This window comes from Ruegeria sp. AD11(2025) (genome assembly GCF_056542405.1).
Genome location: NZ_JBQFZU010000019.1, coordinates 1 through 90486 on the forward strand (window position 1 = coordinate 1; position 90486 = coordinate 90486).

At 57.7% G+C, this 90486-nt stretch carries 69 protein-coding genes and 1 pseudogene; 37 read left to right on the forward strand and 33 right to left on the reverse strand.

Features of this window, described 5'->3' with window-relative positions; genetic code table 11:
• Positions 1–266 precede the first annotated feature (266 nt).
• From ACR1XY_RS16900 to ACR1XY_RS16910, 3 genes are read left to right on the forward strand one after another with little or no spacing between them, the layout of a single operon-like run.
• Positions 267–803: an RNA polymerase sigma factor gene (locus ACR1XY_RS16900; RefSeq protein ID WP_480594792.1), complete on the forward strand. Its 537-nt coding sequence runs from the start codon at positions 267–269 to the stop codon at positions 801–803.
• Positions 800–1546 carry an anti-sigma factor gene (locus tag ACR1XY_RS16905; protein WP_480594793.1) on the forward strand — a complete coding sequence of 249 codons (747 nt, stop codon included), beginning with the start codon at positions 800–802 and terminating at the stop codon, positions 1544–1546. Before ACR1XY_RS16900 ends, ACR1XY_RS16905 begins: the two co-directional genes overlap by 4 nt.
• A 59-nt stretch (positions 1547–1605) precedes the next feature.
• Positions 1606–2685, forward strand: coding sequence for a helix-turn-helix domain-containing protein (locus ACR1XY_RS16910; RefSeq protein ID WP_480594796.1), 1080 nt, complete (start codon positions 1606–1608; stop codon positions 2683–2685).
• On the opposite strand, the gene ACR1XY_RS16915 is transcribed toward ACR1XY_RS16910, so the two are convergent.
• A complete protein-coding gene (locus ACR1XY_RS16915; protein ID WP_480594798.1) occupies positions 2658–3548 on the reverse strand; it encodes a LysR family transcriptional regulator in 891 nt (296 codons plus the stop codon). The genes ACR1XY_RS16910 and ACR1XY_RS16915 overlap by 28 nt on opposite strands.
• A gap of 103 nt (positions 3549–3651) precedes the next feature.
• Between ACR1XY_RS16915 and ACR1XY_RS16920 the strand changes: the two genes are divergently transcribed.
• The 3 genes from ACR1XY_RS16920 (at position 3652) to fcl (ending at position 6854) form a co-directional block, all read left to right on the forward strand.
• A complete protein-coding gene (locus tag ACR1XY_RS16920; protein WP_480594801.1) occupies positions 3652–4536 on the forward strand; it encodes a phytanoyl-CoA dioxygenase family protein in 885 nt (294 codons plus the stop codon).
• Positions 4537–4741: 205 nt separating this feature from the next.
• Positions 4742–5866: a GDP-mannose 4,6-dehydratase gene (gmd, locus tag ACR1XY_RS16925; protein ID WP_480594802.1), complete on the forward strand. Its 1125-nt coding sequence runs from the start codon at positions 4742–4744 to the stop codon at positions 5864–5866.
• Between the two features lie 10 nt (positions 5867–5876).
• A complete protein-coding gene (gene fcl, locus ACR1XY_RS16930) occupies positions 5877–6854 on the forward strand; it encodes a GDP-L-fucose synthase (protein ID WP_480594804.1) in 978 nt (325 codons plus the stop codon).
• Positions 6855–6887: 33 nt separating this feature from the next.
• Here the strand turns inward: fcl and ACR1XY_RS16935 are convergent, their stop codons facing one another.
• From ACR1XY_RS16935 to ACR1XY_RS16965, 7 genes are all read right to left on the reverse strand, one after another.
• Positions 6888–7964 carry a DUF2793 domain-containing protein gene (locus tag ACR1XY_RS16935; protein WP_480594806.1) on the reverse strand — a complete coding sequence of 359 codons (1077 nt, stop codon included), beginning with the start codon at positions 7962–7964 and terminating at the stop codon, positions 6888–6890.
• A 183-nt stretch (positions 7965–8147) separates the two neighbouring features.
• Positions 8148–9041 carry a UTP--glucose-1-phosphate uridylyltransferase GalU gene (gene galU, locus ACR1XY_RS16940; protein WP_480594808.1) on the reverse strand — a complete coding sequence of 298 codons (894 nt, stop codon included), beginning with the start codon at positions 9039–9041 and terminating at the stop codon, positions 8148–8150.
• A 305-nt stretch (positions 9042–9346) separates the two neighbouring features.
• On the reverse strand, positions 9347–11152 hold the full coding sequence (locus tag ACR1XY_RS16945; RefSeq protein ID WP_480594809.1) for an ABC transporter ATP-binding protein: 1806 nt from the start codon (positions 11150–11152) through the stop codon (positions 9347–9349).
• Between the two features lies 1 nt (position 11153).
• Positions 11154–12083, reverse strand: coding sequence for an ABC transporter permease subunit (locus ACR1XY_RS16950; protein WP_480594810.1), 930 nt, complete (start codon positions 12081–12083; stop codon positions 11154–11156).
• A gap of 10 nt (positions 12084–12093) precedes the next feature.
• Positions 12094–13017: an oligopeptide ABC transporter permease OppB gene (gene oppB, locus ACR1XY_RS16955; protein WP_480594812.1), complete on the reverse strand. Its 924-nt coding sequence runs from the start codon at positions 13015–13017 to the stop codon at positions 12094–12096.
• 65 nt (positions 13018–13082) lie between these two features.
• Positions 13083–14711 (reverse strand): peptide ABC transporter substrate-binding protein, encoded by a 1629-nt coding sequence (locus ACR1XY_RS16960; protein WP_480594814.1) that lies wholly within the window; start codon positions 14709–14711, stop codon positions 13083–13085.
• Between the two features lie 400 nt (positions 14712–15111).
• Positions 15112–16350 carry a lytic murein transglycosylase gene (locus ACR1XY_RS16965; RefSeq protein WP_480594816.1) on the reverse strand — a complete coding sequence of 413 codons (1239 nt, stop codon included), beginning with the start codon at positions 16348–16350 and terminating at the stop codon, positions 15112–15114.
• 182 nt (positions 16351–16532) lie between these two features.
• On the opposite strand from ACR1XY_RS16965, the gene ACR1XY_RS16970 reads away from it, so the two are divergent.
• From ACR1XY_RS16970 to ACR1XY_RS16995, 6 genes are read left to right on the forward strand one after another with little or no spacing between them, the layout of a single operon-like run.
• Entirely contained in the window at positions 16533–17489 is a 957-nt protein-coding gene (locus ACR1XY_RS16970) for a cytochrome ubiquinol oxidase subunit II (protein WP_480594818.1), read from the forward strand.
• Complete coding sequence (locus ACR1XY_RS16975; protein WP_480594820.1) at positions 17486–19570, forward strand: cbb3-type cytochrome c oxidase subunit I; 2085 nt, start codon at positions 17486–17488, stop codon at positions 19568–19570. The genes ACR1XY_RS16970 and ACR1XY_RS16975 overlap by 4 nt, the downstream gene beginning before the upstream one ends.
• Entirely contained in the window at positions 19567–20199 is a 633-nt protein-coding gene (locus ACR1XY_RS16980; RefSeq protein WP_480594822.1) for a cytochrome c oxidase subunit 3, read from the forward strand. The genes ACR1XY_RS16975 and ACR1XY_RS16980 overlap by 4 nt, the downstream gene beginning before the upstream one ends.
• Positions 20192–20518: a cytochrome o ubiquinol oxidase subunit IV gene (locus ACR1XY_RS16985; protein ID WP_170446781.1), complete on the forward strand. Its 327-nt coding sequence runs from the start codon at positions 20192–20194 to the stop codon at positions 20516–20518. The genes ACR1XY_RS16980 and ACR1XY_RS16985 overlap by 8 nt, the downstream gene beginning before the upstream one ends.
• Before the next feature lie 22 nt (positions 20519–20540).
• On the forward strand, positions 20541–21524 hold the full coding sequence (locus tag ACR1XY_RS16990) for an HlyD family secretion protein (protein WP_480594823.1): 984 nt from the start codon (positions 20541–20543) through the stop codon (positions 21522–21524).
• Positions 21521–23044, forward strand: coding sequence for a DHA2 family efflux MFS transporter permease subunit (locus tag ACR1XY_RS16995; RefSeq protein WP_480594824.1), 1524 nt, complete (start codon positions 21521–21523; stop codon positions 23042–23044). Before ACR1XY_RS16990 ends, ACR1XY_RS16995 begins: the two co-directional genes overlap by 4 nt.
• On the opposite strand, the gene ACR1XY_RS17000 is transcribed toward ACR1XY_RS16995, so the two are convergent.
• Both ACR1XY_RS17000 and ACR1XY_RS17005 read right to left on the reverse strand, forming a co-directional pair.
• A complete protein-coding gene (locus ACR1XY_RS17000; RefSeq protein WP_480594825.1) occupies positions 23041–23403 on the reverse strand; it encodes a fluoride efflux transporter FluC in 363 nt (120 codons plus the stop codon). The genes ACR1XY_RS16995 and ACR1XY_RS17000 overlap by 4 nt on opposite strands.
• Positions 23400–23807, reverse strand: coding sequence for a fluoride efflux transporter FluC (locus ACR1XY_RS17005; protein ID WP_480594826.1), 408 nt, complete (start codon positions 23805–23807; stop codon positions 23400–23402). Before ACR1XY_RS17005 ends, ACR1XY_RS17000 begins: the two co-directional genes overlap by 4 nt.
• A gap of 198 nt (positions 23808–24005) precedes the next feature.
• On the opposite strand from ACR1XY_RS17005, the gene ACR1XY_RS17010 reads away from it, so the two are divergent.
• The 3 genes from ACR1XY_RS17010 to ACR1XY_RS17020 all read left to right on the forward strand — a co-directional run bounded on the left by ACR1XY_RS17010 (position 24006) and on the right by ACR1XY_RS17020 (position 28170).
• Positions 24006–25586, forward strand: a complete 1581-nt coding sequence (locus ACR1XY_RS17010) for an FMN-binding glutamate synthase family protein (RefSeq protein WP_480594828.1) — start codon at positions 24006–24008, stop codon at positions 25584–25586.
• Positions 25587–25648: 62 nt separating this feature from the next.
• Complete coding sequence (locus ACR1XY_RS17015; RefSeq protein WP_480594830.1) at positions 25649–26188, forward strand: RNA polymerase sigma factor; 540 nt, start codon at positions 25649–25651, stop codon at positions 26186–26188.
• Positions 26189–26316: 128 nt separating this feature from the next.
• A complete protein-coding gene (locus ACR1XY_RS17020) occupies positions 26317–28170 on the forward strand; it encodes a vWA domain-containing protein (RefSeq protein WP_480594915.1) in 1854 nt (617 codons plus the stop codon).
• Between the two features lie 48 nt (positions 28171–28218).
• Here ACR1XY_RS17020 and ACR1XY_RS17025 read toward each other — a convergent pair whose 3' ends face one another.
• From ACR1XY_RS17025 to ACR1XY_RS17040, 4 genes are read right to left on the reverse strand one after another with little or no spacing between them, the layout of a single operon-like run.
• The gene (locus ACR1XY_RS17025; protein WP_480594832.1) at positions 28219–28869 is read right to left on the reverse strand and encodes an ABC-type transport auxiliary lipoprotein family protein; all 651 of its coding nucleotides are present in this window, start codon (positions 28867–28869) and stop codon (positions 28219–28221) included.
• Positions 28866–30182 (reverse strand): MlaD family protein, encoded by a 1317-nt coding sequence (locus tag ACR1XY_RS17030; protein ID WP_480594833.1) that lies wholly within the window; start codon positions 30180–30182, stop codon positions 28866–28868. The genes ACR1XY_RS17025 and ACR1XY_RS17030 overlap by 4 nt, the downstream gene beginning before the upstream one ends.
• Before the next feature lie 14 nt (positions 30183–30196).
• On the reverse strand, positions 30197–31003 hold the full coding sequence (locus ACR1XY_RS17035; RefSeq protein ID WP_480594835.1) for an ABC transporter ATP-binding protein: 807 nt from the start codon (positions 31001–31003) through the stop codon (positions 30197–30199).
• 1 nt (position 31004) lies between these two features.
• Positions 31005–32117 (reverse strand): MlaE family lipid ABC transporter permease subunit, encoded by a 1113-nt coding sequence (locus ACR1XY_RS17040; protein ID WP_480594837.1) that lies wholly within the window; start codon positions 32115–32117, stop codon positions 31005–31007.
• Between the two features lie 275 nt (positions 32118–32392).
• Between ACR1XY_RS17040 and ACR1XY_RS17045 the strand changes: the two genes are divergently transcribed.
• From ACR1XY_RS17045 to ACR1XY_RS17060, 4 genes are all read left to right on the forward strand, one after another.
• On the forward strand, positions 32393–33925 hold the full coding sequence (locus ACR1XY_RS17045) for a sulfatase-like hydrolase/transferase (protein WP_480594839.1): 1533 nt from the start codon (positions 32393–32395) through the stop codon (positions 33923–33925).
• Positions 33926–34000: 75 nt separating this feature from the next.
• Positions 34001–35896 (forward strand): PAS-domain containing protein, encoded by a 1896-nt coding sequence (locus ACR1XY_RS17050; protein WP_480594841.1) that lies wholly within the window; start codon positions 34001–34003, stop codon positions 35894–35896.
• The gene (locus ACR1XY_RS17055) at positions 35896–36597 is read left to right on the forward strand and encodes a response regulator transcription factor (protein ID WP_480594843.1); all 702 of its coding nucleotides are present in this window, start codon (positions 35896–35898) and stop codon (positions 36595–36597) included. The genes ACR1XY_RS17050 and ACR1XY_RS17055 overlap by 1 nt, the downstream gene beginning before the upstream one ends.
• 284 nt (positions 36598–36881) lie before the next feature.
• Positions 36882–38669 (forward strand): ABC transporter ATP-binding protein, encoded by a 1788-nt coding sequence (locus tag ACR1XY_RS17060; RefSeq protein ID WP_480594845.1) that lies wholly within the window; start codon positions 36882–36884, stop codon positions 38667–38669.
• A 61-nt stretch (positions 38670–38730) separates the two neighbouring features.
• Here ACR1XY_RS17060 and ACR1XY_RS17065 read toward each other — a convergent pair whose 3' ends face one another.
• The 5 genes from ACR1XY_RS17065 to ACR1XY_RS17085 form a co-directional block, all read right to left on the reverse strand.
• Positions 38731–40041, reverse strand: coding sequence for an HlyD family type I secretion periplasmic adaptor subunit (locus ACR1XY_RS17065; protein WP_480594846.1), 1311 nt, complete (start codon positions 40039–40041; stop codon positions 38731–38733).
• Positions 40025–42172 (reverse strand): type I secretion system permease/ATPase, encoded by a 2148-nt coding sequence (locus ACR1XY_RS17070; protein ID WP_480594848.1) that lies wholly within the window; start codon positions 42170–42172, stop codon positions 40025–40027. The genes ACR1XY_RS17065 and ACR1XY_RS17070 overlap by 17 nt, the downstream gene beginning before the upstream one ends.
• Positions 42169–43413 (reverse strand): TolC family protein, encoded by a 1245-nt coding sequence (locus tag ACR1XY_RS17075; protein WP_480594849.1) that lies wholly within the window; start codon positions 43411–43413, stop codon positions 42169–42171. Before ACR1XY_RS17075 ends, ACR1XY_RS17070 begins: the two co-directional genes overlap by 4 nt.
• 106 nt (positions 43414–43519) lie before the next feature.
• Positions 43520–44338: a SapC family protein gene (locus ACR1XY_RS17080; protein WP_480594851.1), complete on the reverse strand. Its 819-nt coding sequence runs from the start codon at positions 44336–44338 to the stop codon at positions 43520–43522.
• A 60-nt stretch (positions 44339–44398) separates the two neighbouring features.
• Positions 44399–48304: an Ig-like domain-containing protein gene (locus ACR1XY_RS17085; RefSeq protein ID WP_480594852.1), complete on the reverse strand. Its 3906-nt coding sequence runs from the start codon at positions 48302–48304 to the stop codon at positions 44399–44401.
• Between the two features lie 156 nt (positions 48305–48460).
• Between ACR1XY_RS17085 and ACR1XY_RS17090 the strand changes: the two genes are divergently transcribed.
• Positions 48461–50500: a dockerin type I domain-containing protein gene (locus tag ACR1XY_RS17090; protein WP_480594853.1), complete on the forward strand. Its 2040-nt coding sequence runs from the start codon at positions 48461–48463 to the stop codon at positions 50498–50500.
• Between the two features lie 15 nt (positions 50501–50515).
• On the opposite strand, the gene ACR1XY_RS17095 is transcribed toward ACR1XY_RS17090, so the two are convergent.
• Positions 50516–51832 (reverse strand): HlyD family type I secretion periplasmic adaptor subunit, encoded by a 1317-nt coding sequence (locus ACR1XY_RS17095; RefSeq protein WP_480594855.1) that lies wholly within the window; start codon positions 51830–51832, stop codon positions 50516–50518.
• Positions 51822–53552, reverse strand: a complete 1731-nt coding sequence (locus ACR1XY_RS17100; protein WP_480594856.1) for a type I secretion system permease/ATPase — start codon at positions 53550–53552, stop codon at positions 51822–51824. The genes ACR1XY_RS17095 and ACR1XY_RS17100 overlap by 11 nt, the downstream gene beginning before the upstream one ends.
• Before the next feature lie 615 nt (positions 53553–54167).
• Between ACR1XY_RS17100 and ACR1XY_RS17105 the strand changes: the two genes are divergently transcribed.
• Both ACR1XY_RS17105 and ACR1XY_RS17110 read left to right on the forward strand, forming a co-directional pair.
• Positions 54168–55502, forward strand: a complete 1335-nt coding sequence (locus ACR1XY_RS17105) for an SWIM zinc finger family protein (RefSeq protein WP_480594858.1) — start codon at positions 54168–54170, stop codon at positions 55500–55502.
• Entirely contained in the window at positions 55499–58204 is a 2706-nt protein-coding gene (locus ACR1XY_RS17110; protein WP_480594860.1) for a DUF6493 family protein, read from the forward strand. Before ACR1XY_RS17105 ends, ACR1XY_RS17110 begins: the two co-directional genes overlap by 4 nt.
• 169 nt (positions 58205–58373) lie before the next feature.
• Here ACR1XY_RS17110 and ACR1XY_RS17115 read toward each other — a convergent pair.
• Positions 58374–58505: pseudogene (locus ACR1XY_RS17115) on the reverse strand (IS6 family transposase); the annotation flags it as partial.
• A gap of 155 nt (positions 58506–58660) precedes the next feature.
• Here ACR1XY_RS17115 and ACR1XY_RS17120 point away from each other — a divergent pair.
• Entirely contained in the window at positions 58661–59425 is a 765-nt protein-coding gene (locus ACR1XY_RS17120) for a PP2C family protein-serine/threonine phosphatase (RefSeq protein WP_480594862.1), read from the forward strand.
• Between the two features lie 203 nt (positions 59426–59628).
• Here ACR1XY_RS17120 and ACR1XY_RS17125 read toward each other — a convergent pair whose 3' ends face one another.
• The 5 genes from ACR1XY_RS17125 to ACR1XY_RS17145 all read right to left on the reverse strand — a co-directional run bounded on the left by ACR1XY_RS17125 (position 59629) and on the right by ACR1XY_RS17145 (position 68036).
• The gene (locus ACR1XY_RS17125; protein ID WP_480594865.1) at positions 59629–64047 is read right to left on the reverse strand and encodes a WD40 repeat domain-containing serine/threonine protein kinase; all 4419 of its coding nucleotides are present in this window, start codon (positions 64045–64047) and stop codon (positions 59629–59631) included.
• Positions 64048–64062: 15 nt separating this feature from the next.
• The gene (locus ACR1XY_RS17130) at positions 64063–64524 is read right to left on the reverse strand and encodes a hypothetical protein (protein WP_480594866.1); all 462 of its coding nucleotides are present in this window, start codon (positions 64522–64524) and stop codon (positions 64063–64065) included.
• Positions 64525–64636: 112 nt separating this feature from the next.
• On the reverse strand, positions 64637–65527 hold the full coding sequence (locus ACR1XY_RS17135) for an FHA domain-containing protein (protein WP_480594868.1): 891 nt from the start codon (positions 65525–65527) through the stop codon (positions 64637–64639).
• 388 nt (positions 65528–65915) lie between these two features.
• On the reverse strand, positions 65916–67010 hold the full coding sequence (locus ACR1XY_RS17140) for a mandelate racemase/muconate lactonizing enzyme family protein (protein WP_480594870.1): 1095 nt from the start codon (positions 67008–67010) through the stop codon (positions 65916–65918).
• Positions 67011–67118: 108 nt separating this feature from the next.
• Entirely contained in the window at positions 67119–68036 is a 918-nt protein-coding gene (locus ACR1XY_RS17145) for a LysR substrate-binding domain-containing protein (RefSeq protein ID WP_480594872.1), read from the reverse strand.
• 177 nt (positions 68037–68213) lie between these two features.
• Here ACR1XY_RS17145 and ACR1XY_RS17150 point away from each other — a divergent pair, with 177 nt between their 5' ends.
• The 6 genes from ACR1XY_RS17150 (at position 68214) to ACR1XY_RS17175 (ending at position 75095) form a co-directional block, all read left to right on the forward strand.
• On the forward strand, positions 68214–69113 hold the full coding sequence (locus ACR1XY_RS17150; RefSeq protein ID WP_480594874.1) for an alcohol dehydrogenase catalytic domain-containing protein: 900 nt from the start codon (positions 68214–68216) through the stop codon (positions 69111–69113).
• On the forward strand, positions 69029–69253 hold the full coding sequence (locus ACR1XY_RS17155; RefSeq protein ID WP_480594917.1) for a zinc-binding dehydrogenase: 225 nt from the start codon (positions 69029–69031) through the stop codon (positions 69251–69253). Before ACR1XY_RS17150 ends, ACR1XY_RS17155 begins: the two co-directional genes overlap by 85 nt.
• A 1270-nt stretch (positions 69254–70523) precedes the next feature.
• Positions 70524–71729, forward strand: a complete 1206-nt coding sequence (locus ACR1XY_RS17160; RefSeq protein ID WP_480594876.1) for a YcaO-like family protein — start codon at positions 70524–70526, stop codon at positions 71727–71729.
• The gene (locus tag ACR1XY_RS17165; protein ID WP_480594878.1) at positions 71726–73036 is read left to right on the forward strand and encodes a TfuA-like protein; all 1311 of its coding nucleotides are present in this window, start codon (positions 71726–71728) and stop codon (positions 73034–73036) included. Before ACR1XY_RS17160 ends, ACR1XY_RS17165 begins: the two co-directional genes overlap by 4 nt.
• 43 nt (positions 73037–73079) lie before the next feature.
• Positions 73080–74372 (forward strand): gluzincin family metallopeptidase, encoded by a 1293-nt coding sequence (locus ACR1XY_RS17170; RefSeq protein WP_480594880.1) that lies wholly within the window; start codon positions 73080–73082, stop codon positions 74370–74372.
• A gap of 147 nt (positions 74373–74519) precedes the next feature.
• Positions 74520–75095, forward strand: a complete 576-nt coding sequence (locus ACR1XY_RS17175) for a hypothetical protein (protein WP_480594883.1) — start codon at positions 74520–74522, stop codon at positions 75093–75095.
• 70 nt (positions 75096–75165) lie between these two features.
• On the opposite strand, the gene ACR1XY_RS17180 is transcribed toward ACR1XY_RS17175, so the two are convergent.
• The 6 genes from ACR1XY_RS17180 to ACR1XY_RS17205 all read right to left on the reverse strand — a co-directional run bounded on the left by ACR1XY_RS17180 (position 75166) and on the right by ACR1XY_RS17205 (position 82970).
• A complete protein-coding gene (locus ACR1XY_RS17180) occupies positions 75166–76935 on the reverse strand; it encodes an adenylate/guanylate cyclase domain-containing protein (RefSeq protein ID WP_480594886.1) in 1770 nt (589 codons plus the stop codon).
• A gap of 92 nt (positions 76936–77027) precedes the next feature.
• Positions 77028–77672 (reverse strand): GNAT family N-acetyltransferase, encoded by a 645-nt coding sequence (locus tag ACR1XY_RS17185; RefSeq protein ID WP_480594888.1) that lies wholly within the window; start codon positions 77670–77672, stop codon positions 77028–77030.
• Between the two features lie 192 nt (positions 77673–77864).
• Positions 77865–78809, reverse strand: coding sequence for a substrate-binding domain-containing protein (locus tag ACR1XY_RS17190; protein WP_480594890.1), 945 nt, complete (start codon positions 78807–78809; stop codon positions 77865–77867).
• Between the two features lie 36 nt (positions 78810–78845).
• A complete protein-coding gene (locus tag ACR1XY_RS17195) occupies positions 78846–79853 on the reverse strand; it encodes an ABC transporter permease (protein ID WP_480594892.1) in 1008 nt (335 codons plus the stop codon).
• A complete protein-coding gene (locus ACR1XY_RS17200; protein ID WP_480594894.1) occupies positions 79850–81376 on the reverse strand; it encodes a sugar ABC transporter ATP-binding protein in 1527 nt (508 codons plus the stop codon). The genes ACR1XY_RS17195 and ACR1XY_RS17200 overlap by 4 nt, the downstream gene beginning before the upstream one ends.
• Positions 81377–81416: 40 nt before the next feature.
• Positions 81417–82970: a UxaA family hydrolase gene (locus ACR1XY_RS17205; protein ID WP_480594896.1), complete on the reverse strand. Its 1554-nt coding sequence runs from the start codon at positions 82968–82970 to the stop codon at positions 81417–81419.
• 82 nt (positions 82971–83052) lie between these two features.
• Between ACR1XY_RS17205 and ACR1XY_RS17210 the strand changes: the two genes are divergently transcribed.
• The 8 genes from ACR1XY_RS17210 to ACR1XY_RS17245 are packed head-to-tail and all read left to right on the forward strand — an operon-like array spanning position 83053 to position 90333.
• Entirely contained in the window at positions 83053–83790 is a 738-nt protein-coding gene (locus ACR1XY_RS17210; protein WP_480594898.1) for a GntR family transcriptional regulator, read from the forward strand.
• Entirely contained in the window at positions 83787–84839 is a 1053-nt protein-coding gene (locus ACR1XY_RS17215) for an aldo/keto reductase (RefSeq protein ID WP_480594900.1), read from the forward strand. Before ACR1XY_RS17210 ends, ACR1XY_RS17215 begins: the two co-directional genes overlap by 4 nt.
• Entirely contained in the window at positions 84829–85257 is a 429-nt protein-coding gene (locus tag ACR1XY_RS17220; RefSeq protein WP_480594902.1) for an RbsD/FucU family protein, read from the forward strand. Before ACR1XY_RS17215 ends, ACR1XY_RS17220 begins: the two co-directional genes overlap by 11 nt.
• The gene (locus tag ACR1XY_RS17225; protein WP_480594904.1) at positions 85254–86084 is read left to right on the forward strand and encodes an amidohydrolase family protein; all 831 of its coding nucleotides are present in this window, start codon (positions 85254–85256) and stop codon (positions 86082–86084) included. The genes ACR1XY_RS17220 and ACR1XY_RS17225 overlap by 4 nt, the downstream gene beginning before the upstream one ends.
• A gap of 1 nt (position 86085) precedes the next feature.
• Positions 86086–87198, forward strand: a complete 1113-nt coding sequence (locus tag ACR1XY_RS17230; protein WP_480594907.1) for a fumarylacetoacetate hydrolase family protein — start codon at positions 86086–86088, stop codon at positions 87196–87198.
• Between the two features lie 13 nt (positions 87199–87211).
• Complete coding sequence (locus ACR1XY_RS17235; protein ID WP_480594909.1) at positions 87212–88714, forward strand: aldehyde dehydrogenase (NADP(+)); 1503 nt, start codon at positions 87212–87214, stop codon at positions 88712–88714.
• Between the two features lie 8 nt (positions 88715–88722).
• Positions 88723–89472 carry an SDR family oxidoreductase gene (locus tag ACR1XY_RS17240; protein ID WP_480594911.1) on the forward strand — a complete coding sequence of 250 codons (750 nt, stop codon included), beginning with the start codon at positions 88723–88725 and terminating at the stop codon, positions 89470–89472.
• 18 nt (positions 89473–89490) lie between these two features.
• Positions 89491–90333, forward strand: a complete 843-nt coding sequence (locus tag ACR1XY_RS17245; RefSeq protein WP_480594913.1) for a fumarylacetoacetate hydrolase family protein — start codon at positions 89491–89493, stop codon at positions 90331–90333.
• Positions 90334–90486: the final 153 nt, after the last annotated feature.

The following is a 90486-nucleotide window of genomic DNA, read 5'->3' on the forward strand; positions in this document are numbered from 1 at the left end:
GGTCCAAATCCGCCATTTTGCTAACCTCCTGATGGTTTCCATCTCCAAAACCTACCAGATGAGAGATCAGGGGATGTCCATTCCATCAGAAACGCCTTGGGGTGCCAGTTTCGAGCTTTCGGCAAACGCCGGGGTTGCAACAATTGCCGACACAATCGTGACTGCATACAACAGAAGTTTCATTTCATTCCTCCGCGGGTTATGTCAAATCTGAGTCCGCGGGCCCGGTCCGTGAATGAAGACACACACAGGTCGCGATTTAGTCGATGGATGGTGAAATAAGCTCGGAACAGGCCGTGCGCGGCGCGATCCAGACGCATTCGAAACGCGTCTGGCGTTTTGGGTTGGCGCTGTCCGGTGCATCGGATGTAGCCGACGATCTGCTGCAATCCACATGTTTGCGCGCGCTGGAGCGTCACCATCAGGTCACCTCGCACGACCGGCTGGACAGCTGGCTGATGACGATCTGCCGCTCGATCTGGCTGAATGAGGTCCGGTCGCGCTCGGTCCGCAAGGCTCAGGCGCTTTCGGTTACGTCTGAAGCGGAATTGATTGCCGCCGGACCTGATGTGGAAACGAATATTTTCGCTGCTGAAGTGTTTACTCAAGTGATGCAACTGCCAGAAGCGCAGCGGGAGACGGTCATGCTTGTGTTCGTCGAGGGCTATAGCTATCGCGAGGCCGCAGCTTTGCTGGAGGTGCCGATAGGAACGATAATGAGCCGGCTGTCCAACGCCCGGCAGAAACTGAAAACCGTTATGCAGCATGAGGTGGCAGACACAGTGCGACGGAGTGGCAAATGAAGTTCTCCGATAAGACGCTGTTGGCGTATCTGGAAGGCAATGTGGAAGAGGCCGAGGCACGCGCTATCGAAAGCGCGGTTGAGGCCAACCCAGAGCTGGAACAGCGCCTGATGGCGCTGGACCCGTTTGCGCCCGTAGTGCAGTCGGTGTTCGAGCGCGTCCCTGCCGAAACGCCTTTGTTCGATCTGCCCGAACCTGTGGCTGTTGCGCCCGTTCGGCCTGCGGGCGGCGGGTTGCGGTTGCTTGCCGTTGCGGCCTCGGTAGCGATTATGGCCGTGTCCGCAACCTACTGGGCCACACGTCCGAAACCTTTGGGTTGGGCCGCGCAGGCCGCGATCTATCAGTCGCTTTATACGCCGGACACGATTGCGTCGCTGGACAGCTCGCCCCAGGCGCTGGACGAACAGTTTGCACTGGCCGAGGAACAGTTGGGGCGGTCGCTTAACCGCGCGGCGCTTGAGGCGCTGCCGGGCGGAGAGCTGAAGCGCGCGCAGATTCTGTCCTTCAAGGGCAAGCCGCTGGTTCAAGTCGTGTTTGCCGATGAACAGGGCCAGCCTTTTGCCTTTTGTGTGATCCGGCAGGGCGAAGGCGCACCGACAAGGGAACTGAAGCAGGCGGTTCTTAGTGGTTTGGCCACGGCAACCTGGGCGCAGGATGGGTATGGTTACATGCTGATCGGCGCCAGGGATCAGACCGATCTGGCCGGGCAACTGGACATCCTGACCACAAGTTTCCCAGGCTGAGGGCGCGGGGGCGCAAAAACGCCTTGTGAACTGCGGCAATTCCCCGAAATATACCGGATATGACGACAAAACCTGTCATACCTGATCCGGATGAGGACGCCGAGGCGGTTGGTCCTCCCAGTATCTATGACGCGGACCCGCCCGAAGACGATGATCTGTGGTTTCTACCGCCGGAGGATGAAGAGGCAGTCGAGGATTACCTGATCCCCGGACCCAAGGCCGATCACCGCCTGTTGTTCGATCCGCGGGACTGGCGTGCAGCACAGGCCGAGCTGTCTTATGAACTGGCCGATCTGGCCGCGATCTTCGGTGCGTTGGACGAACGGTTGCGCGCGGGACCGGATGGGTGGACCCATCGGCTGGCCCTGATGGATGTGTCCGATCTGGGCTGGTGGACCGGCGACCGGATCAGCGTGGATCGGCTGGCGCTGTGGACGGGTCTGCGCATCGGTGCGACCGGAGATGACGTTCAGGCGCTGTTCCGCGCCGGATGGGCGGTGCGGCGTCTGACAGCAGGCCCCGGCCCTTCTGAGGGCGGGTGGGAGACCGGCCTGACTGCGTTTCTGGATCGGATGGCGCAGGGAATCGAGGACATCCCCGAGGCGGTGGCCGATCTGGCCGAAGTGATGCGCAATTCCGAAGGGTTGCACCCGGTCACGCAGGCGGCCATGGCGTTTCATGCCTGGCGCGCGCTGTCGCAAGGTATTGGGCAGGATACCGAGGCCGCCATCATCGCGGCCCGACATGCGGCCACAATGGGGCGGGGTGGGGCGATGTTCATGCCGCTGGCCCTGTCAGGCCCGGGCGCGTTGCGCGGGGCAGGGGAGGTGGACGAAAAGCTCTCGGCTTGGGTCCGGGGGGCAGGGCAGGCGGCGCTGGCGGCGCTGATGCATCTGGACCGGGTTAGCGCCTGGGACCAGCGCGCGCGCGAGGCCACCAGCGGGCTCAGCGGGCGAACGCCGCCCTTGTTGATTGACGTTCTGACCGCATGGCCCATGGTCTCGGCGCCCTTGGCCGAGGAATTGACAAAAGCCTCGCGCGCAGCAGTGCAACGCAATATCGACCGATTCACCCGCCGCGGCCTGATCCGCGAAGTGACGGGGCAGGGGCGTTACCGGGTCTGGACTGCGGCGCTGTGATCCAGCAACCAGTCGCGAAAAGCGCGCGCCGGCGGTCGCAGCGCAGCGCGCGCGGGATAGACCAGATGATACGCTTCCTGCCCGGCAACCTGAATGTCCGGCAGGCAGGGAACCAGGCCCGACAGCTGCATGACACGATCCGAGGCAGGCGCGCGGGCCAGCGCAATGCCACCGCCGCTGGCCGAAAGCTCGGCCGCCGTCAACGAATTGTCGGCAAAGAAATAACGCGCCTGACCAGCGGGCAGACGTAGGGTTTCGAACAGGTGCAGCCAGCTTGCGCGATGGGTCGAGACCTCGATCAGCGGGAACTGAATCAGGTCTTGGGGGCTTTGGATCTGCGCTGCAATTTCCGGCGGGGCCATCGGGTACAGAGTTTCATGCAACAACCTGTCGCTTTCGGCACTGTAGAGCGTTGGGTTGCCGAAGACGATCTGCAAATCGGTGAACTGGTTGGCGAAATCCGACACCAGATTTCCAGTGGTGAGGGACAGGTTGATCTGAGGATGCGCTGATTGAAAAACCGGCAAGCCACCGGCAATGACGCCATGCGCGAACAACAGGACGGACTGTACAAATAACCGCTGTGCCCGGGTTTCGCCAAACAGCCCCGTAGTGGCGGTTTCCAGCATCAGCAGAGATTGCTGAACCGATGGCAGATAAGCCCGTCCCGCCTCGGTCAGGGTCACCGCATGGGCGTGGCGGTGAAACAGCGGCGTGCCCAGCCGTGTCTCCAACGCCTTGACCTGTTGGCTGACGGCTGCTGCCGACATGTTCAACTGAGTGGCAGCGCGGGCAAAGCTTTCGGTGCGGGCTGCGGCCTCGAACACGCGCAACCAGTTGAGAGAGGGGATGCGGGACGACATGAACAAAGGCTAAGCTGAACTTACCCTCACGGGCAAGAGGTTGCGCGCTGGCCCGATAGGTTTGTGCCCTATCCTTCGGCGACACGCATCCAAGAGGTACGACATGCCGCAAACCGCCCCAAAGTCTGAAACCGCGCTGACTGCAGCCCAATCCGCACAGTATTGGGAAGACGGGTTTCTTTTTCCGCTGACGATTTTTTCAGCCCAAGAAACCGCTGAGATTCGCGCAGAGCTGGAACAGCTCGAACAGGATTGGCTGGCTGCGGATTTACCCCTGCCGCTGAACACCTACAAGCGTGTAAACGCACATCTGGTGATCCCGCTGGCGGCCAGGATCGCGTTGCACCCCAGGGTATTGGACGTGGTCGAGGGCGTTCTGGGCCCGGATATCATGGTCTGGTCAGCCGAGTTTTTCATCAAAGAGGCACATACTGATCACATTGTTGGTATGCATCAGGATCTGACCTATTGGGGCATGGGTGAAACGCCGGATCAGGTCACCGCCTGGATCGCGCTGTCCCCGGCCACGGTTCAAAGCGGCTGCATGGATTTTGTGCAGGGCAGCCACAAGAACCCGATCCTGCCGCATAACGATACCTATTCCGAAATCAACCTGCTGTCGCGCGGGCAGGAAGTTGCTGTCGATGTAGCCGAGGAGGACAAGACCCATATCGAACTGGCGCCGGGGCAGATGTCCTTGCACCACGGGCTGACCATTCATGGTTCGGGTCCTAACCGGTCCGGGGATCGTAGGATCGGTCTGGCAATCCGTTACCTGAACCCCAATGCAAAGCAGCTGGTTGCGGATCGTGATTATGCCATGTTGGCGCGCGGGCAGGACGGGCAGTCTAATTTTGTGCATGTCGAGCCACCGAGCCACCTGTTCTCGGACCAGGCGCTGGCCCTTTACGATCAGGTGCGCCGGGACCAGAGTAAGGCACTGGCGGATGGGGCCGAAAGCGCGGTTCCGCTGTACGGGGCAAGCTGACTACACCTAACAGCGCTAGGGGCTGGCCTCACCTGTACCGCCGCTTGTTGCGAAACCTCCGTTATCGCTTGATTTCCCTGACCGGTGTGCAGGTAGGAACCTGCCGCCGGTTTTCAAAGCCATTTCTTGCCTTGGGTTGCATTCTGCGAATTCTTGCTGTTTCTGAGACGTCAAAGATGCACACAGTATTCCGTGGGAAAAAATGATGACAAAAAAGGCGTTGATTACCGGTATTACCGGGCAGGACGGGTCTTATCTGGCCGAATTCTTGCTGGAAAAAGGTTATGAAGTTCATGGGATTAAGCGCCGCGCGTCCTCGTTCAACACGCAGCGGATCGACCACATCTATCAGGACCCGCATGTTCCCAACCCAAATCTGTATCTGCATTACGGCGACCTCAGCGACACATCGAACCTGACGCGAATCATTCAGGAAGTGCAGCCGGACGAGGTTTACAACCTCGGCGCACAGTCCCATGTGGCGGTCAGTTTTGAATCTCCGGAATATACCGCCGATGTCGATGCTATCGGCACGCTGCGCCTGCTTGAGGCGATCCGTTTCCTTGGGCTCGAGAAGAAAACCCGGTTCTACCAGGCCTCGACCTCGGAACTGTATGGTCTGGTGCAGGAAATCCCGCAGCGCGAGACGACACCGTTCCACCCGCGCTCGCCCTATGCGGTGGCCAAGCTCTATTCCTACTGGATCACGGTGAACTACCGCGAAGCCTATGGCATGTATGCCTGCAACGGTATCCTGTTCAATCATGAGAGCCCGCGTCGTGGCGAAACCTTCGTGACCCGCAAAATCACCCGTGGTCTGGCGAATATCGCTCAAGGTCTGGAAAACTGCCTGTACATGGGCAACATCGACAGCCTGCGCGATTGGGGCCACGCGAAAGACTATGTGCGGATGCAGTGGCTGATGCTGCAACAGGACAACCCCGAAGATTTCGTGATCGCGACCGGCGTGCAGTATTCGGTCCGTCAGTTCATCGAATGGTCGGCGGCTGAGCTGGGCATCACGCTGGAGTTCTCGGGCGAGGGTGTAGATGAGATCGCAACGGTCAATTCAATTGAGGGCGACAACGCCCCGGCCCTGAAACCCGGTGATGTAATCATGCGCATCGACCCGCAATATTTCCGCCCGGCTGAGGTGGAAACGCTGCTGGGCGATCCGTCGAATGCCAAGACCAAACTGGGTTGGGAGCCCGAACTGACCGTTCAGGAAATGTGCGCCGAGATGGTTGTCGAAGACCTCAAGACCGCAAAACGCCATGCGCTGTTGAAAGAGCATGGCTATGAATTGCCGGTAAGCTTGGAAAACGGCTGAGGAGGTCGCCATGCGCAAGATCTACGTAGCAGGCCATCGCGGCATGGTTGGCGGAGCAATCCAGCGCCGCTTGCAGGATCGGAAAGCGGCGGGCGAAGCGCTCGAGCTGGTCACCCGCACACATGCTGAGTTGGACCTGACCGATCAGGCCGCCGTGCGCGATTTCATGCAGGCCGAACGCCCGGACGTCGTGATCCTGGCCGCAGCCAAGGTGGGTGGCATTCACGCCAACAATACGTACCCTGCTGATTTCATCTACGACAACCTGATGATCGAATGCAACGTGATCCATCAGGCTTTTGCCGCCGGAGTGAAGAACCTGCTGCAACTTGGAAGTTCCTGCATCTATCCGCGCGCGGTGCCGCAACCAATGCGTGAAGACGCGCTGCTGACAGGTGTGCTGGAGCCGACAAACGAGCCATATGCGGTGGCCAAGATCGCCGGGATCAAGCTGTGTGAAAGCTATAACCGGCAGCACGGGGTCGATTACCGATCGGTCATGCCGACCAACCTTTATGGACCAGGCGACAATTTCCACCCGGAAAACAGTCATGTATTGCCCGCTCTGATCCGCCGGTTCCATGAGGCGCAGCGGGATGGGCTGGAGGAAGTCGTGATCTGGGGCACCGGCAAACCCCGCCGCGAATTCCTGCATGTGGATGACATGGCCGAGGCGTCACTGTTCGTGCTCGACTTGCCGCGCGATGTCTATGAAGCGAACACCCAACCGATGTTGAGCCATATCAACGTAGGCTGTGGCGAGGACGTTTCGATCGCGGAACTGGCGGCGCTGGTGGCGAAAACTACAGGATTCAGTGGCAAGATCACACAGGACGTCAGCAAGCCGGACGGAACCATGCGCAAGCTGATGGACGTGTCTCGTCTGGCCGATATGGGCTGGCGCGCACGGGTCGGGCTCGAAGACGGGATACGCGAAACCTATGCCTGGTTCTTGGATCAGGCGGACGCGGACCTGCGCGCCAAGTGACTGCCCGGGCGCGGGCCCGGGCAGTTGGGTTGATCAGAACCAGCGGCCAATCGCAATGGCCGTTGGCTCCAGCGCTGTCGCATCACTTGAGGTAGCCAGAACCTTGAACGCCACCTGAGTTTCAGTTGGCGCGTCAAACCCCATGAAACGGGTGGTTGCACCTCCGCTGCCGAAGACCGCAACGGTTGAGCCCACAGCGAAAGCCACCGGGAAATCCCAGACCGCTGCATCGCTTGCGAACAAGGCGCCTTCGGTATTCGCGCAGCCCGTGGCCGTCAGCGAGATTGTGCAGATTTGAGTACCGTCAGCAAAGCGCACGTAATCGCCGTCTGCGTTCGCGCCTCGTTCGATGACGGCCCCGGTCGCGGTGCCGCCGCTCTGTGCCACGGCACCCAGCAGATTGCCGGGACCATAACCGTAATCCGCCCGCATCAGACGACCGGCGGTGGTGTCATCTGCGCTGGCCTGAACCGCTGCGCCGCTGGCGATCCCGGTCGCGGGATCGAAATTCAGCGCGTCGGTCCATGTGCCACCATCAGGCGAGACTTTGATCGCAAAGCCGGTATTGCCTGACAGGCCCATCTCGGCATGCCCGGTCCAGTTGGATTGAAACAGCAAGGAGGCGGTGTCGCCCGCATTGGCCTTGTTGATCTTCAACTGATGCCCGCCGCCGTCATGGCTGAGAAGTGTCGCCGGAGACCGCACCGAAAGACGGTTTGTGCTGTCATACCCGGTAGCGATCCCCACGCCGTCCAGATTTTGCGTGGCGACCGGAGGATCGATCCATGCACCGCCGTCCCAGATTCTAATGTGCCCTGTGGTTTCGTCCCATGCGCGCCAGCCCGTGCCGGGCATGATGAAATGCCATGCATTGTCCAGCCACGCAGCCAACATCCCTTCCTGCCCGATCCAGTCCCCTGTTGGTGCTGCGCCCAACGCGTGAACCTCGCCCTGATCCGGCACGGCGGGCGGGGTCGTGGCATTTGTTGAGGCTACGCTCAGTTGCGTGATCAGGTCCAGCTGCCGCAGCGCTTCGTTATGGGTGACATGTTTCTGTGCCTGCGACGGTTGCAGAAATGGCAGTTTCAATCGGGGTGAGTTCTGTGACATGGGCGTCCTCCTGAGGCTGTCGGTCCGACAATTGCATTGCGCGCTACTCTGCCGTGTGGCGCATGAATCCCGTCTGACCGGGCCGGACGCCCGAAAAACCATTTGCTAACCTTCGAGGGCACAAAAAACCGGGGCGTTTAACACCCCGGCCCAAAATTCATAAGCTGATTGGGAAGCAGCCTGTTACTGCGCAGCCTGTCCCGTGGCGACGATGTCGTGCAGATACTGGCTGAGATCTTCGCGCAGGTCATCGCGGGCCAGCGCAAAGGCAACCGTGGCCTGCAGGAAGCCGGATTTGGACCCGCAATCAAAACGCTGACCCTCGAACTTGTAGCCGAAGACCGGCACACCGTTTCCGATGTCTTCGGCAATCGCATCGGTCAGCTGAATTTCGCCACCGCTGCCCTTTTTCATCTGGTTCAGGTTATACAGGACCGACGGGCCCAGAATGTAACGCCCGATGACCGCCAGGTTCGACGGCGCTTCTTCGGGTTTCGGCTTTTCGACCATGCCGCGCGCGCGGACTACCGAACCGATATTCTCGCCCACATCTAGGACGCCGTAAGCGCTTGTCTTGTTGGCTGGAACTTCCATGGCTGCAACCATGTTGCCGCCAGTTTCCTCATAGGCTTCGACCATCTGCTTCAGGCAGGGCTTGTCACCGGCGATAACGTCATCGGGCAGCATAACGGCAAAGGGTTCATCGCCGATCAGGCGCCGGGCACACCAGACCGCGTGACCCAGACCCAGCGCCTTGTGCTGGCGGATATAGGCAATCGCGCCGCTTTCCATATTGGTTGCGTTCAGCGTTTCCAGCAGCTTGTCCTTGCCCTTGGCTTTCAATTCCTGCTCGAGAACCAGATTGTGGTCAAAGTAGTCCTCCAGAGCGGACTTGCCTCGTGACGTTACAAATATGAATTCTTTGATACCGGCAGCGCGCGCCTCGTCGATGGCGTACTGCACCAGCGGGCGATCAACCAAAGTCATGATCTCTTTCGGGACCGACTTTGTTGCTGGCAGGAACCGGGTGCCAAGTCCCGCGACGGGGAAGATCGCCTTTGTGACCTTACGTGCCATTTGACCTCTCAAGTTACTAAAACAATGTATGTCAGAGTGTTTACTAAGCAGACCTCTTATGACCCGTGGCGCGATTATTCAACGTCAACGGGTAACGAAGCCGCGATTTCGCAAGATGGTGCCACCCGGGGGGGCAGAAGTCAAAAAGATGGGGCCACACATGCGGAAGCATCGCGGTTTTCTGCGCTCTTTGCGGCGAAATGAGGCATCCGACCGGTAGCCACCTGAACAGCATTCTAGTGTCCGGTCGCTCATGTTTCTGCAACTTGCCCCGAAGCCGAGTTAAGCGCTTCGGGGCAGGGGGTTTAGGCAGACTTCATGATGGCATCCAGCGGGTCATGCTCGGCCACGAAATGATCAGGTCTTACCTCGCTCAGCTGTGGGACGTAGTCGGTTTCCCCTGCAGCCAACCGGCTGGGCAGAAACCGAAGCGCAGCTTTCGGGTCCATGGGTGAGGGCAGTTCGCCAGGCAGCTTAAGGCGTTGGCGGGTCCGTTCGACATCCGGGTCCGGGATCGGGACTGCTGAGATCAGCGATCTCGTGTAAGGGTGGATCGGGTCGGAACAGATCACCTCTCCGTCACCCAGTTCGACAATCCGGCCCAGATACAGAACCATAATCCGGTTCGAGATTGCCCGCACTACCGACAGATCGTGGCTGATGAAAATCATCGACAGCCCGAATTCTTGCTGCAACTCGCGCAGAAGCTCCACGATCTGCGCCTGAATGGATACATCCAAGGCCGAGACCGCCTCGTCGCAGATGATCAGCTTGGGCTTGTTGATCATGGCCCGCGCGATTCCAACCCGCTGGTTCTGACCGCCGGAAAGCTCATGCGGATAGCGGTTGATCATATTGGCCTTCAGGCCGACACGCTCCATCATCTGCGCGACCATGTCCTTGCGTTCGCGATCAGTCAGGTCCGGGCGGTAGGTTTTCAGTGGTTCGGCAATCGAGGCCGAGATAGTCATCCGCGGATCGAGACTGGCCAGTGGATCCTGAAACACGATTTGAAGGTCTTTGCGGTACTTGTTCAGCTCGGCCCGTTTCAGCCCGACGATCGGATGCCCCAGCCAACTGACATTGCCTGCGCTGGGTTCGATCAGTTGCAAAACTGCACGGGCCAGGGTGGACTTGCCGCAGCCGGATTCGCCCACTACGCCGAGCGTTTCCCCCTTGCGAATGTCAAAGCTGACGCCATCGACGGCCTTCAGCGGCACCTTGTGCCCGAATAGCCCGCCCGAGACGTGGATCGGGAAGTGCACCTTGACGTCATCGACCTTGAGCAGCGGCTCATCGACCTTTTCCAACGCCTTGGGTGCATCACCCGCATCAATGCGCGGCATCGCTTCCAGCAATGTCCGGGTATAGTCATGCTGCGGCGCGCGGAAGATCTCGCGCGTGTCCCCGGCCTCGACAAACTGACCCAGACGCATGACCTGAATGCGGTCGCACATCCGTGCAACAACACCCATGTCATGGGTGATCAATGCAATCGCGGTGCCTTCGTCCTTTTGCAGGCGCTCCATCAGGTCCAGAATGTCGGCCTGAACGGTCACATCCAGCGCTGTGGTCGGTTCATCCGCGATCAACAGCTTGGGATTGCAAAGCATCGACATGGCAATCATGACGCGCTGGCGCATCCCGCCCGACAGCTCGTGCGGATATTGGTTCAACCGCCGTTTTGCCTCGGGGATGCGAACGCGTTCCAACCATTCCAGACATCTTGCCCGCGCGGCTGAACCCTGCAACCCTTCATGCACCTGCAGGACCTCGCGCATTTGCTGGCCGACCCGCAGATGCGGGGTCAGTGCGGTCAGCGGGTCCTGAAAGATCATGCCGACGTCCGAACCACGAATCTTGTTTAGCTTGTTGATGGGCAGGTTCAGGATCTCATTGCCGTTCAGAGTGGCAGAGCCAAGTGCGCGCCCGGCCGGTGGCAACAACCCCATCGCGGCCATGAAAGTCTGGCTTTTGCCCGACCCGCTTTCACCAACGATGCCCAGACATTCCCCGGGACTGATGTCGAAACTGATGCCTTTGACGGCCTCGACCACGCCATCCGGGGTGTCGAACTGGACGCTCAGGTCCTTTACGGAAAACAGACTCATCTCAGCGATCCTTTGGGTCCAGAGCGTCACGCAAACCATCTCCGATGAAGAACATCGTGATGATGATGGCGACGTAGAATGTCAGGGGGAACATCAGTTGCCACAGGGTGCCATAGCCCATCGTGCCCGCACCTTCGGCGATCAGACGACCCAACGAGGTGTAGGGTTCCGAAATGCCCAGCCCCAAGAACGAGATGAAGCTTTCCGTCAGGATCATCTCGGGCACCAGCAGCGAGGCATAGACGATCACAACACCCAGCAGGTTGGGCAGGATGTGGCGATACATGATGGTAAACTCGCTGACCCCGGCGGCGCGCGCGGCCTCGATAAACTCGCGGTTTTTCAGGGTCAGCGTCTGCCCCCGAACAATCCGCGCCATTGTCAGCCAGCCCACCGCACCCAGGGCGATGAATAGCATGAAGAACGACCGCCCCGCGACCACCAGCAGAAGGATGATGATCAGTGTGGCCGGAATGGCCAGTAGGATATCGACGAAACGCATCATCACGCTGTCGGTGCGCCCGCCGATATACCCGGCCGCGATTCCATAGAAGGTGCCAACGATCAGTGCGGTCGCCGCCCCGATCAGCCCCACCAGCAACGAGGTCGTCGTTGCCTGAATGACCCGGCTGTAGAGGTCGCGCCCCAAATCATCGACCCCGAAAAAGTGCCCGGTCTCGACGGATGGCATACCCATGCCCCGTACGTCACCCATGACGTTCCAGTCGATCTCCTCGTTGTTCCACACGGCGAAATACGGGCCGATGATCGTGAACAAAACGATTAACGCCAGAATGAACACACTGGCCATCGCGGCCTTGTTGCGGACAAACCGCATCCGAGCGTCCTGCCAGAGCGAGCGCCCCTGAATGACCGTGTAATCTGTGACATCTTCGGCCAATTGGGCGGCTTTTTGTGATTTTCCAAGCATTGCCAGCCCCTCAGTAGCGGATTTTCGGATCGAACCAGGCATAAGCCAGGTCGGTCAGCAGGTTCACGATGACGGTCAGCGCGCCGTAAAGGATCGTAACCCCCAGCAGCACTGCGTAATCCCGCGACAGGGCCGAGCCGACATAAGCCTGCCCCAGACCGCCGGTCGAGAAATAGATGTCCACGAAAACCGACCCGGTCAGCACATAGACAAAGACCGGTCCCAGATAGGACACGACGGGCAGCAGCGTGGGCTTTAACGCATGTCGCCAGATCACGGTTCTGGTTGGTAGGCCCTTGGCGCGCGCTGTGCGGATGAAGTTCGAGTTCAGTACCTCGAGCATCGACGACCGCGTAATCCGCGCAATCGACCCCATGTAGGAGGTCGCCAGCGCAATCACAGGCATGATCAGGTATTGCCATTGACCACCGTTCCAGCCACCACCAGGCAGCCATCCCAACCAAAGTGTGAAGGTCAGGATCAGGATCGGGCCCATGATGAAGTTCGGCAGTGCCTGCGCAGCGATCCCGAGACCGACGGCGAAATAGTCAATCCAGCTGTTGTGCTTGATTGCTGCGGCGATCCCCAGACCGACACCGATGACGGTCGCAACAAGGAAGGACAACGAGCCATAGGTCAGCGAGATTGGGAAACCTTGCGCGATGATGTCATTCACGTCCCGGTCCTTGAACTTAAAGGACGGGCCGAAGTCGAAATGCACCACGATATTGTACAGATAGTCCCACAGCTGCTTCCACAGCGGCTGGTCCAGCCCGTAGCGCGCCTCGATATTGGCCAGTACCGCCGGCGGCAAAGGCCGCTCTGACGTGAAGGGCCCGCCGGGCGCAAAGTGCATCAGAAAGAAACAGGCGACGATCAACAACAGGATCGTCGGAACGGCAACCAGCAATCGCCGGATGATATAGGCAAGCATTTCATGCCCCCATTATTGGCTTTGCCCCGATGAGAAACTCGGGGCAAAGCGTGTTTTAAGGATGATTATTCGGCGCGTTTGTAGAGGTCTTTGGAATACCAGTTCTGCTCTACGTTTTTGACAGGCCAGTTTCCGACATCGCTGTCCATCATGTAGACGCCAGCGTAGTGATAGATCGGAATAACCGGGGTCTCTTGCGCGATGATCCGTTCAACCTCGGTGTACAGAGGGGCCGGGTCATCTGAGGATTTCGCCTCGGCCAGCAGTTCGTCAACGCGTGCGTTGTTGTACTTGCCGTCGTTGTAACCGGAATCCGATTGAAGCAGATCGAGGAAGGTCGAGGCTTCGTTGTAGTCGCCACACCAGGCGCCGCGGGCCAGATCGAAGTTCTGGTTGCCGCGCTCTTCCAGGAACACTTTCCATTCCATGTTGGCCAGCTCGACCTGAACGCCAAGCTTCTGCTTCCACATCTGGCTGAGGGCCACGGCCACTTTCTTGTGTGCTTCGTCGGTGTTGTAGACCATTTCAAAGCTCAGCGGATTGTCCGGGCCATACCCGGCCTCGGCCAGCAATTCCTTGGCCAACTCGTCGCGCTCGGCCTGAGTCATCGAGGCCATTTCGACGGCGGGGACGGTGAAACCGGCGGTTGCTTCGGGAACGAATGTGTATGCGGGCGGCTCGCCACCTGCCTTGACGTTCTTGGTGATGATGTCGCGGTCTACGGCCAGCGACAGGGCCTGACGAACCTTGGGGTCCTTGAATTCTTCGGGGCCACCTTCGGACAGGTTGAAGGTGTAATAATAGTTACAAAGACGTGGGAAGCTGATGGCTTCTTCGGGGTTCTCTTTCTGCAGGCGGGGGAATTGGCCTGCGGGAACTTCGGTGCGATCCAGCTCACCGGCCAGATAGCGGGTCAGGGCGACGTTTTCGTCGTTGATGACCAGCGCCACGACCTTGTCGATGATGGTGTTGTCGTTATCCCAGTACATCTCGTTGCGCTCACGGACCGAGCGCTCCTGCGGCAGGTGCTCGGTCAGCACATAGGCACCGTTCGAGACGATGTTCTCTGGCTTTGTCCAGGCGTCGCCGAACTCTTCGATGACTTTCTGTGGGGCGGGGAAGGTGGTCGAATGCGTGGTCATCTGCGCGAAATACGGCAGCGGTGCACTCAGCTTGACTTCAAGCGTTTTGTCGTCGATTGCGGTCACGCCCAGCTCATCCACCGGTTTTTCGCCTGCAATGATTTCCGATGCGTTCTCGATCGACATCAGTTCCATGAACCAGGCATAAGGCGAGGACAGAGCGGGATCGACTGCGCGTTTCCAGGCAAAGACAAAATCACTGGCGGTCACCGGGTCTCCGTTGGACCACTTGGCGTCATCGCGCAGGGTAAAGGTGTAAACGTCCTTGGTATCGTTGGTGGTGTAACCAGTGGCAACGCCGGGAATCAGATTTCCGTCTGCGTCCTGGTTCATCAGACCCTCGAACAGGTCGCGGACGATTTCAGCGCCCGTTACGTCTTCGACCACCTGTGGATCGACCGAGCTGTGTTCATCCAGAATGCGATAGGTAAAGGTCTGGTCATCCGCCAGCGCCTCGCCGGTTTCAGGATGGGTACCGGCGGCAAAGGCGGCGCCGGTGATCATGGTCGAGGTCAACAGCCCCGCCAGAGAAGTCCGAATGTACTTGTTCATTTTGTTCTACTCCCATTTTTGGCGGTACGGCGACCGCATCCATTCAGGATGGTCGCTGACCGCTATGTTTGTCCGACCCAGAAAGACCGCCACTGGTTCAAAGAATACTCTGTCAGATCGCAAGGAACACCGCGTCGCAGTCTTTCAGTTTGAAGTCGGGAACGTGTTTGCGAAAGTCGCCTTTCACTGCCGCCGAAGGTGGCACTATTTCAAAAAAGGATAAAGCCTTTGCCTGAAAAATAGGCAACCATAGGTGGATTGTGAATGAAACCCGGGTCGGTTCCGAAATATAATAATGAAACCTCCGCGGTTCTTAACACTTTTGTGAAGGTCGCGATATTCGCTGACCCCCAAGAAAGGCGTTTTGCCGACACGGTGACGTTAGGGACAGTGCGAATCGCTACGGTTTCAGGGCCGCTTTCATACTGGTTTCGGGAAAGCAGGTGGGCGCGCGACCTGTGGTCTGCTGCCAGCGCCCGATTGAACGGCGGGTTTTGAAGCCAGGCAACCCGTCTGCGCCTCCGACATCATGGCCCTGGTGTTCCAGAGCCCTCTGCATGGCGGCTACGTCAGACCGGTACAGAGTGCCGACCTCGCCCCACTGCGCCTTGAAATCCCCGACGCCATATTGAATGCGGTCGCCGACGTGACCGACGAACAGCGCATAGAGATCGCTTTTGTTGTAGTCCTTCAGAACATAGAAATTCGGCGTGACGATGAAGGCAGGGCCATTGCGCCCTGCGGGCATCATCAGGAATCCTTCGCCCGCCAGTTCATGGTTCGGAAACGGTTTGCCCGACACGCGGGTTATGCCCATCGCGGCCCAGTCCTGAATGGGCTTGCCCTGATCCGGCCCTTCCATGGCGCAGGAAACCGAGGGCGGGACGGTCACTTCGAACCCCCAGTCGCGCCCGGAGATCCAGCCGTGTTGGGACAGAAAATTCCCGATTGATGCGATGGTATCCTCGGGTGAGGCCCAGATATCGGATCGCCCGTCACCGTTGCCATCCGCCGCATAGGTCAGAAAGTTCGAGGGCATGAACTGCGGTTGGCCCAAAGCGCCGGCCCAGCTGCTCTTCAATGTGCCGGGCGGGGCGTGCCCGGCTTCGGCAATTTGCAAAGCGGCGATCAGTTCGTCGGTGAAATACGGGGCACGGGTGCTCATGAAGCCCTTGGTGCCCAGCACCTGAAATGCGTTATGACGAATGGGGACCTGACCATATCCGCTTTCGCGGCCCCAGATGGCCAGGATGATGCGGCCGGGCACGCCAGTCTCTGCCTCGACGCGCGTCAGAGCCGCCGCGTGGCGGCGCGCCATCTGTCGACCTGTGGCAGTTGCTCCTTGAACGGAGCCTGCGTTCAAATAGCGCCCGGGCGAGCCGAATTCGGCCTGTTTTTGCTGTTTCGGCGTCTGCGCCGTCTGGCCCGGCGGTACAAGGTCCGGCAGCTTCCAGTTAAGCGTCACCCCGTCAAAGGCCCGCTTCATGGTGTTGCGTGAGACGCCTTTGGCCTTGGCTAGCGGCCAGACTGTGTTTTGCAGCCAAGCTTGGAATTGCCGTTCGACCGCTGCGCGATCCTGCGCGTAAGCACCCGTCGACAGGCACCAGAGACTGAAAGCGATTAATATCCGACGCATCATCAAAATGTCTCGCCCGATCGAGTAGCTTAGTCAACAGTGGTATTCGTGTCGATTGGGTTCGCGTAATGGTCTGGTTGACCAGTTCACGCCTGACACAATTGCCAGTTTCAGAAAAAACCTTGAGAAAATTCCTGACTCTGCCGATAGTTGGCCGAAACGAAGGCGCAAGAGGACAATCAGGCGTGGCGGTACTCAGACCTTCAAAACTCGCAGTGCTGGTTGTGGTCGCTATAGCGGTGGCTTCGGTGCAGACGGCGTGGGCGAGTGGCAGTTTTATGGACCCTCAGGGCCCGATAGCCGCGATTCAGAAAACCCATCTGTTGCGGGCAACCGTTCTGATCATGGTAGCCGTGCTTCCGGTTCTGGTTCTGGTGCCCTTGATTGCCTTACGGTATCGGCGATGCAAAGGAGGTACAGCCGCGTATCGGCCAAAATGGGACTTTTCCGCCAAGCTGGAATTCGTCATGTGGGGCGTGCCTGTGGTGATCGTGGCACTGTTGTCCTTCTACCTTTGGAAAGCGACGCATCGACTGGACCCTTATTCGGCCACTTTCGGCGATACTCCCGCGCTGAACGTGCAAGTCGTCGGTCTCGATTGGAAATGGCTGTTCATTTATCCCGACCTCGGTATTGCAACCGTGGGCGAGTTGGGAATTCCGGTTAAACAGCAGGTGGCGATGACGTTGACCACGGATACGGTCATGCAGTCGTTCATGATCCCGGCTTTGGCTGGTCAGATTTACGCGATGCCCGGAATGACGACAAAGCTTCATCTTGTGGCAGATACGCCTAAGACGATGCAGGGTGAAAACACGCAATATAATGGTCGTGGTTTCACCAAGCAAAAGTTTCTGACCCAGGCAATGCAACCTCAAGATTTCACAGCCTGGGTTGAAAGCGTCCGCGCCAATGGCATCCCGTTGACTCAGGACACGTATCGGACGCTGGCCATGCGCTCGGATCGGGATGAGGTACAGGCGGCATTGGGAACCGCCCTCATGCCGCTCAACGCTTTGTATTTCACTTTGGAGGAGGGCGATCTGTTTCACTCGATCCTGCACCGCTATCACGGTGGTAAACCTCTGTCGGTAGATCAACAGCCAGGAACGGTTGAGTTCGGACAGGAGGCCGCGCAATGACCGACACTGGGTTCTTTGGCCGCCTGAACTGGGACGCGTTTCCTATCGCGGGTCTGATCCAGACGCCCAACACGAATGAGATCGTGGCGAACGCGGCTGCAGGCATCGTGGTTGTGGGTGTCGTTGCGGTGGTCGGATTGCTGACATGGTTCCGCCTGTGGGGGCCGCTGTGGCGCGACTGGCTGACCAGCGCTGACCACAAGAAGATCGGCATCATGTATATTGTCTTTGCTATTGTCATGCTGGCGCGGGGCGTGCTGGAAGGGGTGGTCATGCGCGCCCAGCAAGCGGCTGGACCAGGCCCTGGGTTCCTCGAGGCCGAACATTTTGCCGAGCTGTTCAGCACCCATGGCACAATTATGGTGTTCTTTGTGGCGGTGCCCTTTGTGTTTGGGGTAGCGAACTATCTGGTGCCGCTGATGATCGGCGCGCGCGATGTGGCCTTTCCGGTGATGAACCAGATCAGCCTCGGCCTGACCGTCTCGGCGGGCATGATGCTGATGGTGTCGCTAGTGGTGGGAGAGTTCTCGACCGGAGGCTGGACGGCCTATCCACCCTATACCGGCGCGGCGTTCAATCCCGGGGTTGGGCCGGATTATTGGATCTGGGCCATCGTTGTCTCGGGCATCGGCACCACGCTGACGGGGATCAACTTTGCCGTCACGATCTATAAGCTGCGGGCGCCGGGGATGAAGTTCATGCGGCTGCCGATGTATTGCTGGACGATCATCAGCAGTTCGATCCTGATCATCTTTGCCATGCCGCCACTTGGTGTGGCGGCGCTGATGCTGGCAGCAGATCGATATCTGGATTTTCACTTTTTCACCAATGACCTTGGCGGCAACATGATGAACTACGCCAACCTGTTCTGGCTGTTCGGCCACCCGGAGGTCTATCTGTTGGTTCTGCCCGCCTATGGCATCTACTCCGAAGTCTTCGCCACCTTTTCTGCCAAGCGGCTCTACGGATATAACTCGCTGGTCATTGCCACAATGTGTATTGCGGTTTTGTCCTTTACCGTTTGGCTGCACCACTTCTTCACCATGGGCCAAAGCGCATTGATCAATGCGGTGTTTGGTGTGGCGACGATGTTGATCGCTATTCCGACCGGGGTGAAGGTTTATGACTGGATGGCCACTCTGTATCGGGGCCGCATCCGGTTTTCCGTCCCAATGCTTTATGGCCTGGCCTTCCTGATGCTGTTTGTCATCGGCGGTTTGTCGGGCGTGATCCTAGCCAATCCCACAGTTGACTATCAGGTTCACAACACTTTGTTCCTGGTGGCGCATTTTCACAACGCGCTGCTGCCGGGGGTACTGTTTGGCTTGCTGGCGGCCTATAACTACTGGTTCCCCAAGGCCTTCGGGTTCCGCCTGAACGAGTTTTGGGGCCGGGTTTCGGTCGTGTGCTGGACGGTCGGATTCCTGCTGACTTTCATGCCGCTCTATTTCGTGGGTCTGATGGGGATGCCGCGCCGGTCCTTCAGTTACAGCGACGCCTCGTTCCACCCCTACATGCTCGTCGCGATTGTCGGTGCTTTGATTATCACCTGCGGGCTGCTGTCCATCCTTGTCCAACTGTGGGTCAGCATACGGGATCGCGAGAAAACCCGCGCCCCTGTTGGCGACCCATGGGACGGGCGCACGCTGGAATGGTCGATCCCGTCACCGCCGCCGCCATATAACTTTGCCATCATCCCACAGGTGACCGACCGCGATAACTTCGCCGCGGCCAAGGAGCGGGGCGAGGCCTACCCCAGTCCCGACGCCTATGAGGACATCTCGATGCCGCGCAATACCGCGATCGGGTTTACCTTATGTGTACTCAGCGGTGTCTGGATGTTCGCGCTGGTCTGGTGGATCTGGTGGCTGGCGGCCTTGATGGCGGTTCTGATGCTTGCGGCCTTGATTGCCTGGACCTTCAATACCGACTTTGAAGAGGTCATCCCTGCCGAAGAGGTGCGTAAACAGCACGAAGCCTGGCTCGATCTGGTGCGCAACTCCAAACCTGTAGACCGCGACCATGAAACAGCTCCGGAGAACCGCGGCCTTGCCCGCCCCGATCTGGAGGTCGCGACATGAAGCGAGCGCCCACCCACAGCTATCCCGGCCTGAACCTAGGGCGGCGCCATGAAAGTGCCCACCAGGCCACCGAGGTCGTCACCTTCGGATTCTGGGTCTTTCTGATGAGTGACCTGGTCTATTTCGGCCTGATGTTCGCGATCTACATCACCATGATCGACGCGCAGGCAGGCGGGCCGGGTCCGCATGAGCTGTTTGATCTGTACAGCATCTTTGCCCAGACGCTGATCTTGCTGACCAGCAGCCTGACCGTGGGACTGGCGATGCTGGCGTTGAAGTATAACTTGCCAAGATGGCGGATCGTATTCTGGTTCTGCGTGACACTGGTCCTGGGCCTCAGCTTTCTGGTGCTGGAAATCCGTGACTTCATGGCCATGGCTGAAAAGGGCGGCATCCCTCAGCGCAGCGGGTTCCTGTCCGCGTTTTATGGATTGGTGCCGCTGCACGGGTTGCACGTCGCTGCAGGCTGTTTGTGGCTGATCGTGCTGGGAATCCAGTTGCGGCTGTTTGGTCTGACCGACTTGTTGATGTCGCGCGTGGTGCGGCTGGCGCTGTTCTGGCACTTCCTGGACCTGATCTGGATCGGCATCATCACCATCGTTTATTTCGGAGGGCTGACCTATGGATAAGCGTAGCGAGATGCACCGGCGCGAGCGTCGGCGGTATGTCATCGGTTATGGCGGCTCGCTTTTGCTAACGGCGGCGGTGTTTTTGATCGCCTACAAATACGGCATTGAAACCAAGGGGGTTTACCTCTCGATCGCATTACTGGGGCTGGCACAACTGATTGTGCAACTGGTCTATTTCCTGCATATCGACCGCCGCCGCAGCAGCCGCGAAGACCTTGATCTGATCCTGTTTTCCACACTGGTTCTGCTGATCATCATCCTTGGGACCGTCTGGATCATGGGCAATCTGGCGGTGCGGATGCACACCTATCCGATGTAACGACCTGCAAGAGATCTAACGCATGAAACCCGTCAAAATTGCCGCTGTCGCAGCCATGTTGATCGCCATCGCCGCCGGGCTGTTTTTGTATTGGCGTCACGAGGAAAAGTATCCCTCGACCAAGGACGCTTATGTGGGCGCGAATATCATCAACGTGGCGGCGCAAGTGACCGGGCAAGTCGCCGAGGTACCCATCACCGACAACCAGCCGATCAAGGCGGGTGACTTGCTGTTCACGATCGACGACACCCAGTTCAAGGCGTCGGTAGATCAGGCGCAGGCTGATCTGGACAGTTCGCTTCAACAGGCCCAATCCTATTCCAATCAGATCACCGCGGCTGAGGCGGCGGTTCAGTCCTCTCAATCGGCCTTCAACACCGCCAAGAACAATTTTGAACGGTCCAAGGCGCTGTTTTCGGACGGCGATCTGGCGCAGGTTTCACTGGATCAGGCGACAACAGCGTTTGCCGAGGCCTCGGCCCGTCTGACCACAAGCCGATCCGAACTGTTGGCGCTGCAAAGCGGGCTCGCCGCGAAGCAGGACGAAGTTTTGTCTGCACGAGCGCAGCTTGAAATCGCACAGGCCGACCTGAACTGGACCAAGATTTACGCCACAGCAGATGGCTGGATCGCCAACCTGACCCTTCGTCCGGGATCGGCCGTTTCGGCCAATGCGCCGCAGTTTTCCATCGTCGAATCCTCAGAATGGTGGGTGGATGCAAATTTCAAGGAAACCGCGCTGCCACGTATACGTCCGGGTCAACCCGTTACAGTTAAGGTTGATATGCTGCCGGGGGTGACGCTGACCGGCAAAGTGGCCTCGATCGGACGCGGGTCGGGGGACACGTTCTCGCTTTTGCCGTCCGAAAACTCCAGCGGGAACTGGGTTAAGGTGACCCGCCGGTTCCCGGTGCGCGTGGAGCTTGATCCGACCGATGTGCCGTTGCGTGTGGGCGGCAGCAGCAAAGTGACAGTGGACACCACAACGGATCAGTCTGGAAAATGAACGGTCTGGCGGCCAGCCGCGTCAATCCGGTGATTGTTATCGCCGTTGTGCTCAGCGCCATACTCGAGGTGTTGGACAGCACTATCGTCAACGTCGCACTGCCGCATATACAGGCCGCGTTCGGGGCTACGACCGATCAGGCGACGTGGATTCTGACCAGCTATATCGTTTCGGCTGTCGTCGTCATGCCTCTGACCGGCTTTGTCGCGCGCAGGGTTGGTCGTCGTCGGCTGATCCTGACGGCCATCACAGGCTTTACCACGATGTCTATCATGTGCGGCCTGTCCTGGAGCCTTGAGACCATCGTCTTCTTTCGCCTCGCGCAAGGCATGTTCGGCGCGTTTCTGATTCCGCTGTCTCAGTCCATCCTGTTTGATGCTTTCCCGCGTGAAAAACGCGGGCAGGCGATGGCTGTTTTTGGGCTAGGCGTCGTGGTGGCACCCGTGCTGGGGCCGACAGTCGGGGCACTTCTGACCGAGTATTTCTCGTGGCGGATGGTCTTTTTTGTCAACCTCCCGGTGGCGGCGATGGCATTGCTGCTGCTGGCGGGTGAGTTGCCTGAGGACGAAACCGAAGAGGTGCGGATCGATTGGGCAGGCCTTGCCCTTCTGGCAATTGGCATCGGGTGTCTGCAGTTCATCCTCGATCAGGGAGAGACCAAGGATTGGCTGTCATCAAGAGTCATTCAGGTGGCGCTGATCGCATCGGTTCTGGGTGCATTGGGGTTCGTCGTTCACGCACTGACAACCAAACGGCCGGTTGTTGATCTGCGGTTTTTTGCAGATCGCAACTTTGCCCTGTGCAATCTGGTTATCGCTGGTTTTGCCATCTCGCTGTTTGGCGGCATTGCGATCTTGCCGACCTTTGTGCAGAACCTGCTGGATTATCCCGTTATCGCCTCAGGGCATTTGTTCATCCCGCGCGGTATAACGGCAGGGTTATCGATGGTTGTGACGGGCGCAGTGCTTGTGTCGCGGTTTGATCCGCGCTTTCTGGCCGGGTTGGGGATGCTTTTGACGGCCGTCAGCAATTTCATGATGGGCGCGCTGAACATGAATGCAGGGTTCTGGGAACTGGCCTGGCCGGGGGCCGTCAGTGGGTTGGGCATGGGGTTGGTTTTTGTTCCGATGTCGATTCTGGCCTTTGAAAGCATCTCGAAGTCCCGGCAGGACGAAGCTTCGGGCTTGTTCAACGTGACGCGTCAGTTGGGTTCATCGGTCGGGATTTCTCTGGTCGGCACTTGGGTGGTGCGTGGGTTGCAGACGAACACGGCTGTGCTGAGCCAGAACGTGACGCCCTACAACCCGGCAGCGCAGGCCTATTTGCAGCCGCTTGGTCTGACGCCCGAAAGTCCCGAAGGGGCTGCCATTCTGGGACAGGTGATCAGCCAGCAGGCCGAGCTGATTTCCTATCTGACCGTGTTCAACAATCTTGGTTTGCTGGCCTTGGCGACGATACCGCTGCTGTTTTTCTGTAAAGCACCGAAACCTGGCACTCAGGCTGCCGTTCCCGCGCATTAGCGCGTCAGTACCAGACCCAGCCACAGGGCAAACCAGCACAGGGCGAGGCTCAGCAGAATATTTCCTGCACCCAGCACAATTGTCCGTTCCCTCCGCAGTTCCAGTGATTGATAAGCAAAGCTGGAAAATGTGGTGAAACCACCGCAGAAGCCGAAAACCAGCCGTCTTTCTTCTTCGCCCAGATCGACCGGCCCGCCGAGGTATCCGATCCAAAGACCCAATAGCAGGCTGCCTAAGACGTTCACGATCAGGGTTGCAAGGGGCAGGTCATGATGGACCCGCAAGGCGATCCAGTGCCGCAGTACCGCGCCCAGTCCGCCCCCCAGCCCGAACATGGCGTGAAGGTAAAGCGCGCTCATCCTGCGGACCTCGGGCTGTGAAGCCGTCGTCCGATGGCCTCGCCCAGAATGGCAGCGGCAAGGCCGACGGCAATTTCAAGCGAGGCGGCCGAAATTGCATTCCAAATTTGCGTTTCAGCCATTCGTTCCAGTTCGGCCACGAAGGAGGAAAACGTCGACAACCCGCCGCAGAACCCCACCGCGCCCAAATGCAGCACATGCGCGTGGACCCGGTTCCGAACCGCATAGAGCCAGCCAAGAACGAAACAGGCCACGACATTGATGCCGAAAGTCGCGGTCAATAACGGTGCGCCAGGGATCTGGGCCGAGAAAGCCTCGCGCAGCAGCGACCCCGCAGCGCCGCCCACGAAGACGGCGATGAACATGATTGCCGTGGTCCGGATGGCGGGTCGGGTTTGTGTCACGGCCGGTTATCCTGCCCAAGTTAATCTCTGTTTTGGCATACCTATTGCTGCAAGGGTGATCAACTGTGGCCAACCCCTCTGCCTGCCTCACAAAACCGCCCGATCGCGTGAGGCTGGGTACAATCGCTTGCAATCAAACGCCGATTTGATCCACGGTTGTTACAACGTTGATTTGGCGGCACCTTAGGAGAGCACGAAATGGTTGTACGCAGACTTTACTATTTTCTTAGTTACGTGTGCCTGCCTCTGACCTTGCTGTGGGGTTTTTTTTGGCCGCCAGCGCATTGGTTGCTCATCATCCTGATCCCCTATGCCGTGGTTGGCCTGTATGACATGCTAACCACCAAGCACAATGTGCTTAACAATTACCCGGTTCTGGGCCATTTCCGGTACATGCTGGAATTCGTCAGCCCCGAAATCCGGCAGTATTTCGTGGAGACCAACGAAAGCGGTCGCCCCTACAACCGGATCGTTCGCAGCCTGATCTATTCGCGCGCCAAAGGGCAGGTCGACACTCAGGCCTTTGGCACCCAATACGATATCCTTTCCGTGGGCTATCAACGGGCCAATCACTCGCTTGCCCCCAAGGAGGTTCCGGAAAGCGAAGAGAGGATTATTCTGGGTGGCCCGCAATGCAGCCAACCCTACAGTGCGTCTCGTCTGAACGTGTCGGCCATGAGCTTTGGTGCGCTCAGCGCAAATGCGATCCGGGCTTTGAATGGCGGGGCCAAAGACGGTTCTTTCGCACATAACACAGGTGAGGGCGGCCTGTCCCCGCATCATCTGGCCGAAGGGGGCGATATCATCTGGCAGATTGGCACAGGATATTTCGGATGCCGCACGCCTGAAGGGGGGTTCGACAAGGACCTGTTCGCCGAAAAGGCAAAGAAGGATGTGGTCAAGGCGATTGAGATCAAATTGTCCCAAGGCGCGAAACCCTCCCACGGTGGGGTGCTGCCTGCGGCCAAAGTAGATAAAGAAATCGCGGAAATCCGCGGCGTGCCCGAGCATCAGGACGTTATTTCTCCGCCCATCCACTCGGCCTTTGAAGGTCCAACCGGCCTGTTGCATTTCGTGCAGCACCTGAGAGAGATGTCGGACGGTAAGCCCATTGGGTTCAAGCTGTGTATCGGTAGGCCGTCCGAGTTCATGGCAATCTGCAAGGCGATGCTGGAAACCGGTATCCTGCCCGATTTCATCACCATCGACGGGGCTGAAGGGGGCACCGGTGCAGCCCCGGTTGAATTCACCAACCGACTCGGCATGCCGCTGAACGAGGCGTTGATTTTCGTCAACAACTGCCTGCGTGGTGTAGGGTTGCGCGACAAGATCCGGATCATTTGTTCGGGCAAGGTCGCCACCGGCTATGACATGGTTGAGAAATTCGCTCTTGGTGCGGATATGTGCAATGCGGCGCGGGCGATGATGTTTGCGGTGGGCTGTATTCAGGCGTTGCACTGCAACACCAACCGCTGCCCTTCGGGCGTGGCGACGCAGGACCCGATCCGTGGGCGGGCTGTGCATGTGCCGCAAAAACGCAAACGGGTGCATCGCTTTCACGACGCCACGTTGGAGAGTTTTCGAGAGCTTCTGGGTGCGATGGGTAAGGAAAAGGTCTCGGAGTTGCGCCCGGACGATATCCGCCGCCGTACGGCGGATGAAAGGGAATGGACCTACGCCGAACTGTACACGTTCATTGACGAAGGGGTCTTGCTGACAGATTCGATCCCGGATGAGTTTGCAACGGATTGGAAAATAGCCTCGGCGGATCATTTCTGATTATTTTTTGCCCGGCCGCCAAGGATTGACCTTTTTGATCCGTCTTACCCATCGTGATGCGCATGACAACTTCGGACGAGGATTTGGCCAAAGCCGCAACAAAAGGGGACGCTGACGCGTTTGCTGCCCTGTTGGCGCGGCATTACGACCGGATTTTTCGCCTGTCCTTTCGCCTTGCCGGGCGTGCCGATCAGGCAGAGGATCTGACGCAGGATATCTGCGCGGCCCTGCCCGCCAAGATTGCCGGATTCCGTGCACAGGCCAAATTTACCACCTGGCTTTACAGGGTCGTCGTGAACGCCGCCGAGGACGCGCGTCGCCGTCAGGCCAGCCACAGTCGTGCTGCTGCAGGGTGGGGCGATGTCGAACAGATGCGCCGGGCCGAGGCTGCGGAAACCGCCGAAGCCGTCGATTGGCTGCAGCGGGCCATGCGATCGCTGCCGCAGGACCTGCAGGATACGCTGGCCCTGACGCTGGAAGATGAGATGACCCATGCCGAAGCCGCCGAAGTGCTGGGCGTGTCCGAGGGCACTGTGTCCTGGCGCATGTCGGACATCCGCAAGCGCCTGCGAGCACTGCGGCAAGAGGAGCTGGCTCAATGACAGATGATCTAGAAAACCTCAAAACGCTGATGCATGCCGCTACGCCCGCGCCGGACGCGCGGCGGCGGGCGGAAAATATGGAACAGGCGAAAAAAACTTTTGCCCGCGCCCAAGGATCGCGCGACGCCATGCGTCCGACTGTCAAGCGAGGCCTGATGGCCCGCGTGACAGAAGGAGCGAAATCCATGTTGAATGCCCTCTCGCATCGCGGTGCTTTGACCGCGACAACCGCCGTCGCCGCTGTGGCTCTGATTGTGATCCTGCCGCAGACACGGGATTATGTGGTGAACCCGACTTCTTGGACCGAAAGCCGCCGGGCCGAGGCGCCGGTTCAAACGGCGGAAGCGGATCAGGAAGTAGCGGTCGAAAGCGATCTTTTGCAGGACGGCCTGGCGGAACCAGTTTTTGATACGCCAGCGGTGATTGATGAAGCTACTCCGGCACTACCGCTTCCCCAAGACTTAAACAAACGGAAAGCGAATGGTTTGGGTGCCACCGCAGAGTCTATGGCGAGTGCGGGATTGTTCGGCGGCACAACGTCAATTGCGCCTTCGCCTGTTCAGGATGATCGTTATGTAGCCCCCGAACAGAATACCGAAGTTTTCGCCAATGCCGATACCAACCCGCTGAAAGTCACGGCGGAAGACCCGGTGTCGACCTTCTCGATTGACGTTGATACGGCCTCTTACTCGATTGTCCGGTCGTCGCTGATGCACGGCCAGTTGCCGCAGAAAGATGCGGTGCGGGTGGAAGAGATGGTGAACTACTTCCCGTACAACTACCCCGCGCCCGAAGGAGACGCGCCGTTCCGGCCGACCATAACCGTTTCACCAACGCCTTGGAACAACGGTACACAACTGGTCCATATTGGCATTCAGGGCGCGCTTCCGCAGATTGAGAACCGCCCGCCGCTGAACTTGGTCTTTTTGATCGACACCTCCGGGTCGATGCACAACGCGAACAAACTGCCGTTGCTGAAACAATCCTTCCGGCTGTTGCTGTCGGAACTGCGGCCCGAGGATCAGGTTTCGATCGTCACCTATGCGGGCAGCGCCGGACAGGTGTTGGAGCCGACGGCGGCGTCGGAGAAAAACCAAATCCTGTCAGCGCTGGATCAGTTGGAGGCGGGTGGCTCGACGGCTGGACAGGCCGGGTTGCAACAAGCCTATCAGGTGGCGGAAGGCATGGCTGAAGATGGTGAAGTAACCCGCGTCGTTCTGGCCACCGATGGGGATTTCAATGTCGGCTTGTCGGACCCCGAGGCCCTGAAGGATTTTATTGCCCGTAAACGCGACAGTGGCACCTTTCTGGGTGTTCTGGGTTTTGGTCGCGGCAATCTGGACGACGCGACCATGCAGGCTCTGGCGCAGAACGGCAACGGGCAGGCGGCTTATATCGATACACTGGGTGAGGCGCGTAAAGTGCTGGTAGATCAGTTGACCGGAGTCCTGTTTCCGATTGCCAATGACGTCAAGATTCAGGTCGAATTTAATCCCGCGCAAATCGCCGAGTATCGCCTGATCGGATACGAAACCCGTGCCCTGCGGCGCGAAGATTTTTCCAACGACAAGGTGGATGCGGGGGATATCGGCGCTGGCCATACCGTGACCGCGATCTACGAGGTAACGCCCGTCGGCTCGGATGCAATCCGAAATGGTCCGTTGCGCTATGCCGAACAACCGGCAGCCGATGGGACCGACGAAATCGGGTTCTTCAAGATGCGTTACAAACAGCCCGGTGCGACCGAAAGCCAGTTGATTGAGGAACCCATCCTGTCGGGGCAGGGACAGGCGTCCGGGGATGTCCGGTTCTCATATGCCATCGCGGGTTTTGGCCAGCTGCTGCGTGGCGGGGAGTATCTGGGTGGTTGGTCTTACGAGGATGCGATCGCGCTGGCTAATGGAGCCAAAGGTCAAGATCCGTTCGGCTATCGGGCCGAGGCCGTTACCCTGATGCGCCTGGCCGAAACGCTGGTGCAATAACACTAGCCACGGGGCGCTGGCGTCCGTCAGCGCCCCGTTCGCCGGACCCTAGAATTGTCGTGGAGTGTTGGCGGTGTGGGTGTTGATTCTACGCACGCTCCATTCCACTGCATCCCGCATGGTTTTGCCCAGAGCCTCATCAAAAGCCTTAACCAGATCCGGTGTCTGATCGCTGGCCGCGATCACGTATTCCTGAAACGAGTTCGAGGCGATTATCTTGTCTTCAAACTCGTCAATGATCTTAATGTTGATACGCACTTCCACCCTGATGGTTTGGTTGCCGTTAGCATCGCTGATTACTATTCCTTGAAATTCCCGCAGGTCAGGCACGATGACGTAATCCGCACGCAGTCCGACAGTTGATCGGCCAACTGCAGCGACTTTGCCGCTGTTTTCATAGCTTTCGACCAGCAGCGCCTGAACGATCAGCGGGGCCCGATCCACCCAGCGTGCGCGCGGCAGGTACTGAACCTGCAACGGCGTGGGTTGGATAGCGATCTGGTCGGTGTTGACTGCTGCGGTGGCGGTTGGCTCCTGTACAACAATCTGCCTTTGAATGCGCGGCAGCGAGGCAGAAAACGTGCTTTTAGGCGTCAGCAGGTACAGGTCGTTTGGTTTGGAGGCTTGCCGGAGCGTCTCCAAACCTGTGCACCCCCCCAGCGACACAAGGGCAAAAACCACAATAAAAAGCCTGATCATTGACGAAACTCCGATGCCTGGGTTCCAAGTAGGAAGCGCGCTGGATCACGCTCGACCTTGTCCACCAGCCGGTCCAGGCTGATGACCAGTCGCTGTGATTCTTCTACAAAACGCGTGAACTGCGGCAGACCAACCCGCAGAAAGTCCGACAGCTGGCGGCGGTTGGCCTGCACGATTCCGTCAATGGTGCCCAAAAGCTCTGAGGCGGATTGGGAAGCGCTCAGGATATCGTTCGAGATATCGTCCAGCCGTTCGGTGACGTTTTTCACGGTCGAGGACACTTCGTTCGCAGCCGTGCGGATGTCGTTCATCACCGTGCCGATATCTTCGTTTATTACCTCGTTGGCCGAGTCGAATGCGCGTTCTGCCGAGGTCAGAGTACCTTTTGCGGTCTCCATCGCACCGGTAATTGAACCCAGTGTCTTGTTGGCGTTCAGGAAGGTTTCCGAGATCGTTTCCAGGGCCACGTCAGCCTCACCCGACAGGCCGTTCAGGTTTTCGGCCAAAGTCGTCACCCGTTCGATCAGCGGGCGGATATCCTGCTGAATGACACGGTCGGCAGTTTGGATAGTGGTCTTGGCGCTGTCCAAAGCCGCTGTGGCCGTTTCCGAGGCCGTTTTCACGCTGTTCAGTGTATCTGTGCCCGCCGTCAGAGTGCTTTCGGCAGTGTCGGCCAACTCGTCCAGCCGATCTGTAAAATCGCCAAGCTTCTTGGCCGCGCCGCCCAGATCCGATGACAGGTTCTCGAAATCTGTAAGGGTCTTGTTCAGTTTGCCCGACGCCGAAGCGACGTTGTCCAGAATGTCACTGACCGATTTGCGGTTTTTGTCATCGACCACGGCATTGAGGTTTTCAAGTAGGGTGACGGCCTCGTCCAGAACCTTGGGTGCGCCTTCGAACAAGGACTGGATTGCGCTGCGCTTGCTTTTAATCACGCTGTTTTCCGGCAATTTGGTGCCGGTGGATGACCCTCCGGTCAGTTCTACATAGCTGACACCCGTCACGCCCAGAGATTGCAGTTGTGCGATTGTATCCTCGGTCACAGGGATATCAGCGTCGACCTCGAGTTTGACCCGCACTTTTGACGGATCCGTGTCGTCCAGTTGCAGAGAGATCACCTGCCCGACCGGTAGTCCGTTGTAGCTGACGCCACCTGCAGCCGACAGGCCCGAGACATTGTCGAACAGCACGTCATAATAGGCGTATTGCCGCGATACCTCGAATTTCGCAAGCCACAGGAAAAAGCCAAATGCGCCCAGAATACCCGCAAGGGTGAAGGCGCCGATCAGGATATAGTTCGCTCGGGTTTCCATGGCCTCTACCTGTCCTACCCCTTCTCTTGCGCCGCGCGCGCCCGGGGGCCGGTGAAGTATTCCTGCACCCAAGGATGATCGACTTTGGTCATATCTTCAATCGGTCCTTCAACCAGAACGCGTTTTTCCGCAAGAACCGCGATGCGGTCACAAATCGCGTAAAGGCTGTCCAGATCATGAGTGACCATGAAAACGGTTAATCCCAGGGCGTGCTGCAATTCACCGATCAACTCGTCATAGGCCGCAGCCCCAATCGGGTCCAACCCGGCAGTGGGTTCGTCCAGAAAAACGATCTCGGGGTCCAGCGCCAAAGCGCGGGCCAGGGCTGCGCGTTTGCGCATACCGCCGGAAAGCTCCGAAGGAAATTTGCCACAGCTCAGTTGGGGCAGGCCAACAAGGCTGATCTTCAGGCTGCCCAAGGCCTGCATTAGCTTTTCGCTGATCCCGGTATGCTCGCGCAGCGGCGCCATGACGTTCTGCAAAACGGTCAGCGAGGAAAACAGCGCGCCGTCCTGAAAGGCAACACCCCAGCGTTTTTCAATGCGTCGACGCTCCTCTTCGGGGCCGTTCAGCACATCGACGCCCAGCACCTCGATACTGCCGGCAGCAGGTTTGTTCAGCCCGACAATCGTCCGCAGCAACACCGATTTACCGGTGCCCGACCCGCCGACGATACCCAGCACCTCGCCGCGCCAGACATCTAGGTTGAGGTTCTGATGCACCACCTGTGGCCCGAACCGATTGGTCAGGTTGCGGACGCGGATCACCGCCTCACGCTGGGCGTTGGTGTCCGAGGTCTGTTCCAGCACGGTCCCGTCCATGTCAGACGTCCAGCACCGAGAAAAAGATCGAGAACAGTGCGTCTAACGCGATGACCAAGAAGATGGCTTGAACCACCGAGGCGGTTGTTCTCTGGCCGACGCTCTGGGCCGATCCCTTGACCTGCATCGCCTGCCAGCAGGCGATAACGCCGATTACCAGCGCAAAGAACGGGGCCTTGATCATGCCGATGGCAAAGTGCCAGATGCCTGTGCTTTCCTTCAAACGGGTCACGAACATGCCGGGGCTGATGTCAAGATCGATCCAGCTCATCAAGCCGCCACCCAAAAGGGCAGCCATATCGGCAATAAAACCAAGGATCGGCAGCATGATCAGCAGGGCAACGACCCGCGGGATCACCAGCACTTCGATCGGGTCCAGACCCAGCGTGCGCATGGCGTCGATCTCTTCCTGCACCTTCATCGAGCCGATCGACGCGGTGAAGGCCGACCCGGACCGGCCTGCAACGATGATGGCCGTCAGCAGAATGCCCAGTTCACGCAGCACCGAGATCGAGATCAGTTCGACAACAAAAATCTCGGCCCCGAATTGTTTCAGCTGGGTGGCGCCCTGAAATGCCAGCACAACGCCGATCAGAAACCCCATCAGGGCCACAATCGGGATCGCCTTGAACCCGACTTCTTCCATCTGCGACACCAGCGCCGCCCGACGCAGCCGCCATGGCATGAAAATGGTGCGGACAAGGCGATGCAGCGTCAGTCCCAGGAAACTAAGCATCGAGAGCGTGTCTTTCCATGCACCGACCGTGCGCTCACCAATGCTTGCGACCCAATCAACAAAGCTACCGTGTTCGGCCTCGATACCCGGATCGTCGGGTATGTTTTTTGCTACGGTATCAAGTAGCGCGGAATGCGCGGGGCTTAGCCCTTCATACTTGACCTCGGCCCCAACGGTGCGCACCCGGTGCGCCAGGTCGGCAATCAGCCAAGCCCCACCTGTATCAAGAGCCTCGACCATGGACAGGTCAAAGGTGACCTTGCCAACCTGCGGCCTAATCGCCGCGAACGCCTTTTCCACCTTTTCCAGAGATTGGGTCAGCATTTCGCCCGAAATACGCAAGCAGACGCCGTCGGCGTCGTGATCCGAATGTATCATGGGCTGCGTCATGGCGATATGTGATGTGAAACCGCGTTGTCCTGCAACGGATTTTTGCGCCTCACCGGGATTTGTCGCCGCACAATAGCAGTAGTGTGACAGTTTCGGATCGACCGGGCCTCGGCGCGACTGATCGCATATATCAAGCCTGCTTTTCGTTTAAGTTGAGTTTTTTATGCCTGATCAAAACCCCGCATCAGGAAGTGGTTGCCCGAACGGGGGAACCGCGACAAAGATCACACCTGAAATGCTTCGGTGGAATCAGGTTAGGTCACATGCACAAACCCGGAAAAGTCCTGTTCATCATCATTGACCAGTTGCGGGCAGATTGTTTGAACGGAACCCTTGCGGCCCATGTCGATCTGCCGAACCTGCGCGCGTTCATGAATGAGGCCGTAACCTTTGACCGGCACTTTTCGGTGACCAACCCCTGCGGCCCGTCGCGCGCCTCGATCCTGACCGGTCAATACGCAATGAACCACAGGTCAATTCGCAACGGCACTCCCCTTCGGCACGATACGCCAAGCATCGCGAGCGAGATGCGTAAGGCCGGATACCTGCCCATGCTGTTCGGCTATACTGATACCTCTGCCGATCCGCGAGCCTTCGATCCGGGCGACCCGATCCTGAAGTCCTATGAAAACCCTATGGCAGGATTTCACGAAGTCATCGAAATGCGGTTGGAGGAGTCCTATCCCTGGCAGTCGTACCTGATGCAGAAGGGGTACGAGTTCGAGAAATACTGGGATGTCTACAAGCCGGTTTCTCCAAACGGTGGTGCGCCGCGCCTGAACGATCCTGCCCTATATCGGGCCGAAGACAGCGACACAGCCTTTCTGACCGATGCGTTCCTGAGCAACATGGCGCCGTTCAAGGATCAGAACTGGTTCGCTCATCTGACCTATATCCGGCCACATCCGCCTCTGGTCGCGCCGTCCCCATACAATGATATGTACGATCCAGGGTCTTTGCCCCTGCCGACCGGGTTTGCAAATGTGGCCGACGAAAGCGCGATGCATCCTTTCTTTGGTCCCGCGATAGAGAAGCAATCAGCGAAAGACTTCGTCGAAGGGTTTGATACCCTGGACCCGACGCCCGAAAACGCGCGGATGTTGCGCTCGGTCTATCTGGGGCTGGCGACCGAGGTGGATTATCATGTTGGCCGTGTCATCCAATTCCTTAAGGACACCGGTCAATATGACGACACCCTTGTCGTGATCACCGCCGACCACGGAGAGATGCTGGGCGATCGCCACACCTGGGGCAAGATGACGGTTTATGACGCGGCCTATCACACGCCGCTATTCATCCGGATGCCTGGCAATCAGGATCAGGCGGGAACCGTGGTGACCGCGCCGACAGAGTCCATCGACATTACACCGACGATACTCGACTGGGCGGGACTGTCGATTCCGAACGCAATGGATGGGCGGTCCCTGATGCCTTTGCTGCAAGGAGAGGTCCCGGAGGATTGGCGCAGCTATTCGTTTAGCGAACTGGATTTCTCGGCCCCCGAAAAACCGAGCTTGTGGCAACAGCAGCTGGGTACCAGTAACAGCGACTCGTGTCTGGGCATCTTGCGGGATGAGCGGTTTACGCTGGTCGAGTTCGCCGCGGATTTGCCGCCGCTCCTGTTCGATCATCAGGGCAAAGGCGAAATGGAGAACGTTGCGAAAAACCCCGACTATGCCACGGACCTGGCGCGCCTGGGTCGGATGATGCTGCGGCATCGGATGCGTAACATGGATCACACGCTGTCCCTATGTTCCCTGACCTCGGACGGGGCGAAGACCAAACCGCGATATTGACCCAATCTGTCGCGTCCGTCCCCCCTACACCTGTGACAAATCCAATGTTACGCATGTCTTGAGGGGAGGGCGAATTTGGACATTACCGAACAGCACGTAAAAGAGATGACGACCGCCGGTCTGAACCTGATCGGGCAGGCGCTGTCGATCTACGACAGCCAGTTGCGGCTGGTTGTCAGTAACCGACCGTTTCAGGTGATGTTCGATTTGCCGGATGAACTGGTCCGACCCGGGGCGCAGTTCCGGGACACGATCCGCTATCTGGCAGCGCGTGGCGAATACGGCACGGATGCAGACGTCGAAGCCGCCGTGGAATTGCGGGTCCAACAGGCGCTGACCTTTGAGCCGCACTACATGGAACGTGTTCGGGCCGACGGGCGGGTGATTTCGGTCGAAGGAGCGCCGCTGCCCAAAGGCGGTTGGGTTTCGGTCTACACCGATATCACCAACACCAAACAAGCCGAGGCCCTGTTGCGGGCCCGGTCCGAGGAATTGTCGGGCCAGTTGCTGGACAGGGCCGAAGAGCTTTCTGCGACCAACCGAAAACTCGCCGCCACCAACGCCGCGCTGGAAGAGGCCAAGCGCCAGCTGACCGAGATCGAAGCCCGCACGCGCATGACCACCGAGATGATGCCGGCCCATATTGCCCATCTGGACCCGGATGGGCGGTATGACTATTCGAACCGGCGTCTCAGCTCGGTTATGCCGGGCCGCCCGTCTGAAATTCTGGGTATGCATATTTCCAATGCATTGGGCGCTGTGGCCTTCCTGCGTGTAGAACCGCATCTGCAAAAGGCCTATGGCGGCGAAGCCTCGGTGTTCGAATTTACCGAAGATCAGGATTCCCGCCGCATCCGCGTGTCGTTTTCTCCGGATGGCGAGGGCGGAGTCTATGTGATGTCGGTCGATATCACTGAGGAAACCCAGGCGCGTGTTGCCTTGCAGCAGACCCGGCGCCGGGCCATGGCGGCGCAGATGACCAGCGGGTTGGCGCATGATTTTTCAAACCTGCTGACGATCATTCTGGGAATGCAGTCGAGGCTGGAAAAGATGGACCTTTCCGCCGAGGCACATGAGTTGGTGTCCGCCACCCAGCAAACCGCCCGCCGCGGTGGTCAGTTGCTGAACAGGATTGCGGACATGACCGGTAACCGCACCTTTCAGCCAAAAGCAACCGATATGCGTGGCCTGCTGGAGGACCTGCGTGTTCTGGCCTCGCCCTCCCTGCCACGCGGTGTCGGGTTGTCGGTGGTCAACACCCTGCCCGACGAGGCGCTGATGCTGGACCCGGGGATGGTACAGGACGCGCTGCTGAACTTGGTTCTGAACGCACGCGACGCTTGCGGAGGGTTCGGTCAGATCACCATCAGTGCTCATAAGATCGGCGACATTTGGATCGAGATCGCGGTCTCGGATACCGGCTCGGGTTTTTCCCAAGAAGGATTGGAAAAAGCGCTGAATCCGTTCTTTACCACCAAAGGCAGCAAGGGATCGGGCTTGGGTCTGCCCATGGTTTATGACACCGTGAAACTTGCCGGTGGCGACCTGAACCTCCGCAATACTCCTTCGGGCGCAACAGTGGCCATGCGTTTGCCCTATCGTCCGGCGCCGCCGATACAGGAAGGTTTAGTGCTGCTGGTCGAAGACAATGACGATCTGCGCTGGCAATTCCGGGATATGCTGGTCGAACTTGGGTTCTCGGTGATCGAGGCAACATCTGTTGACGAAGCGCTGGCGCTGACGGCGGATATCGACGATATCGTGTTTGTGTTGTCGGATATTCGGCTGGAAGGGCAGGGGACCGGTCTGGATTTGTTGGCACAGCTTAAACCCGCTTTGCCGTGCATTCTGATGACTTCATTGCCCCATTCCGACCCGCTGCACCGGCAGGCCCTGACACTGGCACCCGTGCTGAGCAAGCCCTTTACCCGAGCGCAACTGTCCGCCCTGATCCGAACCGAGGCTGCCTGATGACACAACCACTGGTCACGATTGTAGATGACGAGCCCGAAATCCGGCGCGTTCTGACTGACGCGCTGGAAGAGGCGGGTTTCCGCACTCAGAGCTTCGCCCGCGCGCGAGAATTCGAAGCTGCGCTGAAACGCGTGACGCCGGACGTTTGCCTTGTCGATCTTTCTTTGCCTGACACCGACGGCCTGGCGCTTGTTCACCGGCTGGCGCTGGAACAAGGGGCGGCGGTGATCATTATCTCGGGTCGGGCGCAGGTGCAGGATCGCGTTACCGGGCTGGAACTTGGGGCTGATGATTACATCACCAAACCGTTTGATCCTGCCGAGGTCGTCGCCCGTATCCGGGCAAGGCTGCGTTCCCCGAGAACGCAGGTGTCGCAGTCGGATGTGGCGATTTTCAATGGCTGGACCGCGTATTTTGATCGTTACGTTCTTGAGGATGGTAGCGGAACAGAAATACCGTTTAGCCACGCGGAAGGCGAGGTTTTGCGGTTGTTTCTGGAAAGCCCCAAACGGCTGATTAGCCGGGCTCAGATGCAGGAAGCTCTGGGCGGTGCTGCAGGTGAGAGTTTCGACCGGGCCATGGATGTGCGTATATCCCGGCTTCGGACGAAACTGGGCGAAGACCCTAAAAATCCGCGCCTTATCAAGACGATCTATGGGGCAGGATATATTTTTCTGGGGGATGTCGAGTGGCAATAAAACGCCGATCAGGGTTTGGACGGAAGGTCGCCATTGTTGTCACAATAATGAAATAGGCAAGCAATTACATATTGTTATACGCGAACTGAACCAACAAGGGTTGCACCTGATGTCAACCGGGACACATCGACCTCAATATCTGCGCGCTGCCTATGGATTCTTGGCGCGGTCGCGCATAACTAACAACACCGCGTTCAATCGTCGCCTCAACGGCGCAGCTTGGGAACAAGGTAAGACCGCGACGCTGGCAGGTATCGGAACCGCTGAAGGTTTTGGAGAATAGAATGATCAAAAGAACCTGGGCCAATTGGAAGTCTAGTAATATTGGCCGCTTGCTGTTCGAAAGTCTCCGAAATCAGGGCTGGCTGTACGGGATCGCGATGGTGGCCATGGTTGGGGTCGCCGGAACAACGGCGGGTACCGCGTGGATGATGGAAAACATTGTCAACGCGATGACCGAGCCTGAAATGCGATCCAAGGTCGCACTGATCGCCGCCGCCGTTATTGGACTGTTTCTTGGCAAGGCGCTAGCTTCGTACATTCAGTCGATCTTTCTGGCGCGCGCAGGCAACCGCATTATTGCTGTTCAGCAAGAACGTCTCTACGCAAGGCTGATAAAACGCGGTGTCGGCTTTTTCTCACGTAATGAATCCTCGGGGCTGTTGCTGCGGGTTACGCAGGGTGCGCAGGCGGCCAGAAGGCTGGTAGACGTCGTCGTGACAAGCTTTGTTCGTGACTTGCTGACCCTGGTTGGTTTGGTATTCGTCATGATCTACCAGCAGCCAATGCTTTCAGTGCTGTTTTTCGTCGTTGGCCCGGTTGCGTTGGTCAGCGTGCGCATGTTGTTGAAACGTGTGAAAGCGATCATGCAATCCGAGATGATGGCATTGTCTGAAATCATAAGGGTTCTTCAGGAAACGTCGGGCGGGATCACAATCATCAAGGTTTTTGGCCTTGAAAACCATATGACGAACCGCATGAACGGGGCGATCAGGTCGGTAGAGGAACGGGCGAATTCGATTTCCAAGCTGCAGTCGATCGCCAGCCCCTTGATGGAGTTTCTGGCGGGTCTAGCGATCGCGGGTATTCTGGTAATAAGCACAATCGGCTTCGGAGACAGCGAGCCAACCTCGGCTGGTCAGTTGATGTCATTTATTACGGCTTTGCTGATGGCTTACGAGCCGGCAAAACGCCTGTCGAAGATGCGCGTAGTCATCGAGACCACGCTGGTTCCGATCAGCATGATGTTCGAACTTCTGGACGAAGAAGACCCCATGCGGGAAAGCCCCGATGCCAAAACCCTGGTTGCGGGGCCGGGTGAAATCCGTCTTAAGGACCTTACTTTCGGATATAAGGGGGGCACGCCGGTCATTTCGAATATGAACCTGACCTTTGAAGCCGGTAAGACAACGGCTCTGGTCGGCCAGTCCGGCGGTGGAAAATCGACGATCTTCGGTTTGATCATGCGGTTTTACGACCCCGATTCCGGGACTGTCGAGATTGATGATCAGGACTTGCAGGGCGTGACTTTTGCCTCACTACGTCAGAAGATATCTTATGTCGGCCAGGAAACTTTTTTGTTCTCGGCCTCGGTTTTGGATAATCTGAGGTTTGCGCGCCCGGATGCCACCAATGAAGAAGTGATGGAGGCAGCACGTGCTGCCCATGCGCATGACTTCATCAGCAAGTTGGAATATGGCTACGATACGCCGGTCGGAGAGAATGGTGCGTTTTTGTCCGGGGGACAAAAACAGCGGCTCGCCATCGCCCGCGCAATTCTGCGCAAATCGGAAATCCTGTTGCTGGACGAAGCCACCAGTGCCCTCGATGCGGAATCCGAGACGCTTGTAAAAAAGGCTTTGGACAGGCTGACCGAGAATGTAACGACCATTGTTATCGCCCACCGGCTGTCGACCGTGCTCGAGGCGGACAAAATCGTCGTCATTCAGGAGGGCGAAGTCCTTGAAGAAGGCAATCTTGAAACCCTGATCGAGAAGGACGGGGTGTTCCGTCAGTTGTTCGACCACCAGTTCAAACAACCGGTGTCCGAAAGGGTAACCTCTCCGCAATAGCGTTTGGGCGTCAGAGCGACCCGGTCGGCAGATGCAAGGCCTGTACCGATTGTAGAGGTACCTATTCTCGCAAAGCTCTGTCCTTGATTTTGACTACGGGCTGCAGCAGGTATTCGAATACCGTTTTGCGGCCCGAAAGGATATCGACTTCGGAAATCATACCGGGGATGATTTCGACGGCGACACCATCGGCATCCAGCATCGCATTGCTGGTTTCAATCTCAACGACGAAAACCTCCTCGTCATTTCGCTCGGGCCGGGTGATTGTGTCGGCACCGATACGAGTAATCTGGCCGTCCAGCGCACCATATCGGGCAAAATCATAGGCGGTGATCTTGACCTTGACAGACTGTCCGGCATGCAGGAATGCGATGTCTTCCGGTCGAACGTATGCTTCGACTAGCAGTGTGTCATTCAAGGGTACGATTTCAACAAGTTCCTCACCGCCGCGGGCCAACCCCCCAATTGTGCTGCGATGTACCCGGTTGACGATGCCACGCACCGGAGACCGCACCTGCGCCCTGTCGGCCCGATCCCGAAGTGCGGGCAAAACCGGCTGCAATGTCGCAAGTTCGGTGGTTGCCATCGCCAGATCGGTTAGCGCGGCGCTGCGAAATCGGCTGCGGGTCGCGCGGATGCGGTCGTCTATCTCGTCCAAACCAGTCTTTAGCCTGTTGGTCGCGGCAACAGCCCGGGTTTTCCGGCCTTCCCACTCGGCCATACCGCGGCGTAGCGTTAAAAGCGTTGTTGCGGGCTCCATCCGTTTTTCCACCAGAGGTTCCATCATCGCGCGCTCTTCCGCTAAAAGCCTGAGCGTTTCGTCGGCGGTGATCCGATCCACAAGGCCTTCTTCGTATTCCTGCTGCCTTTGTTGGCGTTGACGATCCAAGATGGAGATCTCTGCCTGAAGCTCGGTTTGCCGTCCCTTATACAATGCGGTCTCCGATCGCACGACTTCGGGCGCGCCTTTGATCAGGTCAGGTGAAAAACTCAGAGCACTACCGTCGATTTCCGCCTGCAATCGTTGCGTTCGCGCCATTAGGCCGAAGGCGCGCTGTTGTTCCTGACTGAATTGGCTGTCGATTTGAGTTGTGTCGAACTCCATCAACAACGTGCCCTTGTCGACCACCTGTCCTTCGCGAACTTTCAAAGACTGCAGAACTCCGGGTTCCGTGGCTTCGATCACCTGAATGTCAGCTGAGGGAACAATCCGCCCGTCCACACGGGTCACGTCATCCAACTCAGTCAGATGCGCCCAAAGGCCTAGTGCGATCAGGCACGAGGAGATCACTAGTAAAAGCAGGGATCCACGTATCGGTGAACGCCCGCGCATCTCGCGCGCGAGGGTGGCGAGGTCAGGATGTCGCGACATTCAGATGCCTCCCTGCCTTGCGGGCGTGTTGAGTGAGCATACTCTTGGGTCCGTCGGCGGCCACGCGTCCGCCTTCGATCACGATGACACGGTCCACCAATTCCAACAGGCTGGTGCGATGTGTGATGATGACCATCGTGGTGTCCTGCGTTGACTGCTTCAGACGACGGATCACCTCAGCTTCGGTTTTGACGTCCATCGCACTGGTCGGTTCATCCAACAGAAGAATCGGGGGCCGTCCAATCAAGGCCCTGGCAAGCGCAATGGCCTGTCTTTGTCCACCAGATAGACCTTCGCCGCGCTCGGCCAGTTTCAGATCGTAACCGTTGGGATGACGGGCGACAAAATCTTCAACTCCGGCTACCTTGCCTGCGCGGATCAGGTCCTGATCGCGCGGTCTGACAGTGCCGCTCCTTATGTTTTCGCGTACGGTCCCGGAAAACAGCCAGATGTCCTGCAATACGGACCCGACATTGCGACGCAGATCACCCGGATCAATTTGGCGAATATCCACGCCATCCAGCATCACCGATCCGGTTCGCGGCTCATATAGCCCAAGCAGCAGGCGCGAGATTGTGCTTTTTCCGGAACCAATCGGACCCAAAATCGCAACCTTTTCACCAGGCTCGATCGAGATTGACACCCCCGCCAATGTGTCCTCGGTGTGATCCGGATAGGCGAAGTGGACATTCTTGAATCTGATGCGCCCGTCGAAGCTGTTTCGGCTGATCCAGCTGTGCCCACGAGGTCTTTCGCTTTCGGCCTGCATCAGTGCGTTAAGGTTGCGATACGCGCTGCGGGCCTGGTTGACACGGGTCAGGGTCTGGGCAAGCTGTCCCAGAGGTGCCAGTGCACGACCGGTCAACATCACTGAAGCAACCAGAGCCCCCATGCTTGCCTGACCATCCGTAATCAAAAACACGCCGTAGAAAACGATCAGAACCTGTGCCGCCTGCTGGGTGAACCCGGTCAGGTTCAGGGCGAACTGCGTCACCATACGGCTGCGTGCACCATGCGAGGATTGGCGTTCAATTGCGCTTTCCCAGCGGGTTCGCATTGGCCTGGCAGCTGCCGTGGTCTTGATCGTCTCAAGCCCCGAGACGGTTTCCACCAAAACAGATTGCTTGGACTGGCCATCGGAAAAGCTCTTCTCGGCCAGACGCGACAATACCGGCTGCACGGCCACCCCGGCCAGTAATACGATCGGAACCGCAAGGGCAGGGATCAGGGCCAGCGGCCCGCCGACCAGATGGATGACAAACACAAACAGCGCAATGAAAGGAAGGTCGACCAATGCAACCAGTGTTGCCGAGGTAAAGAACTCTCGCAGGGTTTCGAACTCGCGAACGGTGCTTGCCATGGCACCCGTAGATCCTGTGCGAGACTTCATGCGGATGTTCAGCACCTGGTCGAAAACGCGCCGCCCCATCTGCATGTCGGCCTTTTGTCCGGCGCGATCGATGAACCCGGCGCGCAACAGTTTCAAAAGAAAATCAAACCCCAGGGCAAGGGCGACACCCGCAGTTAGGGCTATCAGAGATTCTGTAGCTTCGTTTGGCAGTACGCGGTCATAGACGACCATAATGAAAATAGAGGTGGAAAGGCCCAGTAAATTCGCGAGCGCCGCGGCCAGGAGTACTTGCGTATAGGACCATTTGTTCGCCGCCATCGCCGACCAGAACCAATGATCGGATGCGGGAACCTCACAGCCCGGGACCTCGGCCCGATGGTTCCGACGAAACAGGATTGCGAATCCGGTATAAGTGCGGCTCAGTTTGTCCTGGGACACTTCGCCGATCCCGTCCCCGAGGTTTGGATCGAAAACCAGTAGATTGCCGTCCCGTGTTCGACCGTGGAAAACAACGGCTTTGTCATCCTCCAGAATCAGCAGTGCAGGTGATAGGATTGTGTCAAAGTCCTGCAACCTGCGTTTGCCATACCCGGCTTGCAATCCAGCATTTTGCGCCACTTCAATGGCGTGGCGAAGGGTAAGTTCATCTGATGCGCCGGTTTGCACGGCGTGCAGGGCGGCCACTGTCAAGGGGCGGTCCAGTTGGGCTGCGACATGCAACAGACAAGCTTCGAGGGGAGTGAGTGAAGGCGTGCGTGGAATAGGCAGAAGCTGTGTCATAGGTCGTCGTTCCACTTCACCGTTGAGACACCCAGCAGATCGAGAATGTCACCGGTTAAACTCAGCGCAGCGTAGTTGGTCAGGAAAAAGTTCTGCTCGGCCAGGATCAACCTTTCCTGAGCGTTCACATAGTCTCTCTGTGCGTCAAGAATCTCAATCAGGCTGCGCCTGCCGATGGTGAACTGTTCGCGTGCCGCGGTAACACTTGCGGCGTTGGCTTGCACTGCAACGCGGGCTGCCTGCAGACGCACTGCGCCAGCTTGCTGGTCGGAGCGGACGAATTCCAACTCACGGCGAATGTCCCGGATAACCGAGTCCCGCGTGAACTCAGCCTCTTTGACCTGTGCTTCGGCCGCCGCGATTGCGGCCCGGCGTTGCCCCGTACTGTCGATTTCGTAGTTGAACGACAGATCCACGCCAAAATTCGCGTCGTCGCTGTCATCCCGATCGGCAAAAGCGGCGATTTCAACGCCGGGCTGACGGCGCGCATGGGCGGCTGCCTGTTCTGCCTTTGCTGACAGCAGGGCTGCATCCGCCCGCCTGACCTGAGGGCTGTCCATCACGATCTGCGAGTCGGTTCGCGAAAGTTTAGGAGCCGTGACAGGTGACGGAAGTTCCCCGGGGGCTGAGCCAAAGTACTCACGATATTGGGCGTCTGCTCGGTCTAAACGCGCTTTGGCATCTGCCAGCCGCGTCTGTGCATCCGCCATCCGAGATCGTGCCGTCAGAACATCAGCATTTGATCCCGCGCCCTGCGTTGCGCGTTCCGTGATCTGACGCACCATATCTTCATGAACTGCGACATTTTGGGTCGAAATATCCAGAATTTTTCGCCGGTCCAGAACCACGACATAGGCCTCGATCGCCGACAGCGCCACCGCTGATGCCGTTTGCACCTGATCTCCACGGCTTTGCAACACGCGCGCCTTTGCTGCTGCCAGATCATTCGACGCAGCGCCACCGTCGTACACCAATTGCGAGATGCGCAGATACGGAGTGACATCGGCAATATTGGACTCTATGCGTTCAGAACGGGCGTTTACGCCAACGTTGAGCCGGGGCAGAAACGCTCCCTTGGCGGCATCTTCGTTGGCTGCGGCAATCTCCAGCCGTGTCGCACTTTGTGCCAGATCAGGGTTTGTTTCCACGGCGGCTCTGATCCGCTGGCCAAAGGCGCTCTGCGTCAGCCGGGGTGCAGGTGTGTTTGCACCGGCCCCGACGGATCCGCTGGACAGGGACATCTCAACCCCTGTCAAGTCGGGCTTAGGCGTACAGGCCGATAACACTGCGGCGAAGAGGATATAAGGTGCAATTCCGAGACTGCGATTGAGTATTGGCATAGGTGTTTCACACCCCACTGGTTCCGAGGACATCGTCATTCTGCGCGTTGGCCATTGCACAAAGGAAATCGGAAATATCTGAATTTTCGGTGTATTTCTTTAGTGAGTTTTGCTCTTCAAGCTGTTGTTCTACGCGTGCCAGCCACGCTAAATGGCAAAGCGAGATCTGGTGGGCGTGGATCAGCAGAAAGGCATCCGCTTCGACCAGTTCCAGTTTTTCAGCCTGAGTTAGTTTCTTTAAACGATGGGTTGATATGGACAAAGTCCCAGCGGGCAAAGTGGTCCCGTCGAGGGGTTCAGCGGGTTCAAAAAGCCCCATAGTCTTGATTGTCTGGCAAAGTTCCAGCGTCGCCTCACGGGCTGCAACGCGGGTTTGAAGAAAGCTTCGCACATCGCGCAATTCTGGCGACAAATCCCCGGAAGCGTCAAAGAAGGACTCGTCTCTCGGATTGGTGCTTAGCAGCCCGGATGATTCATCCACGTTCAGCTGAAACAGGGCGGATCCGTTAGACGTTTTTTCTCCAAGGGGCAGGGCCTGAAACGGATGGCATCGCAAGCTGGATGGAACATAGGCCGCCAACCACTGCCCCTGTCGTGATACGAAAGGGGTGGGCATATCGTCTGACAGGGACAAAATGGCCCTGGGTTCAACATCTTCGCCGGTTTCTCTGAACATTATCGGAAAGGTGGCGGCAATCTGCGGAACTTCCCGGAATACAATCGCACATTCGGTGCGATTGGCCGCAAATTCGTAAGAGGTGAAACGTTTCCAGTATCGATGCCCGTGCCGGGCGGCGGTGACAGGAACCAGGCCATTCTGCGCCATTACTGCTCCATGTTTAACAGGATGGCTGCCGGTCGTCGTGATCGGCAGCCGTTTGGTTGCTTAAGCCGTTGCCCCGGTTGGGTCGGTGTGCAGGATGTTGTCCGCGCTAAGGTCGGTCAGATCATCTAGCCCAGTGAATTGGGCGACGGTTTCAACCAACGCTGAGTTTGGAGCGCTGTAGTCGACCTTGACCAACACACTGTCAGCACCGTCCGTTGCCATAACGTAGATCTCGTCACCCGCTTGTAGGCCGGCAAAGCTTTCGACGGCGGTTTCGATCGAGTTTTGGGACAAATCGCCTAAAACCGTTGTCAGGCCAACGACACCGGTATCCGAGCCAATCGCATCACCTACTGCCAGGGTTTCGACATCCGTTCCGTTACCGCGCAGCGTTCCGACGCTCAGGCCGCTGAACGTAATGGCATCCGTAACCTCGGCTGCCGGGCCAATTGTGAATCCTGTCACCATGTCGATACCGTTGGCCGCCAGGTCGGCCTCGAACACGACAATGTCTCGCCCTGCAGCCGAGACATCAATCGCATCGCTGCCATCCTGCCCGCGGATGATGTTGTCGACGTCGGTTGCGACCAGCGTGTCATCACCATTGGTACCGAGTTGGAAGACGGAATACCCGCCAACAGAAGTCGCGATCGTCAGCTCAATGGGTTTGCTTGCATCGACGACCGTCATGTCGAAGGTCATCACGGGCTGGCTCAGGTCAATGACGGGGTTGACGCCATCGGGGATACCGGAGATGCCGGAGTAACGGATCACTGAGGCCCCGTCCGGGTTGGCAACCAAACTAATGAGACCACTACCGCGGACCTCAGACCCGAGGTCGTAGGTCGCAACGGAAGGGTCGAAGCCCAGATTCATAGCCAAGGCGAAGCCGCCTGAAATATCCGTGTCTGGATCCGCGTAGACCTCGAAGGTCACCGTGTTCCCGGAAATCCCAGCCTGAGTGATGACATAGGCTGCTGGTTCGTGTGCGGTGTTCTCGTCGGTTGCGGTTACAGGGTTCGGCCCATCGGAAACCGTTGCATCTGCTGAGAAGTCAAGGGAGTCGCCCGCGTCGATGCTCGAGAATTCCGATGCTGGGACGGCCAAAGACCAGCTGCCATCGACGGCCACAGTCGCGCTGCCAATCGGGCTTCCGTTGAGGAAAACATCCACCGCCTGGCCGACGCTCAGGCCGGTCGAAGTTCCCGAAATTGTCACACCAGATGCTTGAGCATCAGCTAGCGATATAGCGCTGTTCGTGCCGACAGGGCTCACGGTCAATACTGGTCGGAAATCCGTCGTCAGCATAGTCGTAGCCGATGTCGCCGGGTTACCAGCCTGATCGGTAACGCTGGCCGAGATCGGATAGCCGGTGCTGTCCGACAGAGCGGCCAGATCGACTGAGGGGACAGTTGCCGACCAGGAACCGCCTGAAGCGGTGCCTGTGTATGTATGGCCGTTTAGGGTGACGGACACAGTTTGCCCATCCTCGGCGCTGGTTGCGCCCGTGATCGTCAGGTCGCTTCCTTGTTCGGTCACGTCCAGCTCGGAGCCCACGGATAGGGGATCGAGTGTAACGGTCGGAGCAGTGAAATCGGTGTCAAAACTTGCACTATTTTGGGCGCTGTTGCCCGCTGCGTCCGCTACCAAAGCATCGACATCATACGAGACCCCATCCTGAAGCGCGCCCAAGTCCGAGGCTGGGGCCGTGTAGCTCCAAGTGCCGCTGTTGACCGTGGCGGTGCCGGTGACATCCACTGTTCCGTCGGGGCGGGCGATTTCGACCGTCACCACTGTGCCATCTGCGGCGTCAGAGGTGCCGGTTATGACCAGGTCGGTGCCCTGTTCCGCAGCGTTCATGACCGCACCATCCGACAGGTTTGTGATGTTCACCGTTGGCGCAGTGAAGTCTGTATCAAAACTGTCGCTGGCCTGGATCGCCGGGTTTCCTGCCTGATCGGCAACATCTGCGGTGACCGCAATGGTGGCCCCGTCCGACAGGGCTGCCAGATCTGCGGCAGGAACGGTAACTGACCACGCGCCACCGGATGCTGCGCCGGTGTAGGTTTGACCGTTCACAGAAACAGTCACGGTCTGACCATTCTCGGCAGTGGTGGAACCTGTGATGGTCAGGTCCGTGCCCTGCTCAGCTGCGTTCAGCACGGCACCATCCGAGAAGCTGTCGATTGAAAGCGTCGGTGCGGTCGCATCCTTGCCCAGTGGTACATTGACCTGAGGCGCCGCCAGACCATCGGCGTCCGAAACGTCCGCAGTCACGGTAAAACTCCCTCCGTCAGGTAGGGCTGCCAGATCTGCGGCCGTGACGGTCACACTCCAAGTGCCGCCTGACACGGTATCGGTATAGGTTTGACCGTTCAGGTTTACTGTGACCTGCTGGCCGTCCTGTACATTGCCGGTCGTCCCAGAGATCGTCAGGTCAGCCCCCACTTCAACAGCGTTCAGAACCGCGCCGACGGATAGCGGAGAGATGGTGACTGAAGGGCCAGTCAAATCAACCGGGACGGATACCGAGGCTGGGACTGAGATGTTGCCAGCCGCATCGGAGACAGTCACGTTGAACGCGGCTGGCACGCCGGTCGACAGGCCAACGAGATCTGTGTTGGGGATCGTTACGCTCCAGCCGCCGCCGGTGGCAGTTGTCGAATAGGTTTGACCACCAAACGTCACGGTAACAGGCCGACCGTCAAGCGCTGTGGTCGATCCCGTAAGTGTCAGGTCGGCGCTGACATCGATCAACTCAATCGATCCGCCGGCAACCGGGTCCAGCGAAATCGTCGGAGCGGTAAAATCCGTCTCGAAACTGGCATCGGCTTGTGTCGCCGGATTGCCCGCCTGATCGGTGACGTCAGCGGTGACGGCAATCGTTGCGCCGTCTGGCATGACAGCCAGCCCTGCGGCGGGCACAGTTACGCTCCATTGTCCGGCGAAAGCCGTACCTTCGTAGGTTTGCCCGTAGAGGGAGACGGTGACGGTTTGTCCGTCTTCGGCCGTTGTTGTTCCGGTAATGGTCAGATTGGTGGCCTGTTCAGCCGCGTTCATCACCACGCCGTCGGAAAACCCTGAGATCGTCAGGGTTGGGGGGCTAGTATCCACGTCGAATGCGACCGTCTCAGACGACAGTTCTGTACCCTCAGCATCGAGATTTCGAATGGTCACGGTTTGCACACCCTGCGGTAGGCTGGCTGCTTCGCCCGGTGTCAGTGAAACGCTCCAGGACCCGTCATCTTCGGGCGTAACGGTCTTTGTGACCGAGCCAATGGTTACTTCCACCGTTTCCGTACCTTCCGGCGTGGCGAGGTTCATGTTGGCGCTGCTCAATGTGTTGGCTTGCGAGCCCGCCAGGTTGAGAACGGGGTAGCTGGGGGTAGGTGAAGGCGCAGGCGTAGGGGCGACATCGTCGCCCCCTCCACCACCGCCGCCGCCGGCAGCGGCAGCGGCACCCGCCAGACCCAGACCACCCAAAGCAGCCCCGGTTCCGCTGATTCCCCCGATTGCGGCGGCGCCGCCAGCTTCGGCCAGGCTGAACTGAGCAATCTCGGATACAACGTCCTCGGCAATCATGACAGCACCGCTGTCCAGCACCTGTACGTTTTCGGCGGCAACAACCAGTTTTCGACCATCGGCCAGTTTCAGAAGAACGTCGCCATTGTCCAGCAGCTTGACCGAACGCACCCCGGGAATCGTTTCTGCGAACTGAAAGGCATAAAGCTCTTCAATAGTGGCCTGCGCCAAGGCAGGCAGGGCCAGAACCGCAGATCCGATCCCACCAGCAATGCCACGGCCGGCCCAACGGCGCATTTTTCCGTCGATCCACTTGCGGATGTTCTGTTTACGCTCAAAATCGGGCTGACCACCAGCCGGATTGATCTTGGTTTCAGGTTCTTTGGTCATCTTGCCCTCACATGTGGTTTCCGCACCGGCCCGAGGGGTCGAGGTTTTGTTCATCTGTCTTTCCCTTCGGTGAATCATGCGGTCGGACCAGAAAAAATTGAGTTAAACTGAAGCCGAACTCCTCGTTTTCTCCACATTCCCGCTTTGGTTTCGCACTGGGCATCGGATCATCCTGTAGTTGGTGCCAGATTTGGCGTGGGGTGATTTGATATGGTGCTTCAGTTCGAAGGCGTGGTTGCAACAGGGAGCACAGCGCTCGATTCAGGTATCGGCGATACGGCTTTAAAAACGCTTAATGGCGAAACGTATCTGTTCAGCGTGACCGGTCCGGGCGGTGGGATTGCGGTGTGGAAACTGGTCGAAGGCGCTCTGCCGCAGTTGCAGGACACCGAGTACTTCAGTGGCACGATCACGTATCAGGTCGGTAACAGCGCCTTACCCGTGGTGCTGGCCGGCGACGATCAGCTTGTTCTGGATGTGCGTACGGCGACAGGGCTGGTCGGATATGAGATCAATCCAAACGGGACCGTGGGCGCTTTGCAGGAAACCGACTCGCTGGTCGGTGGCGGGGATATCTCGGCCATTGCTCAGTTCGGCGGCGTGCTGACTATTGCGCATGAGGGAACAGGGCAGATCTCGACCTATACCGTGAACGGGGATGGTTCGCTGAGCTCGGCAGCTTCGGTCACAGGGCAGGCTGACTCGATGCAGGTGTTGCAGGTCGGGGCAGTCCAATTCGTGATCATGGCCGATTCTGTCAGCAACACGATCGGCACTTACAACGTCGATCAGGATACCGGCGCCCTGACCGCGGTGGATAACAGCGACGCGCTGGCGACACTGGGAATTGCGACGCCGACGGCAGTCGAGGTGGTGCAGGCTTTCGGCCAATCATGGGTTGTTGTGGCTGGGGCGGACAGCAACTCGCTCAGCGTGATGGAATTAACGGTCGATGGGCGCCTGATTGCAACCGACCACGTTCTGGATTCGTTGCATACACGGTTTGAAACTGTGCAGGATCTGGCCGTGATCGAAGCCGATGGACATGCGTTTGTCGTGGCGGGCGGTGGCGATGATGGTGTTACCCTTTTTGCCCTGACACCGAATGGCCAGCTGGTGTATTTGGACAGTTTTGCCGATACCGTGCAAAGCGGCCTGCAAAACGTCGAAACGCTAAGTGTCGCTCATGTCGGGAACGAGCTGCAAATTCTCGTCAGTTCGCAACAGGATGCGGGACTGACACAGATCAGCGTTTCAATCGATGATCTGGGTAACGTGCGGGACGGGTTCGGTACGGTTACCGGGTCGGCGCAGAACGACATACTCAGCGGCAACATCCTAGAGACCACTCTGGTGGGAGGGGCAGGGGATGACATTCTGATCGCGGGTGTCGGGGCGACCACGATGGATGGCGGAACCGGGGCGGATATCTTTGTCATGCAATATGGTAGCGACCCAACAACCATTAACGGTTTCCAGGCAGGGGTCGACCGGTTAGACCTGTTCGACTATCCGCTGTTGCGCAGTCCCGGACAGTTGGAATTTACCGCCACCGTGCAGGGAGCGCAAATCAAATACATCGACGAGGTGGTCGTCATCAACTCCGCGACCGGAGGGCCCCTGACCAGCGCGGACGTGTTCGGAGCGGGGTTTGGCGGGCCGGATCACATCCCGGTGGATTTCGGAGATTTCGGTGGGCTGGACCCAGGCAGTTCGGACGGCGTTTTGGGCGATATCTCGATCAACTCGGAAACCGCGAATCCCGGCCTGTCAGACGCCGAGATTCGCTTTACCCCGGATGGAGGCGGAACCATCAGCGTTCGTGCGGATGATGAAGGGCGTTTTGATCTGGGTTTGCCCTCAGGCACGTTTGAGGGTGAGTTGGATATCGTCAAAACCTATTCGCTGGCCAGTGACAAAATCTCGGCACTGGATGCCTTGCAAGTTTTACGGATCTCAGTCGGGCTCGACCCGACATGGGGGACTGCGACGCCGGAAAACCTGATCGCAGCAGACGTCAATCAGGATGGAACGGTCAATGCTTTCGACGCCTTGGCTATCCTTAAGCTATCTGTCGGTCTGCCGACGGGGCATGACGCGGGATGGGTTTTCCTGGACAAGAACGCAGACCTGTCCGGCATCACAGAGACAAATGTCAGTTACGAAACCGGCGTAAACGTCACGGTAGTCGACAACGTGATTGCCACAGACATGACCGCGATCCTGTTGGGGAACATCGAGCAGATCTGAAAACAACCGTCGCCGTTATTCGCGGAAAGCCCTGTTGAAATAGTCGGCCAAAGGTTTGATCAAATAAGACAGGGGGCTTCTTTCGTCAGTTTTGATCATGGTTTCCACCGGCATCCCGGGCAACAAAGCTTGACCGTTCAGACGTTCGACTTCGCTGTCTTCCGGAGCAACTTCCGCACGGTAATAGGTCTGGCCGGTGTTTTCATCAGTGAAGGTATCTGCCGAAACAGTGATAACCTGCCCTTCAATTTCGGGTGTTTCACGTTGGTTGAATGCAGGAAAGCGCAAGGACACGGGTTGGCCAACATATAGCTGATCTACATGGATTGCATCCACGCGTGCAGCGACAAGCAGCGGTGTGTCCTGAGGAACTACATACATCATCGGTTCTGCAGGCTGTATCACCGACTGCAGCGCAAAAACCTGACTGCCATAGACCGTCCCGGAGACAGGTGCGCGGATATCCAGACGCGACAGCCGTACATCCAGTGACAGGCGACGCTCAGCCAATTCCAATATCTGTGTCTGAACGTCCCGCAATTCCGTGATGGCCTCTTCGCGACGCGTGGCGGCCAATTCCACAATTTCGATCTCTGTTGCAGCAATTTGCCCTGCCAAGCGCGCAACTGTAGCCTCCAACCGACCAATCTCGCCGGTCAGGCTGGCCTCTTCGCGCTGCAGGGCGGAAACCCGGCTTGCCTGCGTCAGGCCACGATTCAGCAGGCTTTTTTGATCGTCCAGTTCCTCTTGTATGAGTTCAACCTGACGACGCAGAGAGACAAGTTGCGCCTCTGTGCCTTCGATCTCTGTTTCGATCTGATCCCGCTGTTTGCCCAATTGCTGAGTTTGTTGCGTCAGGGTCTCCAGCCGGGCTTCGAACAAGCTCCGCTGACCTGCGATCAGGTCTTCATCTATATTTTCCTGCTCTTGAACAATCGCCAACTGGGTTGCCAGCTCCTCGGCACCTGCTCCGTCGCGTTCGGCCTCCAAACGGGCCCGCCGCGCCATCAGCTCAAACAGTTGAGATTCAACGATGGTCTTTTCCGAGGACAAAAACGTATCGTCAAGACGGACCAGCATGTCTCCGTCGGAGACCACATCTCCGTCGCGGACAAAAATCTCTCCGACAACACCGCCATCAGGGTGTTCAACGACCTGCCGGTTGCTTTGTACCTCAATACTCCCCTGCGAGATGATGGCTCCGGCCAGACGGGTTTGAACAGCCCAGACGCCCAGCCCGCCGACAAGAATGATCAGCGCCGCAAAACCAACGAAAGCCGGTACGGTGATCCGCCACACCGGGCGCGTATCTCGAGACACCTTATCCTGCATCTTTCTTCACCTGATTGAGGCCTCGTTTGATCGCACCGGCATTTTGTACCATTGCAGCCAGCACCTCGTCTCGGCTGCCGGTTTTCACTACCTGTCCGTTTTCGACAACCGCCAGATCATCACATTCCGAAATCGCCTGTGGGCGGTGTGTCATGATGATGGTGGATTTGCCAGCCTCCTTCAGCTCTCGAACAGCAGCATTCAGCGCCTCGGTTCCGTCAGCATCCAGAGCCGAATTCGGCTCGTCCAGGATCAACATGACCGGGTCCCCGTACAAGGCACGCGCCAGCGCGATCCGTTGCTTTTGGCCACCGGACAACTGGCTGTCATTGCCTTCCAGAAACGTGTCATACCCCTTGCTGAGCTTCAAGATCAGCTCATGCGCCTTGGCCTTTTTTGCCGCAGCCACAACGGCCTCGGGATTCGGGTTTTCCGACATGCGGGCGATGTTTTCTGCCACCGTTCCGTTAAACAGGGTCACTGCCTGAGGCAGGTAACCGATATGTTGGCCCAGATCAGTGGGATCGTATTGATCCAGCGTCGCACCGCCCAGTCGGATTTCCCCAGTCGCCGGTTGCCACAGGCCCAACAGGGCCTTGGCCAGCGTCGATTTACCCGACCCGCTTTTGCCGATGACGCCAAGCGCCCGGCCGGGTTCAAGCTGCAGCGTCACGTTTCGCAGGGTCGGTTTGTCCGCACCCGGCGGGATGACCGTCAAACCCTTGGCGGTCAGACGAGCCTCGGGCACGGGCAATTTGGTGCGTGGCTTTTCGGGCGGGGTTGCGTCCAGAAATCGGTTTAGCGAGGACCAGGCCGTTCGCGCGCGCTCGACCATACCCCATTGGCCCACGGCTTGTTCGACCGGCGCTAACGCACGGCCCAGCAGGATCGACCCGGCGATCATAGCGCCCGGCGTCAGTTCGTTGCGCAGTACCAGCCAGGCACCAAGCGCCAGCATCGCCGATTGCAGGAATAATCGCAGGGACTTGGTCAGCGAGGTAAAGCTGCCGGTCCAGTCGCTGGCAGCGATGGTCTGGCGCAGGGCACTTGTCCGCTGGCGTTGCCAACGTTGGGTGATGTCCTCTTGCATGCCTTGCGATCTCACCACCTCGGCGGCTTGTCTGGCATGTTCCGAAAAGGCATTGGCTTGCGCCGAGGCCTGTTGTGCCGAGGCCACCTTGTGGCGCGTCAGACCCTGGTTCAGCAACGCAATCACGATCAGCAGGGAACCGCCGACAACGGCCAGCCAGCCCAGCAGCGGGTGGAACAGGAAGATCGCTGCCAGAAACACCGGGGTCCACGGGATATCCATCACCGCCAGCAAAACGGGAGAGGAACACAGGTTTTGAATCGATTCCAAATCACGCAGCGCTGTTGCCGGGGCTGAACGTGCCTGCGGGTACAGCGACCGGCGCATGGTTGCATCGAACACACGTTCGTCCAATTGCGACTGGAAGCGGGCGCCAAACCTAGCAACGATTCTGCCGCGGGCGTAATCCAGCATTGCCATGAGCGCGTATAGCAGTGCCACCAGCAAGAACAGCGCCGTCAGCGTTTCAACCGCGCGCGATCCCAGCACCCGGTCATAGACCTGCAACATGAACAAAGGCCCGGTCAGCATCAGGATGTTGACAAATATGCTGAACAGAAACGCCAGCGCCAGAAATGTCATGCCCTGATTGCGCACTTTTCGCAGCTCGTGGCGAGGTGGCATCATCATGCGATTTTCAATATTCACGTACGGGGCCTTTGGTAACTGTTACTCTACAGGGCTAGTGCATTTGCGATGGGCCGCATCTTAAATCTATAGCGCGGTGCTGAAAATGCGAGAGTTAGCGGATCGGCGGAAAGCTACTTGCTGTAAAGCCAACGACCGCCCGGTGGGTGTATTGACGCTAATATGGTTCCCAAACTGGTCTCAATTACGGTGTCGAAAAGGATCGAACCAATCGAGATTCTACCCAGTCATTCAGGTGAAACAGGTAATATCTGGTTGCCACATTGGCAACCGTGATCGGAATCGCCCGCAAATTGGGGCAGGGGACGAATTCGAATCCCGCGCTTTTCGGTTTCCGCATCAACCTCGGCCTGGTGCAGGCGTGAAGTAATGGCCAGCAATTCGGGCCCGGCATGAAAGGATCTGAGTTCCGATTTCAACATAGGCTCAGAAAAAGTATTGCCCAGTTGAAAACAGTTGAGCTTCCAAATGCCCGAAGATCACAGCCCGCAGGCCAGACGGAAAAGGGTCTCATTGTTGACATCTTTACCCCGTCAATCTGTTTCCTAGATCATTATAAAGTCATGGTTCATTGAGCCAGATTTCAGGAATGCCGGAATGACCGGAGTTGACAACGTTTACCGCTATACAGGCCGCTCGACACTGGTCGGGCAGGATCGAGACCGGTCATTGTTTCTTGTTGCGGATCAGACTGGTGTCGATGAACCGCATACTTTTCTGAAGGCTTTTGCGAAAGAACCCGACGTGACAGCCAGAGCGTTGCGTGCGGTTTCTGAAATCGTGGGGTCAAGGTTTTACGTCCCGCCATCCATGTTGTCACGGATATTGCGCGAAGCCGATCCCGTTGCGACCGTTGGCCCGACAACAGTTCGGTTCGAAGGTTTCTCAGCCTGTTGTAGCGCCTACATCCGTCTGGATATTGATGAAGACGCTCTTGAGGTCGAACACCGCGGCAAAGGAACCACAAACGTGGATTTCGGGGCCGAATTGCGGGCGCTGTTGGCTCAGACCCGACCGGAAAGTCGTCTGGAGATTGCAATCAGAGCCCGTGCGGTTGGACTGGCGCATGAACGCGCCAACGTCACCGAGCGCAAGGTCCCACTGCCCTTGCGGTGGATCAAGGGTTTTGGCGAAGTGCAGGGGCACCTGTCGGGAATGGAGAAAGCGTTCTCGTTGCCCTCCGTATCGGCCCGGCGGTTTCTCCGCAGCTTGCCGCGCTCGAAGTCGGATCACCGGATCTGGATCGCCGCCTCAGGTTCGAGGGTCAGAACCACGACCCGTCAGGCACCCGGCAGCGTGCCGTTGCGTGGAGGTCATCGACTAAGGGTGTTCGAAACGTTAGTTGGCAGGGCCGCCGCTCTTCATGTCTATGGCAATCACGCGTTGCAAAGCTCGGCCTGGATGCTCGATTTCGGATCGCAGCGGTTGACCCTGGTACTAAATGCCGAACCTTGGCGCGGGTTTTCCGGCGATGGCCGGCTTCTGTCAGATCTGGTGCGGAATGAAGCGAATATTGCCGCCCTACGGGCGCAGTTTAACTGGCAGGACAGTTTGAACCTGTCTTCTTTGGCCCACAGCAGCGGACTGTCTCATGATCGGGTCAACACGGCTATGTCGCGTCTGGCGGCCTTGGGTCTTGTGGGGTTTGACCTTGCCCATTCCACTTGGTTTCACAGAGTTCTTCCGTTCGACATGGACCGGATCGAGGCAATGAACCCCCGCCTGAAAGCAGCTCGGGAACTGGTGGATGCCCGGGCGGTCACACTTGATCAGGACGGTGCAGAGGTGATCAGCGACGCGGCATTTCATCGAGTGCGTTTTTGCGATAGCGCGCCGAGTTGCACGTGCCCATGGTATGCCAGAAACAAAAACACACGCGGCCCCTGCAAGCACATTCTGGCCGCGGAACTGGAAATGGAGCGCTTGCAGTGACCGAAGCAGAATTCGTGAAACTGATTTCAACCAAGCGGGTGCGTCACGTGCTGAAGACACTTTGTGGTATCCCTGAAGCCGACCGTCGCGCCTTTGCTCCGATCGCGCTTAAAACGCAGAAAGCGTATGAAAAAGCGTATTGGGATGCCCAGTTCAGCGGTAAAAAACAGGCTCTGAATTTGGCCAAGGACAGCGATGCGCTTGGAGTCGCGATTCTGGCGACAGCGCGCCCATCCGAATATAGATGCGGAGATTGGCGTATCCTGCCGCGTTCGATCCCTCTGACGGATGTATTCGGCGCCCTTGACCTCAGTTGGATGGACGATTGGGCGCTGGCGGCGGTTGAAGACAACCCCCGCCTGATCGAAGTGGTCCATGCGCTTTATGCACAAGGGCAGTGCAGCATCCCGCAGACGGACGCCTACATACTGGGTTACTATGCGCACCAAGCGGCCATTCCCGGCCCTGCGCGTAAGCAGTTTCTGACGCATGACGTCTGGCGGTTTTTCGAGGTTGAAGGAGGCGGTGACCTTAGCCTTTCCGCACATGACAAATACTGCGGGCCGGGGGTATCTTGGTCAGATTTCCTGATCGGCCTGTGCGACGACGGCACATTGGACCGAGACCGGCTGTTGGACGCCTCACTGGATGCGCTTGAACGGGATTTCGGGCAGTTTCGGGCCGGATGGTACTCGCGGTTTCACACCAGCCTTTGCCCTACGGACACAGAGGTTTTGCACCGGACCACGCGGTATCTGGACTTGCTTGGCAGCTCTGCGCCTCCGACTATGGCCTTTGCGTTGAAGGTGTTGAAAAGGATCGACAAACTGAGCGGGATTGATCCTGTCGCGCTGTTGGCTTCGATCGAACCCGCATTACAAGGCCGCCAGAAATCCAGTGCCGTCTTGGCGTTGCAATTGCTGAAAAGCTGCGCCAAGTGCCATCCCGACAGGGCAACTGACGTGGCTCTGATGGCGGTATCAGCCCTGATTTCCGAAGCCGGAGATGTGCAGGCAAAGGCTTTGGACCTGATCGAATCCTTGGGTCAGCACTCTGAACCAGAGGTTCAGGAAAAACTGCGCGATTACATGGACTTTGCCGCGCCGACAGTTCAGGGAAGGCTTGCAAAGATTTTGGGGGGCGGCAAACCAACCCCTCTGCCTGATGCCGATGATCTGGTGGCAAAGCTCGAGGTCCTTCGTCCGGTCGCCTCGGCCGAAGAAGCCGTGGCGGCGTTTCTTGAGCTATTGGAAGACGGTCGCGACCCGTTTTTGACAGAACGCGCATTTGACGGTTTGGCCCGTTTCGGGGCGGCAGCTCATCCCTTGTTGTCCCCTCTGGCGAAGCGGGCAAATCAATTAAGAAACCGCATGGTGCAAGATGTGTTTAGCGGGGTAGGGAACTTCGAAAAACCAATCGTGGCTACCGCGCTGGCATGGGCCAACGGGACGGATTTTGAGGCTGAACTGCAGCCATTCCTTACGCCTCGGTATTCCGGGCACACGCCGCTTGGGATTGAACGCAACAGCTTTGAGGGGATGTTTGCGGCCCGGGCGCAAGAGGTGCTTGCTCTTGTGCGGAAGGGGCACGCGGCACCCATGCTGTCGGCGCCCGGTGACAACCGCGGGTATCTGGCGGCGGGACAGTTGATCGAACGGCTGGCAGAATACCGAAAGATCGGCGCCCGACCGGGTGACACTGATTTCAAACTGGCGCTTATGCGTTTGGCGCCCGAAGGGCGTGAAACGGCCTTGAACGACGTGCAGCAGCTATCTGAACCGGAAAGGGCACTTGCTTTTGCGTTGGGGGCTGACTTGCCACCAGAAGTGGACAAACAGCTATGGGCGATTGCGTGGTCGTCGACCCTGCCGCTGCGTGCCGATCCACGCATAGAGTCCCTCATTGGCGGACCAATACCGGGTGTGGGTCACCCGGCACGGTTTGAGTTCTTCGCAGATATTCGGCGGATAGAACAATATAGTTGGCCGAGGCCCAAAATCCGGATCACCCCGCCAATTCCCGATAATTTCGATGCTGCATTGGGTTTTGCCCTGCCTGCAAAATCTGAGCACATTTTTTTGAGCGATCCGGGCAGCAGTTGGATGATGCACCCGAACTCCTGGGTGGGATTGATCCGACCAGCGCATACCGAGTTGTTCTTTGCCACCGGCATTTTCGAACTGGAACTGGACCAGAAGCTGACCAATCATCATTGCCTGATGTTCCTGGATCCGCTGTTCCGCCCCGATCCCAAGCCCGGAGTGATGGCACACGCCATGCTCTCCTGGTATCTTGCCAGTGCCGATGAGGGTGTCGGATCAACAACAATTGATGCAATGGCCACATTGATGGCTCAGCAGTTGTTTGACCCAAGCGCGTTTGCATCAGCCGCGCATTCCCTTGTGTTTCACGCGAACCTGCCGCTGCGACGGTGGACCAAGCGATTGACCCAATTGGCCGGAATTTCCAACACCCATGCGCGGGTGGTGAAAACTGCGTTGGCGGGCATGATGGTCGACCTGCCGGCAGTGCTTCCGCGTGATCTGGGCAGCATTCTGGAACTGCTATACGAGCTTTGCGTGGCATTTGATGAACCGGCGGGGTCGTCGGACGTTCAGTCAGCTTTGCAAGCAGTCAAGGCCGGTGGAAAAACGGGGAAGTTCGCGCGCAAACTAGCGGTCTTCGGTCAAACCGTGAATTGAGTTCAACACCGGATACGTCAGAATATCGGGGCGTGGTCCACGTCAGTGGTGCCTTAATGGTGTTCCAAGCTTTCCAGATCGTGACTCACGCGGGCACAAACTGTGCCATCACTGTCAGAGTATGCGGTGGGTAGCTGATCGTTTCAGGCAAGAGGCGTCAATTGCCCGCTACTCCGCGTTCCGCAAGCAGATCTTCAATATCGGCGGTACTGAGCGCGAAGCGATAGCAGTCCCAAACAGCATAGGCGATGATCTTAGGCGAAAAACGTAGACCTTTCAGGCGCGGTATTTTGGGCGGTATTGTAATGCATGATGCATGACCTGTGCAGAACGCCCAAACAAGCTGGCAATCACGTTTTCAGTTATACGTTTAAATACAATTGGGCTTATCATTGCCGTCTAATCATGGTCGCATTTCTCGAAAGCCGCAAAACAGTATATTGAATTGACACAATCATGAAAATTTTAGGATCGGCCCTTACAAACACCGGACGCGCTCGTCCCTCCAATCAAGACTGCATCTTGGCGGGATCTTGGAAAGAGCAGCGTTCAATGGCCGAGCCCTATAGGTTTGAGTTTTCTGAGCCCACCGGCCAACTGGCTCTGATAGCTGATGGTTTAGGAGGTCATCGCGCTGGAGAGTACGCGAGTGAAATGGCCGTAAACGCATTTCTTTCACGTACATCGGGACTAACGAGTCCCTACGAACTTGTTGAATTCTTAAGAAATACAAATCGGAATTTATACGATCTGGCAGCTGAAAACTCACTTTTTGAGGGGATGGGTACGACCGTAGCCGGCGTGGTTTGTTTCTCCGACAAACTGATCTGGTTCAATGTGGGGGACAGTAAAGTCTTTCGTTTTCGCAATAAGATTTTGCACCAGTTAAGTGTGGATGACCTCGTCTCGGAGGCATCCCTTTCGAGCTTGAAAAAACCTGCGTTGTCTCAATCCCTCGGGGGGACACCAAGTTTCCATGATATTGATCCCCATACAGGTATCGAGCCAGTAAGCGAGGGTTCGAAATACTTGATTTGCAGCGACGGACTGACGGATGTAGTTCCGATTCCGTTCATTGAGCAGGTTTTGTCTCATTCAAACGGAACAGCCGTGAAGCGACTGCTCGAAGCTACGCTTGCGAAGGGAGCGCCAGACAATGTTTCCATCATTGTGATGTCAGTTGAAACCAGTGCGATTCAAGAACACAAGCGCTCCTCATGACAGTTCAGGCAGATACTGAAATTTGCCGGGAACGAAATGGGCTCCAGCGCCAATTTCGACAACGAGCGGAGAAATTTGGATGCTCTTGATAGGTATCTTCCAGCCCATAGAAGTAAGAAACTTGGTCCTCTGCCGCGAAAATAAGGAAACAAGACGGGCTGAACTCTCCGATCCTCAAAGGCTTTTGCAGTTGTGACTCCTGATTACTCACGGAAGGTATCACAACTGGTTTCTGGCTTTTGACTGCCTAAAAATTGAATTCGTCTTTCTCTGTCAAAAGTAGGGTCGCCCAATGCACAGGCAATTTCCAAACTCAATCTGTCCCAAACGCGGGTCACACCCTCTTCATTTGTGGTCGCAAAGGAATGACCATCTGGCGCCAGTGCAATTCTCCAACTTGGGGCTGCGTGCACTTTCTGAACAGGCATGAGACGTCGGTTCACCGCCGTGTCCCACCAATGCAAATCTCCTGATCTGTCGACTGCAACCAAGGTCGCGCCATCTGCCAAAAAGGCAATATCCGTCGCGCCGCCTTTGTGCCCGCCATACGACGCCAGTTCGTCGCCGCTTGCCAAATCCCAGACTTTTACCACTTCGTCGCTTGACGCCGATGCAACTTTTGAATTGTCAGTCGAAAACGCAACACTCCAGAGCGTGTTATCGTCCGCGTCTATCACGTTTTCCAACTCATTACGTGTAATACTCCAGATATAGACCTTTCCGTTGGCGGAAGCTGCCGCAAGCCTGGCATCGTCCGAAGAAATGGTTACTCGGTTTATGGCCGTTTCGGGCAACCCAATCGTTTCGACTATACTTGTGTCTGCAGCATCAATTCTATGAACCCCATTCCCCGCGGCGGCAAAAAACAACGATGAGGCGGTAGGCGCAATGTTCCAGACCGGCGCCTGACCCAAGCTGAATTCTTCTATAAGCTGCAAGGAAATTGGGTCCCAAATCCGGATAGTGCCATCCCGATCACCCGTGACAAGGTGTCGGCCATCTTGCGAAAACGCTACGGCCCAAACCTGATTTCGATGCCCCCTTAACAACATGGGTTTCATGGTGGAGCCTACATCCCAAATCCACACATTGCCTTCGCCATCGCCTACGGCAATCTTCTTTCCATCAGGGCTATACGCAATGCCAAGAGCCTTTTTCCCACCTTCAAAGGTCAAGGTATTGTCGCTGCTTGTTTCGTAAGCGACCTGCCAAATACGGACCTGTTGGTCCCTACCAAGTGTCGCCAGAATGGGAACCTGCGTGGCAGTTTTAATATCTACGATGCTCTGGCTGTGCGCTTGCACTTCGTCCCCAATAGGCAACAAGTTGGCATCTTCCAATATGAGCGTTCCGTTTACCGTGGCGCCCACAAGAACGTTTTTTGGGCCGGAAAACGCTGCAGCTACAACCGCATCAGCGTGGGTAAAACGATCAACGATTGGACCACCTGATGGAAATCCGATCGTCGTGACCTTTCCATTCGTATGGGAGACGACAAAAAGACTGCCGTCGCTGCTGAATGAAAGGTGGTCAGGATCGGGACCCAGCGGACCACCGGGTATCGGCGGAAAGGCCGGACGTGCATCTATGTCCACCCATCCGTAGATGGACCCGTCGACATTTCCGGCGACCAAACCTTCCAACACCGGGGAAAAAGCGACTCGTTTGAAACCGAGTTGCTGTTCCGCAAGGGGTGGACCTATTTGCATCCCGGTCGAAACGTCCCAAAGGCGTACCGTACCGTCTCCGGTGGCAGAGGCTGCGCGTCTGCTAATTGAATCGAAGGCTACGCCGAACGCGACATCGTCACCGGAAAACAGGGTTGTGACCGGACCAATTCGAGAAGGACCAACATCCCACAAACGGACCTCTCCGTCGGTTGCAGCCGACAAGAGGAGGCTTCCGTTCGGTGAGAAGGCCAGATCTCGAATCCCCCCCGAATGTCCTACCAATTCAGCCAAAACACCTTCATCCGAATTGGTGCTGTGGATCACAATTCGTCCATCTCTTAATCCGACGGCCACCCGTTGTCCTGCGGCATCAAGGTCCATGGTTTGAGCGTCTCCGACCGTAAGTGGGCTACCCAACGGAATAAGGCCTGGTTCGCTCAGTTTCTGGCGAGCCAATAGCATTGCAGACCGCGCATCAGAGGTGGAACTGGCCGAGTTGGCTCGGGCGATGGCTTCTGCACTTAAGGAAAGAGCGAGCAGTGGGTCTGACTGAGATAGGCCATTTGCGGCCGCTCCGAGCGCGCGCGCGAACCGCTCATTGGCTTCTGCTGTCGCGGCAACTGCAATCTTGCGATTGGTTTCAGCAAGGTTGGATGCACGAATTGCCAGAATTGAAGCACCCGTCGCCCCAATGGTCAGTACAGCCAGCGCACCAGCTGCAATCTGAAAGTAGAGACGCCGCCGCCGTTTGCGCCGATTAGATGCCTTCAGAGCTGCCTCGCGCGCCTCACGCGCCTGGCCGAGGAACTCTCGTTCAAGCTTTCCCAACTCGTTTTCGTTGTCAACCGACCACTCTTCCGCAGCCAACAGCCTTGTTCCGCGATATAACAAGTCAGGTTCGCGGCTATCCTGTTCCCACTCTGCAGCGTCATGCTGAATACGTTGGCGCATTCGCAGATCGTCTCGGCTATCCTCGATCCAGGAATTCAATCTTGGCCAAGTGCGGAGAAGGGCCTCATGCGCGATTTGAACGGTGTCTTCATCCACCGTCAAAAGGCGTGCGTCTGTCAGGGCTTCAACAACCTTCCGGGCTGTGTCCGGTGCAACGTCTTGTTCAACCTCGTCTATCGGAAGCAACCTGCGCGTATCCGGCGTACCCTCGCCGGGTGTTACCAATCGCAAAAACAATCGCTGCGTGGCCTTTTGCTGGTCCTCATCAAAACTGTTCGAAAACAGTGTTTCGGCTGTTTGGCTAATCGCACCCGCCACGCCTCCTGCCTCTCTGTAGCCGTCCAGAGACATGGTTGCACCCTTGCGTCGGATGTAGGTTTCATAAAGCGAATGCGCCACTAGAGGTAACGAGCCAGCCTCTTTGCCTGCTTCATCGACAATTGCGTCTATCAGAGACCTGTCCATATGCAGCCCGGCTGCACGTGAAGGCTCACTGATTGCTCGGCGTAGTTCCGCACGGGTCATCGGCCCCACCAACAGTTGGTTTTCCGATATCCGGTCAGCAAGCCAAGGTATTTCTGCACATGAAGCGTAAAAGTCGGCGCGAATGGTGATCACAGTTCGAACGCGGCTATCTGCAGGGTCGGTCATTGCAGACAAAGCTTCTAAGAACTTCATTCTGCGCTCTTGTGTGACCAGGGTAAAAAGCTCTTCGAACTGATCTATGCAAATGAGCAGTTCGCCTTCGTTGGCCGTCGCGAGGCGACGCGCTGCGCTGGGAAAAGCGATAAAATCGTTAAGTGATATCTGAGCGGTAAGATGTGAATTGTCCCCGATGAGTTGGAAATACAAATCCGTCATTGGGTCCCGGCCGGGTGTGAAAACACAAACACGCCAGTTTTCGCTTCCGTGTATTGCATTTGCTGCCAAGGCAGGGAGCAATCCGGCACGAAGTACCGATGATTTCCCACTTCCCGATGAGCCGCCCAATACCAGCATTCGGCCTTGTTGAAGCCTGTTGACAAGCTCTTCGACCAGATCTTCCCTACCAAAAAAATACCTTGCGTCTTCGGACTGAAAGGCTGCCAGTCCTTTGTAGGGACATTCAGCCTGACTCTCTGAAATCTGCGTAACGGCCTCGGAAGCGGCTTCTCGTCTATCCCGGTCCAAGGCATCATTCATTGCATCCCGCCAGGACACCATCTGCTGAAATCGCGCTTCAGGGTCCAGCGCCATTCCATGCCCGATGCAGTCGCGCCACATCTCTGGCAACTCCGGCAAGTTCTCTGAGATACGGTGAAACGGTGGCGGCGCCCGACCTGTCAAAACGTGCCACATGAGCGCCGTCGCCGAGTAAACGTCGGTCATTGGGGTAACAGGTTGTCCGCTTTCGACCTGTTCCGGCGCTTGATAGAGCGGTGTTCCGGCCATCATAGTTGCCCCAGTCACGTCAATCGCCATGTCCTTCGCGATTCCCAAGTCAGCCAGAAAAACTCTTTCGTCTGGCTCAACAAGCGCACTAAAAGTGTTTGCGATGTCAGGGCCCTTCGGGCGTTTGATGCGTTGCAAAAGCACGTTTGCCGGTTTGACATCGCGATGCACAACGTTTGCTTCGTGAACGGCCGTTAAGCCATCGGCCAGCGCGTCAATCAAGATGCCCACGCCGTCACGTTGAGCCAACAACGCTGGCTCCAGACGTTTCAGGCGTTCCGCCAAAGTCCCCCGATCTGCATAGTCCATGACAAAGTAAGGCCGCCCGTCCTCCAGCCGCCCCACGTCATGAACGGACACAACGCGTGGAGATCGAATGCGCCTCAGCAACCGCGCTTCCTCTAGGAAGTGTGTAATGACCTTTTCATTGCTGGCTAGATTTGCATGAAGAATCTTGAGCGTGACAGGGACTTCCAGTTCTTCGTCCCTTGCCAAAACGACAGCTGCAAAACCGCCGCTGGCAATTTCCCTTTCTACGGCATAACGGCCTATAAAAGCGGGGAAACTCATGGCTCATCCCTTACCTCAGAGATGCTCCTGCACGTCCACGCAATGATACTTGGTCGCGTCCAGAATGTTGTGATCCCTGTCAGCCGCAGTAACGCACATGGTTGTGGCCCCATCTCGTGCCGACGTTGAGGCAGCTTCCTTGGTCACATAAGCGGGGTAATCGTCGTGTCGGTGCCATCGGCCTTGCTCGACATTAAACTCGCTTTGAGCATTCCTACCGACTTGTTCGACAGCATAACTTTCCCCCCACCAAGCGTGTAGGTGGTTCTTGGAGACGTCCGGTTCAAAGTTTGCTTCGTAGGTGATTGTAAGTTCGTCACCGTTTTTTTCGACCGAAACGATACGGACTTCGCAGCCATCCACCGGGCAGGCGTTAGGCATATCTGATTGTGCCGAAACTTCCACAGCGGACAGAAATGCGGTCGCTCCTAGGATCAAACCACTGCGACACAATAGGTTTAAATGAATAAGCTGCATGCTTCCCTCCTGAGCTTGTTGAAATCAGCGCTGCAAGATGATCCTAGCACGAAATGAATATATCTTTCTGAGACTTTCGCCACAGAACTCAGAAGACTGACTTTGGAAATGGCTATCGACGCACGACTTCGAATTCGAGAGGTCGGGCATCGGCATGTTGAGTGGGAAGAGATAGCGAAATCAAACCACCGCCAGCAAGCATGACCGCTTCTCGTTTTAGTTGAATTTCTCTTTCATTTTCGAACTTTACGTACGTGCCAGAAGAACTCCGATCTGTTAGCATGAGTTTGCCATTTTTCATGTTCAGCACAGCGTGTAATCGCGAGACCCACGGCTGTGTCATAACTACGTCGCATTGTTTGGATCTGCCGATTTTAATTTCACCACCCTCTCTGCAACGCCATGAGCGGTCGTTTTGATAGAGAATAAGGGCAAAATTATTCCCCTGGGCTTCTTGATTGTTGCCGCGATCAATCAGACCCGGCGGGTGCACAACCGTACTCAGCCCGTCTGTGGGTGCTCGCATTGAATAAGCCCTTACTGGATCGCTCACTCCTTTCAAGTGAAGGGGTCCAATCGGGGTGAGCAACTGCTTGATGTCTGGGCTCAGATAACTGGCGACGCTCTCACTGACGCAAGCCTCGCCTGGGTTCGCGGCCGCGGCTAGTCTGGCTGTTAGATTAACAGTTTCACCAAAAATACCATTCTCAGCGAAAACGATTGGACCATGATGTACTCCTGCATGAACGGACAACAAAGTGCCGTGTGGCTTGTCAATCATATCCAATGCCGACTTAACCGCAGCATCCTGATCAAGAAAATAGCATAAGACGTCGTCGCCCTTTTGCCCTACAGGAACGCCACCAAAGGAAATTGCAGATTCTCTCAGGCGGTCAATCTCGAACTGTATCAGCTTCTGTGCCTGATCGTCTCCCATTGCTTCATAGAACGGAGTGCTATCCGAGATATCTGCAATTATCGTGGTGGCGAGTTTTGATTCCACAGTGATCTTCGCTGTTTAGTTCGTCGAAACACCATGCCATTCGGCATTAAATTCCTAGACTAGGGTAAGGTAGCGAAACTAAGAAAATCAACCTGACTGTAACAGTGGCCACTGGCTGCAAATCAGTTTCAGTCAAGAGTGTCGCGACGGGTCATGTCGGATCACCTTAATAGTAATGATCAGCCCCACCTGAGTGGTCCAATTTGATTGTTAGTGCATGACAGGCCTTTGGTCCATCTGGATGATGGATTCGGGAGCCGGAGGGCGGTAGCCCAGAGCACTATGCGGTCGTTGCTATTTCTAGCTTCGTGTGTTCGTGGCACCGAATTACTGTAAACGCGGCGTCACAGTCGTCGCTGCCTAGCGCAAGAATGGGCCATCCTTAGCTCTAAACATAAACGGCGATGGGCTCTCCGATCGCATTGAGCAAGGGGGTCGTGCCAAGGCCCGGCAAATCCGAGACTCTGACGCGACCATTTTCGACCACCGCCGCGTTTGAAACCGTCTCTTTCAACAGCCCCTTTGCATTGATTGCGGATCGGATGGCGCGGTTGGGCGTGGAATGCGCCATATGCGCGACGACCGAGCAAGCCAATTCGCTGTAGGAACTATCTTGGATTTCCATTGGCACACGCAGCGCAATGCACAGATCGCGGATCAGGCGCATCTTGGAGATACCGCCAACCCGAGCCAGTTTGAGGTTCAGCCCATCCAGCACGCCATCCTCTTTCGCACGCAGAACGACGCCGATGTCGAGGGCAGATTCGTCTAGTATCAGCGGAACGCCGGTGGTCCGGCGCACTTCCTTGCATTCCTCGTAGGTGGCGCAGGGTTGTTCGAAATAAACATCGATATCACCCATGGCTTTGGCAACTCGGATCGCCTCATCCACGCGCCAGCCGCCGTTGCCGTCATATTTGAGCGACTCGCCTGGGCGCATCCGCTCTTTCATCCAGCGCAGATACTCGATGTCATGGGCCACATCGCCGCTGGTCTTGCCCGACAATTGCTGCGTGCCGTGGCGACGATGCCGTTCAATCGCTTCTTCCAGCTCCGGCCCCGGATCGGGTGGTATCGAGCCGACTACCTCAGGCGCTTCCGTCAGCATTCCTCCCAAAAGCATATAGAGCGGTGCATTCAGCGATCGCCCCAAAATATCCCAACAGGCCACGTCAAGCGCGGTTTTGACAAATGGCTGGCCGGTCATCTCAAAATCCATAACCTCGTTGATTGCGCCCACCATTCGGGGGTCCTTGCCGATCAGATGCGGGGCCAGTTCCTCGAGGCCTGCGCGTACCCCGCGTGCCCAGGCCGGGACAAAATTCGCGCCCCAGGGGACAGAGTCGCCCCAACCTTCAATCCCGGCGTCGGTTTCGATCCGAACCAGAGTGATGTCAAAATTGGACATCACCCGATCGTGGGAAATAGTGGCAGGTTTTATCGGTACATCGACCTGATAGACGGAGATTTGGGTGATTTTCATGAAGAACCGAGCCTCGCTTAACGGATAGGGCCGAGGTCAGGCTCGCCGCATAGATTCCGGTGGTCAAAGCATTTCTCGTAGGGGCTTTGCCTCAGTTTTAGTCATAGCTCAGAGCGGCGATGGGGCTCTGAATTTCGAGATGATCCAGTCCCGGACGAGGCACCCATCCGGCGACAATTGCCGTTGTGACGGGACGATCAGGTAAAAGCTGAACTCGGTCTGCATCGGGATGTCGCAAGCAACAGTCAGCCAGCCGCGCGCGAACTGCTCACCCAAAAGCGGCTTCAGGCCGAGCGCGATCCCGGCCCCTTCAAAAGCCGCCTTGTTCAGCAACGTATAGGCATTCAGTCGCATGGCAGGGGTGGGCATTGCGCGCGTCACACCCGCTGCACGGAACCACGCAGGCCAGCTGACCCAATCCATGGTCGCGTCACCCAAGTGCAGCAGCGGCTGATCAAGCAGGTCCGCCGCATCCACGAACGGGGCCCGCCCATCCAGAAACCCCGGGCTGCAGACAGGAACCGCTTCGCCCGTGCGCAGAAAGGTCTTATCCACGCCAGCCCAACGCCCATGGCCGAATTGAATACCAATATCAAACGTATCCTGGGCCGTCGATAGATCTGCATCAGAGGCCAGAACCTGAATCGAGATATCGGGAAAACGGACCTTCAACTCTGGCAAAAGAGGCATCAACCAATAGATCGAGATGGCCTCTGTCGCCGCCACTGTCACCTGACGGTCCTGTGGTGGCAAAACAAGATCGGTTGTCGCATCTGCCAAATGATCAAGGGCGACTGTCACCGCATGATGGTAGCGCCGCCCGTCATCGGTCAGCGCCACAGAGCAATGCCCACGCCGAAACAGCGTCACTCCGAGGGAGATCTCCAACTCCCGCACCTGACGGCTGACAGCGCCTTGCGTTACGCAAAGCTCATCGGCGGCACGGGTAAAGCTGAGCCATCTACCCGCCGCCTCAAATGACAGTAAAGCGTTTAGGTTGGGCAGTTTGGATTTCAGGTTTGGCATGACGAAAACTCTGTCTTTTGCAGACATAATCCTCGTTTGAGGCGGTTTTGCTAGTCTGTAACCTCGTTGAGGTTAGAAACGCATTGCTCAGCCGCCAGAAGAGGACACCAATCCCATGAGTGAAACACCCCAGCAACTATGACCGCCGAGTAACTTGTCGGCCATGGCGGCATCGACATGTTGTATTACCGCGAAGATGTGCCCACTCCGACACCCGGTCCGGGGGAGGAGCTGATCCAGACGTCCGCAGCAGGCGTGAACAACACCGATATCAACACGCGGATCGGCTGGTACTCCAAGAAAGTGACGGAAGAGACCAATACAGGCGGGGGCGAAGGGTTTGACGAGGTCGATGACCAGGAAGCGAGCTGGTCCGGCACACCGCTGACATTCCCTCGGATACAAGGCGCCGATGTGTGTGGCCGGATCGTCGCCGCGGGCGAAAGTGTGGATAGCGCGCGCATCGGCGAGCGCGTTCTCGTGCGCAACATGCTGCGCAGCTGTTTGGATTACCGACCCTATGAATGCTGGAGCATCGGATCAGAATGCGACGACGGTTTTGCGCAGTTTACCCTGGCCCCGGCCCGCGAGGGCCACAAGGTGAGCTGTGACTGGTCCGATGCCGAACTCGCCTCGATTCCATGCGCCTATTCCAGTGCCGAAAACATGCTGCACCGTGCGCATGTGGGCGCGGAAAAGGTCCTGATCACGGGCGCTTCCGGCGGGGTCGGATCCGCTGCGGTGCAACCGGCCAAGCGGCGCGGGGCATATGTGGCCGCGCTGGCTTCAGCCAGCAAGGCGGATGACGTCCTTGCCCTGGGTGCTGACCGCGTGATCGACCGCAACGCGGACCTGGTTGCGGAACTGGACAAAGCTGCGATGGACGTGGTCGTCGATCTTGTGGCGGGCGATCAATGGCCGAGCTTCCTAGACGTGTTGCGGCGCGGGGGCGCTACGCCACCGCAGGTGCCATCGCGGGCCCCATCTCGGAGATTGACGTTCGCCCCCTTTATCTCAAGGACCTCACCCTGTTCGGATGCACCTTTCAGGAAGACGAGGTTTTCGAGAACCTGGTGACCTATATCGAAAGAGGCGAAATCCGCCCAGTAGTCGCCAAAACCTATCCGTTGTCCGATATCGCGATGGCTCAGGAAGACTTCCTGTCCAAGAAACATACAGGAAAGCTTGTTCTTATACCGCCAGCAGTGGGCAGGTGAATCTGCTATTGTGAAGCCGCAAAGCGGGTGCTGCGCCTGCAAAAAGATGCTGCGTCAACGAAATTCAAAAATCCAAGGTCGGCTAAGTCCCGCGAACTGTGAGTTCAAATGGCTTGCGATTCTGGACCGCAGCGAACGGCTGTTTCGACGGGCCGCATCGCAGCGATACTTGGGCCGGACCAATTGCTGCTCAAGGCCGAGTGCTGGGGCAGGGTATTCTGCTGATCAACCAGGCCCTAGTAAGACACACTGCGCCGGTTTCCAGATTGCGAAGAGGCTCATTGGCATTCTGTTTAACGTCGACTTGACGCACTTGAACCGTCGAAACACTCCAAAAGGGCAAAAATCCTAAGGTGTTGAATTCAATGGGAAGCGAGTCTCAATAATTCGGTCCCAGTATTTTCGTACTCCGACAGGTCTGAGAACGCTCAGTCGCTTTGGGTGTAATCAAGGTTATGTAAAAATGCTATCAGCCGAGATCGGAGTGCCTCGAGCCAGATACTGTCTGCCTCAGCAGGCCTTGCCATTATATATGTTCAAGTTGCCGTCGACATCACGTTCAAGGAGCTTAGAACACGACAAGCAGCCAAGCGGGCGCCACTGGCTGCATGGTGGACAGGATGGGCAACAATGCAGATTGGGAGGTCGTTCAATGCTCCAAGATCAGCGTGACATTTACTCGGCGTTGGCCTGACGGACATGTGAGGTTCGGTGGAGGTTTGCGCGTGTCGGCCGGATACCGCATTTCAAATCCGTCGTTGCGATTGGAGATCGAGGCGCTTTCGAACAGCGCCACGGTCCGCAGTTTTCCCCGCACTGTTACTTCAATCTGAACGGTGGTGGAGACAAAACCGTTCGACCATAATTGCCGCATCTCAGACCAACGGGTTTCAGGAAAGCCTGCGGCGATATTGGATTCGTGCCGGGGAGTCGATTGGCGCTTTCTTCGACCGAACCGGTCTTGCAAGCTTATTCCAGAACGCACCTGAATCACATGGATCGTTCAGCTTTGTCTGACCCACCCTATACGGCCCACTCAGGTTTGGCACTCGAGCCGCAAGGTTGGCCGGACACGTCAAACAATCCGCCTCATCTCAGTGTGATCCAGCAAGCCTGGGAGCGGTATCGGCAAATATCCCACATCGGCTTCAGCCAAACGGCGCACCACAATGGTTGACCGAAAGGGCTCGATCCAGCATCCTGCGGCGTAACAGACTGGCCCGGCGCGGTTATTTTTCATTGCGGTCACTTTTTCAGCAAGGTCCGAAACATGCCCGATGCATCGCAGAAGCAATATGTGCTGGACACGCATCGGCTGCGCGACCCCGAGCAGACCTTGCATATCGTCAAGCCGTTTCTGAAAAGCATGGGCATCACCCGAATTGCGAACCTGACCGGGCTGGATCGGATCGGATTACCTACGGTGATGGTTGCCCGGCCGAATTCCCGCTCTGTTGCGGTGTCGCTGGGCAAGGGACTGTCGTTGCGGGCGGCCGAGGCCTCGGGCGTGATGGAAGCGATCGAGTCCTGGCACGCTGAACGGGTTCAGCTACCGCAACGTCTGGCTAGGTATTCCGAATTGGCCGAGGAAACCGCAGTGGTCGACGTGACCGGCCTGCCGCGAGTGACCGGAGGGCACTTTGACCCGCATCGGAACATGCTGTGGGTTCAGGGGCACGATCTGGCCGGGGATGAACCGTGCTGGGTTCCGCTCGAGATGGTCGATACCGACTATACCAGCGCGCCGGTTGGCGGTCAGGCCGCCTTTCCCCGCACAACCAATGGGCTGGCCTCGGGCAACAACCTGACTGAGGCCAGCTGCCACGCCATATGCGAACTGATCGAGCGGGATGCCACAACCCTGTGGCATCACCAACAGGGAACACCGCGTCTTGATCCGGACAGCGTTGATGATCCGCGTTGTTGCCAAGCCATCAAGATGATCACCGACGCGGGGCTAGAGGTCGGGCTGTGGGACACGACCTCGGACGTCGGCATCGCCAGTTTCCGCTGCGTGATCTGCGAAGGTGGCGGGCAACCCGGTCATATTGGCATCGGTGATGGATGCCATCCGGATCGTGCCATCGCCTTGCTCCGAGCCCTGACCGAAGCGGCGCAGACGCGGCTGACCTATATCTCAGGTGCGCGGGATGATCTGGACCCCGAGGAATTCACCAATCAGGCCAAAACGGAACGTGGCCAGTATGTGCGCGATTTGATCGATGGTACTGCGGCGGATCAGAGTTTTTGCGACTGTCCGACTCATGTAACCAACTCCTTTGACGAGGATCTGGGCCTGTTATTGCAGCGGCTCTCTGCTGTTGGTGCCGCGCAGGTTGTGACGGTTGATCTGTCGCGGCCGGAATATGATATATCGGTGGTCCGGGCCGTCATTCCCGGGCTTGAGGCACCGCATGACGAACCGGATTACATCCCCGGTCCCCGGGCGCTGCGCATCAGGGACGGCCTGACATGACTGCGGTGATTTTTGTCGGTCCGACCCTTGCGCCAGAGGCGGTCTTGAAGTGTTTGGATGCTACAATCCTGCCCCCCGTCCGGCAGGGTGACGTATACCGCGTTGTGCGTGAAAATCCGGCTGCCATCGGTATCATCGACGGGTTTTTCGAAGGCGTGCCCTCGGTCTGGCACAAGGAAATCCTGTGGGCGATCGAACAGGGCATTCCGGTTTTCGGCAGCGCCAGCATGGGCGCTTTGCGCGCGGCAGAGCTGGCTGATTTCGGAATGATCGGTGTTGGGCGCATTTACGAGGATTACTGTAACGGCACGCTGCAGGACGATGACGAGGTTGCGGTTCTGCACAGTCCGGCCGAGCTGGGCTTCCAACCGCTGAGCGAACCGATGGTGTCAATTCGCGCGACTGTGGCACAGGCCCGGACCGTCGGGGTATTGCCGCCGGATACGGCCTCTGAGGTGCTGCGCTGCGCCAAGGCGATGCACTACCGTCATCGCATCTGGCCGGACATTCTCGGCACGCTTGGAAACCTGCCGGGTATTAGCGAATTCGCGGACTGGTTGCCGAAGGGTCGCATCGACGCCAAGGCCCAGGATGCGTTTGCCATGCTTACACGTATGTCGGAACATCAGGCCGGAGCCCCCCTGCCCCCGTCAGACATTGCACGAACCGAGCCCACCTTGATGTGGAAGGCGTTGCGCGCAAGAGTTGATTCCGGAGATCATGCCGCCGACCGTAGTGTGATCGACGAATTACGGCTTCAGCCCGAGCTTTACGCAAAGGTGCGGGAGCGTGCAATTCTGGCCCTGTTATCGCGCGAGGAGGCCTTGAGGCAGGATCGCCCCCCCGAACGCGCGGAGTTGGTTCGGCAAATGGAGGCCCACCGGGCCACTGTCGGCCTGTCACGAAGATCCGACCTGATGGCGTGGATTGCCGCGAATGATCTGAGCCCCGAGGGCTATGAAACGATGCTGGCGGATGCTGCCCGGATTGAAGCCGCCGCTGCGTCACGGGCGGGCCATCTTGACGAACACATGCTGTCGGAGCTGCGCCGCTCGGATCAGTATGCCGAGTTGCGGAACAGGGCTGCCAACAAGGCGGAACAGGCTCTTCCGACGGGCCGGTCCGGTGTGGACAGGTTGCGAGTGCTTTTGTGGTATTTTGAATCTCGTCTTGACCAGCCGGTGCCCGATGACCTTGACTCTTATGCAGTGGCGCTCGGTCTGGACGGGCGGGATGCGTTTTATGAGATGATAGAAGCCGAGTTTTTGTATTGCCACAGGGGTGCCGACACCGGAGCCGCAGAATAAGAGGTCACCGGACTTGACCGAGTACCGCACGGGAGGGCGTATTGTGAACTTACCCGAACAGATTGATGAAGAACCCGGTACCCGGTTTCTGCTGTACCCACAGTCTCCGTTTCTGGAGCCCAACGCTCCACTGGAGCTGGTCGAGATTTCTGCACCACAAGGCAGTATCGGGCCCGGGCCGTCGGGGCCGCGCATGTACACGGTTGACCCGGTGGGGAAAACCACCCCTTACGGCGCGATCGTGCCAGGGCCAAATGGGCCGGGCATGTATCTGCCGCCTTGGGACGGTCAAATCCAGCCGCCCGCCATGCCGGATGAATTCGGCAACTTCATCCATATCGATCCCAGCAACCCCGCTTTTGAAGCCGCACATCTGTTCGGTTCGGCTCATTTCACCATGGATGTCTGGCAGGGCTATTTCGACCGCCCGATCCCGTGGCATTTCGCCCGTGATTTCGACCGTCTGGAACTGTCGCTTCTGCCTAGTCTGGACAACGCGCATATCGGTTGGGGCTTTCTGGAAACTGGTGGCACCCATGAGCACGGGGATGAATACCGACCCTATAGCCTGAATTTCGACGTGGTCGCGCATGAGATCGGCCATGCCATCATCTACAGCGTGATCGGGATGCCAACAGATGGCGATGCCTCGGGTGAGTATTACGGATTTCATGAATCCGCTGCCGATCTGGTGGCTTTGTTGGCGTCGCTGCATTTCGGTTCGGTGGTGGATGATTTACTGGAGAACACGCGGGGGAACCTCTACACCTTCAACCGCCTCAGCCGATTTGCCGAACTGTCTGAAAACGCGCAGATCCGGCTTGCGGCGAATGATCGGTCCTTGTCGGAATTCGCCGCCGGATGGTCCAGCGAGCATGCTCTGTCCGAACCCCTGACCGGTGCGATGTTCGATATCTTTGTCGATATCTATCACGAGCGTTTGCTGGTTCACGGCCTGATCTCGGCCGAGGAGGAGAACCTGTCGGATCAGTTGGAAGGATCGCCTGACTATAACCGGGTAATGCAGGGTGTTTTCGACAAGCGATATGCCGAAAACCCCGAAGGCTTTCGCATCGCCCTGCTGGAGGCGCGCGACTATCTGGGCACATATCTGGCTGACACGTGGGAAATGCTGGATGCGGATATGCTCAGCTATTTCGGAGTGGAAAAGGCCCTGCTGGCCGTGGATCAAGAGATCACCGGTGGTGCTTTTCGCAATATTATCGAAGGCAACTTCCGTGTGCGTGACATCGGATTGACAACCGCAGGACCGCGCCTGCCTGATCCTGAAGAAGGCAGTCATTCAAATTCGGTCCGCACGCAGGTGCCGGACTGATGCCTAAAACCCTTTATTTTTAAATGGTTTTGTGGCATTCAATCGAAAGGTGATTTTTAGGAACATTTTGACTCGTGACTTTTCGGGTCTTCGTTAGGGGGGGCGAGGCGTCCCATGTCGTCAAGCCTGCAATCAGGAGATGAGTTTATGCCAGAAACTTTGCTCAGTTTTTCCGAAGTGTTGATTTTCGGACGCGTCCTTGATGACATGAAATACGTCGTCACCGACAAGCGCGGACAGGGAAATAACAAACAACTGGACAAGCAGTTTGCCAAGGACGGCGAAGATGAGCCCAGGTTCGCCAAGATTTACGGGTTCGCCTATGAAGGTACATATTACGACCTTCCCGAACCCGCGATCTTCCTTGTTCATGGCAAAGGAAAAAGCGCCACGGATGGCAATCTGCCGGGAAATCTTGCCTCTCGGGCGCCCAACGATCCATCCAAAAGCGGTGTCGCGGCCGCTGACTATCAGATGGCCAACGACATTATGTACTGGAACTATGACAAGGCTGATCAGACCATGCGTATGGATGTCACGTCGGGTATGTTCGAACAGGTGCTGCTGGACATCTACTTCGGTTTTGACAGCCCCGCGATCAGCGGCGCCCGCGTGAGTGGTGCGCGGGTTAGCGGCGCACGTGTGAGCGGAGCCAGGGTTAGTGGTGCGCGCGTAAGCGGAGCCAGGGTCAGCGGCGCACGTGCGCGGGGCTCGGAAGACTGACGCGGGTAATACTCCGGCGGATAGCAGAATAGATTTGCGAAAGGCCCTGCTCAGCAGGAGCCTTTCTCGTTCAGAACCCAGCTTTTTTCAGGCCCTCGACAAAATGCTGAGTGTCCTCAGGCAGGCGGTCCGGCTGTACATTCTCCCACCGTTTCAATGAGAAATTGGGATGCGCTTTGCGATGTCTATCCGCAATATCTCGCGCGATGTCCAACTGATCGAGATGTGCGAAGCTGGCGGCCAGCAAGCGTTGTCCTTCGGTGGGATTGTTCATCTTGTTGACGGCGTCAATGGCTTCCCTATAGCGCTTGAGGTTGAAATACGCCCCACCCAGATGCCACAGGTACTGGTCCGGGAAGTACGGATTTAACCGCATTGCCTGCTGCAAATGAGTGATTGCCGTTTCGTTGTCACCATAATGTGCCAACGCATCGGCGAAATCGGAATGCATGTCAGCGTCATTCGGGTTCAGCGCCAGAGCACGCCGATAGGATTGCAGCGCTGCATCATGTTCCTTGCGATACAGATGGACATAGCCCAATTCCCCAAAACCACGCGCATCGGTGGGGTCCAGTTCGATTGCACGCTGCGCAAAGGTCAACGCCTGGTCCAGCGCGGTAGAGGGATCCTTGCTCCAGGAATAACGCCAGTCGATATTCAGTGTTCGCGACAGCGCCGCCGCTGCACGGGCATAGCCTTCGTCCCGGTCAAGCGCGGATTGGTAGAAGTCTTGCGCCTTGCGGTTGTCGTTCCGTGTATACTTAAAAATATGGTGCTGACCCTGAAGCACGGAACCATAAGCCTCAAGGTCAGACGGGATCGCCTGAATCATGCGCCGCTTTTCGTGCGATTCAATCATCACCGCGGTGGCGGCCACGATGCACTCGGTCACTTCGTCCAGGATATCGAAAATATCGTCGATCTTGCGATCAAACCGCTCGCCCCAAATGGTGCGTTCGGTTGTGGCATCTATCAATTCCGCCGTAATCCGGATGCGGCTTGCCGACCGGCGCACACTGCCCCGGGCGACATAGCGCACATTCAGCTTTTGCGCCGCCTCTTTCGGTGGCATCGACTGCGTCTTGAAGAAGAAGGACGAGTTCCGCGCAATCACGAACAGATTCCGGAATTTGGACAGGTTCATGATGATGTCGTCGGTCAGCCCCTCGGCGATCCAGCTGTCCGACTCGTCCCCGCTCTGGCTGCTGAAAGGCAGAATGGCGACCGAGGGAGTGTCGGGGCGCTCCAGCACGTCTCCAAGAATTTCGGGCCGCATCGTCCCGGCCATTGTCGCCCCGGCCACCTCACTGCGCACGCAGTAGGTTGAGACGGGGGACAGAATGTTTTTCAACTGTTTGGGACCAAGAAACTCATACCCATAGCGCAGGCGGTTGCAGACTTGGTCATAGACAGCCGAGCTGACGTAGACCCTTTCAGGTTCCGCGATTTCCTGCAGCCGGGCGGCGATATTGACGTTGTCGCCATGGATGCCACGATCATCGATCAGGATTTCTCCCAGATGGACGCCGGCGCGGAACATGAGTCGCTGATCATCGGTGCGCTCTTGGTTGTGCTGGCTGGCAATACGGTGCAGTTCCACCCCGAACTCCACCGCGCTGGTGGCAGTGTCAAACAGGGCCAGAATACCGTCCCCGCGCACCTCGACCACCCGGCCCTGAAACGCAGCGCAGGTCTCTTCGAGTTGAGACATCAATGATTTTAAAGCATTATACGTATCCAGCTCATTCTCGCTCATCAAGCGTGAATACCCGACGACGTCGGCAAACAGGATCGCGCCCAGCTTCTGCGTGATGGAAGGATTTGGACTTGTGGTGTTCACATTCAATACTCGTCTCAGGGGCTGCGTTCGAACCCTATCGTCAGTTTATAGCAAAATGTGCTTTTGCGCTCTGAAAGCGAAATCACACCCCGTTACTCACACTCATCAACTTGCGGTGGCCAGGACCAACCCGAAGTCCCGTCCGACCCGAGGGTCACGACTGTCGCCCGGTCAAGTTCGTTTGCTAGGATGGGGCGCCTGTCCATCCAATCTTGCCTGAGAATGCCAACGACGATCATGTCGTGGAATGTTCCATCCGCGAACCAAGCTTGCCGCATTGTCCCTTCGACCTGACACCCCAGTCTTTCCACGAGGTCGCGACTTATGTGGTTATCTTCCCGATAGTACGAGGTAAGCCGGTTCAAGCCAAGCTGGCGGAATGCAAAATCGGCAACCAGAGCGGTCGCCCTGATAGCCAAACCTAACCGTCTGGCTGATTTTTCGACGAACATGGCAACAACTGCGTCCCGGTTGACTGGGGATATGCCCTCGAGTCCCGCCATTCCAAGAATCTGTCCGCTGCTGGATTCGATAGCGAACCAGCATCTGTTGTCGCTTCCAAATGGGTTCAGCGCGCCGTTCCAGACCTCTTCGGTTTGTGCCATATTGAATGGAATACGTAACGTGCGGTCAAATCGGGCGAGGTCCTCGATATCCTGAAACCAGGGAGTGATGACCTCCAGATCCGCCTTCTCGAGGGGACGCAGCTTGAATACGCTGTTGGATGTGTCTGGCAATGGATCAACTACCTTTAATTAAAGTCAGAAAATACATTCTGGACCCTAACACACTTGTTCATCAAATACGAAACGAGAATACATCGGCCCCGGCGGAATTGCTCCGACGGGCCTGTGTACGGTAGACCAAAGCCAAACGGAAACCGACCCACCTGAAACAGGCGGGCCGGTTCGCCGTGAGTGGTGTGGTCGTTAGTCGTACAGAACGGCCGATATCTTCGGGTCGTCCATGTTAGATGCGTCATAGTAGTAGAAGCCAGTGTCGATGAGCGACGGCACTTCCTCGCCATTCAGAGCGGCAACGGCGGCCTTGACAGTTTCATAGCCAATCCCAACCGGATTCTGAGTAATGGCCCCCGCCATCAGACCGCTTTTGATCGCGTCTTTCTGTGCTTTGCCGCTGTCATATCCGATAATGACCAGCCCTTCGGTGCCCAGTTCCTGCACGCCGTTTACTACACCGATGGCCGAGCCTTCGTTGGTACCGAAAATACCTTTCAAATCCGGGTTTGCGGTCAGGATCGCCTTGGTGACCTCGGTAGATTTCAGGTGGTCGCCTTGGCCGTATTGAACGGTGACAACCTCAATATCCGGGTACTTCTCGGCAATGCGGTTTACGAACCCGTCGCGGCGGTCGATGCCGGTGCGGCTGGTCTGGTCATGCGCGACCACGGCGACCTTGCCTTTGCCACCCAGCATTTCGGCCATCTTGTCTGCGGCCAGACCTGCTGCGGCCAGGTTGTCTGTTGTTGCGGTCGAGACCGGGATGTCGCTGTCGACGCCACTGTCAAAGGCGATGATCGGGATACCTTTTTCGTCAGCCTGTTTCAGCAGCGGGATGGCGGCCTGACTGTCCAAAGCGGCAAAGCCTATTGCCTTGGGATTGTTGGCCAACGCCGCGGCCAGCATGTCGATTTGGCGGTCGACCATAGTCTCGTTGTCGGGCCCTTCGAAAGTAATGGTCACACCATATTCGTCCGCGGCCTGTTCGGCGCCGGATTTCACCGCCTGCCAGAACTGGTGCTGGAAGCCTTTGGACACAAGCGGAATGAAAACATCCTCGGCCACAGCCATCGAGGCCGGAGCCACAAGGGTGGCCGCGCTCAGCGCCCCCAGAATAAAACGACGTGTAAACATAATTCTCTCCTCCTTGTTGGTCGTTTGTGTGTAAGCTCAGCCAATTTTCTTGCGCCGTGCCATGTCGGCATAAACGGCCAGAATGATGATCGCGCCGGTCACGACGGTCTGCCATTCCTGTGCCACAGACAGAACGCGCAACCCATTGGTCAGTACTGCCATGATCAGCGCACCGATCAGCGTACCCAGGATCGTGCCGCGCCCACCGGACAGGGATGTGCCCCCGATCACCACGGCCGCGATGGCCTCCAGTTCGTAACCCAGACCCAGCGCGGGCTGCGCCGAGTTCAGGCGTGACGCTATTAGGATACCGGCGATACCGCAGATTGCTCCGGCCAGCGCGTAGATGCGCATTTTCCACATGTCGGTGTTCACTCCGGACAGGCGCACCGCCTCTTCGTTCGATCCCAGCGCAAAGGTGTAGCGCCCCAGAACCGTGCGGCCCAGAATATACGAGGCCGCGATGGCCACGAGGAACAGGATCAGCACGCCGTTGGGGATGGGTAGCGCTGGGACAACCTCTCCGACCAGGGACCCGCGCGAGATCTGGTCGAAACCTGGAGTGTCGTTAAAATAGATCGGGCGCGTGCCCGAAATTACCAGCGAAAGGCCCTTGAGGATCAGCATCATGCCCAGCGTGGCGATGAAGGGCGGGATTTTCATCTTGGCCACAAACGTACCAGAGCACAGACCGCAGAGCGCCCCTGCCCCAATGGCCGCCGCAACACCCAGCAGCAACGGCATCCCCAGATAGGTCAGTACCACCCCGGCGATCACCGCGCAAAACGTCATCAGCGTGCCCAGCGACAGATCGATCCCGCCTGTAATGATGATCAAAGTCGCCGCCACGGCCAGCACCCCGTTGACCGAGGTGGCCTGCAGAATGGCGATCATGTTCGAGGTTTGCATGAAATTCGGCGACGCGATCGAGAACCCGATCAGCAGGGCAATCAAACTGGCAAACGCCAGCAGCTTTTGATAGGCGCCGCTCTCCGACAGACCCGCAAGCGGCTTCTTCTTGTCGATATCCGTGGCTGTGGTCATTGGACTGTCCCTGTTACCTGCATCGCCGCCTTGCGTTGGGTGGCCAGATGCATGATGTCTTCCTGAGTGGTGTCTTTCCCGCCGGGCAGAATGCCAGTCAGTCGGCCTTCGCACATCACGGCGATGCGGTGGCTGAGGCGCATGATCTCGGGCAGTTCCGATGAAATCACGATGATCGTCTTGCCCTGCCCGGCCAGTTCTTCGAGAAGCTTGTAGATCTCGGATTTTGCGCCCACGTCGATGCCACGGGTGGGCTCGTCAAAGATCAGGATATCGCAGTCGCGCAGCAGCCATTTGGCGATGACGACCTTCTGCTGATTGCCGCCAGACAACAACCGTACCTCCTGCACGTCCGAGGGAGTACGTATACCCAACTGATTGATGTAACTTTTGGCCGTGGAGCTGATTTCGCCGTCGTTCAGAACCCCACCCGTCGCGGTGAACAGGTCCATCGAGGCCAGAGCGATATTGTCCCGCACGTTCATGCCCGTTGCCAGACCGAAGTGCTTGCGGTCTTCCGACAGATACCCGATCCCCGCGTTCACCGCATCCTTGGGAGACTTGATCGACACGGGGTTCCCATGCACCCGAACCTCCCCCCTGTCTTTGGGGTCGGCCCCGAAAATGGCGCGGGCCACTTCGGTGCGCCCTGCCCCCATCAACCCGGCAAAACCCAGTATTTCACCTTTCTGAACCGAGAAGCTGACGTCGTGAATGTCCTTTCCCCGTGTCAGGCCGGAAACCTGCAGCGACACTTCGGCAGCGCCCAGATCCGGAACGTCCAGTGGTTTCTCGTTCACCTCGCGCCCCACCATCATCGCGATGATCCGGCTAATAGGTGTGTCCGCCGCGTCCACGGTGCCAACATATTCACCGTCACGCATGACGGTGACGCGGTCGGCGATCTGCTTCAGTTCGTTCATCTTGTGGCTGATGTAGACAATGCCCACGCCTTCGGCCTTGAGGCGGCGGATGATGACAAACAGTTCGGCAATCTCAGCATCGTTCAGTGCCGCTGTTGGTTCGTCCATGACCAGGACCTTAGACCGATAAGACAACGCCTTTGCGATCTCGACCATCTGCTGTTTCGCAATGGTCAGGCTACCAACCAGTGTTCTCGGTTCCAGCGACAGGTTCATCAAGGCAAAAATTTCGGAGGTTTGCGCGTTCAGTGCGACCTCGTCCAGACGGCCGAAACTCTTGTGCGGCTCGCGTCCGATAAAGATGTTCTGCGCCACCGTCAGGTCATTCATAAGGCTCAGTTCCTGATGGATGATGCCGATTCCCAGATCCTGCGCCTCGCGCGGGGTGGTTGGGCTGACCGATTTGCCTTCGATTACCAGATCACCGCCATCGCGCTGGTAGATCCCTGACAGAATCTTCATCAGTGTGCTTTTCCCGGCCCCGTTCTCACCCATCAGCGCGTGAACCTCGCCCGGGAACAGATCGAACTGCACGGATTTCAGCGCGTGCACTCCGGGGAAATGCTTGTCGATCCCCGTCATGTCGACCAGTTTTGTCATTTCTCCTCCCATATCGCCCTCTCCCCAAGGGCTGCGCGGGTTACATCACCGCGCCGATTTGCCAGGGGACGAACTCGACGCCCCCAAAGCCAAGTTCCTCACTTTTGGTTCTCTCGCCTGAGGCGACCCGGATCAGAATTTCGAACAGCTGTTCGCCCTTGGCTTCGATGCTGATGCCTTCGGTGACGATATCCCCGCAGTTCAGGTCCATGTCGTCTGCCATGCGCGCATACATTTCGGAGTTGGTGGCCAGTTTGATGCAGGGGGTCGGCTGATAGCCGGAAACCGAACCCCGCCCGGTGGTGAACACGATCAGATTTGCGCCCGAGGCCACCTGACCGGTGACCGAACAAGGATCGAATCCGGGGCTATCCATGAAGACAAAACCCTTCTTGTCGATCATCTCGCCGAATTTGTAGACGTCCCGCATCGGAGCGGTGCCGCCCTTGGCCACTGCGCCCAGCGATTTCTCCAAAATTGTCGTCAGGCCGCCTCGCTTGTTGCCGGGGCTGGGATTGTTGTCCATCTCACCGCCGTTGCGGGCGGTATAATCTTCCCACCAACGGATGCGATCGATCAGCTTCTGGCCGACCTCCGGTGTTTCGGCGCGGCGGGTCAAAAGATGCTCTGCCCCGTAAATCTCGGAGGTTTCCGACAGGATTGTCGTGCCGCCATGGCGCACCAGCAGGTCCGAGGCATATCCCAGCGCCGGATTGGCGGTGATCCCTGAATACCCATCCGATCCACCGCACTGCATCCCGACCGTGATCGCACTGACCGGGGTCGGAGTGCGCTTCGCCTGATTGGCCAGTTCCGCAATACCGCGCAACTCATGCAAGCCGCGCTCGATGGTGCGGCGGGTGCCGCCTTCGTTCTGGATGGTCATGTAGCGCAGCGCGCCATCCTGACGGATTGGACGACCGCCGACCAGATCCGCGATTTGCATGACCTCGCAGCCCAACCCTATCAGCAGAATGCCAGCAAAGTTTGGATGCTGGGCATATCCAGCCAGAGTGCGGAACAGGGTCGCATAACCTTCGTTCTTACCTGACATGCCGCAGCCGGTGCCGTGTACGATCGGTACCACGCCGTCGATATTGGGATAATTGTCCAACAGGCACGTTTTTACAGCCGCTTCGGCAATAAAACGCGCGACCGAGCCCGAACAATTCACCGTTGTCAGAATGCCGATATAATTGCGCGTTCCAACCTTTCCGTCGGCTCGGTGAAAGCCCTGAAAAGTGCGGCCTTCATTCAGTGCCGCCAATGGCGTGTTGGCGCTGGCATGGGCATAATCCTGTTGATGCGCGCCCATCCCAAGATTGTGCAGGTGAACATGATCGCCAGGGTTGATGTCACTTTTTGCCTGTCCGATGATTTGCCCGTAGCGAATAACACTCTCACCTGCAGCAATTGCGGTTACGGCGATCTTGTGCCCGCGATTGACAGGGCCGGACAGGGGTGTGGTCAGGCCGGCTGGCCAGTCTTCGGCGTGCAAATCGCGCAGCGCGATCACGACATTATCATCTGGGTTCAGCTTGACCGTATCGCGCGTCGCCGTTCCGAAGGCCTTATTTTTATGGCTTGCGTGCATCTTGTCCCCGCTTGACTGCTCTGATTGCTAAAACTTGACCGCGCACTTGTCAACTAACATGTTAGTATGATAGTTCGATCCCATGAGCAAACTACAAGACATCAACGAGCAGCTTTTGCGCGACATTGCGTCGGATGAAGGCTCGCTGGCGCAGCGGGTTTATCAGGCGATCAAACAAGCCATTTTGTCACTGGACTTTCCGCCCGGTGCAACGCTCAGAAAAGCGCCAATCTGCGAGCGGCTGGACGTTTCGCGCGCGCCCGTGGCCGAGGCGATTGCCCGGTTGGCCGCCGAGGGGCTGGTGGATGTCGTGCCGCAGTCGGGAACGCGGGTATCGTTTTTCTCGATGCCGGAAATCCGCGAAGGTATGTTCCTGCGCGAGGCTTTGGAACTGGCAACTGTTGCCAAGGTGGCACGCGACTTGACCGAGGAGCAGCGCAAGCAGCTCAACCGGAACATGCGCCTGCAGGAGCTGTTGATCGAGGATGAGGATATTCCCGGTTTCTATCAGGCTGATGAAGAATTCCATGCGTTGCTGATGCAGTTCACCGGTTTCAAACGTCTGAGCGACGTGGCGCAGACCGTATCGCTGCAAGTCAGCCGCGCCCGGATGCTGTTGCTGCCGACGCCGGGACGCATTGCGGAAACTCTGGAAGAGCATCGCGCCATTCACGCCGCCATTATGGACTGTAACGAGCAGGCCGCGCAGGCGGCCATGCGGCACCACCTGGGACAGCTCATGCCGCGTATCGAGGTTCTGATTCAGGAACAACCGCATCTTTTCAACATCACCACCCATGCAGCACGGGAAGCAGGATGACCGTTTCGCAAACCGAACTCTTGAACCATCGCACCAAAAGACCAGTACCTCTGACTCGTATGGGGTTCGGTGGCGCGCCTCTGGGCAATCTCTATCGCAAAGTCTCGGACGAGGACGCGCAGGCCGCATTACAGGCTGCCTATGATGCGGGCATCCGGTTTTTCGACACCGCGCCGCAGTATGGGCTCGGCCGGTCCGAGCACCGGTTTGGTGAGGCGATCGCCCGATTTGGGCGCGAAACCATCCAGCTTTCGACCAAGATCGGGCGTCTGCTGCTGGATTGCGAGCCGCACGAGGTTACACCCGAATCCTTTGTAGACGTGCCGCAGAAACGCATCGTGTTCGATTACACCTATGACGGTGTGATGCGGTCCTATGAAGCGAGCCGGGACCGGCTCGGCATCACCAATGCTGATATCCTGCTGGTGCATGACGTCTGCGTTTTCAGCCAGGGCAGTCAGGAGATGTCGGATGCCAAGGTGCGCGAACTGTTCGATGGTGGCGGCTACAACGCACTGACCGAGCTGCGGGATGCAGGTGAGGTCGCCGCGATTGGTGCCGGAGTGAACGAATGGCAGGTCTGCAAGAAACTGTTGGGGTTAGGTGATTTCGACGGCTTTCTGTTGGCCGGGCGGTATACGTTGCTGGAGCAGGAGGCGTTGGACAGTTTCCTGCCGCTCTGTGAAGAACGTGATGTGGGCATCATTCTGGGTGGACCGTACAACTCAGGCATCTTAGCCACCGGAGCGATACCGGGGGCCAAGTATAACTACGCTGATGCGCCAGAGGAGATCTTGAATCGCGTGCGCAAGATCGAAGCGGTCTGCGCCGCGCATGACACGCCGCTCATTGCGGCCGCGCTGCAGTTCGTTCTGGGTCACCCTTGCGTCAAAACCGTAGTCCCCGGCGCGGTCAGCGCTGCCGAAGTGCAGGCCAATGTCGCCTTGCTGAACCGCAGGATTCCGTCAAGTTTCTGGTCTGATCTGCAGTCCGAGGGACTGATCCGCCCCGACGCACCCCTGCCCGCCGAGGCTGCCAATGCTGCATAACATCGACCCAATCCTCTCGCCCGATCTTCTGCACACCCTGCGAGCCATGGGGCACGGGGATGAGATCGTGATCGCGGATGCGAATTTTCCGGGCTCAAGCATTGGCCCGGTTTGCATCCGCGCCGACGGGTCCTCGGCAAGCGAAATACTGCGGGCTGTACTGTCCGTCATGCCGTTGGATACATTCGTGCCTGATCCGGCGCTGACCATGCAGGTGGTCGGTGACCCGGACGCCGTGCCCGAAGCCGTGGCCGATTTTCAGACCGTCATTGATGCGACGGCAGATAACCCCGCCCGCATTCAGGGGCTGGACCGGTTTGCCTTCTATGACCGTGCCGCCAACGCCTTTGCCATCGTTCAGACGGGTGAGCAAAGGCTGTACGGCAACATTATCCTCAAAAAGGGCGTCATTGGATGAAGATCGACGCACATCAGCATTTCTGGTCGTTGGCGCGCGGTGATTACGGCTGGCTGACGCTAGAACTTGCTGCGATATACCGCGATTTCTCACCGGGCGATCTTGCCCCCCTCATCAAGGCGGCAGGTATTGAAGGCACGGTTCTGGTGCAAGCCGCACCAACGGTGGCCGAGACGGAGTATATGTTGTCTCTGGCTGATCGGACTCCGTTCATCAAAGGCGTGGTCGGATGGGTCGATTTCGAAGCCGCTGATGCGCCGACACAGATTGAAAAGTTGTCGGCGAACCCGATCCTGGTTGGGTTGCGGCCAATGATTCAGGACATCCCGGACCCAAATTGGATGATGGGAGAGGTTTTGATCCCGGCATTTGAGGCAGTGCAGCGTCACGACCTCACCTTTGATGCCCTGACGTTGCCGCAGCATCTCGGCCCTTTGCGCCAGCTGTTGGAGCGCCATCCGCAGATGCGTGCGGTCCTTGATCACGGGTCTAAACCCCTGATCAAGGAGGGGGCGATTTCCGGGTGGGCTGAAGACATGGCTGCCCTTGCCCGCGATACCGACGCCTGGTGCAAGCTGTCCGGGCTGGTCACCGAAGCCGCGCCAGGTTGGACAGTCGATGACCTGCGTCCCTATGTCGATCATCTGCTGGACACGTTCGGCCCGTCCCGCATGATCTGGGGCAGTGATTGGCCGGTCTGCACATTGGCCAGCAGCTACCAGCGCTGGCTCGACACTACTGACGAGTTGCTGAGCGCACTGAACGAAACCGAACGCAGAGCGGTGCTGGGAGGCAATGCCGCTCGAGCCTACAACCTCAGGGACTGAAATGAAATTTCCGAAATTGGATACCAGCGGTTTGTGGTTGGGGCGTGTGGAGCGCGCGGGTATTGGCCCCTCCGTTGTAACCCTGCGCGACGGACATGTGTTTGATATCACCTCCAAAGAGGCACCGACGGTGCGCGACGTCCTGGAACGGGAGGACGCCGCCGACTATACGCGCTCGGCACCGGGTGAAACGTTGGGTCCGCAGCGTGGAGACCATCATTGGCTGGCCCCCTGCGATCTGCAGGTGATTAAGGCCTGCGGTGTCACCTTCGCGGGTTCTATGGTCGAGCGTGTGATCGAAGAGCAAGCCGCGGGTGACCCGGCCAAGGCTGAGGCAATCCGCACCCGTATCGGTGCCCGCATCGGTGACAGCCTGACCAACATTGTGCCGGGGTCCGACGCGGCGGCGCAGGTCAAAGAGGCACTGATCACTGAGGGTCTGTGGAGCCAATATCTTGAGGTTGGGATTGGTCCGGATGCCGAGGTGTTCTCCAAGGCGCAGGCGCTGTCTTCGGTGGGGTTTGGCGCGGATGTTGGCCTGCACCCCATTTCAGTCTGGAACAACCCAGAACCCGAGGTCGTTCTTGCCGTCAACTCACAAGGTAAGATCAAGGGTGCGACGCTGGGCAATGACGTCAACCTGCGCGATGTCGAAGGGCGCTCGGCCCTGTTGTTGAGCAAGGCCAAGGACAACAACGCCTCTTGTGCGATCGGGCCGATGATCCGATTGTTCGATGACAGTTTCACGCTGGATGACGTTCGCACCGCAGAGCTGATGCTGACCGTGGCTGGTCCTGATGGGTTTGCGATGCAAGGCCATTCCTCGATGGCGCAAATCAGCCGCGATCCGGTCGATCTGGTGGCTCAGACCATCGGGCGGCATCACCAGTATCCCGACGGATTGATGCTGTTTCTTGGAACCCTCTTTGCACCGACTCAGGATCGCGATACTCCGGGGGGAGGGTTCACTCATAAACTGGGTGATATCGTCACGATTTCAAGCGATAAGCTAGGTGCGCTGACCAACACGGTGCGCTTGTCGACCGAATGCCCGGAATGGAAATTCGGGGCGTCCCACCTGATGCGAAACCTCGCCCGGCGCGGGCTGATTTAAGGAAAATTAGAACATGTTGACCGGAAAACACCTGATCGCCGGCGAATGGGTCGGGACCGAGGCCACTTTTTCATCAGACCCCGCACACGGGCGAAGCCACGACTTTTCCGTAGGGACGCCAGCGCATGTGGATGCCGCCGTTCAGGCCGCAGAAGCGGCTTTTGCCACCTTCGGTTGGTCCATGCGGGCTGACCGGGCCGCGCTGTTGCGGAAAATCGCGGACGAGATTGACGCACGCGGCGATGCAATCACCGAGATCGGGTGTCAGGAAACCGGCCTGCCCGAGGCGCGACTGCAAGGCGAAAGGGGCCGGACTGTTGGCCAGCTTCGGCTGTTTGCGGACCACATCGAAGTCGGAGAGTATCTGGACCATCGTCACGATCCCGCCCTGCCGGATCGCGCACCCCTGCCCCGCCCTGACTTGCGGATGATCCAGCGCCCCCTGGGCCCGGTTGCAGTGTTCGGGGCGTCGAACTTCCCGCTGGCGTTCTCGGTCGCGGGTGGGGACACGGCGGCGGCATTGGCTGCGGGATGTCCGGTTGTCGTCAAAGGCCATCCGGCGCATCCCGGAACGGGTGAGATCGTGGCGCAGGCGATTGACGCCGCGATCAAGGCGACCGGCAATCCCGCTGGTACGTTCTCGCTGATCCAAAGCGACGGAATCGGGGTCGGAACGGCCTTGGCACAGCATCCGCTGATCCGGGCGGTCGGTTTTACCGGGTCGTTGCGCGCCGGTCGGGCGCTGTTCGATATCTGTGTAAAGCGTCCCGAACCCATCCCGTTCTTTGGTGAGCTGGGCTCGGTCAACCCTATGTTTGTTCTGCCCAAAGCCGCTGCGGCGCGGGGCCCCGAGATTGGCACCGGCTGGGCGGGATCGCTGAACATGGGCGCAGGCCAGTTCTGCACCAATCCCGGTATCGCCGTTGTGGTTGACGGACCGGATGCCGATGCCCTGCAGGCGGCGGTGCAGTCCGCTTTGAGTGAAACGGCCGAGCAAACGATGCTGACCAGCGGTATCGCGAACGCCTACCGCAAAGGCGTGGCACAATTCGCCGAGGCGGCCGGGGTTACTCAAATCGTCAACAAGGCCAGCGCACCCCGCACCGCTGCCCCTAACCTGTTTGTCGTTTCCGGCGACAATTGGCTGGCCGATGACAGCCTGCATGAAGAAGTGTTTGGCCCCACCGGCATCATCGTGCGCGCCCGGGACATTGAACAGATGACCGACATCGCCCGTGCTGTCGAAGGGCAACTGACCTGCACCCTGCACATGGACGCCGACGATGCGGACACCGCGCGTAAACTGGTGCCTGTGCTGGAACGCAAGGCAGGCCGGTTGCTGGCCAACGGTTTCCCCACCGGGGTCGAGGTTTGTGACAGCATGGTGCATGGCGGCCCCTACCCCGCTTCGACCAATTTCGGCGCAACCTCGGTCGGCACCTTGTCGATCCGACGTTTTCTGCGGCCGGTTTGCTATCAGAACCTGCCGACCGACCTTTTGCCTGATCAAGTGTGAGAGACGAGATGACTTCCCGTTCCAACCGTCTGTCCGGCAAAACAGCCCTGATCACCGCTGCAGGTCAGGGTATCGGGCGCGCCTCGGCTGAGCTTTTTGCGGCGCAGGGCGCGCAGGTCATTGCCTGTGATATCAATGACGCTTCGCTGGCCGAACTGGCTGCAATCACCGGTATCCAGATCCTGAAACTGGACGTCACCGACGCGAAAGCAGTTCAGGCCGCCACGGCGGAGTTGCCGCCTTTGGACGTGTTGTTCAACTGCGCAGGCTATGTTGCGGGCGGATCCATTCTGGAGTGCGAGGAAAAGGACTGGGACTTCAGCTTCGATCTGAACGTCAAGGCCATGTACCGGCTCATTCGTCTGACCCTGCCTGCGATGCTGGAAAATGGTGGTGGATCGATCATCAACATGTCTTCGGTCGCGTCGTCTCTGAAAGGCGTGCCGAACCGGTTTGCTTATTGTGCCTCCAAGGCGGCGGTGATTGGTTTGACCAAGTCGGTCGCTGCGGATTTTGTCACGCAGGGCATCCGCTGCAACGCGATCTGTCCCGGTACGGTCGACAGCCCCAGCCTGCATGACCGACTGCGATCCACCGGGGATTACGAACAAGCCATGACGGACTTCATCGCGCGCCAACCGATGGGGCGGATCGGAACAGCTGATGAGGTGGCGGAGCTTGCGCTGTATCTTGCAAGCGACGCCAGCAACTACACCACAGGGCAGCCCTTTGCCATCGACGGCGGCTGGACCATCTGAGTTGAAAAGGAACAGGAAATGAAACTTTTACGCTATGGGCCGGTTGGCGCGGAAAAGCCCGGTGTGCTGAATGCGAATGGCAAAATTCGCGATCTGTCCGGCGTCATTGATGATGTCGCGGGCGATGTGCTGAGCGAAGAGGGTCTGGCGCGCCTGCGCGGGCTCGAACTGGCCGGGCTGCCCGTTGTCGAGGGCAACCCGCGCATCGGTGCCTGTGTTGGACAGGTCGGCAAGTTCATCTGTATCGGTCTGAACTATGCCGATCATGCCGTCGAAAGCGGAATGGAACTGCCCGCCGAACCGGTGATCTTTTTCAAAGCGACCTCTGCCATCGTCGGTCCTAACGATACCGTGGAAATCCCGCGTGGCTCGGTCAAAACAGATTGGGAAGTCGAGCTGGGCGTCGTCATCGGCAAAGAGGCGAAATACGTTTCCGAGGCCGAAGCGCTGGACCACGTGGCTGGCTATTGCGTGGTCAATGACCTGTCAGAGCGTGACTTTCAGCTGCATCGCTCGGGTCAGTGGGTTAAAGGCAAATCGGCGGACACATTCGGCCCGATCGGGCCTTGGTTGGTGACACGGGATGAGGTCGCCGATCCGCAGAACCTGCCGATGTATCTTGAGGTGAACGGCCACCGCTATCAGGACGGATCCACCAACACGATGCATTTCGGTGTGGCGACTGTTGTCTCGCACCTGTCGCAATTCATGTCGCTGCAACCGGGTGATGTGATCTCGACAGGAACGCCCCCGGGCGTGGGCATGGGGCAAAACCCGCAGACCTATCTGAAGCCGGGCGACATGCTAGAGCTTGGTATCGAAGGGCTGGGCATTCAGCGTCAGGACGTCGTGCAGGGCTGACCCATACATAAAAGGCCCTGGCCAGATAGACCGGACCCCTATTTGTTTCTACTGACGGGCGATCAGCCTGGCCATGGCAGGGAGTATGTTTTGACGTTTGTGAAGAATTTCATCGCTTCGATGACACCTTCCTTGACGCCGTTGCCGCTGTCC

Excerpts from the sequence above, each read along its gene's own strand:
- ACR1XY_RS16975 (WP_480594820.1), top strand. The coding sequence starts at position 17,486 with ATGACCGACACTGGGTTCTTTGGCCGCCTGAACTGGGACGCGTTTCCT.
- ACR1XY_RS17075 (WP_480594849.1), bottom strand. The coding sequence starts at position 43,413 with ATGTCCCTGTCCAGCGGATCCGTCGGGGCCGGTGCAAACACACCTGCA.
- ACR1XY_RS17145 (WP_480594872.1), bottom strand. The coding sequence starts at position 68,036 with ATGCCAAACCTGAAATCCAAACTGCCCAACCTAAACGCTTTACTGTCA.
- ACR1XY_RS17195 (WP_480594892.1), bottom strand. The coding sequence starts at position 79,853 with ATGACCACAGCCACGGATATCGACAAGAAGAAGCCGCTTGCGGGTCTG.
- ACR1XY_RS17095 (WP_480594855.1), bottom strand. The coding sequence starts at position 51,832 with ATGCAGGATAAGGTGTCTCGAGATACGCGCCCGGTGTGGCGGATCACC.
- ACR1XY_RS17030 (WP_480594833.1), bottom strand. The coding sequence starts at position 30,182 with ATGGAAACCCGAGCGAACTATATCCTGATCGGCGCCTTCACCCTTGCG.
- ACR1XY_RS17240 (WP_480594911.1), top strand. The coding sequence starts at position 88,723 with ATGACTTCCCGTTCCAACCGTCTGTCCGGCAAAACAGCCCTGATCACC.
- ACR1XY_RS17085 (WP_480594852.1), bottom strand. The coding sequence starts at position 48,304 with ATGAACAAAACCTCGACCCCTCGGGCCGGTGCGGAAACCACATGTGAG.
- fcl (WP_480594804.1), top strand. The coding sequence starts at position 5,877 with ATGCGCAAGATCTACGTAGCAGGCCATCGCGGCATGGTTGGCGGAGCA.
- ACR1XY_RS17245 (WP_480594913.1), top strand. The coding sequence starts at position 89,491 with ATGAAACTTTTACGCTATGGGCCGGTTGGCGCGGAAAAGCCCGGTGTG.
- ACR1XY_RS16900 (WP_480594792.1), top strand. The coding sequence starts at position 267 with ATGGATGGTGAAATAAGCTCGGAACAGGCCGTGCGCGGCGCGATCCAG.
- gmd (WP_480594802.1), top strand. The coding sequence starts at position 4,742 with ATGACAAAAAAGGCGTTGATTACCGGTATTACCGGGCAGGACGGGTCT.
- ACR1XY_RS17100 (WP_480594856.1), bottom strand. The coding sequence starts at position 53,552 with ATGATGATGCCACCTCGCCACGAGCTGCGAAAAGTGCGCAATCAGGGC.
- ACR1XY_RS17200 (WP_480594894.1), bottom strand. The coding sequence starts at position 81,376 with ATGACAAAACTGGTCGACATGACGGGGATCGACAAGCATTTCCCCGGA.
- ACR1XY_RS17000 (WP_480594825.1), bottom strand. The coding sequence starts at position 23,403 with ATGAGCGCGCTTTACCTTCACGCCATGTTCGGGCTGGGGGGCGGACTG.
- ACR1XY_RS17015 (WP_480594830.1), top strand. The coding sequence starts at position 25,649 with ATGACAACTTCGGACGAGGATTTGGCCAAAGCCGCAACAAAAGGGGAC.
- ACR1XY_RS17205 (WP_480594896.1), bottom strand. The coding sequence starts at position 82,970 with ATGCACGCAAGCCATAAAAATAAGGCCTTCGGAACGGCGACGCGCGAT.
- ACR1XY_RS16920 (WP_480594801.1), top strand. The coding sequence starts at position 3,652 with ATGCCGCAAACCGCCCCAAAGTCTGAAACCGCGCTGACTGCAGCCCAA.
- ACR1XY_RS17190 (WP_480594890.1), bottom strand. The coding sequence starts at position 78,809 with ATGTTTACACGTCGTTTTATTCTGGGGGCGCTGAGCGCGGCCACCCTT.
- ACR1XY_RS17175 (WP_480594883.1), top strand. The coding sequence starts at position 74,520 with ATGCCAGAAACTTTGCTCAGTTTTTCCGAAGTGTTGATTTTCGGACGC.
- ACR1XY_RS17040 (WP_480594837.1), bottom strand. The coding sequence starts at position 32,117 with ATGATACATTCGGATCACGACGCCGACGGCGTCTGCTTGCGTATTTCG.
- ACR1XY_RS17150 (WP_480594874.1), top strand. The coding sequence starts at position 68,214 with ATGTTGTATTACCGCGAAGATGTGCCCACTCCGACACCCGGTCCGGGG.
- ACR1XY_RS17120 (WP_480594862.1), top strand. The coding sequence starts at position 58,661 with ATGAAAATTTTAGGATCGGCCCTTACAAACACCGGACGCGCTCGTCCC.
- ACR1XY_RS17035 (WP_480594835.1), bottom strand. The coding sequence starts at position 31,003 with ATGGACGGGACCGTGCTGGAACAGACCTCGGACACCAACGCCCAGCGT.
- ACR1XY_RS17010 (WP_480594828.1), top strand. The coding sequence starts at position 24,006 with ATGGTTGTACGCAGACTTTACTATTTTCTTAGTTACGTGTGCCTGCCT.
- ACR1XY_RS17215 (WP_480594900.1), top strand. The coding sequence starts at position 83,787 with ATGACCGTTTCGCAAACCGAACTCTTGAACCATCGCACCAAAAGACCA.
- ACR1XY_RS16990 (WP_480594823.1), top strand. The coding sequence starts at position 20,541 with ATGAAACCCGTCAAAATTGCCGCTGTCGCAGCCATGTTGATCGCCATC.
- ACR1XY_RS17060 (WP_480594845.1), top strand. The coding sequence starts at position 36,882 with ATGATCAAAAGAACCTGGGCCAATTGGAAGTCTAGTAATATTGGCCGC.
- ACR1XY_RS17055 (WP_480594843.1), top strand. The coding sequence starts at position 35,896 with ATGACACAACCACTGGTCACGATTGTAGATGACGAGCCCGAAATCCGG.
- ACR1XY_RS17220 (WP_480594902.1), top strand. The coding sequence starts at position 84,829 with ATGCTGCATAACATCGACCCAATCCTCTCGCCCGATCTTCTGCACACC.
- ACR1XY_RS17160 (WP_480594876.1), top strand. The coding sequence starts at position 70,524 with ATGCCCGATGCATCGCAGAAGCAATATGTGCTGGACACGCATCGGCTG.
- ACR1XY_RS17210 (WP_480594898.1), top strand. The coding sequence starts at position 83,053 with ATGAGCAAACTACAAGACATCAACGAGCAGCTTTTGCGCGACATTGCG.
- oppB (WP_480594812.1), bottom strand. The coding sequence starts at position 13,017 with ATGCTTGCCTATATCATCCGGCGATTGCTGGTTGCCGTTCCGACGATC.
- ACR1XY_RS17025 (WP_480594832.1), bottom strand. The coding sequence starts at position 28,869 with ATGATCAGGCTTTTTATTGTGGTTTTTGCCCTTGTGTCGCTGGGGGGG.
- ACR1XY_RS17125 (WP_480594865.1), bottom strand. The coding sequence starts at position 64,047 with ATGAGTTTCCCCGCTTTTATAGGCCGTTATGCCGTAGAAAGGGAAATT.
- ACR1XY_RS17065 (WP_480594846.1), bottom strand. The coding sequence starts at position 40,041 with ATGTCGCGACATCCTGACCTCGCCACCCTCGCGCGCGAGATGCGCGGG.
- ACR1XY_RS17140 (WP_480594870.1), bottom strand. The coding sequence starts at position 67,010 with ATGAAAATCACCCAAATCTCCGTCTATCAGGTCGATGTACCGATAAAA.
- ACR1XY_RS16950 (WP_480594810.1), bottom strand. The coding sequence starts at position 12,083 with ATGCTTGGAAAATCACAAAAAGCCGCCCAATTGGCCGAAGATGTCACA.
- ACR1XY_RS16995 (WP_480594824.1), top strand. The coding sequence starts at position 21,521 with ATGAACGGTCTGGCGGCCAGCCGCGTCAATCCGGTGATTGTTATCGCC.
- ACR1XY_RS17070 (WP_480594848.1), bottom strand. The coding sequence starts at position 42,172 with ATGACACAGCTTCTGCCTATTCCACGCACGCCTTCACTCACTCCCCTC.
- ACR1XY_RS17230 (WP_480594907.1), top strand. The coding sequence starts at position 86,086 with ATGAAATTTCCGAAATTGGATACCAGCGGTTTGTGGTTGGGGCGTGTG.
- galU (WP_480594808.1), bottom strand. The coding sequence starts at position 9,041 with ATGGCACGTAAGGTCACAAAGGCGATCTTCCCCGTCGCGGGACTTGGC.
- ACR1XY_RS17165 (WP_480594878.1), top strand. The coding sequence starts at position 71,726 with ATGACTGCGGTGATTTTTGTCGGTCCGACCCTTGCGCCAGAGGCGGTC.
- ACR1XY_RS16945 (WP_480594809.1), bottom strand. The coding sequence starts at position 11,152 with ATGAGTCTGTTTTCCGTAAAGGACCTGAGCGTCCAGTTCGACACCCCG.
- ACR1XY_RS16960 (WP_480594814.1), bottom strand. The coding sequence starts at position 14,711 with ATGAACAAGTACATTCGGACTTCTCTGGCGGGGCTGTTGACCTCGACC.
- ACR1XY_RS17105 (WP_480594858.1), top strand. The coding sequence starts at position 54,168 with ATGACCGGAGTTGACAACGTTTACCGCTATACAGGCCGCTCGACACTG.
- ACR1XY_RS16905 (WP_480594793.1), top strand. The coding sequence starts at position 800 with ATGAAGTTCTCCGATAAGACGCTGTTGGCGTATCTGGAAGGCAATGTG.
- ACR1XY_RS17130 (WP_480594866.1), bottom strand. The coding sequence starts at position 64,524 with ATGCAGCTTATTCATTTAAACCTATTGTGTCGCAGTGGTTTGATCCTA.
- ACR1XY_RS17235 (WP_480594909.1), top strand. The coding sequence starts at position 87,212 with ATGTTGACCGGAAAACACCTGATCGCCGGCGAATGGGTCGGGACCGAG.
- ACR1XY_RS17090 (WP_480594853.1), top strand. The coding sequence starts at position 48,461 with ATGGTGCTTCAGTTCGAAGGCGTGGTTGCAACAGGGAGCACAGCGCTC.
- ACR1XY_RS17045 (WP_480594839.1), top strand. The coding sequence starts at position 32,393 with ATGCACAAACCCGGAAAAGTCCTGTTCATCATCATTGACCAGTTGCGG.
- ACR1XY_RS16910 (WP_480594796.1), top strand. The coding sequence starts at position 1,606 with ATGACGACAAAACCTGTCATACCTGATCCGGATGAGGACGCCGAGGCG.
- ACR1XY_RS16985 (WP_170446781.1), top strand. The coding sequence starts at position 20,192 with ATGGATAAGCGTAGCGAGATGCACCGGCGCGAGCGTCGGCGGTATGTC.
- ACR1XY_RS17020 (WP_480594915.1), top strand. The coding sequence starts at position 26,317 with ATGCGTCCGACTGTCAAGCGAGGCCTGATGGCCCGCGTGACAGAAGGA.
- ACR1XY_RS16935 (WP_480594806.1), bottom strand. The coding sequence starts at position 7,964 with ATGTCACAGAACTCACCCCGATTGAAACTGCCATTTCTGCAACCGTCG.
- ACR1XY_RS17225 (WP_480594904.1), top strand. The coding sequence starts at position 85,254 with ATGAAGATCGACGCACATCAGCATTTCTGGTCGTTGGCGCGCGGTGAT.
- ACR1XY_RS16965 (WP_480594816.1), bottom strand. The coding sequence starts at position 16,350 with ATGATGCGTCGGATATTAATCGCTTTCAGTCTCTGGTGCCTGTCGACG.
- ACR1XY_RS16980 (WP_480594822.1), top strand. The coding sequence starts at position 19,567 with ATGAAGCGAGCGCCCACCCACAGCTATCCCGGCCTGAACCTAGGGCGG.
- ACR1XY_RS17080 (WP_480594851.1), bottom strand. The coding sequence starts at position 44,338 with ATGGCGCAGAATGGCCTGGTTCCTGTCACCGCCGCCCGGCACGGGCAT.
- ACR1XY_RS16915 (WP_480594798.1), bottom strand. The coding sequence starts at position 3,548 with ATGTCGTCCCGCATCCCCTCTCTCAACTGGTTGCGCGTGTTCGAGGCC.